The organism is Chryseobacterium pennipullorum (assembly GCF_003384725.1).
Taxonomy (GTDB): Bacteria; Bacteroidota; Bacteroidia; order Flavobacteriales; family Weeksellaceae; genus Chryseobacterium; species Chryseobacterium pennipullorum.
The window spans coordinates 1-115343 of record NZ_QNVV01000010.1; the positions used below are offsets into that span (position 1 = coordinate 1).

Annotated in this window: 110 protein-coding genes, 6 tRNA genes, 1 other RNA gene and 1 pseudogene (1 of these 118 running past the window's edge); 35 read left to right on the plus strand and 83 right to left on the minus strand. The window is 38.6% G+C overall.

The features are described 5' to 3' along the window. From DRF67_RS12020 to rpsU, 34 genes are all read right to left on the minus strand, one after another. The coding region (locus DRF67_RS12020) for a thrombospondin type 3 repeat-containing protein (RefSeq protein WP_185142106.1) at window positions 1-1124 on the minus strand (1124 nt) is incomplete at its 3' end. A 5-nt stretch (window positions 1125-1129) separates the two neighbouring features. Further along, window positions 1130-1549 (minus strand): hypothetical protein, encoded by a 420-nt coding sequence (locus tag DRF67_RS12025; protein ID WP_115928550.1) that lies wholly within the window; start codon window positions 1547-1549, stop codon window positions 1130-1132. Between the two features lie 48 nt (window positions 1550-1597). Next, the gene (locus DRF67_RS12030; protein ID WP_115928551.1) at window positions 1598-2146 is read right to left on the minus strand and encodes a hypothetical protein; all 549 of its coding nucleotides are present in this window, start codon (window positions 2144-2146) and stop codon (window positions 1598-1600) included. Between the two features lie 424 nt (window positions 2147-2570). After that, the gene (locus DRF67_RS12035; protein ID WP_115928552.1) at window positions 2571-3104 is read right to left on the minus strand and encodes a hypothetical protein; all 534 of its coding nucleotides are present in this window, start codon (window positions 3102-3104) and stop codon (window positions 2571-2573) included. Window positions 3105-3131: 27 nt separating this feature from the next. Next, window positions 3132-4064 (minus strand): hypothetical protein, encoded by a 933-nt coding sequence (locus tag DRF67_RS12040; RefSeq protein ID WP_115928553.1) that lies wholly within the window; start codon window positions 4062-4064, stop codon window positions 3132-3134. 137 nt (window positions 4065-4201) lie between these two features. Next, window positions 4202-4393: a hypothetical protein gene (locus DRF67_RS12045; protein ID WP_123912739.1), complete on the minus strand. Its 192-nt coding sequence runs from the start codon at window positions 4391-4393 to the stop codon at window positions 4202-4204. 199 nt (window positions 4394-4592) lie between these two features. After that, window positions 4593-7190, minus strand: coding sequence for a T9SS type A sorting domain-containing protein (locus DRF67_RS12050; protein ID WP_115928555.1), 2598 nt, complete (start codon window positions 7188-7190; stop codon window positions 4593-4595). Between the two features lie 41 nt (window positions 7191-7231). Next, on the minus strand, window positions 7232-8362 hold the full coding sequence (locus tag DRF67_RS12055; protein ID WP_115928556.1) for a hypothetical protein: 1131 nt from the start codon (window positions 8360-8362) through the stop codon (window positions 7232-7234). A gap of 903 nt (window positions 8363-9265) precedes the next feature. Continuing rightward, entirely contained in the window at window positions 9266-9631 is a 366-nt protein-coding gene (gene rplL, locus DRF67_RS12065; RefSeq protein ID WP_072412199.1) for a 50S ribosomal protein L7/L12, read from the minus strand. Window positions 9632-9677: 46 nt separating this feature from the next. Beyond that, complete coding sequence (gene rplJ / locus DRF67_RS12070) at window positions 9678-10271, minus strand: 50S ribosomal protein L10 (protein ID WP_115928558.1); 594 nt, start codon at window positions 10269-10271, stop codon at window positions 9678-9680. Between the two features lie 17 nt (window positions 10272-10288). Further along, window positions 10289-10981 carry a 50S ribosomal protein L1 gene (rplA, locus tag DRF67_RS12075; RefSeq protein WP_115928559.1) on the minus strand — a complete coding sequence of 231 codons (693 nt, stop codon included), beginning with the start codon at window positions 10979-10981 and terminating at the stop codon, window positions 10289-10291. An 11-nt stretch (window positions 10982-10992) separates the two neighbouring features. Then, on the minus strand, window positions 10993-11436 hold the full coding sequence (gene rplK / locus DRF67_RS12080) for a 50S ribosomal protein L11 (RefSeq protein ID WP_089796334.1): 444 nt from the start codon (window positions 11434-11436) through the stop codon (window positions 10993-10995). 290 nt (window positions 11437-11726) lie between these two features. Then, on the minus strand, window positions 11727-12395 hold the full coding sequence (locus tag DRF67_RS12085) for a hypothetical protein (RefSeq protein WP_115928560.1): 669 nt from the start codon (window positions 12393-12395) through the stop codon (window positions 11727-11729). Between the two features lie 7 nt (window positions 12396-12402). After that, the gene (locus tag DRF67_RS12090) at window positions 12403-13050 is read right to left on the minus strand and encodes a hypothetical protein (protein ID WP_115928561.1); all 648 of its coding nucleotides are present in this window, start codon (window positions 13048-13050) and stop codon (window positions 12403-12405) included. Window positions 13051-13065: 15 nt separating this feature from the next. Beyond that, window positions 13066-13683: a hypothetical protein gene (locus tag DRF67_RS12095; protein ID WP_115928562.1), complete on the minus strand. Its 618-nt coding sequence runs from the start codon at window positions 13681-13683 to the stop codon at window positions 13066-13068. Window positions 13684-14309: 626 nt separating this feature from the next. After that, window positions 14310-14498, minus strand: a complete 189-nt coding sequence (locus tag DRF67_RS12100; protein ID WP_115928563.1) for a bacteriocin-like protein — start codon at window positions 14496-14498, stop codon at window positions 14310-14312. 128 nt (window positions 14499-14626) lie between these two features. Continuing rightward, a complete protein-coding gene (gene nusG / locus DRF67_RS12105) occupies window positions 14627-15169 on the minus strand; it encodes a transcription termination/antitermination protein NusG (protein WP_115928564.1) in 543 nt (180 codons plus the stop codon). Window positions 15170-15188: 19 nt separating this feature from the next. Continuing rightward, complete coding sequence (secE, locus tag DRF67_RS12110; RefSeq protein ID WP_115928565.1) at window positions 15189-15395, minus strand: preprotein translocase subunit SecE; 207 nt, start codon at window positions 15393-15395, stop codon at window positions 15189-15191. Between the two features lie 12 nt (window positions 15396-15407). After that, a tRNA-Trp gene (locus DRF67_RS12115) sits at window positions 15408-15478 on the minus strand. Between the two features lie 59 nt (window positions 15479-15537). After that, complete coding sequence (gene tuf / locus DRF67_RS12120) at window positions 15538-16725, minus strand: elongation factor Tu (protein WP_115928566.1); 1188 nt, start codon at window positions 16723-16725, stop codon at window positions 15538-15540. Between the two features lie 279 nt (window positions 16726-17004). Beyond that, a complete protein-coding gene (locus DRF67_RS12125; protein ID WP_123912740.1) occupies window positions 17005-18099 on the minus strand; it encodes a hypothetical protein in 1095 nt (364 codons plus the stop codon). 9 nt (window positions 18100-18108) lie between these two features. Continuing rightward, window positions 18109-18669, minus strand: coding sequence for a hypothetical protein (locus DRF67_RS12130; RefSeq protein WP_115928568.1), 561 nt, complete (start codon window positions 18667-18669; stop codon window positions 18109-18111). A 235-nt stretch (window positions 18670-18904) separates the two neighbouring features. Next, on the minus strand, window positions 18905-22003 hold the full coding sequence (locus tag DRF67_RS12135; RefSeq protein ID WP_115928569.1) for an efflux RND transporter permease subunit: 3099 nt from the start codon (window positions 22001-22003) through the stop codon (window positions 18905-18907). A gap of 96 nt (window positions 22004-22099) precedes the next feature. Beyond that, the gene (locus DRF67_RS12140; RefSeq protein WP_115928570.1) at window positions 22100-23185 is read right to left on the minus strand and encodes an efflux RND transporter periplasmic adaptor subunit; all 1086 of its coding nucleotides are present in this window, start codon (window positions 23183-23185) and stop codon (window positions 22100-22102) included. Between the two features lie 2 nt (window positions 23186-23187). Beyond that, complete coding sequence (locus DRF67_RS12145) at window positions 23188-24429, minus strand: TolC family protein (RefSeq protein WP_115928571.1); 1242 nt, start codon at window positions 24427-24429, stop codon at window positions 23188-23190. A 207-nt stretch (window positions 24430-24636) separates the two neighbouring features. Then, window positions 24637-26001 (minus strand): ATP-binding protein, encoded by a 1365-nt coding sequence (locus DRF67_RS12150; RefSeq protein WP_115928572.1) that lies wholly within the window; start codon window positions 25999-26001, stop codon window positions 24637-24639. A gap of 3 nt (window positions 26002-26004) precedes the next feature. Continuing rightward, window positions 26005-26685, minus strand: coding sequence for a response regulator transcription factor (locus tag DRF67_RS12155; protein ID WP_115928573.1), 681 nt, complete (start codon window positions 26683-26685; stop codon window positions 26005-26007). Window positions 26686-27556: 871 nt separating this feature from the next. Continuing rightward, window positions 27557-27628 (minus strand) — tRNA-Thr (locus DRF67_RS12160). A gap of 41 nt (window positions 27629-27669) precedes the next feature. After that, window positions 27670-27742, minus strand: a tRNA-Gly gene (locus DRF67_RS12165). Window positions 27743-27829: 87 nt separating this feature from the next. Further along, window positions 27830-27910 (minus strand) — tRNA-Tyr (locus DRF67_RS12170). An 18-nt stretch (window positions 27911-27928) separates the two neighbouring features. Further along, window positions 27929-28002 (minus strand) — tRNA-Thr (locus DRF67_RS12175). A gap of 108 nt (window positions 28003-28110) precedes the next feature. Next, the gene (locus DRF67_RS12180) at window positions 28111-28401 is read right to left on the minus strand and encodes an HPF/RaiA family ribosome-associated protein (RefSeq protein ID WP_115928574.1); all 291 of its coding nucleotides are present in this window, start codon (window positions 28399-28401) and stop codon (window positions 28111-28113) included. Further along, window positions 28398-29285, minus strand: a complete 888-nt coding sequence (locus DRF67_RS12185; protein ID WP_115928575.1) for a tyrosine-type recombinase/integrase — start codon at window positions 29283-29285, stop codon at window positions 28398-28400. Before DRF67_RS12185 ends, DRF67_RS12180 begins: the two co-directional genes overlap by 4 nt. A gap of 82 nt (window positions 29286-29367) precedes the next feature. Further along, window positions 29368-29565, minus strand: coding sequence for a 30S ribosomal protein S21 (gene rpsU, locus DRF67_RS12190; protein ID WP_045501128.1), 198 nt, complete (start codon window positions 29563-29565; stop codon window positions 29368-29370). A 303-nt stretch (window positions 29566-29868) separates the two neighbouring features. Here rpsU and ssrA point away from each other — a divergent pair. The 6 genes from ssrA (at window position 29869) to DRF67_RS12220 (ending at window position 34429) form a co-directional block, all read left to right on the plus strand. Then, window positions 29869-30271: a transfer-messenger RNA gene (gene ssrA / locus DRF67_RS12195) on the plus strand. 371 nt (window positions 30272-30642) lie between these two features. Further along, window positions 30643-30834: a hypothetical protein gene (locus DRF67_RS12200; protein WP_115928576.1), complete on the plus strand. Its 192-nt coding sequence runs from the start codon at window positions 30643-30645 to the stop codon at window positions 30832-30834. A gap of 32 nt (window positions 30835-30866) precedes the next feature. Continuing rightward, entirely contained in the window at window positions 30867-31685 is an 819-nt protein-coding gene (locus tag DRF67_RS12205) for a cyanophycinase (protein WP_115928577.1), read from the plus strand. 22 nt (window positions 31686-31707) lie between these two features. Continuing rightward, on the plus strand, window positions 31708-32559 hold the full coding sequence (locus DRF67_RS12210; RefSeq protein ID WP_115928578.1) for a cyanophycinase: 852 nt from the start codon (window positions 31708-31710) through the stop codon (window positions 32557-32559). Between the two features lie 66 nt (window positions 32560-32625). Then, window positions 32626-33393 carry a succinate dehydrogenase/fumarate reductase iron-sulfur subunit gene (locus tag DRF67_RS12215; protein ID WP_115928579.1) on the plus strand — a complete coding sequence of 256 codons (768 nt, stop codon included), beginning with the start codon at window positions 32626-32628 and terminating at the stop codon, window positions 33391-33393. Continuing rightward, window positions 33386-34429, plus strand: coding sequence for an NAD-dependent epimerase/dehydratase family protein (locus DRF67_RS12220; RefSeq protein ID WP_228435798.1), 1044 nt, complete (start codon window positions 33386-33388; stop codon window positions 34427-34429). The genes DRF67_RS12215 and DRF67_RS12220 overlap by 8 nt, the downstream gene beginning before the upstream one ends. 432 nt (window positions 34430-34861) lie before the next feature. Here the strand turns inward: DRF67_RS12220 and DRF67_RS22015 are convergent, their stop codons facing one another. The 9 genes and pseudogenes from DRF67_RS22015 to catB all read right to left on the minus strand — a co-directional run bounded on the left by DRF67_RS22015 (window position 34862) and on the right by catB (window position 40700). Continuing rightward, window positions 34862-35224 (minus strand): Crp/Fnr family transcriptional regulator, encoded by a 363-nt coding sequence (locus tag DRF67_RS22015; RefSeq protein ID WP_115928580.1) that lies wholly within the window; start codon window positions 35222-35224, stop codon window positions 34862-34864. A gap of 141 nt (window positions 35225-35365) precedes the next feature. Then, entirely contained in the window at window positions 35366-35773 is a 408-nt protein-coding gene (locus DRF67_RS12230) for a cytochrome C (RefSeq protein WP_115928581.1), read from the minus strand. Window positions 35774-35784: 11 nt separating this feature from the next. Then, window positions 35785-36045 (minus strand): hypothetical protein, encoded by a 261-nt coding sequence (locus DRF67_RS12235; protein ID WP_115928582.1) that lies wholly within the window; start codon window positions 36043-36045, stop codon window positions 35785-35787. Window positions 36046-36047: 2 nt separating this feature from the next. Beyond that, on the minus strand, window positions 36048-37043 hold the full coding sequence (locus DRF67_RS12240; RefSeq protein WP_115928583.1) for a cbb3-type cytochrome c oxidase subunit II: 996 nt from the start codon (window positions 37041-37043) through the stop codon (window positions 36048-36050). Between the two features lie 22 nt (window positions 37044-37065). Beyond that, entirely contained in the window at window positions 37066-38805 is a 1740-nt protein-coding gene (locus DRF67_RS12245) for a cbb3-type cytochrome c oxidase subunit I (protein WP_115928584.1), read from the minus strand. A gap of 147 nt (window positions 38806-38952) precedes the next feature. Then, complete coding sequence (locus DRF67_RS12250) at window positions 38953-39171, minus strand: hypothetical protein (RefSeq protein WP_115928585.1); 219 nt, start codon at window positions 39169-39171, stop codon at window positions 38953-38955. A gap of 239 nt (window positions 39172-39410) precedes the next feature. Then, entirely contained in the window at window positions 39411-39554 is a 144-nt protein-coding gene (locus DRF67_RS21810; protein WP_228435799.1) for a hypothetical protein, read from the minus strand. Between the two features lie 27 nt (window positions 39555-39581). Beyond that, window positions 39582-39970, minus strand: a pseudogene (locus tag DRF67_RS12255) (NADPH-dependent FMN reductase); the annotation flags it as partial. 100 nt (window positions 39971-40070) lie between these two features. Next, complete coding sequence (gene catB / locus DRF67_RS12260) at window positions 40071-40700, minus strand: type B chloramphenicol O-acetyltransferase (protein WP_115928586.1); 630 nt, start codon at window positions 40698-40700, stop codon at window positions 40071-40073. A gap of 388 nt (window positions 40701-41088) precedes the next feature. Between catB and DRF67_RS12265 the strand changes: the two genes are divergently transcribed. Genes DRF67_RS12265 through pyk form a run of 5 tightly spaced genes read left to right on the plus strand, consistent with a single transcriptional unit; the run spans window position 41089 to window position 45270 of the window. After that, a complete protein-coding gene (locus DRF67_RS12265) occupies window positions 41089-41328 on the plus strand; it encodes an acyl carrier protein (RefSeq protein WP_002976354.1) in 240 nt (79 codons plus the stop codon). Between the two features lie 34 nt (window positions 41329-41362). Further along, window positions 41363-42607: a beta-ketoacyl-ACP synthase II gene (fabF, locus tag DRF67_RS12270; protein ID WP_115928587.1), complete on the plus strand. Its 1245-nt coding sequence runs from the start codon at window positions 41363-41365 to the stop codon at window positions 42605-42607. 9 nt (window positions 42608-42616) lie between these two features. After that, a complete protein-coding gene (gene rnc, locus DRF67_RS12275) occupies window positions 42617-43381 on the plus strand; it encodes a ribonuclease III (protein ID WP_115928588.1) in 765 nt (254 codons plus the stop codon). Beyond that, the gene (locus DRF67_RS12280; RefSeq protein WP_115928589.1) at window positions 43359-43832 is read left to right on the plus strand and encodes an IPExxxVDY family protein; all 474 of its coding nucleotides are present in this window, start codon (window positions 43359-43361) and stop codon (window positions 43830-43832) included. Before rnc ends, DRF67_RS12280 begins: the two co-directional genes overlap by 23 nt. Beyond that, window positions 43825-45270, plus strand: coding sequence for a pyruvate kinase (gene pyk, locus DRF67_RS12285; protein WP_115928590.1), 1446 nt, complete (start codon window positions 43825-43827; stop codon window positions 45268-45270). The genes DRF67_RS12280 and pyk overlap by 8 nt, the downstream gene beginning before the upstream one ends. Window positions 45271-45456: 186 nt before the next feature. Here pyk and DRF67_RS12290 read toward each other — a convergent pair whose 3' ends face one another. The 5 genes from DRF67_RS12290 to hutI all read right to left on the minus strand — a co-directional run bounded on the left by DRF67_RS12290 (window position 45457) and on the right by hutI (window position 52604). Then, on the minus strand, window positions 45457-46749 hold the full coding sequence (locus DRF67_RS12290; RefSeq protein WP_115928697.1) for an aldehyde dehydrogenase family protein: 1293 nt from the start codon (window positions 46747-46749) through the stop codon (window positions 45457-45459). 138 nt (window positions 46750-46887) lie between these two features. Further along, window positions 46888-47811, minus strand: a complete 924-nt coding sequence (hutG, locus tag DRF67_RS12295; protein WP_115928591.1) for a formimidoylglutamase — start codon at window positions 47809-47811, stop codon at window positions 46888-46890. A gap of 127 nt (window positions 47812-47938) precedes the next feature. Further along, a complete protein-coding gene (locus tag DRF67_RS12300; protein ID WP_115928592.1) occupies window positions 47939-49954 on the minus strand; it encodes a BCCT family transporter in 2016 nt (671 codons plus the stop codon). A gap of 333 nt (window positions 49955-50287) precedes the next feature. Then, the gene (locus tag DRF67_RS12305) at window positions 50288-51376 is read right to left on the minus strand and encodes a DUF695 domain-containing protein (protein ID WP_228435801.1); all 1089 of its coding nucleotides are present in this window, start codon (window positions 51374-51376) and stop codon (window positions 50288-50290) included. A gap of 1 nt (window position 51377) precedes the next feature. After that, on the minus strand, window positions 51378-52604 hold the full coding sequence (gene hutI, locus DRF67_RS12310; protein WP_115928593.1) for an imidazolonepropionase: 1227 nt from the start codon (window positions 52602-52604) through the stop codon (window positions 51378-51380). 289 nt (window positions 52605-52893) lie between these two features. Between hutI and ruvB the strand changes: the two genes are divergently transcribed. The 4 genes from ruvB to coaE are packed head-to-tail and all read left to right on the plus strand — an operon-like array spanning window position 52894 to window position 56079. Further along, complete coding sequence (ruvB, locus tag DRF67_RS12315; protein ID WP_115928594.1) at window positions 52894-53916, plus strand: Holliday junction branch migration DNA helicase RuvB; 1023 nt, start codon at window positions 52894-52896, stop codon at window positions 53914-53916. Between the two features lie 32 nt (window positions 53917-53948). Next, entirely contained in the window at window positions 53949-54560 is a 612-nt protein-coding gene (locus DRF67_RS12320) for an FMN-binding negative transcriptional regulator (RefSeq protein WP_115928595.1), read from the plus strand. 13 nt (window positions 54561-54573) lie between these two features. Beyond that, window positions 54574-55440 (plus strand): MBL fold metallo-hydrolase, encoded by an 867-nt coding sequence (locus DRF67_RS12325; protein WP_115928596.1) that lies wholly within the window; start codon window positions 54574-54576, stop codon window positions 55438-55440. 9 nt (window positions 55441-55449) lie between these two features. Next, window positions 55450-56079, plus strand: coding sequence for a dephospho-CoA kinase (gene coaE / locus DRF67_RS12330; RefSeq protein WP_115928597.1), 630 nt, complete (start codon window positions 55450-55452; stop codon window positions 56077-56079). 125 nt (window positions 56080-56204) lie between these two features. Here the strand turns inward: coaE and DRF67_RS12335 are convergent, their stop codons facing one another. The 10 genes from DRF67_RS12335 to lpxB all read right to left on the minus strand — a co-directional run bounded on the left by DRF67_RS12335 (window position 56205) and on the right by lpxB (window position 72881). After that, complete coding sequence (locus tag DRF67_RS12335) at window positions 56205-61046, minus strand: fibronectin type III domain-containing protein (protein ID WP_115928598.1); 4842 nt, start codon at window positions 61044-61046, stop codon at window positions 56205-56207. A gap of 574 nt (window positions 61047-61620) precedes the next feature. Next, window positions 61621-62283, minus strand: a complete 663-nt coding sequence (locus tag DRF67_RS12340; RefSeq protein WP_115928599.1) for a DUF6048 family protein — start codon at window positions 62281-62283, stop codon at window positions 61621-61623. After that, complete coding sequence (locus DRF67_RS12345) at window positions 62249-62695, minus strand: DUF6452 family protein (protein ID WP_228435802.1); 447 nt, start codon at window positions 62693-62695, stop codon at window positions 62249-62251. The genes DRF67_RS12340 and DRF67_RS12345 overlap by 35 nt, the downstream gene beginning before the upstream one ends. Window positions 62696-62749: 54 nt before the next feature. Then, the gene (gene rlmD, locus DRF67_RS12350) at window positions 62750-64159 is read right to left on the minus strand and encodes a 23S rRNA (uracil(1939)-C(5))-methyltransferase RlmD (protein WP_115928601.1); all 1410 of its coding nucleotides are present in this window, start codon (window positions 64157-64159) and stop codon (window positions 62750-62752) included. Between the two features lie 161 nt (window positions 64160-64320). Then, window positions 64321-65862 (minus strand): TlpA family protein disulfide reductase, encoded by a 1542-nt coding sequence (locus DRF67_RS12355; RefSeq protein WP_115928602.1) that lies wholly within the window; start codon window positions 65860-65862, stop codon window positions 64321-64323. 310 nt (window positions 65863-66172) lie between these two features. Continuing rightward, on the minus strand, window positions 66173-66940 hold the full coding sequence (locus DRF67_RS12360) for a succinate dehydrogenase/fumarate reductase iron-sulfur subunit (RefSeq protein ID WP_115928603.1): 768 nt from the start codon (window positions 66938-66940) through the stop codon (window positions 66173-66175). Window positions 66941-66964: 24 nt separating this feature from the next. Then, window positions 66965-68977, minus strand: coding sequence for a fumarate reductase/succinate dehydrogenase flavoprotein subunit (locus DRF67_RS12365; RefSeq protein ID WP_115928604.1), 2013 nt, complete (start codon window positions 68975-68977; stop codon window positions 66965-66967). A gap of 15 nt (window positions 68978-68992) precedes the next feature. Then, window positions 68993-69655: a succinate dehydrogenase cytochrome b subunit gene (locus tag DRF67_RS12370; RefSeq protein WP_115928605.1), complete on the minus strand. Its 663-nt coding sequence runs from the start codon at window positions 69653-69655 to the stop codon at window positions 68993-68995. Between the two features lie 142 nt (window positions 69656-69797). Beyond that, window positions 69798-71570, minus strand: coding sequence for a ComEC/Rec2 family competence protein (locus tag DRF67_RS12375; protein WP_228435803.1), 1773 nt, complete (start codon window positions 71568-71570; stop codon window positions 69798-69800). A 207-nt stretch (window positions 71571-71777) separates the two neighbouring features. Further along, complete coding sequence (lpxB, locus tag DRF67_RS12380; RefSeq protein WP_115928607.1) at window positions 71778-72881, minus strand: lipid-A-disaccharide synthase; 1104 nt, start codon at window positions 72879-72881, stop codon at window positions 71778-71780. Window positions 72882-73049: 168 nt separating this feature from the next. Between lpxB and DRF67_RS12385 the strand changes: the two genes are divergently transcribed. The 3 genes from DRF67_RS12385 to DRF67_RS12395 all read left to right on the plus strand — a co-directional run bounded on the left by DRF67_RS12385 (window position 73050) and on the right by DRF67_RS12395 (window position 75559). Next, window positions 73050-73559 (plus strand): DUF2480 family protein, encoded by a 510-nt coding sequence (locus DRF67_RS12385; RefSeq protein WP_115928608.1) that lies wholly within the window; start codon window positions 73050-73052, stop codon window positions 73557-73559. Window positions 73560-73561: 2 nt separating this feature from the next. After that, window positions 73562-74821 carry a protein O-mannosyl-transferase family gene (locus tag DRF67_RS12390; RefSeq protein WP_115928609.1) on the plus strand — a complete coding sequence of 420 codons (1260 nt, stop codon included), beginning with the start codon at window positions 73562-73564 and terminating at the stop codon, window positions 74819-74821. A gap of 81 nt (window positions 74822-74902) precedes the next feature. Beyond that, the gene (locus tag DRF67_RS12395) at window positions 74903-75559 is read left to right on the plus strand and encodes a DUF937 domain-containing protein (RefSeq protein WP_115928610.1); all 657 of its coding nucleotides are present in this window, start codon (window positions 74903-74905) and stop codon (window positions 75557-75559) included. 59 nt (window positions 75560-75618) lie between these two features. On the opposite strand, the gene DRF67_RS12400 is transcribed toward DRF67_RS12395, so the two are convergent. Next, window positions 75619-75738: a 30S ribosomal protein THX gene (locus DRF67_RS12400; RefSeq protein WP_115928611.1), complete on the minus strand. Its 120-nt coding sequence runs from the start codon at window positions 75736-75738 to the stop codon at window positions 75619-75621. A gap of 242 nt (window positions 75739-75980) precedes the next feature. Further along, window positions 75981-77375, minus strand: a complete 1395-nt coding sequence (locus tag DRF67_RS12405; protein WP_115928612.1) for an MATE family efflux transporter — start codon at window positions 77373-77375, stop codon at window positions 75981-75983. 323 nt (window positions 77376-77698) lie between these two features. Here DRF67_RS12405 and DRF67_RS12410 point away from each other — a divergent pair, with 323 nt between their 5' ends. From DRF67_RS12410 to DRF67_RS12420, 3 genes are all read left to right on the plus strand, one after another. Beyond that, entirely contained in the window at window positions 77699-78058 is a 360-nt protein-coding gene (locus DRF67_RS12410; protein WP_115928613.1) for an ankyrin repeat domain-containing protein, read from the plus strand. Window positions 78059-78196: 138 nt separating this feature from the next. After that, window positions 78197-79951 carry an aspartate--tRNA ligase gene (aspS, locus tag DRF67_RS12415; RefSeq protein ID WP_115928614.1) on the plus strand — a complete coding sequence of 585 codons (1755 nt, stop codon included), beginning with the start codon at window positions 78197-78199 and terminating at the stop codon, window positions 79949-79951. A gap of 61 nt (window positions 79952-80012) precedes the next feature. Continuing rightward, window positions 80013-80555 (plus strand): hypothetical protein, encoded by a 543-nt coding sequence (locus tag DRF67_RS12420; protein WP_115928615.1) that lies wholly within the window; start codon window positions 80013-80015, stop codon window positions 80553-80555. A 75-nt stretch (window positions 80556-80630) separates the two neighbouring features. Here DRF67_RS12420 and DRF67_RS12425 read toward each other — a convergent pair whose 3' ends face one another. Together DRF67_RS12425 and DRF67_RS12430 are read right to left on the minus strand one after the other, a co-directional pair. Beyond that, a complete protein-coding gene (locus DRF67_RS12425) occupies window positions 80631-81899 on the minus strand; it encodes an adenylosuccinate synthase (protein WP_115928699.1) in 1269 nt (422 codons plus the stop codon). 144 nt (window positions 81900-82043) lie between these two features. Beyond that, window positions 82044-82616 (minus strand): Crp/Fnr family transcriptional regulator, encoded by a 573-nt coding sequence (locus DRF67_RS12430; protein ID WP_115928700.1) that lies wholly within the window; start codon window positions 82614-82616, stop codon window positions 82044-82046. 143 nt (window positions 82617-82759) lie between these two features. Here DRF67_RS12430 and ku point away from each other — a divergent pair, with 143 nt between their 5' ends. The 3 genes from ku to ligD are packed head-to-tail and all read left to right on the plus strand — an operon-like array spanning window position 82760 to window position 86105. Then, window positions 82760-83545, plus strand: a complete 786-nt coding sequence (gene ku / locus DRF67_RS12435) for a non-homologous end joining protein Ku (RefSeq protein ID WP_115928616.1) — start codon at window positions 82760-82762, stop codon at window positions 83543-83545. Then, on the plus strand, window positions 83545-84150 hold the full coding sequence (locus DRF67_RS12440; RefSeq protein ID WP_115928617.1) for a DNA polymerase ligase N-terminal domain-containing protein: 606 nt from the start codon (window positions 83545-83547) through the stop codon (window positions 84148-84150). The genes ku and DRF67_RS12440 overlap by 1 nt, the downstream gene beginning before the upstream one ends. A 32-nt stretch (window positions 84151-84182) precedes the next feature. Next, complete coding sequence (gene ligD / locus DRF67_RS12445) at window positions 84183-86105, plus strand: DNA ligase D (RefSeq protein ID WP_228435804.1); 1923 nt, start codon at window positions 84183-84185, stop codon at window positions 86103-86105. 121 nt (window positions 86106-86226) lie between these two features. Here the strand turns inward: ligD and DRF67_RS12450 are convergent, their stop codons facing one another. The 5 genes from DRF67_RS12450 to DRF67_RS12470 form a co-directional block, all read right to left on the minus strand. Further along, window positions 86227-87072: a mechanosensitive ion channel family protein gene (locus tag DRF67_RS12450; RefSeq protein WP_115928618.1), complete on the minus strand. Its 846-nt coding sequence runs from the start codon at window positions 87070-87072 to the stop codon at window positions 86227-86229. A gap of 311 nt (window positions 87073-87383) precedes the next feature. After that, on the minus strand, window positions 87384-88118 hold the full coding sequence (locus DRF67_RS12455; protein WP_115928619.1) for an SDR family NAD(P)-dependent oxidoreductase: 735 nt from the start codon (window positions 88116-88118) through the stop codon (window positions 87384-87386). Window positions 88119-88257: 139 nt separating this feature from the next. Then, window positions 88258-88617, minus strand: a complete 360-nt coding sequence (gene yajC, locus DRF67_RS12460) for a preprotein translocase subunit YajC (protein WP_115928620.1) — start codon at window positions 88615-88617, stop codon at window positions 88258-88260. A 10-nt stretch (window positions 88618-88627) separates the two neighbouring features. After that, on the minus strand, window positions 88628-89182 hold the full coding sequence (locus DRF67_RS12465) for a DUF1573 domain-containing protein (protein WP_394337871.1): 555 nt from the start codon (window positions 89180-89182) through the stop codon (window positions 88628-88630). Between the two features lies 1 nt (window position 89183). Beyond that, window positions 89184-90089 (minus strand): transcription antitermination protein NusB, encoded by a 906-nt coding sequence (locus DRF67_RS12470; protein WP_115928621.1) that lies wholly within the window; start codon window positions 90087-90089, stop codon window positions 89184-89186. Window positions 90090-90179: 90 nt separating this feature from the next. Here DRF67_RS12470 and DRF67_RS12475 point away from each other — a divergent pair, with 90 nt between their 5' ends. Next, window positions 90180-91841, plus strand: a complete 1662-nt coding sequence (locus DRF67_RS12475; RefSeq protein WP_115928622.1) for an ABC transporter ATP-binding protein — start codon at window positions 90180-90182, stop codon at window positions 91839-91841. A 99-nt stretch (window positions 91842-91940) separates the two neighbouring features. Beyond that, window positions 91941-92276, plus strand: coding sequence for a DUF3276 family protein (locus DRF67_RS12480; RefSeq protein WP_027375472.1), 336 nt, complete (start codon window positions 91941-91943; stop codon window positions 92274-92276). 507 nt (window positions 92277-92783) lie between these two features. Here the strand turns inward: DRF67_RS12480 and DRF67_RS12485 are convergent. The 11 genes from DRF67_RS12485 to DRF67_RS12535 form a co-directional block, all read right to left on the minus strand. Next, window positions 92784-92859 (minus strand) — tRNA-His (locus DRF67_RS12485). Window positions 92860-92894: 35 nt separating this feature from the next. After that, window positions 92895-93614 (minus strand): bacillithiol biosynthesis deacetylase BshB1, encoded by a 720-nt coding sequence (gene bshB1, locus DRF67_RS12490; RefSeq protein ID WP_115928623.1) that lies wholly within the window; start codon window positions 93612-93614, stop codon window positions 92895-92897. Window positions 93615-93784: 170 nt separating this feature from the next. Then, window positions 93785-95437: a tetratricopeptide repeat protein gene (locus tag DRF67_RS12495; RefSeq protein ID WP_115928624.1), complete on the minus strand. Its 1653-nt coding sequence runs from the start codon at window positions 95435-95437 to the stop codon at window positions 93785-93787. 92 nt (window positions 95438-95529) lie between these two features. Further along, window positions 95530-96399 carry a PstS family phosphate ABC transporter substrate-binding protein gene (locus DRF67_RS12500; protein ID WP_115928625.1) on the minus strand — a complete coding sequence of 290 codons (870 nt, stop codon included), beginning with the start codon at window positions 96397-96399 and terminating at the stop codon, window positions 95530-95532. Then, window positions 96389-96586, minus strand: coding sequence for a DUF308 domain-containing protein (locus DRF67_RS12505; protein ID WP_185142108.1), 198 nt, complete (start codon window positions 96584-96586; stop codon window positions 96389-96391). Before DRF67_RS12505 ends, DRF67_RS12500 begins: the two co-directional genes overlap by 11 nt. A 78-nt stretch (window positions 96587-96664) precedes the next feature. Further along, window positions 96665-97507: an energy transducer TonB gene (locus DRF67_RS12510; RefSeq protein WP_115928627.1), complete on the minus strand. Its 843-nt coding sequence runs from the start codon at window positions 97505-97507 to the stop codon at window positions 96665-96667. Between the two features lie 23 nt (window positions 97508-97530). After that, window positions 97531-98097: a biopolymer transporter ExbD gene (locus tag DRF67_RS12515; RefSeq protein ID WP_115928628.1), complete on the minus strand. Its 567-nt coding sequence runs from the start codon at window positions 98095-98097 to the stop codon at window positions 97531-97533. A gap of 11 nt (window positions 98098-98108) precedes the next feature. Then, entirely contained in the window at window positions 98109-98717 is a 609-nt protein-coding gene (locus tag DRF67_RS12520; protein WP_115928629.1) for an ExbD/TolR family protein, read from the minus strand. Between the two features lie 61 nt (window positions 98718-98778). After that, complete coding sequence (locus DRF67_RS12525; RefSeq protein ID WP_115928630.1) at window positions 98779-99642, minus strand: MotA/TolQ/ExbB proton channel family protein; 864 nt, start codon at window positions 99640-99642, stop codon at window positions 98779-98781. 240 nt (window positions 99643-99882) lie between these two features. Further along, entirely contained in the window at window positions 99883-102696 is a 2814-nt protein-coding gene (gene leuS, locus DRF67_RS12530; protein ID WP_115928631.1) for a leucine--tRNA ligase, read from the minus strand. Between the two features lie 185 nt (window positions 102697-102881). Further along, entirely contained in the window at window positions 102882-103361 is a 480-nt protein-coding gene (locus tag DRF67_RS12535) for a lipocalin-like domain-containing protein (protein ID WP_115928632.1), read from the minus strand. Window positions 103362-103557: 196 nt separating this feature from the next. On the opposite strand from DRF67_RS12535, the gene DRF67_RS12540 reads away from it, so the two are divergent. Genes DRF67_RS12540 through DRF67_RS12550 form a run of 3 tightly spaced genes read left to right on the plus strand, consistent with a single transcriptional unit; the run spans window position 103558 to window position 105940 of the window. Then, window positions 103558-104535, plus strand: coding sequence for an acyltransferase family protein (locus DRF67_RS12540; RefSeq protein WP_115928633.1), 978 nt, complete (start codon window positions 103558-103560; stop codon window positions 104533-104535). Window positions 104536-104558: 23 nt separating this feature from the next. Next, on the plus strand, window positions 104559-105314 hold the full coding sequence (locus tag DRF67_RS12545) for a glycosyltransferase family 2 protein (RefSeq protein WP_115928634.1): 756 nt from the start codon (window positions 104559-104561) through the stop codon (window positions 105312-105314). Beyond that, window positions 105314-105940, plus strand: a complete 627-nt coding sequence (locus DRF67_RS12550) for a deoxyuridine 5'-triphosphate nucleotidohydrolase (RefSeq protein ID WP_115928635.1) — start codon at window positions 105314-105316, stop codon at window positions 105938-105940. Before DRF67_RS12545 ends, DRF67_RS12550 begins: the two co-directional genes overlap by 1 nt. On the opposite strand, the gene DRF67_RS12555 is transcribed toward DRF67_RS12550, so the two are convergent. The 4 genes from DRF67_RS12555 to DRF67_RS22055 all read right to left on the minus strand — a co-directional run bounded on the left by DRF67_RS12555 (window position 105932) and on the right by DRF67_RS22055 (window position 109190). After that, on the minus strand, window positions 105932-107170 hold the full coding sequence (locus DRF67_RS12555; RefSeq protein ID WP_115928703.1) for a 3-deoxy-D-manno-octulosonic acid transferase: 1239 nt from the start codon (window positions 107168-107170) through the stop codon (window positions 105932-105934). The two genes, DRF67_RS12550 and DRF67_RS12555, sit on opposite strands and share 9 nt — an antisense overlap. Before the next feature lie 105 nt (window positions 107171-107275). Beyond that, on the minus strand, window positions 107276-107992 hold the full coding sequence (locus DRF67_RS12560) for a C40 family peptidase (RefSeq protein WP_115928636.1): 717 nt from the start codon (window positions 107990-107992) through the stop codon (window positions 107276-107278). An 85-nt stretch (window positions 107993-108077) separates the two neighbouring features. Next, entirely contained in the window at window positions 108078-108725 is a 648-nt protein-coding gene (locus DRF67_RS12565; protein WP_115928637.1) for an O-methyltransferase, read from the minus strand. 132 nt (window positions 108726-108857) lie between these two features. Beyond that, a complete protein-coding gene (locus tag DRF67_RS22055; RefSeq protein ID WP_115928638.1) occupies window positions 108858-109190 on the minus strand; it encodes a CCPGW family putative bacteriocin in 333 nt (110 codons plus the stop codon). A 141-nt stretch (window positions 109191-109331) separates the two neighbouring features. On the opposite strand from DRF67_RS22055, the gene DRF67_RS21570 reads away from it, so the two are divergent. Continuing rightward, complete coding sequence (locus tag DRF67_RS21570) at window positions 109332-109487, plus strand: hypothetical protein (RefSeq protein ID WP_165851791.1); 156 nt, start codon at window positions 109332-109334, stop codon at window positions 109485-109487. Between the two features lie 245 nt (window positions 109488-109732). Here DRF67_RS21570 and DRF67_RS12575 read toward each other — a convergent pair whose 3' ends face one another. Then, window positions 109733-110566 (minus strand): OmpA family protein, encoded by an 834-nt coding sequence (locus DRF67_RS12575; protein ID WP_115928639.1) that lies wholly within the window; start codon window positions 110564-110566, stop codon window positions 109733-109735. Window positions 110567-110653: 87 nt separating this feature from the next. Between DRF67_RS12575 and tilS the strand changes: the two genes are divergently transcribed. The 5 genes from tilS to DRF67_RS12600 form a co-directional block, all read left to right on the plus strand. After that, the gene (gene tilS, locus DRF67_RS12580) at window positions 110654-111982 is read left to right on the plus strand and encodes a tRNA lysidine(34) synthetase TilS (RefSeq protein WP_115928640.1); all 1329 of its coding nucleotides are present in this window, start codon (window positions 110654-110656) and stop codon (window positions 111980-111982) included. Between the two features lie 279 nt (window positions 111983-112261). Further along, complete coding sequence (locus DRF67_RS12585) at window positions 112262-112831, plus strand: GNAT family N-acetyltransferase (RefSeq protein ID WP_115928641.1); 570 nt, start codon at window positions 112262-112264, stop codon at window positions 112829-112831. Next, the gene (locus tag DRF67_RS12590; RefSeq protein ID WP_115928642.1) at window positions 112824-113735 is read left to right on the plus strand and encodes a helix-turn-helix transcriptional regulator; all 912 of its coding nucleotides are present in this window, start codon (window positions 112824-112826) and stop codon (window positions 113733-113735) included. The genes DRF67_RS12585 and DRF67_RS12590 overlap by 8 nt, the downstream gene beginning before the upstream one ends. Window positions 113736-114052: 317 nt before the next feature. Further along, a complete protein-coding gene (locus DRF67_RS12595; RefSeq protein WP_115928643.1) occupies window positions 114053-114259 on the plus strand; it encodes a hypothetical protein in 207 nt (68 codons plus the stop codon). 69 nt (window positions 114260-114328) lie between these two features. Continuing rightward, window positions 114329-115343, plus strand: partial view of a radical SAM protein gene (locus DRF67_RS12600; RefSeq protein ID WP_165851792.1) — the 5' portion only. 185 nt of this gene lie beyond the right edge of the window; only the first 1015 of its 1200 coding nucleotides appear in the window; it begins with the start codon at window positions 114329-114331; the stop codon falls past the right edge of the window.

Here is a 115343-nt window from a genome sequence, read left to right on the forward strand (position 1 = left end):
CCTTTGGTTTTTGCTTCAAGCGCAGTCCAGGCTCCTTTTCTTACCATCGGCCAGTTTCCGGTATTGGTGCCTGCCCTTCCTAAAGCAGTGATTCCATATGGAGTATTCAAAGCAGTCCCTGCTGTTACGACAGGTTTGTAACAAAAACATCCTATAACAGCATTGTTTTGAGAATCTCCAACTCCCTGTCCCCGGTCTGAGCCAATATCTGCGGCACCTCCTGCATTGACAACGATTGGAACCCCTTGAGTATCTACACAAGATCCACTGGCACACAAATTTTGGTTGGGAGCAGAAGAACCGGTTCCTACTGACAGTGGTGCCGCAGCAGCAACCAGCATACTGTAGGCTACATTCTCATCTCCTTCCATAGCATCCAAACAACCATCATTATCTGAATCTAAATCCTGATAATTGGGAATCCCGTCATTATCCGTATCTAAAAGATAGGCAGGAATGGATACATCATCCAGAGCCCAGTCATCCTGGACTGTTGTAGCCCTATACACAAGTTCAGCCGTTGCCGGGGAATTATAAGGAATATTGAGAGTGAAGGTCTGGAAAGTATACCCTGATGCAACAGCTGTACTATATGGAGTAAAATTGGTAGTTGCACCGTTCGCTACAGTGAGGGTAATATTGGGAGTAGCCGTATTTCGTATTGTGCTATTATTGATCGTAGCATATAAGGTCCCATTGAGAAGAATCTGTAGTGTGGCTGTAGAGCCAGCGGCATTACTCCCATCCTGGGCACCCACCCTCATCGTTATAGCAACAGTTCCGTCGGTTCTGTTAAGGTTATTAATCGACTGATAAATCTCCCTGTTCGAAACATTGTCCGTTTGAATAAAGACATATTGCGATCCTGAACTATACTGCCAACCCCCTGTTCCTCCCCGTGTGAGCCAGGGTGCTGAAGTACTGGTAAAAGTACCATTTACCACCGCAGTCGATGGTGGACTTTCTAACAGGTCCGGTATTCCATCATTGTCATCATCCAGGTCTACAGAATTGATAATTCCATCACCATCCAGATCCTGGTTGGGGTTATACTGCGCATGAACAGTACCCATCCCAACTAACGCGAGTATCAGGATCAGTGTTTTTAATTGTATTTTTCCCATAAAGTTTATTTATTTAAATGGTTTGAAGCCCCATCAATACCTTGTCCGGCAGGGGAACTTAAATTGGTAAAATAAGGATTTGGGTTCGTCGATGCATTTCCCAAACTACTCATCAGCACATATGGAGGATTACTGGTGTCTCCTAAAAATATAGCTTCTGCCGCACTATTAAGAGGATTCGCTCCGGGAAATTGTTGCTGGATTACTTCCAGTTTGCCATCTATCGGAGAAGGAGTGTTATAAGCTGCAAAAGTTTTGGAGGTTGGATTATTGGTATTTTTTTGCATATTGGTTGTATAGGTACATACCATACCATTAGCCGCAGCAGACCCTGTCATTTCCAGAGAAGAATTCGTCTGGGCAAAAATCGAACTACTAAACAGCAGCGCAAGAGCTGCGATTAGTATATAATAATTTTTTTTCATGTCTTTTAAATTAAAGTTTTTTAAACCTACGAATATTCTGATAGATCTTTAAAAGATAAAGATCAAATAAGGCGGAGGTCTTACACAAGAAACAGCCAGAAAATAGGGATCCGACGATTCATTTTTATCATCACCGAATGTATTGATGTACAAGAAATGTAAGGATCTTTTCAAAGAAAGATCTTTATCGTCAAAATGGGCTTTGGGTACATGATGGCCACTGAAAACGGAGATATTACCCTCTTTATTGACAGCTTGAGCGGCCAAAAAATAGTTTGGAGAGCTATTAAAATATATTTTTACCTTATTTTCCGCTATTTTATCTTCTGGTAAAATTTCTGTCCTTTTCTTTTTTGCAAAAGTTTTATTAAGATCCTTCTTATTCTTATTCGGATCTTTATTTCCTTTTGTACCTGCAAGAACAAGCTGATTATTATTTTTGGATTTGCGGGATATAATTTTGGCTCCTTTTACTATAATTTTTTTTTCCAGAATCTGGTTATTAAAGTCTTCGTCAGTAGAATAGACTTTGGTATCACCTACAAAAAGGACAGCAGCCTCCGATTTAGCAACCTTAATTTCCTGGGCTGAAACCAACCTTGGCTGAAAAATTATAAAAAGAACCGTAAAAACACGTAACGAAACTACTGAGTATTTGTAAAAACTCAGATTTTTTATTGTCTGTAAAAAACCAAAAGACTTCAAATCTTTTTAATGAAAATGTGAAACCATACAATTTTAACCATTAAGTCATTATAAGGTGATTTTTTTAACTTGAAAAATAAAATTCAATATTCTTTTTTAGCACAAAAAAGATATTTAATTAAAAAAATAACTCATCTTCATGATTATCAAACAATTACCATCTATTAACTTGATTCAAAACTACAAAATAATTGGATATGAATTAAAAATTTTTTCCAGGCTTATTGAACATTTAAATTCTTACTTCCTGTTAATTCATATAAAAACAGCCACTCCTTTTTGGAAGTGGCTGATATTGATGTTGCGTTATAAAACCTTACTGTTTCCAGAATGTCCAGACCTTGCCATTATAAACCGCAAGCAGCTTAGAATTGGTATCATAGACCATCATCCCAGGAGCAGGATTAATAATATTCAGATGCGGACTCGATGCTTTGGGTAAGACCATTGCTTTATTGGTATCCTCCAGCACCAATACTCCAGGTACGGAAGTAGGAGTACCTACGGCTACTTTCGCGCTGCCCGTTTCTGTTGCAGAATTTTGAATGGTAACTCCATCTACACTGGTCACCGGGTCTATTGTCGTTCCAGAAGCATCTATACTCAGGTCCTTCCAGCCCGCATTATATTTTACTTTGATTTTTTTGTCAGAAAGATCATAGATCATCGTTCCGTTAGCTACAGAGGTTACTGCTGCTGCTGAAGTAGCCCATGGTAAAATCATTCCCCGGTTAGCGGCACCAAAATCCAGCGATACCGATGGTGAGGCTACAATCTGCTTTCCAATTGCAACTTGCGCAGATGCTAAGCAAAAAAACACGAGACACAGTGTCGTTAGTATATTTTTCATTTTTGATTTTTTTAAGTTATTGACCGTTTAATTGGTTGGACATGTTTGGGTATTGAAGCAAGCCCACCCTGCCGGTGTTCCCGTCGTATTCACCTGAAGGCAATCTAAACTCGTATTGTAAACCATCATTCCTTCTACAAGATTTGCGGCAGGAATTGCTGAGATCTGTGCAGTGGTTAATCTGTTGGGAACAAAACCTTTGGTTTTTGCTTCAAGCGCAGTCCAGGCTCCTTTTCTTACCATCGGCCAGTTTCCGGTATTGGTGCCTGCCCTTCCTAAAGCAGTGATTCCATATGGAGTATTCAAAGCAGTCCCTGCTGTTACGACAGGTTTGTAACAAAAACATCCTATAACAGCATTGTTTTGAGAATCTCCAATTCCCTGTCCCCGGTCAGAACCAATATCTGCGGCACCTCCTGCATTGACAACGATTGGAACCCCTTGAGTATCTACACAAGATCCACTGGCACACAAATTTTGGTTGGGAACAGAAGAACCGGTTCCTACTGACAGTGGTGCCGCAGCAGCAACCAGCATACTGTAGGCTACATTCTCATCTCCTTCCATAGCATCCAAACACCCATCGTTATCTGAATCTAAATCCTGATAATTGGGAATCCCGTCATTATCCGTATCTAAAAGATAGGCAGGAATGGATACATCATCCAGAGACCAGTCATCCAACACGGTTGTAGCCCTGTAGACAAGCTCTGCGGTTGCCGGAGAGTTATAAGGAATATTGAGGGTAAAGGTCTGGAAGTTAAACCCTGATGAAGCTGCTGTGGTATAAGGAACAAAATTGGTAGTCGCCCCATTAGATAATGCAATAGTCACATTATTAGTGCTAGCGGTTCTGCTGGTACCATTCGTTATGGTTGCATATAAGGTTCCATTCAGAAGAATTTGTAGTGTGGCCGTAGAACCGGCTGAATTATTCCCATCCTGGGCGCCAATTCTCATCGTTATGGCAACCGTTCCGTCTGTTCTGTGAAGGTTATTAATCGACTGGTAAATCTCCCTGTTCGAAACATTATCTGTTTGAATAAAGACATATTGCGATCCTGAACTATACTGCCAGCCTCCTGTGCATCCTCTTGTCAGCCAAGGTGCTGATGTACCCCCATAAAAGTCCCGTTTACCACGGTATTGGAGGGTGGGCTTTCCAACAGGTCCGGTATTCCATCATTATCATCATCCAGATCCTGGTTGGGGTTATACTGCGCATGAGCAGTACCAATCCCAACTAACGCAAGCATCAGGACCATTGTTTTTAATTGTGTTTTTCCCATAAAGCTTATTTTTCTAGCATAAAATTCATCTAAATTCTTTCGCAACATTACAAAAAAAAGCAATACTTTATGTGGTATTAAGTGTTAAAATTTTACATCAAAATACTCCGTTTAATTAACAAAGGGTCTGAGCGAACACTCAGACCCTTTGATTATTACATATTTTATTCCTTCTGGAAAAATATTGAATGTCAGAATCTTATTTTACAATAACTTTATAGGATTTTATGGTCGATGGGGTTTCTATTTTGACAATATAAACACCAGTTGGTAAAGAAGTGGTATCAATACCGGTATTAGCTGTCAACCTGCCAGACTTTACTACCTGTCCCTGGGCTGAGAACAAAGTATAGGTACCTTCTTCTTTCGATGTCATCATCAGGCTCTCACCAGCTTTTACAGGGTTTGGATAGATCTTAACATCATGAGCAACAGCAGCAATCTCTGAAGCGGTTACTTTTGCAGCTGCATTCAGACCATTTTTCAGCAATGAAGTGTATGGTGAAAGCGGAGACCCGGGGGCACCTCTCTTCACAAGATCGGTATCTACTACGGCCTGGATACCGTCTTTATCCTGATCATTAATGGTAGAAATAAATCCGCCGCCTGTCGTATCAAGATTTCCTTTTCCTATTTGATACAAATCATAGTCGGTTCCATTGGATGTTATATCCAGGAAGTCAGGTTTGTCATCACCATCTGTATTTTTAATTCCATATTTCATAATTCCTGAATCAGGAACTGTTTCAAGAATATCGGCAATTCCGTTCTTACCTACCGGAATCGTACTGTCGATAATACCGTTGTGATCCTTATCGATCTGGTTGATCACCGCTACCGGAATTCCAGATTCAAACAGATCCAGAATACCATCATTATCAGAATCCAGATCAAGATAATTCGGAACTGAGTCTCCTAAAACAGGAGTTACCAGAATATCCCCTTCAGCATCATCATCCTGGAATTTTCCATTGTTATCGAAATCTTCTATAGCATCAGGGATTCCATCGTTATCCGAATCCAGGTCACAGGCATCTACAATACCGTCACCATCTGTATCTAACGTAGGCGACTTGTCATTAACAGCACTACAGCCTTCTGCACAATCCGGAATTCCGTTTCCGTTGTTATCGATACTGTCATCCCCGTTAGGACATAGATCAAAACAGTTTGGAACTCCGTCATTGTCATCATCTTTGCTGGCAAATGCATTGTAGATATAATAGTTTTGCGGAAGGCGGACTGCCGTCCCGCTGTTGAAGGTGATCTTCATCCGGTTAAAAGGTTTTGTAGCCTTTCCTCCTACATAGAATTTATTTGAATTGGTGGTAAAGAAGTTCCCGCTGATCAGGCTTCCTGAGCTGGTAAAATTATCTGTTACCGTATTTCCGTTATACAAGGTTACCTTAATATTTTCAAGAACACTTACACCCAAAAGATTGGCTGCTTTTTCTACTGTAAATCCAGCCATGGTATTGGCAGGAAGCGTAGTATTGCTTTTTACGGTAACATACGCAGAGAAAATACTAAGGAATGACGCAGCCGGAACCGTAGCGGTTGCATAATTGGAAGGATTGGTATCCACAATCGCTTGTGGATTCGTCATTTTGGCAAGAATAAGACCTAAAAATCCGCCGCCTGACGTCCAGCTGCTCCCTGTTACCAGATTGCCTGGTACAGAAGATCCGCTCGTCTGGATCTTATCATCGCACTCGCATGAAACCGGTTCTTCGAAAGCATAATATACCTTAAGCGCTCCTAAATTGAATCCAACAGTCTGGGTAATCTTCAGCCTTATTTCATTGAATGGCTTGGTGGTTGTCAAAGTAACCTTTTGTTTTCCTGAACCGTATCCTAAAACTTTAATATTGATTAAACCTCCCCCGTCAGATAATTTTTTTGAATCCTGAAGCTGTCCGTATAAGTAGGTTTCTATGGTAATATTTTTTAAAAACTCAGCACTTAAAAGCTTGCCCTGATCATCAGGTGCGATCACAAAACCGGCTGTGTTTCCTGCAGGGTAAACCTGGTTTTTATCCAAAACTCCTACGGAGTAAGATCCTAACAGCCCAATAGGAAGCACTATTGTTCCAAAAGAGTTTTTATCTCCGTCTCCAATTCTTTCTTTATTCTGAACATAGGAAAGCGGCGCCACGAAACTGCTGCTTCCCGATACATTGCCATCCACCCCACTTCCTGCAACAATATCATCACAAATACCATTGTTGTCAGTAGGTACTTTAGCTGGATCAAATGCAAATGCGTAGTATACATTCATCGCACTGAATACAGAAAGCACGTTGGTCTGATAGAGCCTCACTTCGTCAAACTCTTTCGAAGTTTTAAAATGTAAAAATATTCTGTTCTTACTTCCTCCGAACGCAGGCACTGACAAAAGGGTGCTGCTGGTTGTAGATTCCTGGAGAACACCGTTTTTATAGGTAGCAATTCGTAAAGAACTCAACAAATCAATGGTAATAAAACTTGTTCCGAGATCTACGTTAAACCCTGTGATGTACCCTGCCGGATAAATGCTATTCTTATTTTTCACAGAAATTCCATTTCCACTGACCAGAGAAGCAAAGTTCCCCATGCTTACGCTATTGTCCAGGCTCGCATCTACTACCGGATTCATACTGCCGGTATAACATCCTAAGCAAATCCCCGAATTGTTGACAGGTTTTGCTTCTACCCCCATCCCACGGATAGGCTCATAGCCCTGCTGTGCAAATACCACTGCCGACATTATCAATGTTAAAAATACAGCCGCAAGTCTATCAAATAATTTTTTTGTCATTTTTTACGTTTTTATAAGGTTTTGTGTTTATTTTCTATGCATTAGTACATCGCTTTCCAGCTGGTGCCGTTGCACCCCTCGTGTACCCTGCCGGTCGTATTGTAGCGGATTGCGCCTTCTTCCGCCGTGGAACAAGCGGAATTGGCACCGGAGGCGATTCCTTTCAACTGAATAGCGGCCCCGGTAGAGGTGGCAGCAGTAGGGACCATATTGATTCCCATTATAGCATCGGTTCCATTATTTTTATTGAAAAAAACATGCGCTTTATTCGCATAGACCGTTTGTCCTGCGGCAGCCTGTCCCAGGAATCCAATCGCTAAAGCTTCTGTACCACTCGCTGTATTGGCAGAACCAATGGCGATATTATTTAAAGAGGTTGTATTTCCACTTCCAACTGCTATTCCACCACTGTTGGTATTGCTGTTCCCTATAGTAAGCCCTGCCAGCCCTGTTACTGTATTCAGGTTTCCAAACACCAGGTTATTAGCCCCTGTTGCATCATTAGAATTTCCTACTATTTTGGCACCATTACTGGCTTTATTTCCCAATCCGATCGCTACCGCAGGAAAGTTACCCTGTGCAGATACTGTGTTGTCTTTTCCTATCGCTACATTGGAAGATGAGCTGTTGGCAAGCGTATTATTGGACCCCCAGGTAAAAGAAGCATAAGGACCGGTAGCAGTATTGGCATTTCCACCCTGTAAGGTACCGTTGACATCCAGTATTCCTTTAATATTTTTTTGGGTGGCCAATACCAGGTTCTGAGCATCATTCGTCCCGAGATAATTCCCTGTAGTAATAGCCGTTCCTAATCCGGCTGCCGCAGTAGTCCCAGTATTACCGGTAGTACGCCACGCACCACTTAAGCCGGACCACTTTATTCCATCGAAATAATAATATCCTGGCGATACTACTTCTGCAGTCTGCCCTGTTGGTGCTGCTTCTGCTACAGTAACATATACGATTGCTCCGGTTTGTGCAGTCGTATAGTTTTTAGCTTTTAGTTCCGCTCCTTTGAGTCTTGGCGCAATAATACCGTCCAATTTACTTGTACTCGCCGGAAATCCTGCCACATCTAATGTAGCTTGTGGTGTTTCTGTATTGATCCCTACCTGTGCAAAAGCTAAAGAGCTAACAGATAAGAGAGCCAACGTGAATAATTTGTTTTTCATTTGCATTGATTTTATTGTTTTTTGTGTATTTGTTTACAGAACCCTGATATTTTCTCACTTAAATATTTAAATGAAACAATTGTATTTTTAGTTAAAAAAAACTATGGAAAAATATTGGAATATTTTCAGACTGGCTGACTCCGCATTGCATTGATCAGCTTACTTTCGCTAATTTTTTTATAAAGGTTAATACAAGAAACTTCAAATTTCGAAAGACATACCCTATTGTTCCTATTGAAAATCAGATTTGACTGCACAACAGATCTATTATCAGTGGCCATCACTCTTTTCAAATCTTTGATCAACCGTAGACTATAATGATATCCAATCCCTGGACAAGCTTTCCGCAGCATTGTATAACAGGAATCAACAGGCCTGACATTAGCTTTATGTATAGCATTGCCTGATGCGAATGAAGTATGCCTAACCTTAGATAGGCTATAGATGGAGGGATCCATCAAACATTCTGAACCATTGTTTATATCGTTTATATCTTGATCCTGCATTCCCTTTTCAGGCTTGTTTGCAACTGTCGATATAAAGCTGGTGTTACTATTTCCTACAGCCGATATTGCCTGCATCCAAGCAGGGTGTATCATATGACCGCAGGAAAGAAAATAATTTCTATCCAATTAATTGTGTGTTTTCGAATACAAATATAACACTTTTTCAATAAAAACAATATTTTAATATAAAAAATTCGTAAATATATGTTTAAATACTAAATTAAAACCACAATATTATGTTAATTCCTATGAAAAATATAATAATAAACTTATATGTAATCACAAGATATAATAATATTCGAATCCTATTGTTAAATAAATTTGAATTTGCAGAACCGAAACACAAAAAAAGCCCGGGCCAATGCCCGGGCTTCTTATATGTATAATACAATTGAAATTATTTCAATTCTACTTCAGCACCAGCTTCTTCTAATTGCTTCTTAAGAGCTTCAGCTTCGTCTTTAGAGATACCAGTTTTGATTGCAGCAGGAGCACCATCTACGATATCTTTAGCTTCTTTAAGACCAGCACCAGTTAAATCTTTTACCAATTTAACGATAGCTAATTTAGAAGCACCTGCAGACTTAAGAATTACGTCGAATTCAGTCTTTTCTTCAGCAGCTTCACCACCACCTGCAGCAACTACTACAGCAGCAGCAGCTGGCTCAATTCCGTACTCATCCTTAAGGATAGTAGCTAATTCGTTTACGTCTTTTACTGTTAGGTTTACTAGCGTTTCAGCTAAATTTTTTAAATCTGACATTGTTGTAATGTTTTTGTTGATTATTTATTTAATTTTTTGAGTGTAATTATTCAGCAGCTGGCGTTTCGTCAGTGCTTTCTGCAGCAGGAGCTTCCGGAGCTTCAGCAGCAGGAGTTTCTTCTACAGCAGGAGCAGCTTCTTCAGCTTTAGCCTCTACTGTTTCAGGTTTGTTTTGAAGAGCAGAAACAACTCTTTGAATTGGAGATTGAAGTAATCCGATGATTTCTCCGATCATTTCTTCTCTAGACTTGATGTTAGCAAGTGCATTTAAGTTTTCGTCTCCAACGTAGAAAGTTTCCTGAACAAAAGCAGATTTTAAAGCCGGCTTCTCTTCTTTCTTTCTGAACCCCTGGATTAATTTTGCTGGACCGTTAGCAGTCTCAGAAATCATTAATGCAGAGTTTCCTTTAAAAGTCTGGAACATTTCAGAGTAATCTACTCCTTCAATTTGCTCCATTGCTTTTTGTAAAAGTGTATTCTTTACTACTTTTACTTTGATATTTTGCTTGAAAGCCTGTCTTCTGAATTCTGAAGACTTAGCAGCGTTCAAACCGTCTAGATCTGCTACGTATACTACTTTTGCATCCTGAAGCAAGTCTTTGATCTCTTGTATTGCTACAACTTTTTGGTCTTTTGTCATTGTCTTAAGGATTTAAATTAGTTAACAGCTTTAGTATCAATTGCAATACCCGGGCTCATTGTAGAAGACAAATAAATGCTCTTCACATAAGTTCCTTTAGCAGCAGTTGGCTTCATTTTGATCAATGTCTGGATTAATTCCTGAGCATTTTCTTTGATCTTAGCAGCATCGAAAGATACTTTACCAATACCAGCATGGATGATTCCATACTTATCTACTTTGAAATCAATTTTACCTGCTTTTACTTCAGTTACTGCTTTACCAATTTCCATGGTTACAGTTCCTGATTTAGGGTTTGGCATTAAACCTCTTGGACCTAATACTCTACCTAATGGACCTAATTTACCCATAACAGCTGGCATTGTAACGATAACGTCAACATCTGTCCAACCATCTTTTATTTTTTGTAAATATTCGTCAAGACCTACATAATCAGCACCAGCAGCTTTAGCTTCTGCTTCTTTATCTGGTGTTACAAGAGCTAATACTTTAACATCTTTACCAGTACCGTGAGGAAGAGATACAACACCTCTTACCATTTGGTTTGCTTTTCTTGGGTCTACTCCTAATCTTACTGCAATATCTACAGAAGCATCAAACTTTGTAGTGTTCACTTCTTTTACAAGAGCTGAACCTTCCTCAAGGTTATAGATTCTTCCTTTCTCTACTTTGCTTAAAGCTTCCTTTTGCTTTTTTGTTAATTTTGCCATTTCTTTAAGTTTTAAGCGTTAGTTGGTTTAGTTCCTGTTACTCTTAATCCCATAGATCTAGCAGTACCTGCAACCATAGAAAGAGCAGAATCCATTGTAAAGCAGTTAAGGTCTGCCATTTTGTCTTCAGCGATCTTTTTCACTTGATCCCAAGATACAGAACCTACTTTGTTTCTGTTTGGTTCACCGGAACCTCCCTTGATCTTAGCCGCATCCATTAATTGGATGGCTGCAGGTGGAGTTTTAATAACGAATTCAAAAGATTTGTCTTCGTATACTGTAATTACTACAGGTAAAACTTGCCCTGGCTTATCCTGAGTTCTTCCGTTAAATTGCTTACAAAACTCCATGATGTTCACACCTGCAGAACCCAATGCTGGACCTACTGGTGGAGAAGGGTTAGCTGCGCCACCTTTCACCTGAAGCTTTACCATTTTAAAGACTTTCTTAGCCATTGTTTGTTTTTTAAATTTGAATAATTAATGAGTTTGGAAGCATTTATTATTCAGCAGGTTATGCACTCACATAACAATAAACCTACTTTTCGGACTGCAAAAGTATAAAATATTTTTGAAACTACAAATGGATATTGCTGATTTTTAAAAAGTTTTAAAAAAAACATCCTCAAAAGCCGCTTTTATTTTTCCATTAACAAATCAGTTTACTCTTTCCGATGTTACAACTGATTGTTAGCTCCATAAAAAAAGAAGAGCTTTAGCCACTCTCCTTTTATTCTATACTTATTTTAAAAACCATTTGGTTTGCTGATCTCTTGTGTAGAACCATCCGTCCCGCCCAGATCAGCGTTTACATCACTGATATTCTGTTTGGTAATCAATCTTTGATAGGCCATCAGGTAAAGATCTACGGTAAAATTATTATAGGTTCTTGGCGGATTGGTGGATGTAGCAGCAATAATCCTGCTATCTGTAAATCTTGCGCGTATATGCCAGGTCCCGTTACTTCTGAATGCTACTACATCCGGAGATCCCTGTTTATTATCATTGATTCCATTATCTCCATAATCCAGCATTACATTTGTAGTACCATCATTCAGTTTAAATGAATAGTTGTGAAGTGTAACCAAAAACTTGTTGGCGTCTATTTTGGTATCATAATCGGTAATTCCGGCGCCAGACACCCCAGTAAGAGAAAGCTTAAGGTAATTAAATAATCCACTGCTTTCCAAAGTGGGATCATACAGCTGCATTGCGTTTTCGGAAGTTGCTAAAAAGCTCCCCCCTGTCATCGTCGGCTCCCCCGGATTTCTGAGATACAGGGAATTCGTATATGTTTTTCCATTCACATCAAGTGTTTCAGTAGGATTTGTTGTATTGATTCCCACCTTCTTACTCTGGGCACTCGAAAGCACTCCCAGGCCCATGATCATTGCTATATAAATCTTTCTTTTCATATGTTTTTTATTGAAGCCCTAATGGCGTGTTGGTTGATACTCCTGAATATGCTGGCGATGCGGATTTTGATACGGAACCTGTAAAGGTTCCCCAATCTTTAACAAGTGATTTTTCAAATACATTCAGGGTAACGGTCCAGGTCCCATTTTGTGATGAAGTGGTTCCAGCTCCTTTGAAACTCAAATTAATTGCATGGTAATTTTTCCCGGCTTTTGCTACCTTAGTAACTTCAGTAGAATAAGATCCAAAAGATTTTGGTGTCGTTGTTGTATTGACTGCTGATACCGCTACTGTAAAGACAGCCCCTGTAATAGCCACAACATATTTATCCGTTTCCAACCCCGTATTAAGGTTAACGACTTCATCCTGTTTTACATTTTTCAGTACAACATTATAGGCATTCACAGGTGCTACATTACGGAGTGAGATATCCAACAGCTTCACTTTACCTACCGGTGAAGAATCTTTTGATCTGGTGAGAAGAAGATAATTTCCACTTGCTTTAGCATTTTCAGTATCTACCAGATAAGATTCAACAAGCGTTTCCCCTTCTACATCCAACATTCCCTTAGGGGTATTGGTATTGATTCCAACCTGAGCATTAGCATGCAAAGCAGCAAACCCGACCAGAAATAGTGCAGTAATTTTTTTCATAATATATGTGTTGTTTTATTGAATTAACGGAGCCGAAGCAGCACCTGTAGTAGAGGCATTAAGATTCTGGGTCTTATTGAAATCCTTTGCATAGGATTTATCAAATACCAATAGATTCAGAGTCCATACTCCTGTAGGAAAAGACGGATCCGGAGCGAATCCCTGGTAATCTGCTTTTAACTTCCATGTCCCACCTTGAGAATAAGCGAAGATCTGTGGCACCGGTGTTAGCCATGCGGCAGAATACGTTCTTGTAGGCTGGGTAAATCCAAAAGAAGAGATCACGACTACAAACTTATTCGAGTTGATCTTTGTATCAAACTGGTTCACCCAATCTTTATCCTCAGGATCGCAGGTAATCTTGTACTGAATAAGGTTAATAGGTGCAGGGGAGTTGGGAACAAAAGAATCATTATACGCTGTAATTTTGTTTTCGGGTGCTGGTGACTTGATAATGAACGTATAATTCTCATTAGTACCCAGCTTTTCCATTGGTTTTTTAAAGACGATTCCTGAAGTCTTCATTGTTCCATTAACGGATAGCTCTTTTTCCGGCGTCACAGTATTGATACCAACCTGTGCATTCATGCATAATGCTCCCATTAAAAGGATCATCGAAATAACTTTTGTCATTAGGTTATGTGTTTATTATAGAAATTGTGTTTTTAGCAACTAAAAAAACTAAAACTCCTCTATTACTTTATAAAAAAGCATATGATATCCATACTCCTGCGAACAGTGCATTGAATAATGAACAAGTATAGTTTTTTGGATTACTTGCGTGTAACTTTACAATAAGCATGCCATATCAAAGCAAAACACACCATGAAACACCTCATAAAGACAAGGAATACAATAAGTTATCTCTACACAGTGATAATTAAAACAAGGTAAACCGGCTTATACAAGTGGCTGACAAAAGTCATAAATATGAACAGTCGCTGAAAAATTTTCATAAAAAAAGCTCAAGAAAAAAAAATTATTCTCACCTTCACGAACAGAATAAAGGTAAGAATAATTAAAGAATCCATGATCGGCTTCAAAACACAGACTATTTCTTAACACAATCTGTATCGTGTCATTCAATATGCAATGCAACGCTTTTGATAGGTGTCAGGAATTAGACAAAAAAAGATCGATATTAAAAGTTGTGGACTATCCAAAAAGTGTACTGGAGAAATTACTCAACTTTTTGGTTAACCCCAACTTCTGCTCCTAATCAAAAAAAAAGCTGCCTCAAAAAGAAACAGCCTTATTTTTTATTCTGGAAAGCAATCAGCGCTTACCGATACAATAAATTTGCAACATTCCGGTAACGCCTCGAATTCTGCACAAGATCCCGGAAGACCAGGTCCGTAAGGTCCGGCAGGACAAACTTCATTACAATCATCAGATCCTCCTTTAATTTTTTTTAAATACTCTCTGTTTAATTTTTTTACCTTTTTCATACTTATAATTTTTTATTTTTATTGACAGATAAATATACTTAATATTTCATTTGAAAATGAAAATATATATATACAAAAAAAGAACTATCCCAAAATTGAGATAGTTCTTATATACTATAGAGTATTTCTTATACTTTTTCTACTTGCATGTAGCTAAGCTCCATTGGAGTTTTTCTACCGAAGATCAATACAGAAACTTCAATTTTCTTTTTGTCTTCAAGAATTTTTTCCACTGTACCATTGAATCCGTTGAAAGGTCCGTCGATTACTTTAACATTTTCACCTACTACATAAGGAATTTCAACATCGCTTGCGAATTCTGAAAGTTCATCCATTCTTCCAAGCATTCTGTTCACTTCAGATTTTCTCATTGGAACAGGATCCCCTCCTTTTGTTAAACTTAAGAAAGAAATAACTCCAGGAATATTTTTGATTACGTGAGGAATCTCTCCCATCAGGTCAGCTTCAATCATTAAGTAACCAGGGTAGTAAGGTTTCTCCTTAGGAACTTTTTTACCGTTTCTAATCTGAATTACCTTTTCCATAGGAATAACCACTTGAGTAACGTACTGCTCAAACCCTAGACGTTTGATTTCTGTCTCAATATAGTTTTTCACTTTATTTTCCTGTCCGCTGATTGCTTTCAGCACATACCATTTCAATTCGCTCATTATGGGAAAATACTTTTAATTAATTGAACAGGTTGATTAGCATTCCTATGATGTTGCTGATTGCTTTTGAAAACAATTCATCAACTCCAAAGGTAAACAACGACAGAATCACTGTCGCAATAGTCACTACAATGGTAGATGACTGAAGGTCACCCCATTTTGGCCATTCAACTTTATGTCTGAATTCGTTATAAGAACCTTTTAAAAAATCGACAAATGAACTCATAATTTATATTTGCACGGGCACAAGGATTCGAACCCTGATCAACGGTTTTGGAGACCGGTATCCTACCATTGGACGATGCCCGTAGTTTAAAAAGCTCCGTAAGAAATTCCTTACGGAAGCTTTTTATATTGTTTAAGATGGATTAGTCGATGATCTCAGTTACCTGACCTGCACCTACTGTTCTACCACCTTCTCTGATCGCGAATCTAAGACCCTCGTTAAGAGCAATTGGTTGAAGTAATTCAACAGTGATTGTTAAGTTATCACCAGGCATTACCATTTCTACACCTTCTGGTAAGAAGATCTCACCTGTAACGTCAGTAGTTCTTACGTAGAACTGAGGACGGTACTTGTTGTGGAATGGAGTGTGACGTCCACCTTCTTCTTTAGAAAGGATATAAACCTCAGCTTTGAATTTTTTGTGTGGCTTCACTGAATCTTTCTTAGCGATAACCATACCTCTCTTGATGTCAGTTTTTTCAATACCTCTCAACAATAGACCTACGTTATCACCAGCTTCACCTCTGTCTAGGATTTTTCTGAACATCTCAACTCCTGTAATAGTAGAAGTTAATTTTTCGTCACCCATACCTACGATATCAACTGGATCACCAGTGTTGATAACACCAGCCTCGATTCTACCAGTTGCTACAGTACCTCTACCTGTAATAGAGAATACGTCTTCGATTGGCATCAAGAATGGCTTATCCTGATCTCTAACAGGCTGCTCGATCCAAGTATCAACTGCTTCCATTAATTCTTCAACAGTCTTAACCCACTTGTCGTCTCCGTTAAGAGCTCCAAGAGCAGATCCCTGGATTACTGGAGAGTTATCTCCATCATATTCGTAAGTAGATAATAAATCTCTAAGTTCAAGTTCAACAAGCTCTAAAAGCTCAGCATCATCCACCATATCAACTTTGTTCATGAAAACAACGATTCTTGGTACGTTTACCTGACGGCAAAGTAGGATGTGCTCTCTAGTTTGAGGCATTGGTCCATCAGTTGCAGCACATACTAAGATTGCTCCATCCATCTGAGCAGCACCAGTTACCATGTTCTTAACATAGTCGGCGTGACCCGGACAGTCAACGTGTGCATAGTGTCTGTTTTCAGTTTCGTACTCGATGTGAGCTGTATTAATAGTGATACCTCTTTCTTTTTCTTCTGGAGCAGAGTCAATAGCAGAGAAGTCTTTTTTCTCAGCAAGACCTTTGTTAGCCAATACACTACTGATAGCTGCAGTAAGTGTAGTTTTACCATGGTCAACGTGACCAATAGTACCAATGTTCAAGTGTGGTTTGTTACGATTAAACGTTTCCTTTGCCATGATTTAAAATTATTTATTTATTGTTTTTCAAATTTTCGGTGTGCAAATATAATGAATTTTTAGATACCAAAAACTTTTTATAAAAAAAACTTTCAATATTCTCATCCAATGAAGGACAAACCTTATATTTCAACGTATTGAGACTGCAAATTTACACATTTTTCCGAATTGAAAAAATCTTTCGGGAACCTTTTATGAAAAAGACTGAAAGCCAGTAGATAAAGAATAAGCTTATGGTTAGCCTCATTCTTGAATGCAGTAAAATCCTTCTTGTATATACTATTCTAAATTCACCTTCTTCTGTGATCTGATGAACAGATAAAATGCCAGAAGCATATACCCTCCCATAATGATCAACGAAGCGGAATATTTTCCAAAAGAGATCGAATAGAAAAATTTATTAAGGAGAAATTCAACAGTATTGATATTAAAGAAAGCGATGACCAACAGGTACACTGCGACCACCACCACGGCTATAGCTCTGTACTTTTGATTGAATATACCGGTGAATACGTTTTTCACCTTATTTCTGAAACTGGCAGGAAGCAGATAAGCCGGAATAAAAAGGGTATACAGCCCTATCGAGAACATAAAGGAAATATTCAGCATCAACAATACGTTAATATGAAAGAAAATTGCTGCGACAAGCATTACCCTGAAAAATTTTGGTGAAAGAAAGGCGACAAGAAACAGGGTTTCAAAAATCACCGTAGTATAATCAAGAATTTCCCAGAACACCTTAGACCGGATTCCGTCATACACTCCGGACAGAAGGTCGGTCCATCCGATAATATACCGGTATTGGTTAAAGAAGATCTGGGTATATTGAGTATCCATGCTCAGCCATCCTCCCAAAATCTTGGAAAATCCTGCGGTAAACATTCCGAAGCTAAAGACGAGACTCATCAAAAACATAGGCCATGACTTTGCCAATTCGTCTGTTTTTTCCGGCGGCTCGGGAAAGAAACTATACGTTCTGTTCCAGGGTGAAAAAGCCATCACCAAAATCGGCAACGTATAGATAAAATCGTGGTTTATTTTCCCAAAAGAATAAGCATAATTGTTGGTCACCACATACAGTACGATATAAAGTATTGCAAATATTCTCGGCCTGTACCCTATCAGGATCAGCAATAACCCCAGGTACATCAGATACCTGCATACCACAAAAAACATTTCGGAAGGAATAAAGTCTATAAAAGACAGCATACTGATAGGCGGATGCATTGCACTTTTGGGGATAGCATCAATCCAGCTGTTGTCAGCAATTCCCATCCACAATAGGAACAGGGAGAAAAATATTCTGTAAAATGCCAGAAACTCGTAGCTGGGGCGGTAACTGGTGAAAGGAAGTTCTTTTAATTTATTCATCATTTTGTTAGTTTAAAATCGGAAATTCAATACAGTATCCTGAACAGCAGTCTGCCCCATTGTTCTCGTGGTAATATCAAAATCTACCGTTTCATTGATCACCTGCATACCTGATACTTCTTTACCGGAAAAGCGTTCTTTCATTTTTTCCACGATAAATTTTTTGCTTTCGTCTAAATCCACTTTTTTTATATTCCTGTTAAGGATGGATTTCTTCAGCAGGTAAAGCTTTTTCTTGTAAGGTGGCAAAGCATTGATACGGTCACTTAAAATAGGATATTCCTTAGGAAAGAGGAGGTTCTTCATCAGGGTGATCTGAATAGTCCGGGGTATTCTGTCTCCCAAATAGTCATTTTTTACCAGAATACTGTCTGAGCCATCTTTAAAAAAAACATGAGAAGTTGTTCTGGTAAATTTAATGTACTTTCCATCCTTGATGGGATATGAAGCAAATCCTGGAAAATTAAATGAAGGATAAGTTTCTTCAAGATTTACTTTAAAGATCAATTGCAGCGGGAGTATTACGATCAGGAAACCGAATACGAGGAGAACTGTTTTTTTGTAGCGTTCCATATTGTGTTTTTAACATTTGTTTTTAAGATAGGTGATAAGAGCTAAGCTCCAGCCCAAAGAGCTAAACAAAGCTATTCTACAAATGCATCAGAGATTGGGAATTCATCATTTTTTTGCAGATATCATGTGTTTATAATAGGCGCCTAAATTAATTATTTTATTTGAAATTTTATAATAAGAAGTTAAAAAAGGCTTCACCCCAGGAAAAACCCGGGGCGAAGCGATATGAACAAGATTAAATTTGTCGCAGTTTTTTAGGCCTGTTGAAGATCCAGAAAATAATCGGAAAAATAAGCAGTGTGAGTACTGTTGCCGTAATCAATCCCCCAATAATAACAATAGCCAGAGGCTTCTGGGATTCTGAACCGATTCCTGTGGATAAAGCCGCCGGCATCAATCCGATGGATGCCATAAGCGCAGTCATAATAACGGGCCGGGTTCTAGATTTCACTCCATTTAAGATGGCCCTATCAATATCCAGCCCGTTTTTCACATTCTGATGGAATTCTGTAATCAGAATCACCCCATTCTGGATACATATTCCCAGGAGCGCAATCATACCTACTCCTGCAGAAATTCCAAAATTCATTCCGGTAATATGCAGCGCAATGATTCCGCCAATCAGTGCAAATGGTACATTGGCCAATACCAGAAGCGAATCTTTCATATTTCCAAACAGGATAAACAACAGAAAAAAGATCATAAGAATACTCACAGGCACTACCTGCGTCAGGCGATGGGAAGCCCTCTGCTGGTTTTCAAACTGTCCTGTCCATCCTATCGAATAGCCATCCGGAAGATCTACTGCAGAAACTTTTTTCTGTGCATCAGCAATAGTACTTCCCAAATCCCGGTCGCGGATTGAAAATTTAACCCCGATATATCTTTTGATATTGTCCCTGTAAATGAATGCGGCTCCATTGTCTTTCAATATAGTACTGATTTCTTTCAGAGGAATTTTTGCTCCGTCCTGTGTAGGAACCATCAAAGAAGCAATGTCCTTTTCGTCACTTCTATACTCCTGTGAATAGCGGAGACGGATGGGGAACTTTCTCTCACCATCAAACATTTCCGAGGCCGTCTTTCCTCCAAAGGCCATTTCCAGTACGGCTTGCGCGTCAGCCGGCATTACTCCGTACGCTGCCATTTTATCGCGGTCCAGGACGACACTTACTTCCGGCTGCCCGATATTTTTAATAATTCCGGGATCTTTTACACCGTCTACATCTTTAATTTTGGATAAGATTTCGTGGGCAAGCTGATCCAGCGTCTCCAGATTATCACCATAAATTTTGATTCCGTTTTCAGCTTTAAAGCCGGCAACAGCCTCTGCTACGTTGTCCGAAATCGGCTGGGAATAATTGAATGTGATTCCCTGATAGCTTCTCAGCTTCTGATCGATTTCATTGATCAGTTCATCATAAGTGATCTTCCGCTTCCACTCTTCGCGGGGTTTCAGGTTTACGGCAAACTGTACAAAGCCGAAGCCGTTGGGATCTGTACCATCATTACTTCTTCCTGTCTGAGCCAGCACATCCGTCACTTCAGAAAAACTCATAATATCTTTTTTCAAAAGGTCAGCTGTTTTCAGGGATTCTTTCAGGGAGGAGCTCATTGGCATTTCCGCTGTAATCCAAAGTGAACCTTCATTGAGCTGTGGCAGGAATTCTGTTCCCAGAAACTTGCCGGAAAATAAAGTTACCGCAAGAAATGAGATGGCAACGATCATACTCATTCTTTTATGTTTAAAGGTGAAATTAAATCCCCTTAAAACAATTTTGTCCCAAAAATTTACAAAAGGATTATTTTTTTCCCGTACATTTTTATTTAAAAGAATATGGGAAAGAACCGGAACAAGGGTTAATGTAAAGATCAGCGCGCCTATCAATGCAAACCCCAGTGTAAATGCTAAAGGGGAAAACATTTTCCCTTCCACCTTCTGGAAGGAGAAGATCGGAATGAGGGAAGTGATGATAATTAATTTTGAAAAGAAAATAGCTTTTCCCAAGCCGGTACCGGTCTGCTTGATCCAGCCTCCTTTTGCCAGCTTATTAAACTTTTCCATTCCATATTGATGTGCTTTATGATCAAGCATTACAAAAAGCCCCTCCACCATGACGACTGCTCCATCAATGATAATTCCGAAATCTACTGCCCCCAGGGAAAGGAGATTAGCACTCATTCCAGCCATTTTTAAACATAAAAAAGCAAATAAAAGGGACAAAGGAATAACGATGGAAACAATTAAGGTTGTTCTCCAGTCTGCCATGAAGATTAAAACAATGACCGTCACCAGAACAATTCCTTCAATAAGGTTATGCATCACGGTACGGGTTGTAAAATCCATGAGGTGATCACGATCATAGAACGTCACCATTTTTACGTCCTTGGGCAGTATTTTTTCATTAAGCTCTTTAATTTTAGCTTTTACCCCTATCAGCACTTCTCTTGGGTTCTCCCCTTTTCTCATGACAACAATACCCTCTACCGTATCTTCATGATTATTCAGACCGGCTTGTCCTACGCGGGGCATGGAGCTCTCATGCACTTCCGCTACATTCTTTACAAGGACCGGATTTCCGCTATCATTCTGAATCGTAATATTTCCAATATCAGCAACAGATTTTACCAAACCTATTCCCCGTACCACATAGGCCTGTCCATTTTTTTCAATAACATCACCTCCTACGTTCAGATTGCTTTTGGTAACGGCATCATACACCTGCAGCGGGGTCAGATTGTATTTGTCCAAAGCTCTTGGGTCAATACTTAATTCAAAAACTTTGTCCTGACCACCAAAAACATTGATATCCGCTACTCCGGGAACACCTCTTAGGGCCCGGTCGATAACCCAGTTCTGCAGCGTAAGCAGTTGACGGGAGTCTTTTGTTTTGCTATCCAGTGTATATCTGAAAATCTCTCCGGTTGGCCCGTAGGGTGGCTGTACTTCAGGATCTACCTCATCAGGAAGGCTAATGGTTCTTAATTGGTTATTGACCTGATTTCTGGCAAAAGTATCATCCACCCCGTCGTCAAATAGAATTTTCACAATAGAAAGCCCGAACATCGTCGTACTTCTCACACTGGTTTTCTTCTGAACCGGGCTCATGGCCAATTCGATGGGGGTAGTTACAAAACGTTCCACTTCCTCTGCACTACGTCCATTCCATTGAGTAATGATGACGATCTGAGTATTGGTAACATCCGGAAAAGCTTCAATGGGCATGTTCTTGAAACTTATAAATCCGGCAATAGCCAAAATGGCAACCCAGATAAAAGTAAATGCTTTATTTTTTAATGAAAAAGCGATTATATTTTTAATGAATTTATTCATGATACATAATTGATGACCTAAAAAAGCCGTTGAAAGATTTCACTACAACAATTAAAATAAGAAGAAGTCTCTCTAAGTTATTGCCTGATGATACTGCTAGCTGTTCAGAGAACGGTATACCAACAGCTGATTATTGGTGATTACTTCCTCTCCTTCCTTCAGTCCTTCTACAATATAAATGACATCACCAGCCTGCTTCAGTACTTTTACTTCTCTTATCTTCACATCAGTTCTCGACTTAAATACCACAACAAAGCTCTTGTTGTCATCAAAAATGACCGCCTTAGAAGGAACTGTCAGCATCGTATCATCTTCCAGACGTGACACTTTTATGGTGGCTTTACTATCCGGGATCAACAATCCGTTGGCATTATCCAATACCACTCTTGCCTGCATTGCATTGGTCTGTGGATCTATAATTTTAAAGATTTTATCAATTTTCCCATCAAATACCTTATCAGGATAAGATAAGGTAGAAACTTGTGCCCTCATTCCCAGGCTTATTTTATCAATATCCGATTCATTGACATTCATGATGGCCCATACATTGGTGGTATTGGCTACATCAAAAATATTTTCGCTCCGGTCGCTTCGCAGCTGCATGTCTTTATTGATATTCTTCTGAACGATATACCCGCTGATCGGAGCCACTACACTATAGATATTTCCGGTCTTTACATTATAGACAGTGCTTACCGCCGTAGCTCTCTGCAGCTGGTCTTCTGCTTTCTGAAGCTGGCTTTTTGCTTCCAGGACCTCTCTTTCCGTATTCAGCTTTCCTTCATACAATTCCTTTGCTACCCGCAGATTATTCCTGGCAACCACCATATCAGTCTTTGCATCGCTTACATCTTTTTGAATCTCCGCAAGCTCTGTACTCCTAATGGTCGCCAATACCTGCCCTTTTTTTACATAATCTCCCAACTCAACATTCACGCTCATTACATTTCCTCCCACAAGAGGATATACATCAATGTAGCTGTTTTTATCTGCCGAAATCTTTCCGTAGAAACTGTATTCATCTTCTATGTTCTTTTTTTCAACTTTTGCCAACGCAATAGATTTCAACATAGTGTTGCTAAGCTCAAAGCCTTTTTTAGCCTGATTATTATTTTCTTCCTTTTTTGAACAGGACACCGCTAATGATAAGACCATCAGCGCGGGAATAATATATGTTTTCATCGTTAATAGAAGATTTTCGTTTGTACGAGTTGGTTAAGTTGCTCTGCGGACTGCATGATCTCATTTTTCATATCATAGATCTGAAGAGCAGTCTGCCTGTAACTGTCCATGAAATCGGTAAATTCAATAAGATTGACGTTTCCTTTTCTGAAATTAGTCAGCATCCCGTTATACACCAGATCCATATTTTTAAGGTCCGTGGTTTTAATATCCAACAGCTGCTCATATTGTGCCTTCCAAGTTTTAAAGGCAGATTGCACTTTTGTTTCAAGGGTTAATTTTTGAAAATCGGCATTTTTCTGATTCTGCTGAATGGCATAATTCGCTTTTTCCACATTTCCCTGATTGGCCTTCCATAAAGGCAAAGGAATCCCCAGAGTCAGATTGACCTCATTATTAAAGGTTCCCCCGGCCTGGTCCCAAGCTGCCCCCACATTAAGGTCCGGCACATTCATTGACTTTTGCCACTGTGCATATAGTTTACTATTATCAATCAGTTTCAGATGATATCTGTAATCCGAATTGTTTTCCAGTGCTTTTTTTTGCAGTTCCTCTTCATCCCCAAAAGGCTGGACGTTCAATGCATCTTTAGCTTCAGCCTCGGACATTGCAGGTTCTATGGCTTCTGAAACACCTGTCAGGATTTTTAAGCTCTGTTCGTATTCCAGAATATTTTTATTGATTTCAAGTTTGTCATGGTTCAGCTGGATCACGAGACTCTGTAGTCTCACCGCATCTTTAAGCGAAACATTTCCCTTGGAAGACTGGACGCGGTACGCACTTAAAAGGTCATTCATGTACCCCAACTGTTTGTTGGTGTTCTCCAGCTTTAATTTTTCATAGTAAAGATTGAAATAAGCAGCACGCAGCTGGGCTCTCAAATCTGCCAGCAGCTGCGAAAACTGAAGTTGCGCCAGTTCTTTATTGGATTTGGCAAAGGCAATTTCATTTTTCTTTTTGCCCCCCATATAGATCAACTGTGTAATTCCTGCTCCCTTTGAATGTCCTGCATCAAAAATTTTTTTATCCTGAGGATTATAAGCATTGAACTGTCCACTCAACTGTGGCAGTTCCCAAATCTTCGATTGCAGAATATCCGCATCGGCCATATTGATATTGTATTGTTCGGCGAGCAGTTGGAGGTTGTTCTTTTGAAATGCTTCTTCACAATCCAAAAGAGACATTTGCTGTTGTGCCGCCATGAATGAGGAAGCGGCCAGGCACAGCACTGCAATTCTGTTCATTATTTTATTTTTAAATCACAAAATTGCTCTGACATGATTAAAAGAACCTTAAATGAGGCTTAAAATAATATTAAAATTGGCTGAAATAAGTTGTTTGTGGGGAAAAAATATAGTTTCTCTATTCTTTTACTGCTAAATTCAGTTTCGGGATTTTAAACAAAAGTTTAACAATAATCCGAGTCTCTTTTTACAAAAGGAGATCTGCTATTATTTTTTAAATACAACTGTAAATTTGTTCTGGAAATCAGCTGGAGAAGAATATTGAATTTGAGCGTCATGGTATTCTAAAATTCTTTTAACAATTCGAAGTCCCAGACCGGATCCAGAAATATTCTGGGCATTATTTCCCCTGGTAAAGGCTTCAAATAATTTAGACTGCTCTGCTTCAGTAACGGTATCTCCATGGGAAATGACTGCTACACTAAGATGGTCGTTGGTTTCCGTGATTAAAACTTTCACTTCAGTATTATCAGAATATACAGCCGCATTTTTGAATAGATTGATAAAGACAATGATCAGTAATGACTGGATCCCACCTATCGTGAGAAAAGCATTTTCAGAAGTCTCTTCCGTGATAAGAAAGTCGAGCTTCAGCTGGGGATAACTTTTTTCCACTGCTTCAAAAGCTTCAAAGATGACTTCATCTATCCTTACCTCTTCATAAATGCTCTGGATATTTGCTTTATCAAACTTCGTCAGCAGCAACAGTGAGTTGGTCAGATCGGAAAGCTGATAAACGTCCCTCTGGATCTGTCTCAGCGCAGACAGCGTCTCAGGAGAATGATGTTCAAATTTAATGAGGTTTTCCAACTGAAAAGCCATTCTTGTAATAGGCGTTCTGATCTCATGGGAAGCGCTCGCTGTAAAATCCTTTTGAGACTGGAACACATCATTCAACCGTACAATCATGGTATTAAACGAATTAGCCAGAACACTGATCTCATCTTCAGACTGCTGAACAGGAATCTGAGTCGTCAGCTTGTGGGCAGTAACTTCCGAAATCTCCTTATTGAGTTCTTCCAAAGGGCGAAGGAACTTTTCCACAAAATGGTAACTAAAAAATCCTATCAGAAGCGTACTCATTACATAAGCTGTAATCAAGAGATATTTAAGATAACTTAATTTTGATTTTCCATTGGTATCAAAGGCACTGGTAAGAATGTAGTAATTCTCTCCATTAATATTTCTCAGGGCAGCATAAATCTCGGGAACAGTCTTCTCCGTATAGATAATTTTTTTTTCATCCAGCTCTTTAAGCATGGCGTTATCCCAGGTTACATTCCGATCTTTAATCGTGCTGTAAATAAGCTCCTTCTGTTCATTGAAAATTAATATGGTCTCATTAAGAAGGATGTTATCTGAATTCTCGTTAAAAAAAATGGACGCCTCTTCCTCAAAATCTTTTGACTTTGAAATGAAATGGGTCGTGAATTCAAGTCTCTGCCTGAATCTTTCTTTAAATTCATCCCTTCTGAAGTCGTTAAAAGACAGATAAATAACAGCCATCACCATTCCAAAAAGCAATGAAAAGGCAATACTGATCGTTAAAGCTATCTTTCTTTTTAAAGACATGAATTATAATGGGCTTAAATAATATCCGAAACCGGAGCGGGTATGAATTAATTTAATTTTAAAATCTTTATCTATCTTTTTCCTTAAAAAATTGATATAGACCTCTACGGTGTTGGTGTTGGTATTAAAGTTGTGCTCCCAGACATGTTCGGTGATCTGCTGTTTGGAAACCGTCCGTCCCTGCGCTTCGGCCAGGTACACCAACAGCTGAAACTCTTTTAAAGTTAGGGAGATCTCATGACCACCGCGATAAATTTTCTGCTCCGTCTTATTAATGATCAGGTCATCTATTCTGATAATATCCTGATCGGCAGCATCTGATGGTGTCTTCCGTCTCAATAAGGAATTGATTCTTAAAAACAGTTCCTCAAACTGGAAGGGCTTTACCAGGTAATCGTCAGCAAGTCTGGTAAAGGCATCTTTCTTATCAGAGATATCTCCATAAGCTGAAATGATAATGATAGGTGTATTTTTATCAAAAGAACGAATGGTCTGGCAGACATCCAGCCCGTTTATTTTCGGCACATTGATGTCCAGCAGATAGAGGTCATAGGTATTGTTTTTGATCTGACGAAGAAAGGTCTCCCCATCATAGATCTTATCACAGTTAAAATTATTTGATTCTAAAAACCTGCACAATTCTGCAGAAAGAATGAGATCATCTTCTAATAAAAGAATATTCATCAAAATTTATTTTACACGAAATTAACGAAAATTTTTATGATTGTAATTCTTAAAGATAAAGTAAAAGGAATATGATGGAGAATAAAAGAAGAAAGTAGATCCGGGCTCCTGAAATTGGATCAGGTACAAAAGTTGTGGGGGCCAGGTAAAAGCTTGAATTAATGTAAATATAAAAAATAATATAGGATTGTACACAAATCAATCTTTGACTCCGTAGAAATAAAATTCATCGATTGAAGAGAGATAATCTTCGATTTTAGTGTATAAGTAAAAAAATTAACCACAGATAACCGAATTTTCACAGATGTTTGAGCATAAATTAAGGGAACTCTGAGCAGAGCCCTGGGAAATAGTTGTAAGTATTCTTTAATCGACCTAGGAATTAGGAGCGTTAATAAACCTTTTAAGGTTCGCCGATTCAAATAAAAATAAAAAAACCGGAGGCAAAATTGATCTTGAACCCGTTAAAAAATTTCCAGTGTCTGAGCATGGCGACCCTATTGAGAGTCGAAGAACCAATGTAGAATCCATGCGAGTTTGGAAATTTAGGAGGCAAGGTGAATTTTTAGCGGATGATTCCAGTCTTGAATTTTTGTATACTTTTGTTTGACTCCGTCGAAATAACATTCATCGACTGGAAAGGAGATAATCTTCGATTTCAAGGCAAAAGTATAACAGGGAAAAAAAATCGTCTCTCCACAACTTTTGTACCTGATCCAGTATAAATAGAAAATATTCCGTTCTCTACAACTGTTGTACTTGATTTCCGAAATTTCCAAACTCACATGGAATCATTTTTAGTTCTGATACTTTACGTTTACATCAAAATTTCAGGCAAAAAAAAATCCCGAAAAAATTCGGGACCCTCGAGAGCCAACTACGGGACTTGAACCCGTGACCTCTTCCTTACCAAGGAAGCACTCTACCGCTGAGCTAAGTCGGCATCAATTAAAAAAATCACACTGAGTAGCGTGATTTTTATTGAGCGGAAGACGGGGGTCGAACCCGCGACATTCAGCTTGGAAGGCTGACGCTCTACCAACTGAGCTACTTCCGCAATTTTGTTTCCAAAACTATTGGTAAACGCTGTGCAAAACTAATAAAACTTATTCAATTCTGCAACATTTTTTTATAATATAAAATGTGGGGAGAGCAGGATTCGAACCTACGAAGCCGAAGCAACTGAGTTACAGTCAGTCCCATTTAGCCACTCTGGAATCTCCCCAGATATTTTATATTAAAGAGCCTCCAGAGGGATTCGAACCCACGACCCCGAGATTACAAATCACGTGCTCTGGCCAACTGAGCTATGGAGGCAAATTAAAAAAGAATTCAAAAGATCACTGTTCCTTTTTTGCGAGTGCAAATATAGAACGGATTTTTTGAATTCTCAAATTTTTTATAATTTTTTTTTAACTTTTTTTCCTACGCCATTTCTTTTTTCTTGATTAGTAGCTTTTTAGCTGTATCAACACAAAGATCCAGACTTTCCTCAAAACTTGCCGAGGTCTTTTTTACAACAATATCATCACCCGGAACGGCTAAAATAAGCTCGGTTGTTTTATTAACTTTATCCGCGTTGTTTTCTACTTTAAGAAAAACTTTACACTCCTGAATTTTATCATAGAAGGTGTCTAGTTTGCTAACTTTTTTGTCGATGTGTGATTCTAGTGGTTCGTGTGGAGTTAAACCAATTGATTGTACTGTGATCTTCATAATTCTTCTTTTTTTGATGCTCGAGGATGAGCCTGATTAAACACTTTTTTCAATTGTTCAATATTAGCATTCGTATATACTTGAGTACTGGCAAGACTGGAATGCCCTAATATTTTTTTTACTTTGGAGATCTCCGCCCCATTATCCAATACGTGAGTAGCAAAGCTATGCCGAAGGATATGAGGACTTTTTTTTTCTTTTGTTGTTACAAGACTAAGGTACTTATTAACTACCACATAAACAAATTTTTCGTTGAGTTTTTTCCCCTTCCTGTTTACAAAAAAATATGATTTATATTCTGTTTCCGGTTTTCTTATTTCCCGGTAGCTTTTCAGAAGCCCGGACAGATCTTCGGATATGGGAACGACCCGTTCTTTATTTCCCTTTCCAATTATTTTTAATTCATTATTGCTTACATCAACATTCTCAAATATCAGGCCACAAAGCTCAGCTTTTCGCATCCCGGTCTGATATAGAACTTCCATGATACATTTCTCCAACAGATCATGCACCTGCTCAAAAATCCGTGCATTAAGATCGCTCATTTCTTCTTTTGACATAGGAATTTGCTTCTCTGCATAAAATTTCAGGGAAGAAATACCTTCAGTAGGAGAAACTTTAATTTCACCTATTTTTAAAAGGAAAAGATAGAAGCTCCGGAGCGATGACAATTTTCGATTGATGCTTCGTTTTGAAATATCATGCTCACTGAGATCTACAATAAAATTCCGGATTACTTTTTTGTCTGCTTTGGAAATATCTTCTGATGACTCTGTTCTCAGATAGAAACAGGAAAAGTCAGCAAGATCTTTTTTGTAACTTGTAATGGTATGGGGAGAATACCTCTTTTCGAATTGCAAATATTCTAAAAATTTATCCAACATCACTTTAGGTATGAAAATAAAAATTCACTTCTCAAATATAAGAATTTAAGAAGTGAATTAATATGTGTTTAAGAAAAAATTCTTAAGCCTGCTCTTCCTTACTAAGCGCTCTTTGCTTGTAAGCAGCTTTCAACTTAGATTGTCTCAAAGTTACAGAAGGCTTGATAAACGCTTGTCTAGATCTTAATTGACGAACAGTACCTGTTTTATCAAATTTTCTCTTGTATTTCTTTAAAGCTCTGTCGATGGATTCACCATCTTTAACTGGAATTATTAACATATTTTACATCTCATTTTGGATTGCAAAAGTAGACATTTTTTCTTACAACACAAAAAAATATGATCATAAACAATATTTTACCACTTGGCTGCACATCAGAAATATTGTATTGAAAGGCATTGACAAAGACAATATTTTTTATCCACAATCTACAAACACCGCATATATAACCACTGAGCATATCAACTTCTATGTCTTACATCCATTGAGTTTAACATATTTTAAAAGCCTGTTAGTACAAAAACAATCCTTTATAATGATATATATAACAAAAAGCCTTATCTTTGCAGTCACTTTATTCATGGGGTTGACTGGTTTCGACAGCAAGACCAATGGGTAAGTAAGCATGCAGAGAACCGTAGCGCGATCTCTATAATCCCTTGCTACAAAATTTTAACTGGCAACGAAGAGTTCGCTCTTGCAGCTTAATATCGAAGTATAGTAGATCAAGCGTTTTCCCGAAGATTTCAGTAGGGAAGCAAGATATTCCACAAACGCTCTGTTCTGCGGCGTTTGATCCTGGAATATAGGAATGCAGAAATAAGGCTTCAGAAGCTTCGGCTGAAACTCGAAAATCTTAGAAGATAAGCTGGATGTTAGGTGTCTATCCTCTGCCTCCAGTCGAAAAACCAATGGTAGAATAAGCATGTAGAAAGCTTATGTATTGCTTGTTTGGACGAGGGTTCGAATCCCTCCAACTCCACTTACATAACGGATGCAAATCAGTAAAAACACTTTTTATCAATGATAAAAAGTGTTTTTTATTTTGACGCTGGTTCATTGTTTGTGAATATCGCGGGTGAAGAAGATACCATATCAATTAAGATTTGCATGACAATACAATCTTAATGAGCAAAAATGCCAATTGACTCTTTATCTGCCACCAATAAAGATAAGCTTATGACAGGCCACATAAACTCAAGCGATATTTTCTTCCTGCGCTTAAAATAATCTATTCACCTTTGCATTCTCAGTAAATTTTCCTTTTAATGGGGAAGCTTATTTTATACCATTGTGATTCACATCATAAACTTTCTATTTTTTGATCATTAAGTTTGATCTCACCAAATCATTATTATGAAAAATCTAGTATTATGTGTATTCCTGTTATACACTCTGTTGTCATGTAAAAAATCCGAAACACAGTACATCAATCAAGACAATAAAAAAGAAACAGTCAATGACAAGGCTTCGAATACCATCCACACCTTACCCGAAACCGCCGATACGATGCGGATGAGTAACGACAGTGCCACCGTGAAAAACTAATGATAAATAATCGCTCATTTTAAATTGCATCTATGATCCCAAAAGGCAGACTCATTATCATTGGAGGTGATAACGCTGATGAACATGAAAGAGAATCACCACAGTACCAGTCTTTCTCACAAATTTCCCGGTTACTATCGGATAAAAAAGATGACCGTTTTGAAATAATTACGGCTTCAGAATCAATGGAAAGTATCCAAAAATACTTTTGTGAAATCTTATCGAAAGAAGGTTACAACAATTTTGACTTTATCCATGTACACAAAAATCATCATACAGAGGACTATACTTCAAGGATTCTTGAAGCCAAAATCGTCTTTTTTGCTGATTATGAGCAGAAAACTTACAATATTTTAGAAAATTCGGCGATACTGAAACTTTTAAATAAAAAATACCTGACAGAAGAAGATTTTACCATAGTTGGGATCAATTCGGGAGCAATGTGCATTTCAGGGCATATTTTAAACGGATCAGGAACGGATACTGGGCTCGGCTTTATCAACAACTGTATTATTGACACGCAGTTTGACCATAAAACAAGATTCAAAGAATTGGTAAAAGCAATCCTTTCCCACCAAGAATGTTTAGGTCTGGGAATAACCGGCAGAATAGCATTAATTATAGAAAAGGGATACAAAGCTTCCTGCATAGGGAATGGTTCTATAATTGTTGTCAATGCGAAAAATGTTAAAAATAAGAGATTTCGTGAAGGAGATTCCCTGTTTGCAAAATATCTTAAAGGGCATATTCTGACTGAAGGATGTATGCTGAACTTGTTCAGCGGCGAACTGATCAAGGACAATGAGTTTAACTATAACTTAAATTTTATTAATAGAAATACGATTCAATAATTTAACAATAAAATATAGAGATATGATGCCAAAAGGACAATTATTAATGATAGGGGGTAAAGAGGATAAGAATGGTAATAAGCCAGAAATAGAGGAAAAGAATAACAACTTCTCACCTAACGAAATTCTTAAGTTTTTAGCAAAGTCAAAGGATGACCGGATTGAAGTGATTACTACAGCAAGCTCTGAACCCGAAAGTATAAAGGAAACTTACACCAAAACTTTCCACGAAATAGGATATACAAATTTCGACTTTCTGGATATCTGTGATGAGCAGGTTCATACCGATTACCATCTGCAAAGAGTGGAAGCAGCAAAAACAGTTTTCTTTACTGGAGGTGACCAAAACCGCATTTGTGAACAGTTGAAACTATCTGTTCTCACGGATTTACTTCTCGAGAAGTATAACAATGAAGATGGTTTTATGATCGCAGGCACCAGCGCGGGCGCGATGTGTATGCCAGAAATCGTAATTCTTGAAGCTTTGAACGGTGAGGCCATTTTAGAGCACGATATAGAATTGGGCTCTGGGCTTGGATTGCTCAATAATTGTATTGTTGATACTCATTTTGTACATCGGGCAAGATTTGGAAGATTAGCACACGCGGTTATTATGCATCAGGATTGTTGGGGGATCGGTCTGGGGGAAGACACCGCTTTACTGATTGAGGAGGGCACTAGGGCCACCTGCATCGGATCAGGCATGGCATGGATTATCAATGCAAAAAACCTTGGAAAAACCAATATCGAAACTGTAGAAAAAGGATTCCCGATTTATGCAGAAAACCTTAAAATCCACATTCTTACGGATCAATGTAAGATTGACTTTAGTAAAAACGTATTCAAAGGAGTTTCCATAGGAAAAGAATCTTAGAACATCCCAGACTATAGCATTTATATTCTATGGTCTCGCACCTTAAATCCAAATCATTACAATAGTATGAATGCAAGAAAAAATCTGAACCTCACTCTGAAAATCTGGAGACAAAAAAACAGGAATTCAAAAGGAAAATTCGAAATTTATAAAGTTTCAGATATTTCTACAGATGCTTCGTTTCTGGAAATGCTTGATATTTTAAATGAACAACTTATTGCTGCCGACAAAGAGCCCATCACCTTTGACCATGACTGCAGGGAAGGAATCTGTGGAATGTGCTCTCTCTACATCAATGGCAGAGCACATGGTCCAGATACGGGAATTACGACTTGTCAGTTACACATGAGAATGTTTACCAACGAGCAAACTATTGTCATTGAACCATGGAGAAGCGTTGCCTTTCCTGTTATTAAAGACCTGATTACCGACCGGAGTGCGTTTGACCGGATTATGGCTTCGGGAGGATTCATCTCGGCAAACACTTCAGGAAATACAATAGATGCCAATGCAATGCTTGTCCCAAAAGAAAATGCCGATAAAGCAATGGATGCTGCAGCATGCATAAGCTGTGGAGCCTGTGTTGCATGCTGCCCCAACGGGGCTGCAATGCTTTTTGTAGGAGCCAAGGTTTCTCATTTTGCATTATTGCCCCAAGGAAGAATGGAGGCCAAAAGAAGAGTACTGAATATGGTAAAAGCAATGGACGAAGAAGGTTTTGGAAACTGCTCAGTAATCGGTGCATGCGAAGTGGAATGCCCAAAAGGAATATCACTGGACAATATTGCAAGGATGAACAGAGAATATATGTCAGCCTGGATGAGCAATGAATAACAAAGGAAAAACAAATTCAACACTTAATGAAATGGTTTTGGTTACAGGCGCTACGGGGATGCTAGGCAGAGTTGTCATGTTGGAACTTCTGAATAGGGGTAAAAAGGTACGTGCTATAAAAAGACCTTCCAGCAACTTAAAGGAGGTAAGAAAATCATTTGAATACTATTCTTCCGAAAACACCATACTTTTCAATCAGATAGAATGGATCGATGCGGATTTATTTGATAAAAAAGGATTGAGGGAAGCAATACTTGGGGTAGAAGAAGTCTATCATTGTGCTGCCAAAGTAAGCTATGACCAGACAGACTATGAAGAAGTAAACAAGGTCAATATTGAGGGAACTGAAAATATATTAGAGATAAGTAAGCAGTTATATGTGAAAAAATTCCTTTACGTAAGCTCTTCGCTTATTTTTACTACGGAAAAAGAAAAAATGATTGGTGAAAATGCAGCTTTTATTGATGGAAAGAAAAACACCATCTATGCCGCTTCCAAATACAAAGCTGACAAAGCTGTATGTCTGGCTTCTGCGGCTGGATTAAATACCATTATCATTAATCCGGGGATGATTATAGGCAGTGGCAACTGGGAGAAGAGCAGTGGAGAGCTCTTAAAAATATTTATGAATGCTCCTTATACCTTTTCTGGCGGCTGCGGCTGTGTAGATGTAAGAGATGTAGCGAAAATTGCAGTTGAATTAATGGATCAGAACGTCTTCGGCGAACGGTTTCTTATTGTTTCAGAAAACAGAAAATATAAAGAACTATCAGACCTGATAAAAAAGATGCTGGGCAAAAGAAAATCCTGGGTATTACCTCAATTTTTTTTAAGCATAGGCCGCCTTTTAAATATTATTTCCAGAGGATCGCTTCCAGGATTAAGAATGCTAACAAGACCCAATATAGAATTCTTAACATCTTTTCAAAGGATATCCAATGATAAAGTTGTCCGAATGCTGAACTATCATTTCATTACAGTAGAACAAAGTATTTTATTTCACATTAATAATTTTCTGAATGAGAAGAAAGGATAATCTTCTATTTATCTCTTAAATGAATCATAAAATAAGTCCAGTAAGAAAAAAAATAGAAGCTGAAAAAAGCCATCAATAACATATACCCATCTGATAACTTTCGCGAAAAATAGTACACATCTATTCCTAATAATCCTAAACAAACAGAGCATTACCGATATAACTATGATTGTATCCTTTTTGTCACTAAAAGTCAGATACATTAAAAGAAAACAATAAGGTTAAAGTAAAACACCCACAGTTTTTACAAGCCAGAGGTCCGTTTTCTCTCCGGTCACCGCCATGAAACTACCAATGTGTGCCAGTGGCCATACCGTGGTAATAAAATAGTAAATTGTCTGAATAAGTGGAAAAATTTTATACTTTTTCATATGGTAGGGAAACGAAACCATACAGTTATAAGGTTTCGTTAGTACTGTCATTAATATTTCATCATTCCAATAATACGGTCCGAAAGATCTTGTGATAAATTTCTCTGCAACAACATATACTGGTAATACAAACGGTCCGATAATGCTTTGCATAAAGCAGCATAGAGCTGAGGGTATATATCAAGCATGCATAACGCACCCTCAAAACAGAGCAGGATTCTAAGGTAATGGCATTTATCAGATATGTCTTATCTGTAAAAAGTAATGAGTCTACAAAGTTCTGGCCTTCAGAAATAATATTTTGCACAAACTCCTTTCCATTTTCTGTAAAGTTGCTGAGCTTTTCCTTACCTTTCACAACCCGATAATAATAGGGTATACCGCCTTCCTTAAAAATTACTTCTCCGGGATTGTACTCCTTTATTTCAGCTCATGCTGAGTATAAAAAATTTTCGCTGATAACCATAATACTTTGTTTTTGATGTTACTTAAAATTTCAAAATACAATCACCTCAGTAAAAATTATTGCATCACCAGGCGATACTGCTTTATAATGTAATTTCAATTATTGAATATTGGCACTTGTAACTTCATAATAAAGAGCCCATCCGATAAATAAAATAATAATGATCCAGATCCAGAAAGGAATCGTCTGTGGTGTTTCACTTCCGGTGATGATAAAACTTTTCTGATTTCCCTTGTCATAGGCGTTGATCATCAGTGATACTGTTCCGTCTACAACATCTTTATTTTTTAAACCCTCAATTCTGATGGCAGGGCCGTTAGCTACTGTAAAACTGATATTCCTTATTCCCTCTCTCCCGGTAGGAGATTGGCTTACGATCTTCAGTATATGCTCTCCATCTGTTAATTTCTTCGTATCCAGGTCAAAGACAATCGGAGTATCGAGCTCCGCAATAGGAACGGAATCATCATCTACAAAAAGAAAAATTTTGCTACTGTCCTTAGTCATGTGGTTTCATTTTACTGTAAAAAAGTATATTTGATATGGCTTTTATCCTTTTCACCTGGCTTTACCAGATATTTAACTGAATAAAAGAATGCAAGCAATGTTATTAAAATAACAATCCCCACAATAAACCAGTCCCAGTCACTTTCCGGTCCGGTTCCGTGTGTCAATTCCTTTGTGATTTCCGGCTGTTGACTTTTACAGGCGTCACAAGCTGAAATATATGTTGCAGATAACATTAGAACTAATGCTATTACTTTCTCTGAAATTTTCATATCTATTTAATTTTTTCCATTATAACTTTTATTTCGTCCAAGGTCACCTTTTTCGCATTGTTGCCCCAGCTTGTTCTTTCATGATTAATGATGGCCGTCACATCTTCTGCGGTGAAATTGGCATTGGTTCCTACCGGAGGCATCGTAGCAAATTCCGGTCTGGGGTCATAGCCTTTCATAATAATCGTTACATACAACTGAAGATCTCCACCAGTGGCTACAGGACTTCCTTTCAAAGGCGGAAATGCTCCTGGAACACCTTCTCCGTTTGCCTGATGACACGAAGCGCAATTCGCTGTGAAAAGCTCTCCCCCATTCGGAAGATTCTCTCCGCCTGGTGCTCCGCTTTGGTCTTTCTTTGCCTGTTTATACAAAAAGTCCGGGACAATCGATTTGTCAGTATAATCTGTCTGTTTTAAAGATTTTAAGTACGCAACAAGCAGTAAAGCTTTTTGAGTGGCAACAATTTTTTTCCCTTTATTTTTTAAAAATTTCTGGGGTACTTTCACTTCCACATCACCTGGCTGCAGATAATCTCTTTCTATAAACAAAAATTCGTAAGAAGGCATAATAGATGCCTCTATAGCCGCTCTTGGCTGAAAAAGATGTATAAGATGCCATTCTGCACTAGGTTGCCTTTCTCCTACACTTGTAAGATCCGGTCCGGCACGTTGTGTCCCCATGAGATTGGCAGTATTTCTCCAGAAATCTGTCCTCCGGTTAATTGCAAAATCTGCAGCAATACTTGGTCTTTTGCCGAAAACATTATCCATTTCCACACTTCTTACCTGTTGGGTATGGCATGCGACACACCCATTTTCTATATAGACCATTTTCCCTGCTCTTTCAGCATTAGTTAAAACTTTTGCCTGTCGTGGTAAGGGATTGTTAATTTTTTGATTTTCCATAGCCGGAATAATCGCAATATAAAAGGTAAGAAACAGAAAGAGCGCAAGTGCTGATCCGAAAAGTATTCTATGATCATTTAATAGCATCATAACTGATTTTTTTTAGGTTTAACTATGTATTTCCCAACTGTCTTTTTGCCGCTAATATTTCTGCTGGGGTTCGCGGGATAATTATTTCCTGTTTTTTTGTGATCATCCGATAAAAATTGTAAGCAAAAATGAGATGGGAAATCCACATGAAGGTTCCCCCTATCGCGCGCCAGAGCCAAAACGGAAACATATTGATAACACCATCTATAAAAGGCTTTTTCTTCATCCACATCATTCCGGTTTGTGTCCCGCCGATCATGAGCGCAATCACATAAATTAATAATCCGATCAATGCCAGCCAGAAATGAATACCTACAAGTAATTTTGGAGGCTCTTTTCCTGTAAGCCTTGGAATTAATGTATAGCAAAACGCCCATAGCATGAAAGTGATAATTCCGTACATCGTTAAGTGAGAATGAGATACGGTAAAGTCTGTAAAGTGCCAAAGTAAATTGGTATATCTGAAAGCCTCTACCGTACCCTGAAATGATCCGGTAAAGTAAAATATAATGGCCATAAAATAAAAAGGCAGGGTGTAGCTTGTTTTCAGCTGATACCAGGCCCCGTTGAAAGTCAGCAGAAAATTTGTTGTGCCCGCTGCAACGGGAATCAACATTCCAACACTTGCGATAATAGCAGTTGTTTGTAATCTCCATGGGATGGAACTGAAAATAAAATGGTGGGTTCCGATTAAGGTGTAAAACAAGATATGGGTCCAGAAAGCTAAAGCTCCCAAACTATAAGAATAAATGGGCTTATTAAGCTGTTGCGGAAGAAAATAATACATCAGCCCCAAGTTGATCATCATAAACCACATTCCAATGGCCTGATGCATATAATATCCCTGCGTGATCGTTTCACCAACACCATCCTGCCAGACCGGAATATACCCAACTAAAATAACAATGACAACAAACATAAATCCGGAAATGATATACCAGTTTGATATATAAATTTCTTTAACGGTCCTTTTAGCAACAGGCTTAAACAAATTATGTGTTGAGACTGCAACGCCAATTCCAAAAGTGATCATAATAGGCCAGATATATTCACGGTATTCACCACCGCCGTTATTTATTCCGGCTAATAAAGAAATTGTTCCCGCCAAAACGGCCGCATTGATAAGAACCAAAGAGACATAACCTTGCCGGATGCTATGGTTTTCAACATTACTCACTCGGGTCACAACATAATATGACAAGCCAACCATTGCCAGCGAGGCCCAACCCCAAAATACAGCATTTGTATGAGCAGGTCTCAATCTTCCGAAACTGAGCCAGCTGGTATGCTCCACATCCGGGGCTACATATTTTATACCGGCATACAAACCAAAAGTTGTTCCTATTATTAGCCATAGTATAGCAGTTCCTAAAAACCAAAGAATAAGCTTTGTAAGTTCCGGTGACACATAATTGAGAAAAGAGGAGGTTCTCCTCTTAATAGGGAAAAATCTAAACTCTTCAACAGAATTGATATTTCTGATGACCCCTTTTTCATCAGCGGGTGAATGATTTCCAGAGAGTTGGTTTTGTTCCTGTTCAAAATTTAATTCTTTCTCTCTTTTTTCGTATTCATTCAGCTCTTCGGGGTTGAGATCTTTTATTTTCTTCCGGATTTCCGAAGATTCTCTTTGCCTAAGGATATTTGAATATATTGATAAGAATTTAAGAACAACAATAATCAAACCTGCTATAATAATGATTAACATTAAAGCCAACGTAATCTGAATACCGGTCTGACCAAATAATGACGGTTCTGCCATAATAATAAAAATAATATGGAATTAGTAAATAATAAAAGTTCAAAAGTAGCTTTTGAAATAGTCAGTATCAATGCGCTTTCTTACTTAAGAACAGCATCAACCCGCTTCCATAAAATGAAAACGTAAGCAAACGTTATCCGTAAATGATTATTTGCTGTTCTTGATAGAATCTACATCGTACGCTGTGCTATCCATCGGCAGCGTATTATCACCCGAGTCCGGGGTTACCTGAGCAGATCCGGAGACCATGCTGTCTCCAGTATTGAAGGTACCTGTACTGGTAGATTGAGGCTGTTGCTGCTGCTGTTTCGTACAGCTAATGATAAGGCCGGCAGCAAATAATGTTAGTGACAAGAATAGTTTCATAGTATCAAATTTTGTGGTGTGTGTAAGTCAAAGGTATGAAGATGTAATACGTTAGTTTATGATCCTCATCATATTACCGGCTGATGTTCCTTATAAGGATTCTTACTTGCAGTATTTCGGCATCATTGAAGCAGCAATTGATGACCCCGTCTTGAAAAGAGTATCTGGATCCTTGAAAAAATGCCCTTAAAAGGTATACTTTTCAGGGCTTTTTATTATGTCAGTGTTTTATATTGGAATTACAAACTGCTGTTTTTCGTAAACCACTCAATATAAGCATTTACCGCTTTTTGGAGAAAATCCCTGGTATCCTCATCATTCAAATTTCCATTTTCATCCCACACCTTATTGATATGCGGAAGATAAACTTCCGGCTGCTGCATGGCAGGAATATTAAGAAAAACCAAGCTTTGCCTTAGATGGTGATTGGCCCCGAAAGCGGAAAGATTACCTGGTGAATTACTGAAGACAGCTCCCGGTTTTTGTCCCAAACGCTTTTCCCTGCGGGCCTGGATCCAATATCCAAAGCATTTTTTAGTGCTGCCGGTACAGATCTGTTGTGTTCAGGGGTAATAAAAATTACACCATCGATATTTTTAATTTCATTTCTAAATATCACATAGCTTTCGGGAACCTGGTTATAATCATCAAAATCCTGATTATACACTGGCAGATTGTCAATGGAAATCATTTTAAATTCAAATCCTTCAGGAGCCATGGGCACCAAGGCTTTTGCAATTTTTTTAGAGAAAGATTCTTTTCGTAAACTTCCTGCGATAAGTCCGATTACTTTATTCATAATATTGGTATTTAGGTGATCTTGATCTTATCTAGCAAAAACAATGCGAAAGCGTACAAAGGCAAGCTTTTCAAAAAAAGCTCACTGGAAAGCCTTCCAGTTATCTTAATTTCTTAAACCATTCATAGAGCAGATCGATATCCGGAGAACACAGCGTTTGTACTGCGTCCTTCAATAAAGTTTCATCCCATTCCCACCATTTCATCTCCAGCAGCATGTCAATATGGCGCTCACTGAATCTCTTTCTGATGAGTTTTGCAGGGTTCCCCCCTACAATGGTGTAAGGCTCAACATCCCTGGTAACCAGGGCACGGCTTCCTATTACAGCTCCATCCCCGATCCGGATTCCCGGCATGATCATAGCCTCTGTCCCTATCCAGACATCATGACCAATAACCGTATCACCCGCGGGCTGAAAAGCATCCAGGGCCTCTCCAAAACACTCCACTTCTGACATATAAAAAAAAGGAAAACTGGATATCCAGTCGTAGCGGTGCCCCTGATTGCCGCACATGATAAAACTTGCACCTGTTCCTATTGAACAGTAGGAACCAATAATCAGCTTATCTACATCACTTCTATCCGGCATAAGATACCGGGCACAATCATCAAATGAATACCCATGATAATATCCTGAATAATATGAATATTTACCGGCAATAATATTGGGATTCTGAATATGGTCTTTTATGATTTTGCCTTTAAAAGGACTTTCAAAGAAATTTTTCATTTTTTAGCTTTTGATTATAACAATAGAAATAACGGAACAGTTATTTACCGTTCCTTAAGAAATCAGATCTATTTGTTGAAAAAGCTAACGTGTTAATTTCATACTCAACAAATGTAGCTAAAATTATCATTCTTTTTTACTGTCCACCAGTGAAATACAAGAGAGATACTGCTATCATAGATAATCTCTGCTGGAAAATAATTCATCTTTAGAACATTAAAAATTCTCCTTCATAGATCTGCATCAATCTAAACACCTGAAAACTAAAAGACTAAAACTTCATATGCTAAAATGAAAGCTGCTGGTCCACAAAAAAGACTAAAAAAATGTTTTATCGTAAAGAATTTTATATATTTGCACCATCTAACAATTAAAAAAATAATTTACTATGTCAGACATTGCATCAAGAGTAAAAGCTATCATCGCTGATAAGCTTGACGTTGAAGAAACAGAAGTGACTCCTGAAGCTAGCTTCACTAACGATTTGGGAGCTGATTCATTAGATACAGTTGAATTAATCATGGAATTTGAAAAGGAATTCAACATTCAAATCCCTGATGATCAAGCTGAAAAAATTACTACTGTAGGTCACGCTATCGCTTATATCGAGGAAGTAGTAAATAAATAATATTCTTCAACAAAAAAGAAATTAAACAAAGTTTATGGAATTAAAAAGAGTAGTTGTAACAGGATTTGGAGCAATAACACCCATTGGAAATAATGCAACTGAATACTGGGAAAATCTTGTAAAAGGTGAGAGCGGTGCCGCTCCGATTACTCTTTTTGATGCCACAAACTTTAAGACAAAGTTCGCTTGCGAAGTGAAAAATTTCGATCCATTACAGCATTTCGATAAGAAAGAAGCAAAAAAAATGGACCGAAATACCCAATTGGGACTTGTTGCCGCCAGAGAAGCGGTAACACATTCCCGAATTATGGAAGACCAGGTGGATAAAAACAGAGTCGGCGTAATTTGGGGTTCCGGAATCGGAGGTTTAGAGACTTTTGAAACTGAAGTGCTTGGATGGGCCAATACGGAAATTCCGAGGTTCAACCCATTCTTTATCCCTAAAATGATTGCGGATATCACTCCGGGACACATCTCTATCGAGTACGGTTTCCACGGACCAAATTATACTACTGTATCTGCGTGTGCCTCTTCAGCAAACGCTTTAATTGATTCCAAAATGCTTATCCAGCTTGGAAAAGCAGACGTGATTGTATGTGGGGGCTCAGAAGCAGCCGTTACAGCAAGTGGTGTTGGTGGATTCAATGCAATGATGGCACTTTCTACAAGAAATGATGATCCTAAAACGGCTTCGAGACCTTTTGACAAAGACAGAGATGGATTTGTACTGGGGGAAGGTGCTGGATGTATCATTCTTGAGGAGTACGAGCACGCGGTAAAACGTGGTGCAACAATTTATGCAGAATTGAAAGGAGGAGGTCTGAGTGCTGATGCACATCATATGACGGCTCCACATCCTGAAGGCCTTGGCGCTTATCTGGTAATGAAAAGCTGCCTGGAAGATGCAGGCTTAACTGCTGATGAAGTAGACCATATCAACATGCATGGTACCTCTACTCCATTAGGAGATATTGCAGAATCCAACGCAATTTCAAAATTATTAGGTGAGCACGCTTACGATATTCAGATCAATTCTACAAAATCAATGACCGGTCACCTTCTGGGTGCTGCAGGTGTAATTGAAGCTATCGCTGCGTTGGGAACAATTATTCATGGTACTGTTCCTCCTACTATTAACCATTTCACTGATGATGAAAATATTGACAGCAGACTAAACTTTACGTTTAACACTGCTGTAAAGAAAGATGTAAAAGTAGCCATGAGCAATACTTTTGGATTTGGCGGGCATAATGCTTGCGTTCTATTTAAGAAAATCTAAATTCAATGAATGGAGTTACAGAAATACTTTTCTAAATTCCTTCTCAAAAAAAGAAAAAGACAATTAACGGAGAGAGATTATTTTCTTAGTACCGAGCTTACTAAAGTATTGGGTACTGAGGTACAAAACATTGCGCTTTACCGGGAAGCCTTTTCTTTAAAAAATTCTTCTAAAAATCAAGACAGCAATTATGAACGGCTTGAATTTTTAGGAGATTCTGTTTTGGGTACAATTATTTCTTGTCATCTGTTCCAGACCTATCCCCAGGCTAATGAAGGGTATCTGACACAGATGAAATCTAAGATTGTTAATAGGAAAAACCTTAATAAATTAGGAGAAGACCTTAAGCTTACCAGCCTTTTGCAAAAGCAGAACAGCTCCTCAGCTTTAGGTGAAAACATTTCCGGAAATTTATTTGAGGCCTTAATCGGTGCCGTTTATCTGGACTTTCATTATGATACCTGCAAAAGGATCATTCTGGAAAAACTTCTGACGCCTTCTGAAATTAACAAGCTTGAAAATAAAATTGTAAGCTACAAAGGTCTCCTGCTTGAATGGAGCCAGAAAAAGAAGGTGAATATAAAATACGAAACCTGCGAAGAAATACAGGTCAATAAGTCTGTTGTATTCAGGTGCCACGTATGGCTGGGAGAAGAAAAGATTGCCAATGCAACAGAAACTTCCAAGAAAAAAGCAGAGGAAAAGGCAGCACAAAGGGCGTTTTATATTTTAAACAAAAAAGAAAATATACTTGGAAATTCAAAAACTTTATGATCTTGATGATATAGAATTTGAAGATATTGCCATAGGATTGGTAAGATTAGCAAAAGATATACCTGCTCATGAGTTTTTCTATAAAATAAATCAAACCAACAACCTCAGTTTTTCCAGAAAGAAAGATCTTGTTTTTCACGGAGGGTATTACGATTATTTTTTTCCAAGGTTCGAAGCCTACCACAAGTTTTCCAAAACCTGTTTTACCTTCATTTCCAACAAATCTTCTGAAAGTAAGCAAAAAAAAGTTCAGACTGAACTCTTTACAGAAGAAGAAAACATTAAATTTTTATTAAATAATCAGGTAGATGTGGAATATATTCTGCATAGTTCGGAACAGTTTCCTGATTTTTCCGTAATTTTGCTCCCTGAAAATCTTGTTTTTCCAATTCAAGATTATACATTGAGTTCTGAAGAGGAACTTTATCAAATTATCCAGTATTATGAATAAGTATTTAAAGAAGACAAAAATTATCGCAACACTAGGACCTGCTTCATCATCGAAGGAGGTAATGTTAGATCTGATGAAAGCGGGTGTTGATATTTTCAGAATAAATTTTTCACATGCAGATTACGACTTAGTTCGAAAAAATATTGAAATAATTAGAGAGCTAAACAGCGAATATGGTTATTCCGTAGGTATTTTAGGGGACCTTCAGGGGCCTAAGCTAAGAGTAGGTGTTGTAAAGGAAGGATCGTATCTGAACCCTGGTGACATTCTTACATTCACCAACGAAAAGATGGAAGGAGATTCCACGAAGGTGTATATGACGTACCAGCAGTTCCCACAGGACGTAAAAGTAGGGGAAAGAATCCTTATTGATGATGGTAAGCTGGTACTGGAAGTTACAGAAACCAATGAAAAGGATACTGTAAAAGCTAAAACCATCCAAGGTGGGCCTCTAAGCTCTAAAAAAGGAGTAAACCTTCCCAATACACAGGTTTCTCTTCCTGCCCTGACTGAAAAAGATATTCAGGATGCCAACTTCATGCTTGATATGGAGGTAGACTGGATCGCTCTTTCTTTCGTACGTCATGCACAGGACATCATTGACCTTAAAAACCTAATTGCCAGCCATCCTAACGGCAAGTTCAAAACTCCGATCATCGCGAAGATTGAAAAGCCTGAAGGAGTGAAAAATATTGATGAAATCCTATTGGAATGTGACGGATTGATGGTTGCCCGTGGTGACCTTGGAGTGGAAGTTCCTATGGAAGAAGTTCCTGCTATTCAGAAAAACCTGGTAGAAAAAGCAAGGTTCTATTCTAAGCCGGTCATTATTGCTACCCAAATGATGGAGACCATGATCAACAGCTTAACGCCTACAAGGGCCGAAGTAAATGATGTTGCCAACTCTGTACTGGACGGTGCGGATGCGGTAATGCTTTCCGGAGAAACCTCTGTAGGGAGATATCCTGTACAGGTTGTGGAAAACATGGCAAAAATTGTAAAAAATATTGAGACTACACATTTTTATCAACATAAGAACGAACCTATCGAAAAAGATTATAACTGTATCGACGAAAGGTTCATTACGAACAGGGTATGTCTTGCCGCGGTAAGAATCGCTAAAACAACTAACGTTTCGGCTATCGTGACCCTTACCCATTCAGGGTATACAGCTTTTCAGCTGGCAGCTCACAGACCCAACTCTCATATCATCGTATATAGTGGTAACCGAAGAGTTATTGCTATGCTGAACCTTCTTTGGGGTGTTCACGCCTATTATTATGATATGAAAAAATCTACAGACGAAACCATTATTCAGGTAAATATGCTGACGCATAATTATGGATATATAGAAACAGGTGATTTCGTTATCAATATCAATGCAACGCCATCCTATGAAGGTGGGAAAACGAATACGCTGAGATTGACAACAGTATAAGCAGTAAGCAGTAAGCAGTAAGCAGTAAGCAGTAAGCAGTAAGCAGTAAGCAGTAAGCAAAATTACTTTTTGTCAAACATAAAAAACTCCTGGAAATTGATTTCCAGGAGTTTTTGTTTATCATATAAAATTGTCATCATCAATACATTGTACTTTTTACATGGTACAATAAACAATCGTACAATCCTAATTACCTACAATAGTCTTAGCTGTTACGAATTCTTTTAAAGCCAACAGGGAGAGCTCTGTTCCATATCCTGAACCCTTTGATCCTCCAAACGGAAAACGGGGGTCGGAACTTGTCATTCTATTGATGTTAACGGTTCCTGATTCCAGGTTTTCAATGAAGAACATCTGACGGTTTTTATCCTGAGTCCAGACAGAGTTTGACAATCCGAAAGGAATATCGTTGGCAATCTGTAAAGCCTCTTCCTGATTTTTAGCCGTCATTACCATTCCCAAAGGACCGAAAAGTTCTTCTTTTAAAATTGGATTTCCTTCCTGAACTCTGATTAAGCCCGGCTTAAATTCATTCTCGGAAATTCTTTCCAAAGGAATGATGATTTCAGCCCCATTTTCGAGCGCTCTGTTGAATTGGGCTTCCAGTTCGTCGGCAAGGTCCGGTCTTGCCATTCCTGCTAATCTGGTTTCCTTATTCAAAGGATCTCCAACTTCATATTTTTTGTATTCTTCAATAAATTTCGGTAAAAATTCTTCTTCAATTTTTTCATCAATAATAAATCTTTTGGCAGCTGTACAGGTTTGCCCGCAGTTTTGAAGCCTTGATTTGACGCCTGCTTTTGCAGCTTCCGTAAAATCGGCATCATCAAAAATGATAAAAGCATCACTTCCTCCTAATTCCAGTAAAGATTTTTTGATATTTAGACCTGCTATGGAAGCTACCTCGCCACCTGCTTTGCCACTGCCAGTAAGACTCACTCCTTTCACTGTATCATGCTCAAGAATTTCTTTTACCACCTTATGCCCCACTTCAAGATTCTGAAAGATTCCTTCGGGAAAACCGGCTTCCAAGAGAACATCTTCAATAGCATTTCCGCTTCCAAAGCATATGGAAGCATGTTTTAAAACCACCGTATTCCCTGCTAAAATTGCCGGAACAGCAAATCTCAGCACCTGCCAGAAAGGAAAGTTCCACGGCATTACTCCCAGAATAACTCCTTTGGGAGCATAATGAACTTCTGAATAAGAAAATTCAGATTGAATTTTTTCGGGCTTTAAAATATTCTCAGCTTCTGCATAATAATTCATCATCAAAGCGCATTTCTCTACCTCTGAGATAGATTCTGAGATGGGTTTATTCATTTCTGTTGTAATGATCTTCCCGAACTTCTCCGAATTATTTTTTAAAATCCCTGCTGCTTTTGCAATTAACTTCTGCCTTTCCTCAAACGGCACTTTTCTCCACACTGAAAACGCTTTATCTGCTTTAATAAGCTTGCTTTCAATTAATTGTTCCATAATAATAATTTCTGTTTTAAATTCAGCTAACGAATTTATAAGCGCTTTCATTTTAAAAGCACCGTGAAATCAGCAAATTCTATTCCTTAAGGATCAATAAAATAATGATTTTCTCTATCGGAAGAATATAGCTTTATCTTAAATCATCAGCCATTCATTTACCAGACATGCTGCGAGCCTCGCCGTTCGGTCCTGAATATCCAAAGAAGGGTTAACCTCAGCTACGTCCAGTGCAACCAGTTTTTTATTTTTTAAGATATGCCTGTAAAAATGCATAAAGGTTGCATCTGCAAAGATACCATTATATGCGGAAGCAGAAACCCCTGGAGCAACAGATGCATTAAAAACATCCATGCAAATGGTAAGGTAAGCAAAGTCTACAGTATCCAGAAGATCATTGATACGCTGATAAATGGAAGGAAGGTTTTCGAAAAAAAGCTCATCAGCCAGAATATATTTCATGCCGTACTGGTGGGCGGTATCAAAGAGTTTTAAGGTATTGGAGTTCCTCTGTATCCCGATATGAAGAGAATTGATGGGACCTTCCTGGGCAATCTGCCAGAATCCTGTACCGGAACTTGCCCCTACTCCTTTTTCGGGTTGCCTGTTATCAAAATGAGCGTCGATGTTGATGATCCCGATTTTTTGCTCAGGAAAGGCTGTTTTAACGCCCAGATAATGAGCATAGGTCACTTCGTGTCCTCCACTGAGCACAAGAGACTTTCCGCCTTTTAAAAGTACTTTTGAAACTTTTTTGGCAAGGGCATTCTGAGTAGTTTCCAGATGACCGTCCTCACAGGTAATATTTCCAAAGTCCAGCAATGAGAAATCCGGAAGTACCACCGGAAAATTAGCCATATTTTTTCTGATCACATCAGGAGCTTCTTTTGCTCCCTGCCGCCCTTTGTTCCTCCTGACTCCTTCATCCACGGCAAAACCATGTAAAACGAAATCGTTCGTTGAGATACGATCATAATTGTGTTCTTCTTTTACTCTCTGAAATAGTCTGTGGTAGAGAAGCTCATCTCCATCCATTCTACCCTGCCAAATGTTTTGAAACATAATTTTTTAAAAATTCAATTTTAGTCACATCATTATATTCAGTAAAGCTAACCAATATTGTCTATATAAAAAAACTACGGCACCATATTCTACAAAGAATTCATTCTAAACAGTATAGTGTCTTTTTTTAGTCTTTATTCTGGTTGGCATTGCTGCTTACAAACATCTCATTGCGTTCTTCTGAAATTATTTCCAGAAAGCGTTCATAATGTTTCAACACGTCAGAAATCAGCTCATTTTTGGTAAAATACTGTACATCATAGCCTTCTCTTCCGTCTCCGAAATAGGATCTTGGATAATGGGTTTTATTATCTTCAAGGTCAGGAAGATTTTCTTCTTTCATTATGTATTCAGAAACTGTTTTCACCCGATTCTCAATCCCATAGATGAAATTATTAACGACTCCCTGATGAATTTCTATTTCTATTCTGGCTGGGTTTTCATAATGGTTGATCTTCGCTTCTATTCCATTGGCAGCAAATTCCTGCTGCAGATCAGTAAAGGCTTCTCGCCCTTTGATCTGTATAAAATGATTCACGGAGGAATTATCTTTGAATGAGACAATATTCTTCAGACGTTCTTTCCAAAATTCCCCGGACCATGGCACAGTGGAGGCTGAAAAGTTTCTGTCATAATATTTCTGGTCGATGATAAGACCTTTCATCAGGCTAACGATGAATAGCAGAACAATCACTGAGAACGGAAGCGCTGTAATCAGCGTCATACTTTGAAGCGCCTTTAAACCTCCTGCATTCAGTAATAACAGGGAAAGAACGGCTAGCAATACTCCCCAGAATATAATCTGCCATTTGGGGGATTTGACGGCATTTTTAGTAGCAATGCTGTTCATGACAAATATTCCTGAATCGGCGGAGGTCACAAAAAATATAATGATGATAAGAATCACAAAAAATCCTGTAAAAGCCGAAAGAGGCATATATTCAAGAAAACGGAACATTAAGGCATCAGGATCTGCAGCGAATTGGCTCAATTGCCCGTTGGCGACATTCAAATCAAACCATATTGCACTGTTTCCAAATACAGACATCCAGATAAAATTGAACAGCGTTGGCAGTATAAGAACAGCCAGAATAAACTCACGGATTGTTCTGCCTTTGGAAATTCTTGCAATAAATAGCCCTACATACGGCGACCACGAAATCCACCATGCCCAGTACAGGATGGTCCAGTCATAAAACCATGGTAATGCATTTTTTTCGTAGACATGGGTATTGAAAGTAAGATTGAAAAAATTATTGATATAATTACCCAATCCTTCAGTGAAACTTCCGATGAGATAAACGGTAGGCCCCAGGATCAGCACAAACAGCAAAAGACCAATAACGCTTACCACATTGATATTACTGAGAATCTTAACCCCTTTATTCACTCCGGTAATGGCAGAAATTACAGAGAGGGAAATAAGAAAAACCACGATAATCACCTGATACATAAAACTGTTCTCAGGAGTAATGTGAAGTATGTTTAATCCTGAACTGATCTGGACAACCCCAAAACCGAGCGTCGTTGTAATTCCAAAAAAGGTACAGCAAAGGGCAAACACATCAATGGCATTTCCCCATTTTCCATTAATTTTATCTTTCAGCAGCGGATAAAAACAGCTTCGCAACGAAAGCGGCAGTCTGTAACGGTAGGCAAAATAAGACAGAGAAAGCCCTACAACACCGTAAATAGCCCAGGCATGAATTCCCCAATGGAAAAAAGTATACAGCTGTGCCTGTTTGGCCCTGCTTACATAATGATTGTCGGCAAAAACCTCAGAAGAATAATGCTGCATAGGTTCGGCAACACTGAAATAAATCAGACCGATTCCCATTCCGGCCGCAAAGAGCATCGAAATCCAGGAAAAGAAAGAATATTCCGGCTTACTGTCATTAGCACCCAGCTTGATGTTTGCATATTTGCTGAACAGGAGGTATACCAAAAAAATGACAAAAAGCGTCACTGCCCATACATACACCCAATTTAAATTAACAAATATGAATTGTTTAATCTCATTCAGGATACTCTCCGTCTGATTGGGATAGAGAGCGGAAAGAAAACAGGTTCCTATAATAAAAAGTAAACTGGGAATAGTGACCCCTTTGTTAAAAGTAGATCTGACATTTTGAAAATTCATCATTTTTATTTTCGTGTTAACAATACTGAAAAGTCAACCTGGTAAGCGATATAGCTGTAATGAAAGTACCGGAAAGCAGAAAATATCCAGGTTTTCTACCATCTCTCATGCACTTAAAAACTATAATAACTGCAGCTATTTTAGTACAAAATCACCGCAACCGCGGCACAATATAAGGAAACTGATATAAAAGTACGAAAAAGATGAATGACTTTATGATTTCGTCCGGATACTTTTTGGCGGCTCATTATGTCATTGAACATTCTGATCCCGCTATTAAAAAGCAAACGTGGGAAGATCTCCCACGTCTGTTATTTTTTTCAATGACAATTACATTTAATAAGCTGCATAATATTTAAAATACTGCCAGTATTTGTCTTTAAAGATTCTGTACGATATCCTATATTCAGGGTTGTCCTTTTTTAGGGTATTAAAAACTTTTGAAATCTTTCGAAAGTCTTTTCCAACAAAAAAACTGTCCTTCTGATTATCTGCACTTTCTCTTCCGATATAGAGGTACCCTTCTTTTTTAAGATCTTCGACCGCTTTATCTTCAATATTGCTTAACTTTTCAAAATCTTCTTTTTCCGGAAGACCATCATTGGCATCTCCATTATAATGCATTTTAAGAATGCACACCCAGGGATAAGAAGCCGTTGCCTCGTACTTAAGCAAACCGAGATTCATACAGGCAATAAGTGGCCGGTCGTTTTCCAGATGAGCTCTCAGAATAGAAAACTCTTCTTCTTGATCAGCTCTTTGAGTAGTTCTGTACTTTTCTATAAACTCCCTTTCTCTCCAATCCAGAAAATCTTTCAGTTTTTCTATCGGAATAAGCTCTTTCTGAGCCTCGTCTATCCCAATAACGGCAAAGGTATCGATCTGCGTGGCAAAGTTGAGTTCTCCGAGAACATTGTCCAAAAAAATGCATACACCTGTGGTCATGGCATTTTTATTTTGAGCGTTACCATGATAAACAAAAACGAGATCAATTTCGTCCGGATACTCTTCCTGCTCATTGGCATAGAAAGATATATTGTCCTTGTTGAACTGATTATCATCCAGGTTGACATTTACTTTCTGAATATCAATGGCCGGTTTTAAAGCCGTGAATTTCCAGTGCGCAAGTTCAGGAGCCTCTTCAATAAGTTCTTCCGCAAAAGCGATATTTTTTATTTCACCATCCACTGTAATGATGAGTTCAGCCGTGGCTTCATCACGCATGCCCGTCAGAAAATAATACCCGTCTTTTATCTCAGTAAGCCTCGGAGAAATGACATCAAAAAAATCTTTTTCGATCTCCTGCTGGGCACCATTTTTAACGACATTATAGAAATCTTGTTCTCTTGTCAGAAACCAATCCCAAAAGTTTATATACTCATTTCTTTGTGTATCCTTCTGTTCCTCCATATTCTGATAAATCATTTTATTCTACACGACTTCCGTTGATATAAACATTCGTGGCTTTAAGGCTGCCCTGATGATAAAGAACGTTTTGAAAGTTATCAGTGGAAAAAGTCACAAAATCAGCTTTTTTACCGGCCTCCAGCTTTCCTCTGTCTTCCAGATTAAGTGCATAGGCTGCACGGTAGGTGATTCCTGCGAGGACTTCAGCGGTGGTTAGTTTTTGGAAAGTAGCTAAAATGGAAGCCTGTGTGATGAGATTTCCCATAGGGGCTGATCCCGGGTTCCAGTCACTGGCAATGGCTAGGATAGCACCAGCATCCAGTAATTTTCTGGCTGGTGTAAACTTTTCTCCCAGCCCGAGGCTTGCGCCAGGAAGTGCAGTGGCCACGGTATCTGACTCTGCTAAAAAATGAATATCTTCATCTGCAGTTGCTTCCAGATGGTCAGCAGATTTCGCACCTACTTCTACAGCAATTCTGGAACTTCCGGGAGTAAATTGATCTGCATGTACAGTGATTTCAAAACCCAAATCCTTCGTTTTGAGCAGGAATTTCTTGCTTTCTTCAGGCTGAAACGCCGATTTCTCAATAAAGATATCAACCCGCTTTGCCAAATCTTCTTCTTTTACTTTCGGTAAAATCTCAGTGACAATATATTCTAAGTATTCGGAATTACTGCCATCAAAATCCCGTGGTTTTAAATGGGCGGAAAGACAGGTAGGAACTAAAGTAGCCTGCGTAAACTCCTGCGCTTTTTTAATCATTCTCAGCATTTTGAGCTCATTCTCCACATCCAGACCATATCCGCTTTTTATTTCTATGGTGGTAATTCCAAGTTCTACCAGAAAAGCTATTCTTTCCAACAGGGTTTTCAACAATTCCTCTTCTGAGGCATTTCTGGTATGCTGTACAGAACTCCAGATCCCTCCACCACTTTCAGCAATTTCAAGATATGTTTTTCCTGCATTCCGCATCGCAAAATCATTCGCCCGATTCCCTCCAAAGCAGATATGGGTATGCGAATCTACAAAAGCAGGCAGCACCACCTGTTCTCCTTCTATATATTCGATATTGATCGTGGGATTTTCATTTTTCAGCGTTTCAAAATCCCCGGTTTTATAAATGTTCTGATCATCGATCAGGATTCCTCCATCCTCAATGATTTCAAGTTGCTCATCAGTAAGTTTTCCTCTCAGTGGTAAATTGGCAAGCGTTACCACCTGCCTGAATGGTCCTATTAATTTCATGTATTAAGGCTAAAGGTTAGAAGATGAACTGTTCTATAAGGTATGACATCCGACATTATGACAGATTACAGCCACAACTTTATTATTCCGAAGAAAGCCATACGAGATACATCACAAGTTCAAAATTTAATTTTCTACCCAAAAATACTTAAAATATCTCAATTTCCCGGTCCATCTTCTTGTAAACCTTCAGCACCAATCTCAATCATCATCACAAATTCACCTTTTCTGAATCTACCCTTCAACCTTAGTCTAAATTTCCTATCTTTGAGGTAAATGAAATGAATTAATGCCAGATTTTTTACATCCAGACAAGGAAAACTACTCACACGAGGAGCTGATGCAGGAAGAGCAGATCCGGCCCCAAAGCTTTAAAGATTTTGCGGGGCAGAGGAAAACGCTGGAGAACCTTGAAGTTTTTGTTTCCGCAGCCAAGAGAAGAGGCGGAGCACTAGATCATGTCCTATTGCATGGCCCACCAGGTCTGGGAAAAACTACCTTAGCGAATATTATTGCCAACGAACTTGGGGTAAACTGTAAGATCACTTCAGGTCCTGTTCTGGATAAACCCGGAAGCCTGGCAGGATTGCTGACTAATCTGGAAGAAAATGACGTTCTTTTTATTGATGAAATTCACCGTCTTTCTCCTGTAGTAGAAGAATATCTGTATTCTGCGATGGAGGATTACAAGATAGATATTATGCTGGAATCCGGCCCCAATGCGCGAAGTGTGCAGATCGGCCTGAATCCTTTTACCCTTGTGGGAGCAACCACCAGAAGCGGTATGCTTACCAAGCCTATGCTGGCCCGTTTCGGAATCCAAAGCAGGCTGGAATATTATTCCATTGAACTGCTTTCCATGATTATTCAGAGAAGTGCCCGGGTACTGGGAGTCGTTATTTATGAAGATGCGGCCATTGAGATTGCAAGAAGAAGCCGGGGAACACCCAGAATTGCCAATGCACTGCTGAGAAGGGTAAGGGATTTTGCAGAAATCAAAGGAAATGGTGAAATTGAGATTAACATTACGAAGTATGCCCTAAACTCCCTCAATGTAGATGAATTCGGGTTGGATGAAATGGATAATAAGATCATGCGGGTCATGATTGAAAATTTCAGAGGAAAGCCTGTTGGCATCTCAGCTCTGGCGACTTCTATTGGTGAAAATCCAGAAACGCTGGAAGAGGTATATGAGCCATTTCTGATTCAGGAAGGCTTTATTATCAGAACTCCGCGAGGAAGGGAAGTGACTGAAAAAGCATATCGTCATTTAAATATTTCAGTTCCTAAAAATCCGGGAGAATTATTTTAGTCCGGGATATAAGGTTAATCAGAATTTAATGTATGTTCATACCCAAATTATACAGAAGTGAAGATTTGGATCTGATGAAAGAGATCATCAGGGAAAATTCGTTTGCTTTACTCATTTCTTCGGTGGATAAGATCCGGGCGACACATTCCATGATGATGCTCAATGAAGATGATCCGGAAAATGTTTATATTGAAACTCATATTTCCAGAGCGAATCCGCAGGCTAAACACCTAAAAAACGGAGATGAAGTTCTTTGTGATTTTCTGGGTGCCCATACGTATATTTCCAGCAGCTGGTATGACCATATCAATGTTTCTACCTGGAACTATGAGGCGGTACAGATCTATGGCTGCGTTGAGCTGATGAACCACGATGAGCTGTATACCCATTTGGACACCTTAACATCCAAATATGAAAAGTTTCAGCAGTGTCCTATGATGGTGAAAGACATGGGAAAAGAATTTGTAGAGAAGGAAATGAAGGGTGCTTTCGGTATGAAGATAAAACCTACTGAGATATTTATCAAGCAGAAGCTTTCCCAAAACAGGAAGACAAATGATTTTGTCAACATCATTTCGCAACTGGAGCATGATGATGAAAATGCAAAAAAGGTTGCTGAGAAAATGAAATTAATAAAGAAATAATCAAAATATACATATGAAGTTATATCCAATACAATGTGGAAAATTTAAACTGGACGGCGGCGCTATGTTCGGAGTCGTCCCAAAGAGTCTGTGGGAAAAAACTAATCCTGCAGACGAAAAAAACCTGATCGAGCTGGGGACGCGTTCCCTGCTTATTGAAGACGGCAAGAAACTGATTCTGGTAGACTGTGGTCTTGGGAACAAACAGGATGATAAATTCTTCGGCCACTACTCTTTGTGGGGCGATGACAGTCTTGATAAAAATCTAAAAAAATACGGTTTCATAAAGGAAGATATTACCGATGTATTCCTTACCCACCTTCATTTTGACCACTGTGGTGGAGCTATAGAATGGAACGACGACAGAACCGGCTACAGGCCGGCCTTTAAAAATGCACAGTTCTGGACTAATGAGAATCACTGGCAATGGGCAACAGAACCCAATCCAAGAGAAAAGGCAAGCTTCCTGAAAGAGAATATTATGCCGATGCAGGAAAGCGGACAACTCAACTTTCTACCTCTTCCTACTACCGGAAACTATGGCTTTGCTCCAGATCTGAAGATGGATGTCATCTTTGTAGACGGACATACGGAAAAACAGATGCTTCCGGTGATCCAATACCAGGAAAAAACGGTTGTTTTTGCAGCGGACCTTATTCCTACAGCAGGACACATCAACCAGGTGTATGTAATGGGATATGATACAAGACCTCTTTTGACGATGGAAGAAAAAGGGAAATTCCTGAAACAATGTGTAGATAATGAATATTTACTGTTCTTTGAACACGATGCCCATAATGAGCTGGCGAGTCTCAAAATGACAGAGAAAGGAGTAAGACTTGATGAGACGTTCACTTTTAATGATGTTTTTGGATATTAATTTTTAATTATGGAGGAATTGCATTCAGAAACACAGAAGACAGAACCGGAACCAGCGCCCAAGATCATCGGATTAACAGGAGGAATTGGTTCAGGAAAAACTACAGTAGCCCGGTTCATCGAGGAATTTGGTTTCCCGGTTTATTATTCCGATGACAGAGCCAAAACCATCGTCAATGACAATGAAGACCTGAAGATAAAAATCAAAGACCTGCTTGGTGCAGAGTCTTATGATGAAAATGGTCTGTATGACCGGAAATTTGTTGCTGATAAGGTATTTAATAATCAAGATCTGCTCCACCAGCTCAATGAGATTATTCACCCTGCAGTGCGGATTGATTTTGAAGATTGGATAAAGAGGCAGACCAAATATCTTGTTTTCAAAGAAACGGCATTATTGTTCGAGCTTAAGCTCAACAGACAATGTTATAAGTCTCTTCTCGTAACCGCAGAAGACAACATCAGAATAAAAAGGGTAATGGACAGGGACGACAAAACCTACCGCGAGGTACAGGCCGTCATGGAAAAGCAAATGCCTGAGAAAGATAAAATCAAAATAGCAGATTGTATTATCTACAACAATACGAATCTGGAAGAATTAAAAGAACAGACCGAAAAAGTCGTCTTTAGTATTGACTAAAATAAAAACCCGCTGAAAAAATTCTCAGCGGGTTTTTTAGGGTTTGTAATCATTTTAACCCCAATCCATCTATAAAAGATAAGCCTCCATTTCTGGAGGCTTATTCTATTGGAAGTTTATCGTATTTATTCTTTAATAAATTTCTTTTGAGCGGTAGTACCGTTATCGTCAATGTCGATCACATAAACGCCATTTATGAGTCTGCTTACGTTGATCTGGTTGTTCAATAGGATACCATCTGCGATTACCTGTCCGGCTGCATTGTAAATTTTGTATTTCGCTTTTTTGCTAATATTCTTCACATGCAGTATGGTGGTTACCGGATTCGGATAAATCATGATTTCAGTCTGATCAATAGGATTCGTTACTCCTTTTTTAGAGATTCTTACTGTATAATCTTCAACTTCCCCGTTTTTCATGTTGGTACAATTGACTGGAATACCATCTCTGGACATTGCCACTCGCATGACTACATATTTGTAATCAGTCATACTTACAAAGGCATCTGCCGGCACACTGAATGTACCTGACACCGGAGAGTTAGTATTTGGTGGTGAAGTAAATACTTTTTCATTGATATCAAATTCTCCATTTCTGTTGAAGTCGATCCATACTGCAATTCCTTCGTTGTATGTATTTCCGGTCCATTTTTTCTCAATGGTAATCTCGTTATCAGTAGATCCCTGGATCATCTCAATGAACGTCTTAGGAACGCCTGTATAGTCTGTATACGTTGATGCTCCGGACTCGTTGGTCATGGTAGGTTTTCCATTCGGTTTCACTGTAACCTTAGAAATATGTTCTCCTGTTGAGCTTTCAGAAGCCATCTTACAGTAGATCACTGTAGGCGTTGTGAAATAGTATGGAGGAGTATAATTTCCAGGTGTACCGTTACAGATATTTACCACCTGCATTTCATACTTCGTCATTTCGGTAAGACCTGTCAGCACCACATTATTGATTGGTGTCTGTACTTCCGTCCAGCTAGGAATACCTACTTTTCTATATCTTAGAACATACGTTGCTCCAGGGAAAGCATCCCATTTAATTTCTGCCGATGTAGGCAACAACTGAGTAATCGTTAATCCCGGAGGCGGAATTTCACATATTCTTTCTGTTGTAAATACTTTAGGGTTTGAATATGGATTTATAGTCGTTTCACCTACACATTGGTTGGCAATCTGAACTTCATAAGTAGTATAAGGTTCCAAAGGAGTCACACTACCCAGTACATACGTATTTGCAGGAGCGGCTGGCAACGCAATATCAGGATTCGGCCATCCGGTTGTTCCTACTTTTCTCCATCTCATTGTATACGTAGAGCTTGCCGCAAGCGGAGACCAGGTAATCAATGCCGTAGTTGGAGTGATATTACTGATGGTCACATTCGGAGCGGTAGGATCACATCTCGTTACAAATGTTTTAATAGCCGTTGGTGTACCAACATTTTCGCCACAAATGGCAGCAATTTCAACTTCATATGTTGTCGCCGGTGTCAATCCGTTGATCGTTAATGGAATGTTACCCAGCAATGTTGAAGCATATACCTGCGTCCATGCTGTGGTACCCTGCACTCTATATCTTACCACATAACTCACGTTATTCGTTACTCCCGTCCAGCTGATGGTAGCAGAGTTGTGTGTACGTGTAAATGTAGGCGCATTAGGCGTAAGATTGCTACACGGTCTAATCATTACTTTGTAATCCTCTACTTCTCCGTTGACAGCATTCTGGCACATTACCGGAGCACTTGTACGCTTCAATACCACTCTCATTGTAGTTCCTAATGCCCCTGTATAAGCAGTGCCCGGAACAGCAAAGGTTGTTTCAACCGGTGTTGTCGTACTCGCTGGAGAGTTGAAGATACGTTCGTTGGTATCAAACGTTCCGTTTCTGTCAAAGTCGATCCATACAGAAACCGCATCATTACTTGTTGAGGCATTCCAGCCTTTAGCCACAGAAATTTTATTATTCTGAGAATTAAGATCTAAAGTAATAAGTGTTTCCGGTGTTGTATAGCTGAAATAATTAGTCTGAACGGATGTATTACTCATAACCGGAACTCCTGCATTAGAAGAAGTAACCGTTACATTTGAAATGTGATCGTTATTTCCGCTTCCCGTCATCGGGCAATATGATAACGGAGGCGTCGTAAACTGTGTTGAAGTAGAGAACGCTCCCGGAGTACCGCTACATATGGTAGATACCTGTACTTCGTATTTAGTCTGTTCAGTTAACGGTGTTGCAGGATTTGTTGTATAAACGTTTCCTGGAGCCGGTACCGGATTGATGGTCGTCCAAGTACCTGTTCCCACTTGTCTGTATCTTACCTGATAAGTCGCGTTTGTTGCAGCCACCCATGAGAAAGTAGCGCTCGTAGCAGTAAGATTGGATACCGTAATATTGGTGATTGGAGTTGTAGAACATGGAGGTTCATCAATTAGTCTCACCGCATAATCTTCTACTTCACCATAATCAAATGTCCCGAAAGATCCACACGCTGTAGGGGTGTCATACTGCTGCATTGCTACACGCATACGGGTAACAAGTGGACCTGTATAAATGGCAGGATCCGGAGGAAGTGCAACGGTAAAGTTATTATTGGATACCGGTGTCGTGGTATTACTTGTAGAAGTAAGAATCTGCTCAGAAGCTTCAAAGACACCATTTCTGTTATAGTCTATCCAAACGGCAACTCCATAAGAAGATGTAGAACCAGGCCAGTATTTGGTAACACTGATTTTATTTCCTGCTTTACCTCTTACCAGGGTAATTAATCTTGTAGCATCTGCCGAATAATCTTTATATACGTCATATCCTGACTCACTTACCATAAGCGGAGCTCCAGTAGGAGTTACCACTACCTTACTGATGTATCCGTCTGATGTCGTATTGGATGGCGTGTTATCACAATACGTAAGCGCAGGAGTGGTAAAATTCACACTTGGAGAAAATGCTCCTGTACCTCCACATATCGTAGCAATCTGTACTTCATATTGAGTAGAGTCTGTTAAGTTGTAAAGATTATAGCTGCTGGTAAGCGGAGTTGTTATATTGATGGTAGCTCCCCATGGATCTCCAATTTTTCTATATCTTAACTGATAGGTTGCCCCGTTGGTCGGCGTCCATGAAACAATAGCCGAACTTGCTGTAATATTGTTTATGGCAATATTCGAAGGTGGAGCCGTTGAACAAGGCTGCAGTTCTACACCAGTAAGTCTAAGCTGTGGAATCTTTTCAAATCTATAGTTTCCATTCGGTGGAGAAACAGGATCCGGGTTGGTACTGTCACTTTGATACAGAATACCTCTGTTTGTTCCGGCAGTATAGCCTCCCCATTCAGCTTGTGAAGTATAATCCGGTGTATTTTCATCTACAGCGACTACGATATTGCTGGTTCCGTCCCACAACAATGGACTTGTTAAAGGTATCGTTACCCAGGTTCCTGCAGTCATCGTAGGAAGTGTGCCGGACCAAACCTGCTTCAGAGAATTGAACGGCACCCAGCTTGAGGTCGTTCCAAAATTATTCTGAGTGGTATTGGCCATATATACAACCCATTGGTTATATCGTCCCTGATCAGTTCCGGGAGAGGATACATAAAACTTAATTTCAGTAATGAATTTACCTGTTCCCACAGCACCCAGCACTTCTGCTGCCGTATAAATCTGTTGGGAGTAGTTATATCCATAGTTGGAGTTGATAGGAAGCTGGGAAACAGTGTCTGATCCCGACCCTATCTGTCCCGGAGTAAATGGAGGTCCTGCCACCCAGATACTTTTATCGGTCCCGGAACACACAATTCTCACCCACCAGTAATACGTAGTTCCGGATACTAAAGGCGACAATGTAGCCGTAGTTCCCGTTGTAATTACCTGTGAAGGGGTGGTTGCCGCTGTAGGCGGTGTGTTGGTTGTACTATAATAAAGCTCATATCCACCAGCCGGTGCCGGGGTCGGAGCTGTCCAGTTTACAATTGCATTCGCAGGAGTCAATGTCCCCACAGATAATGCCGTGGCCGCTAAAGGTGGGCATGTAGGCGGTGTAAGAAAAGAAATAGGACCAGTCCACTGGCTCTGCTCTGTTGCGCTACATCTCGCTCTTACCCATGCATAATACGTAGTATCAGGAGTCAATGGTGAAAGAGTAGCTGTAGTTCCTGTAACGGTCTGTGAAGGAACCGTAGCCGCTGTGGGAGGAGTATTGGTTGTACTGTAATAGACATCGTATCCTGCAGGAGCGCTGGTATAAGGTGTCCAGTTTAGCACCGCTGTTGCTGGAGTAATTGTACCCATGCTTAAGGTTCCTCCGGGTTGCATTCCTATACACGCAGGAGCTGTACCTAAAGTAAGCTGAATATTCGGTCTGTTGGCGTTAACAGTACCGGTAGTTGTTGTAGGAGGTGAACTATCCGTTTGTATATACATATGCTTCGACGTAGACGAAGTATAGGTGATATTAGGTGCCGAACTTCCCGTTCCTCCTCCATATGAACCAAAGTTGGTTTCTACCATTACCACCAGGTTGTCTGTCCCGTTATAAGTAAAAGGAACCTGCAGCTGGAAGGTATTCCACCCCACTACGATACTTGGCATGTTTCCACTGAACACATAGGTTGCTCCAGTAGTGATATCCCCCCAGGTTTGCGAGGTAAGCGTTGTTGTTGTACTCGGTACGGTTTTAATATAAATTTTTACCGGGATATTGGCGTTCATTGTAGATTTGGCATTCCATCCTACCGACAGAATACTTCCGGCCCCTCCACCTCCTGCAGTAATTTCTGCCGCAGTGTAAAGAGACGCAGACCGTTCAAACCCATAATAAGAGCCCAACGGGTATCTCTGGCCCGTTGTTCCTGTACCAATTGTAACTATTTGTGCCTGTACAAACAGTCCGAAGACAATACAGAGCAAAGTAATGAGCACCCTAAAGGGCCTGCCCATTTTACAGAGTAAAAGTCCACTCATATTTTTTGTAATTTAATAATGATAACAATAGTAAAGTAATTGTAGTATTTTTATTTTTCGTGTTCAAATTAAATTTTTGAAACACTGACGATTACAGATAATCTGCATTGAAAAGAATAATTTTTAATTCATAGGCTAATATTTTAATAATTACACAAATCTAATCATTTTTTCATTATAATATATTCATTGAATCGTTTTTTTATAAAAATTCCATAATAATAACACATATGATTTGAAATAAAAAATAAAGTAAAACAGCAAAAATTTTACCCATTATTGATTTTTTTTATTTTCCAGGTAATTTAAAACAGGATACATTATTAGCATCTTTTTAACACCAGCTGCATGAAATGCTTCAACAAGATGCCTTCCTGATTTTATAATGCCGCATACTCACTCTTTTAACGATTTAGCACCACTTATTATTGTTTTCATTTACAATTACATCTGAAATACCATCAATACAGATGATCAAAGAATACAAATACCTCCACCCGATCATAGGCACAACATAGGAAGGCCGGCATCAGAGATCTGATGCCGGCCTTCTTTAACCGTTATATAGCTTGTCCTAGAATTTATAGGCAATATTCCATGCAAACCCCATGTTGAACTTGGAAGAACTTTTTCCAAATCCCGGAATAATCATAGGGGAAATTTCATCCTGCTTGGTGGTATACATTAAATACCTCGGCTGAAGATTCACATCAATATAAAAATTGGAACTGAATAACTGTACCCTGCCTCCCAAAGTTCCTTCGAGCCAAAAAGAAGACTGTGAAGAGGAAGGAAATGATTCAGAAGAATTACTTCCACCAAACCCTCTCACCGGAATAGCCATATATTCCTGATTATAAAAGGATCCTGCAACTTTACCTCCTGCATAAAAACCATTAAACTCATTCTCTGCATCTTTTGCCAGCATATAAAATGCACCCAGCTTCACGAACGGACCATTTACCTTCGCATCGTACCCATTTTTCTGATATACATTCTTTTCAAAACCAGCTTCTGCAATCGCGTGGATATTTCCTTTGATCTTAGAGGATATAAAACCCTGATACAGCTTTCTGTCTGAAAAAAAACCAGCTCCGGTATTCAGTACATCAAGACCAACCATAAAATTCGGTTCGTATTTCCAATGCTCCTTTTTCTCTGTTTCTTTTTTGTCCTGTGCCCAGCTCAGTAATCCTGCCAGGCTAAAAAAGAAGGTAAAGATTAGTCTTGTCTTCATTCTCTATTTGATTTTGTCCGGCTTCCAGATTCTGAACAGGATTCGGAGTTACTAATTCTGAACTTAAATTCTCATAAGACTTTTTGATTCCACATCCGGGGGAGACATAATAGGATTTGGTAGTATACGTTACCCTCACCTTAGATTCTTCTCCTTTGTTAGTCAATCTAAAATAAATATCTGTATAGGGAGAATTGTCTACACGCAAAGGAATAAGCCAAGAGTCTATTTTCCCGAGCCCTCCTAATTGTACTTTTCCAGAACCGTAATCTACCGCCACATACAAAGAATCCAGCGTTGTTTCTTTACCATTTGACTTGAAACTTACTTTCATTCTGGGTGTTCCTTCACCGCTTTCACAGATATCATCATCGCCGCCACAGGAAAAAAACATTCCGATGAAGCAGGCCATTATGAGAAATTTAAAGTATTTCATATGAGTATTTGAAATTCAAATTTAAATAATTTATTTTTTAATCAGCAAAGCGATGTTTTCCACATGGTGGGTTTGTGGGAACATATCTACAGGTAATATTTTTACCAGGGTATAATGCTCCTTCATTAATGCAAGATCTCTTGCCTGTGTAGCAGAATTACAGCTTACATACACTACTTTTTCCGGTGAAAGCTTCAGGATCTGCTCTACTACCTTCTGGTGCATTCCGTCTCTAGGTGGATCTGTAATCAGTACATCTGCTTTTGGATGATTTGCCATGAATTCATCATTGAAGATATCTTTCATATCTCCACAGTAGAATGTCGTGTTTGTAAGACCGTTTAATGCTGCGTGTTCTATAGCCGCATCTATCGCTTCCTGTACAGATTCGATACCGATTACCTGTTTTGCATTTCTTGCTACATACTGCGCAATGGTCCCTGTTCCGGTGTACAGATCATACACCACTTCGTCTCCTTTTAGATCCGCAAACTCCAATGTTTTTCTGTACAGTTCCAAAGCCTGTTTGTAGTTGGTCTGGAAAAAAGATTTAGGGCCTATTTTAAACTGTAGCCCATCCATTTCTTCCATCAGATAGCCTTCTCCGAAATATACATTGATATTTAAATCATAAATAGAGTCATTCTGCTTAGGATTAATAGCGTATACCAATGTTTTAATCTGTGGGAATTTTTCTAATAAGAATTCAAAAAGCTTTTCTCTATTCTCTTTTTCTTCTCTATACAACTGGAAAAGAACCATCCATTCTCCTTTTGAGTTTTGTCTCATCATTAAGGTTCTTAAAAAACCTTCCTGGTTTCTCACATCAAAGAAGTCAAGGCCATTATTCACTCCATATTCTTTTACAGCCAGTCTGATGGCATTGGAAGGATCCTCCTGAAGAAAACATTCTTTCAGGTCAAGGATCTTACTCCACATTCCCGGAATATGGAAACCCAGGGCATCTTTGCTCCCGAAGTTTTCTTCAGAGCTGATTTCATACTGAGTAAGCCATCTCGCATTGGAGAAAGAAAACTCCATTTTATTTCTGTAAAAATACTGTTCTTCAGCTCCCAGAATAGGTACGGTTTCAAACTCATCGATCCCACCAATTCTTTTGATATTATTGTAGACTTCTTCCTGCTTAAAATCAAGCTGTTTTTCATAGCTCATATTCTGCCATTTGCAGCCTCCGCAGGTTCCGAAGTGAATACATCTCGGCTCTACCCTAAAAGGAGATGGCTGCAGTACTTCCAGTGTTTCCGCCTCAAAATATTTAGATTTAGCTTTCTTTACCCTGGCATTGATCACATCTCCGGGAACCGCTCCGGAAACCAGCACCGTTTTACCATCCTCTGTTCTTCCAATAGCCACTCCTTTTGCTCCTGCAGCAACCAGCTTAATATTTTCAAGAATGATATTTTTCTTCTTCTTTTTCATTCGTAAACTTCTATTTTTTCTAATATGGGTGGGAAAAACTTCCCAATCTTCCCTCAATTCTATTTTCTTTCTAATGCATGAAACCCTTGAATTTCACTGTGCAAAAATACAATAAAAAAAACCTTATCCGCGGATAAGGTTTTCAACTATGTAAAAGTTTATTATTTTGTTTGTGCAGGCTGCGGATTAGCCGGCTGTGGAGCCGTTTGCTGTGCAGAAGGATCAATCTGCAACTGTGGCTGCAGTTGTGCGTTTGGATTCACTTTTGGTGCAGATAACCCTGTCAGCTGATCCAGGATCGTCACTACTTCAAGCTCACCAAGGTTAACAAATGATCTGCTGGCAATTTTACCGTCTTTATCCACCATCACGAAACACGGTAATTTGAATCCGTAAACTCCGTATTTCTTGGCGATTTCAGATTCCATCCCTTTTTCTCCATATACATTTACGCCAGGTACTCCTTTCAGCAAAGAGTTGCTTGTTTTAATAAACTGATCTTTGGTATCGTCTACGTTAACAAATACAAAGTTCATTTTAGATTTATAGAAATTAACAACTTCTTTTAAAACCGGAATTGTAGCTTCCCCGATGTATGGATTCCATGAAGCGTAGAAAAATAACATATAAGGCTTTCCTTTATTTTCAGAAAGTTTATAGGCTTTCCCATCCTGCTTTACTAAAGCTGCCTCAGGCGCTGCCTCTCCAATTTTAAGGCCCGTAATTGCTACCTGCATTTTTAACAGGTCACTTTTAATGGTCGCATCTTTAATATCCGTATCGATAAGTTTTTTGATTTTTTCAATATTTTTACCTGGTGATGTCGGGTGGATATCAGCCTGAGCCATTACAAAAGCTAAAAGATAATCTTTCGCAGTCTGAGAAAGATCCTTTTTCGTTTTCAGGTACTGAGCAAACATTTCAGAAGTCGTAATATCTGTTTTTCCCTTACTGTTGGCTTCTGCATACTTTTGGAAGTCAGGCGTCATCTTTACAAGAAGATATTGTCTGTACAACGGAATCGTCTTTACCATGGCCTCTTTATCGCTTTCCAGTTGGGCTTCATAATCCTTAAAAGCTTTAGTTGCTTTGTACGAAGGATTTCCGGACATTGGCCCGTGTGACATTTCGTAATTGGCTAGCAAATTCAAAATGGTTACTTTAACGTCGTTTTTCTTCCATTCAAGAAGACCTTTGCTTGGATTATTTTTCTTGGCAAGATCATCAACACTTTTATTGATGTCTGCTTCCACTTTGTGCATTCCTTTCAGAAACGTGCTTTCATCCCCGCTCATTAAGGCATTTAAATTAACCTTGCTCCCGTAGTCAGCTAAAAACTTCTGGGTTGCAGTAAGGAAATCATTATTCTTTTTGGCATCACCGGTAATCACATACTCACCCGGGAATGTTGCTCCATTTCCTGAAATATTAATATTTTGCCCTCTTTCAAGATAGATAAGGTTCTGTCTGCCTGCGTAATTGATCACATACATTCCGTCTTTGGGAGCTTCAAAGCTTCCGGCAAAGTTTCCATTTTTATCTAAACCTATATTAATCAAAGGCAGGGTTCCTACTCCTGAAGCTTCTACAAATTCAATTCTTTCTAATGGTGAACTTCCAGTAATTTTTCCTTTTACCTCTACTTTTTTTGAACAAGACATCACAAAAACCGTGATGATAAACAATAAAAGATATTTTTTCATTTCAATTTTTAATATTACACAAAAATAAGCTTTTTAGGGCTTCTTAATTCATACTGATTATTTTTTTTAAAAATTTTATTATGCCCACTCAAAATGGATATTTTAATTGCTTTATCTATCCGTTTTTTATCAGCAAAACCGGGTTGAAATACTGGTTTACAACCTCCTCAACTCCCCTCCAAATATATACTTATTAAATAAAGAATACCTAAAGTCTGTTGATAAGTTAACAAACTTTAACAGCAAAACAGGAGCGATACAAAAAATCGCCTCCGAAACGAAGGCGATTTTTTATGTATTTGAATCAATTCTACCCCTGATCTACAAGAGCAGCCATGTATTCTCTGTTCATTCTTGCGATATTTTCAAGAGAAATCCCTTTAGGACACTCAATTTCACATGCTCCGGTGTTGGAACAGTTACCGAATCCTTCTTCATCCATAGCCTTCACCATGTTCAGCACTCTTCTTTTCGCTTCTACTCTACCCTGAGGAAGCAATGCATACTGAGAAACTTTAGCTCCCACGAACAACATTGCAGATCCGTTCTTACAAGTTGCTACACAAGCTCCACATCCGATACATGCAGCAGCGTCCATCGCTTTGTCTGCATCTTCCTTAGGAACAAGCATTGCGTTGGCATCCAGGGTATTTCCTGAAGTATTTACAGAAATAAAACCTCCTGCAGCCATTACCCTGTCGAATGCACTTCTGTCTACCATTAAGTCTTTAATAACAGGGAAAGCAGCACTTCTCCAAGGTTCAATAACGATGGTTTCACCGTCCTTGAACATTCTCATGTGAAGCTGACAGGTCGTAATTCCTGTATCAGGTCCGTGAGCTCTACCGTTAATGTAAAGCGAACACATCCCGCAGATTCCTTCACGACAGTCGTGGTCGAAAGCAATAGGTTCTTTTCCTTCGTTAATTAAGTTTTCGTTCAGAATATCCAACATCTCCAGAAACGAAGAGTCAGTAGATACATCTGATATTTTATAGGTCTCAAACTGACCTTTAGTTTTACTATTTTTTTGTCTCCAAATTTTCAGCGTAAGATGTAAGCCTTTTTTTGCACTCATAATGTTATATTTATAGGTTGGAGATTATTTATAACTTCTTGTTTTAACCTCGATGTTGTCATATATCAGTTCTTCTTTATGCAATACTTCCGCATTGATATTTTCTCCCTGATATTCCCAAGCTCCGACGTATTTGAAATTCACGTCGTCTCTTTCCGCTTCTCCATCCGGAGTAGCGTGATCCCAACGGAAATGACCACCACAAGATTCTTCTCTGTTTAACGCATCGATAGCCATTAGCTGTCCTAGTTCAAGGAAGTCTGCCACTCTGAAGGCTTTTTCAAGCTCAGTGTTCATTCCATTACCTTCCCCAGGTACTTTTACGTTCTTCCAGAAGTCGTTTCTTACTTCTTCAATTTCTTTGATCGCTTCTTTCAATCCTTCAGGAGTTCTACCCATCCCTACTTTATTCCACATAATGTGTCCAAGTTTCTTATGGAAGTGGTCTACTGAGTGAGTTCCTTTATTATTAATAAAGAAGTCAATTTTATCTTTAATTCCTTTTTCAGCTTCGTCAAACGCTCCTGAATTGGTAGGAATAGTGCCCGTTCTGATGTCTGCAGAAAGATAATCTGCAATAGTATAAGGAAGTACGAAATATCCGTCTGCAAGTCCCTGCATCAATGCTGATGCTCCAAGTCTGTTGGCTCCGTGATCAGAGAAATTAGCTTCACCGATAACGAAACATCCCGGGATCGTAGACTGAAGGTTATAATCAACCCATACACCACCCATTGTATAGTGAACAGCAGGATAGATCTTCATTGGGGTTTTGTAAGGATCATCAGCAGTAATTTTTTCGTACATCACGAATAAGTTACCGTATTTCTCCTCAACCCAGCTCTTACCAAGATCATAGATCTGCTGATCGGTTGGATTATGAATATGTTTTTCGATAGCGGCTTCTTTACCTTTTTTCATGATTTCTGTGGAGAAATCAAGATAAACCCCTTCCTGAGTATCGTTATTTTCAATTCCGAATCCGGCATCGCATCTTTCTTTAGCAGCTCTGGATGCAACGTCCCTTGGCACAAGGTTACCGAATGCAGGATATCTTCTTTCAAGATAGTAATCTCTATCTTCTTCTTTAATATTTTCAGGTCTTAATTTACCTTCTCTGATCGCAACTGAGTCCTCAATCTTTTTAGGAACCCAGATTCTTCCTGAGTTTCTCAATGATTCGGACATCAGAGTCAGTTTAGACTGCTGAGTTCCGTGAACCGGAATACAAGTAGGGTGAATCTGAACATAGCAAGGGTTTGCGAAGTACGCTCCTTTCTTGTGAATCTTCCATGCTGCTGAAACGTTTGAACCCATTGCATTGGTAGAAAGGAAATATACATTCCCATATCCTCCTGAAGCAATAACTACTGCGTGAGCAGAATGTCTTTCGATCTCACCGGTTACGAGATTTCTTGCAATAATCCCTCTTGCTTTTCCGTCAACAATGACAAGATCCAGCATTTCATGACGGTTGTACATTTTGATTCTACCTTTACCAATCTGACGGCTCATTGCAGAATAGGCACCTAATAATAGCTGTTGCCCTGTCTGTCCTTTTGCATAGAAAGTTCTTTTTACCTGAACCCCACCAAATGAACGGTTATCCAGCTGGCCGCCGTAATCTCTACCGAAAGGCACTCCCTGAGAAACGCACTGGTCGATAATATTAGCGGAAACTTCTGCCAATCTGTATACGTTAGCCTCTCTTGCTCTATAGTCACCACCTTTGATGGTATCGTAGAACAATCTGTAGGTGGAGTCTCCATCCCCCTGATAGTTTTTAGCAGCATTGATTCCTCCCTGAGCAGCAATAGAGTGTGCTCTTCTTGGAGAATCCTGATAGCAGAATGCTTTTACATTATATCCTTGCTCAGCTAAGGTAGCTGCCGCAGAACCTCCTGCCAAACCTGTACCTACAACAATAATATCAATCTTATCTCTGTTGTTTGGTGCAACGAGGTTCATATGGTCTTTATGATTTTTCCATTTGTCCTTTAGAGGACCTGCCGGAATTCTTGAATCTAACTTACTCATATTAGTATATTGATATTATTGAGTTATAAAATGAAAAATTGCGATGAAGATAAACCCTGCAGGAATAAGGATTGAATACCATTTCCCGAAAGCTTTGATCACCGGCGTGTATTTTGGATGTCTCGCTCCGATAGACTGGAACGAAGACTGAAATCCGTGAGCCAGGTGCAATCCCAACAATACAAAAGAGATCACATATAAAGCCACTCTCCAAAGGTCCGCAAACTTCTCATGAAGCTCAGGCCAGTAACGTTCAGCATCCGGTGTCAAACCATCTACATACTTGTAATTAATTTCATGTAGCCAGAAATCATATAAATGCAGCGCCAAGAAAGCTAAAACAACAGCCCCGGAAATAATCATATTTCTGGACATCCATGAAGAATTCATAGAAGCGTTGTTTGATGCATACTTTACTGGACGTGCTTTATTATTCTTGATCTCCAATACAAATCCCATCACAAAATGGAAAATTACTGCAAAACCAAGAATAGGCTGCATTAAGAACTGCACAAAAGGATTATAGCCCATGAAGTCAGATGCTGTATTGAAAGCATCCCTGTTCAGGACTGATAACAAATTGGTTGTCAAATGCAGTATAAGAAAAATCAGCAAAAACAGAGCTGATAATGCCATAGCGTATTTTCTACCTATCGTAGAACTCGTTAAACCTGCCATATAAGTTTAAATTTGAATTTCCACAAAATTAAGAAATGTTAACAATATCGAAAAGTGAGAAATCTCACAAATAGACAGTTTGTAATGTTTCTAAATAAGAATCCACCGGTTATAAATACGGGAAAAGCAAAATTTACCACCCTCACTTTACAGGATAGATACGGTCATTTAAAACAACCTTCTGAACATGTTCTGGAAAAACCTTTATTTCAAAGTGACCGATCCGCCTTGATGAACAGTAAGGCCTGACAATGAACTGCAAAATCTTCTCTCTTTCTCCTTTATCTGAAATCCAAAAACACACTTTATTTCCTTTTTTTATTGAAAAAACGTCATGTTTATTGAAACTATGCCAGAGTATTTCTTCTCTCAGATTTTCAAAAATCTGGAAACTGCTTTTTATCATTAGAAATATCATTGCGGCCATCAGAAGATTCCTCACATTTTTAAAGTTAAATTTTAAAAGCATGGGTCTTATGTAATAAACAACGACTGAAACAGACAACACTTCAGGCAGGTTCATCGGTATATTTTCATAAAACAGCATGTCTATTTCAGCAAATGCATGAATGGTTTTCAGCAGCATCTGTATAATAAAATCATATCCTCTGCAAATCAGATCCGCACCAAGACCAAAAGCAATAAGAACAGCCATCAGAAATGAAGATACTATAATGATTTCCGAAAAGGGAACAATGATAAAATTGGCTACCAGGGAAACAAAAGAAAACTGATGAAAATAATACAGCACCAAAGGAAGGGTTGCCAACTGCGCAGACAAAGATATGGTTACAGTATTGAAAATCAGCTTTTTCACATAATGATCAGGTTTAGGAAAATACTTCAGAAGAGGCTGATTGAGCCAGAAGATTCCCAGGACCGCAGAAAAACTCAGCTGAAATCCTACATCAAAAAGCTGTTGACTATCCATGATCAGAATAATCAATGCGGATACTGCCAACGCGTGAAGGAGATCCGGCTTTCGCTGAAGCAGCACAAATCCAAAATACACGCTCAGCATAATACAGGAACGTAAAACAGAGTTTCCAAAACCAATAAAAATGGCAAAAAGCCAGATAAAGCAAACACTTGCAAGGATGGCATATCTTCTAAATCCTAAGGGCATGAAACGCGTCATCAAAAAGTAAAAAACACCGAAAATAACCACAATATGAGTTCCGGAAATAGCCAGCAAATGAACGAGTCCGGATCTATTGAAATCCCTCACCGTTTCAGCATCAATTTCCGTTCTGTCTGCAAGGATAATTCCTTTCAAAAACGCTCTGCTTTTCCCGGACATTCCGGAACTGTCAATCTTCTGTAAGACTTCAAGCCTCAATTGCCTGATCTTATCTCTAACACTCAGATCCGTTCGCTGTACAGAAGAGATATCATCAGAAATATACACCTGATAATCAATTTTTTTACGCTGTAAATATCTTGCATAATTAAACTGAAAATCGTACTTGGGAGAATAAGGCTTTGTGACAAAGGCTTCTGCCTTATAAACATGTTTAAAATCCAGTTCTCTGCTGTTCCTGGGAATGTAAATAACTGAATTGAAGTTCAGACTTCCCACTTGAGCTGCTCCTTCATACTTTCTATACTTTTCGTTTGAATTTAATTTTTGAGTGATGATGAAGACGACAGCTTCCTTACCTTTTACCGGTGGCCCGGACGGTTCTCCGGAAGTATTATAAAAGTGAATGATCATTCCTATTCCAAAGAATAACAGACCCAGCAATACAGACCGGACTTTATGTAAGAAATAATTCTGAAAGAACATGGAGGTAAGCAGTACCAGACAAAACATCATTACAGAATAGATCGCTGCATCATTCAACAGAAACCTATCCTGAAAAAAAATTCCAAGGACAAAACAAATGGCTAAAATAAAAAGAGGCTGCCTGTTCACATCCAATCAATTACCTCATCAAAGTAAGAAATTTATAGATTGTTTATCTTCTCTTAAATGATGAAATACACCGCTTCAAGATCTCAAACAGGTTAATTGTGCGCTTAATTTTTTGTTGTAAAACTGAAGTTACAGAAAAAAAAATTAATACTTTACTTTTGACACTCTGCCAAGCTATTCTTCCCCAACAGACTGATGGAATAAATATCACATTTTTAAAATGACATCAGCTGCATGTCCGCTTGCCCCTTTTCCACCAAGTTTCTCTCTCAGAAGACCATAATCCTGAAGAACCTCCTCACGCTTTTTGCTTTCTAAAATTTTGGTAAGCTCATTCACCAGGTTTTTGGTAGTAAGCTCATCCTGGATAAGCTCTTTTACCACTTCCCTATCCATAATGAGATTAACCAGGGAAATATAGTTGATATTCTTAACCAGTCTTTTTGCAATGGCATAAGAAATTGTACTCCCCCTGTAGCAAACTACTTCGGGAATATTCAGTAAAGCGGTTTCCAAGGTAGCTGTTCCGGAGGTTACCAAAGCTGCTTTTGAGCACCTCAGCAGATCATAAGTCCTGTTGGAAACAAAATGGACATTGTCATCCACATATTTTTCATAAAATTCTTTGGGAAGGCTGGGCGCACCAGCAATCACAAACTGATACTGTTTGAAATGCGGTCTTACGGAAAGCATTATTTCAAGCATCTTTTCTACCTCCTGCTTTCTGGACCCCGGCAAGAGTGCTATAATTTCTTTTTCGTTGAGTCCGTTTTCTTCGCTGAACTTCTCAATACTGATCTCGTCCAGATCTGAAATGGCATCAAGCAACGGGTGTCCTACAAAATGCGAATGAACCCCGTGTTTTCTGTAAAAATCTTCTTCAAACGGCAGAATAACCATCATTTCATCCACATACTTTTTGATGGTTTCAACTCTTCCTTCCTTCCATGCCCAAAGCTGTGGAGAAATATAATAAACCACTTTAATTCCCAGCTCTTTGGCAAATCTGGCAATTCTGAGGTTAAAACCCGGATAATCTACCAGCACCAACACATCCGGTCTGTTTTTGCGTATATCTTCTTTACAGAATTTGATATTATTCAGAATCGTTCTCAAATTCATAACCACTTCAAGAAATCCCATAAAAGCAAGATCACGGTAGTGCTTTACCAGCGTTCCTCCCTGCGCTTTCATCAGATCACCACCCCAAAAACGAAATTCAGCATGGGGATCCTTTTGTTTCAGAGCTTTCATCAAATTGCTTCCATGAAGGTCACCGGAAGCTTCTCCTGCAATAATGTAATATTTCATTTCTTTCGAAATCTTTATTGTTTGTGGTTATACTATTTAAAAATCTTCTATGATGATCATTCGCGGAATGTCTTTGCATCATACGGGATTTCTATGGTAAGGATAGAGAACAAATTAAAAAATATATAAATCTTAATTTGTAAATTTGCTCAAAGATAATGATAAAAAATGTCAGAAGAATTTGAAATCCGGAATAAAGTTGCAGAAAGCGGTCTGATCAATTTTGACCTGAGTACGCTGCTTCCCAAAGGGGTAAGAAAAGGTATCGACCTAAAAGATTTTCTTTTTCAGGAGATGATCCTGAAGGAAAAGGATTTCCGTGAAAAGGTAGAGGCCATCAATGTGGATGACTACAGAGATGCCTACATATATATTTATAATTCTGTAGACACCATTATTCCGCTATGGGCTTATTTTGTTCTGACGGCAAAACTCACCGATGTGGCTAAAAAAATAGTTTTTGGGAATCGGGAGGATCTTGAAGTGATTCTTATGCACAATGCCATTCAAACATATGATTTTGAAGAGATGAGAGGCAAGAGAGTATTGGTAAAAGGCTGCTCAGATAAGGAAATTCCGGAAAATGCTTACATAGAGCTTGTGGAGCAGCTTAAACCCCTTGTTAAATCTCTGATGTTCGGAGAAGCATGCTCCAATGTTCCTATTGTAAAGAACTGATAATGAACAAATATCTATCGGCTGGTTTTTTATTTTTTATTTTTTTAGCAGTTTATTATGCGGGGAGCTTTACCAGAATTCCTTTTGCAGATGCTATAGGCTTTATACTGCCGGCCGAAAAAGGTAAGTTTGTTACTACCGCTACCGCTACCTCCCATTTCTTATACACCAATACGGTTATTTTCGTTAAAAATTTAGCTGGAATCAATGCTATTGAAGCAAGCCGCTTTGTCATTATTACCTCAGCTGCCCTTACTGTTTCGGTGATATACGCCACTGTCCGAGTGATTACAAAACTGGAGTGGGCTTCCCTGGCTGCTGCATTCATTTTCGGATTCAGTTTTTCTTTCTGGAAAAATGCAGAAATCGTGGAAGTCTATACCTACAATTCTCTGTGGCTGAGCCTTTTTTTCTTTTCGATGGTGAAAAGCTTTAAGGAGAAAAATAAGGTCTATATTCCTTTGAGTGCTTTATTTCTGGGGGTCAGTCTTTGGGTTCACATCCAGAACATCCTTTTGCTGCCAGCATTTTTCCTGTTCCTGTATTATTTCAGACAGGAAAAAAAATACGCTTATCTCTCCTTTATCATTTTTGCACTGATTTTCTCCGCTATTACCATTTTAAATATATCCCAGGGACTTTCCTTAGGTTCTCCCTACACCTCTGAACGTGGAGAATGGCTTTCGAACTCATTCAAAAAAACCTGGCTCCAATATCTTCAGGATGTAGTAAAATCTGTGGTCTATGTGATCTACAATTTCAATGTATTTTTTATTGCTGGAATTGCTGGAATCTTTTATTTATATACATCTGATCGCAAGATGTTTTTCGTTTTCTTTACCGCATCATTATTTGTATATGGATTTGCTACATTCTATGCGGTGACAGATAATTATGTTTTTTTCATCCCGTTCAATATTATTTTTGCACTGTCCGCAGGCTATGGGCTTTCTCAGCTGAAATATCCATGGATCAAAAAGTTTTCCTGGCTTTGTCTGGGCATTCCTCTTTTCTATCTTCTATCCCTGAAGCTGGTTTCTGTAACCCGGCAGGGACAGAATTTTGACCAGCACAAAAAGTATAAGGGCGGACTGGAATATTATATGTACCCGTGGATGAACAATAATATTGGAATCCTGGAATTTACCATAGACGGGAAAACCGCTCCCGATCCTATGATCTGGATGACTGTTGAGGCAGAAAAGTATATTGAGTTCCTTAAAAGTAAAGGGTTCACCGAAGAGCAGATCAGAAAACTTTAACAATAATTATGAACAGCCTGCATTTTGTAAGGCATATTTTTTGATAACTTTGGTCTACTTAACACTTAACAAACACAAACAATGAGTTTAATCGACCTACTTACAGGCAATACCAGCAATCAGGTTGCTGAACAAGCTGAAAACAAATTTGGCATCAGCAGAAATCAGGTTATTGCCCTTCTGGCAGTAGCGACCCCCCTAATCATTTCTTATCTTAGAAATAAGTCTCAGGACGCTAAGGAAGCCGAAGCGTTAAATAACGCGCTGGACAAAGACCACAATGGAAGTATCCTTGATGATGCATCTCAGGTTGAAACAAGACAGGCCGAAGGCGGATCTATTCTTGATCATATCTTTGGTGGTCAGAAAAATACTGTAGAAAATCAACTCTCACAAAATACGGGAATTTCAATAGATAAAATTGGGCCTATTCTTGCCATGCTTGCTCCTGTAGTAATGGGATACATCGGGAAAGAAAAACAGCAGAACAATGTGGGAGCAGGTGGTCTGGGAGATCTTTTGGGTGGAATCCTTGGAAATGCATCCAGCCAGGCTCAGACTCAGCAGTCTAATCCTTTGAATGATATCCTGGGCAGCGTTTTAGGCGGCGGCGGACAATCACAGTCTTCAGGAAATCCTCTCAATGACATTCTTGGAAGTGTTCTGGGTGGTGGTGGAAACCAAAAGCAACAGGGAGGACTGGGAAGTATTCTTGGGAATATCCTTGGCGGAAAATAATTAATTTAATTTGTCATAAAAAAAGACCGAAGATTTTTCTCCGGTCTTTTTTATTGTGGTTACTTCTTGGATTTTTCTTCAGAAGTAACATAGGATTTTGAGGCTTTTTTGGGTCTCCTTTTTCCATAACTTCCGTTATTGATCTTACCTCTTCTTGATTTTTTGTCTCCCTTTCCCATAATAATACTGTTTGTTGTTATCACGAATTTAGAAAATATGTCTGTCAAATCCAATACATTGAGCTGTTAAAATTTTATAAAATAAGTGAGAAAGCTGGAAGAGGTGGCTTGAGGTGGCTATTAAATCATATTCAGTTCTCTATCATCAAATCAATAGGTCTTCTTCATATTGTTGACAAAAATACCTTTACTTATTTCAGACTTCCGGTACTTCCTTCTCCAGCATCCAGCAACTAACCTTTCTACACCTTAATGGTTTTCCACTTTCCTTTTTTAAACAGGACAAAAGCAACAACCGTTATCAACGTTTCTGCTGCCGGAATAGAAATAAAAACACCCTTAGGACCGAGCCCGAGATATTTTGACAGAAAATAAGCTAAGGGAATCTGAAAAAGCCAAAAGCCAAAAAGGTTCACCCAAGTAGGAGTCCACGTGTCTCCGGCACCATTGAATGCGTTGATCATTACCATTCCTATCCCATAAAAAATAAATCCAGTGCTCATAATGTGAAGGGCATTCTTCGCAAAACTTTTGATCTCTTCTTCCTGAGTGAAAAAGCCAACCAGAAAGTTTCCAAAAAAAATAAAGATCAGGCTTACCATCAGCATGAAGATCACATTATATTTTACTGTTTTCATTACAGACTGTTCTGCTCTCAGCATTTCGTTAGCTCCCATATTCTGTCCTACCAATGTGGAAGCGGCATTGCTTAGTCCCCAAGCCGGAAGCATAAAGAACATCATCAGTCTTAATGCGGTCTGGTATCCCGCTGAAGCATTTTCCCCACCGGTGGTGGCTACCAGCTCAGCAAGGAAAATCCAGCTGCATGAAGCGATTACAAACTGAAAGATTCCCGGAGTAGCAATGGTAACGACAGATCTGATCAGGCTGAAGTCAGGCTTAAAATAACTCAGCTTAATGCGAATCAGAGTATCCGCCACTAATAGATGATACAGCTGATAAATCACCCCAATGCTTCGTCCGATAGTTGTGGCCAATGCTGCTCCGGTAAGCCCCATTGCAGGAACCGGCCCAAAGCCTTTGATCAGAACTGGACAAAGTATGATGTTGGCAATATTTGCAATCCATAAACTTTTCATCGCAATCATAGCATTCCCTGCCCCCCTGAAGATCCCATTGATCAGAAACAGAAGCATGATAATCGTACTGCTTCCCATCATAATTCTTGTAAAATCTTTTCCATAGGACGCCGCTTCCGGCTTTGAACCCATCAGAACAAGAATTTCCTCTGCGTACACGACTCCTAGTATGCTCAGAAAAAGGGTAATTCCAAATGAAACCATAAGTACCTGAGCAGCACTTCTGGAAGCCTGTTCCGGGTTTTTCTCACCAATTCTCCTTGCCACCAATGCTGTTGCAGCCATACTCATCCCAATCGCAATGGAGTACATAACGGACAGGACCGATTCGGTAAGCCCTACGGTTTGAATAGCATAGCCGCTTTCTTTAAGATGTCCCACAAAATAGAGATCAACCAAAGCAAATACCGACTCCATAGCCATTTCAAGCATCATTGGAATCGCTAAAAGAAGCACAGCACTTCTGATATTTACCTTTGTAAAATCAGTTTCTTCTCCACTAAATGCTTTTTTCAAAAAATTGATATATTTTGTCATAATCCTGATCTGTTGTTTGGTGCAAAAATATAGAATCATAAGATATTAAGGCTTGGCATATGAAAAGTTTTACACTATAATCTGCAGATTATCCGCTTTTTCATTTACTGGAAGCAGCAGAAAATATATTCGTAAGCTTACGGGAGAAAAAAAAATATCCATATAAAAATGTAGAGAGTCTCGGCTTTTCAAAAAAATACAAATTCTATTATTCTGATGGTAATAATTTAAATAATTTCAAAAATACAAACGTATTTATGCGTAAAACTAGCAATTGGTAATAAAATTTAATTTAGATTTGTACATTCTTAAAAATAATTCTTATGAAAAAAATAACCTCTACGATTTTTCTATTTGGAATTTTAGCTTCTGCGAATATGCTTTCAGCTCAAAAGCTGACACAGGAAAAGATGAAGGCTATTTACAGTAATGATGTTGCCACATTCAAAAAACAATTTGCTCCGGGAGATTACAACAAATGTTTTACCTTGGGGAATGAACTCTATACCCCACTTGGGTTCAGCGCTTTGTCTGGGAAAAACACGATTATTACGTATCTGCTGGACAATAAAGTGGACATTAATAAAAAATGTCAGAACATAACACCACTGGAATTGGCGGAAGAAGGAAAGACGCCTAAAACCATACAGCTGCTCATTGAAAGAGGAGCAAAAAGAGATTAAAAAGATCTTAAAACGATATATAAAACTTCCTTTTCGGAAGTTTTTTTATTTATAAAATCTGCAAAAGCCTTATCTTTGCCATCGAAAAAATCAAGGTTCCAGGATGGGCCTTAAACATTGAACTTTAAACAAATAATTATGTTTCGATCACACACCAACGGAGAACTATCTCTGAAAAATCTGAATGAAGAAGTTACACTGTCAGGATGGGTACAGACCATCCGTGATAAAGGATTTATGATTTGGGTAGATCTTCGGGATCGTTACGGAATTACCCAGCTGGTTTTTGACCAGGAGCGTTCTTCCGCTCAGCTGATGGAAGAGGCTAAAAAGCTGGGACGTGAATTTGTCATTCAGGCTACCGGGAAAGTTATTGAAAGAGTCAGTAAAAATCCTAATATCCCAACCGGAGAGGTTGAGATTCTGGTAGAAAAGCTGACCATTTTAAATGACTCACAGCTTCCACCATTCACTATTGAAGATGAGACAGATGGCGGTGAGGAGTTGAGAATGAAGTACCGCTACCTAGACATCAGAAGAAATCCGGTAAAGGATAAACTGATCTTCCGTCACAAAATGGCTCAGAAAGTAAGAAATTACTTATCTGAAGAAGGATTTATTGAAGTGGAAACTCCTGTTTTGATCAAATCTACTCCGGAAGGAGCAAGAGACTTCGTTGTGCCAAGCAGAATGAATCCGGGACAATTTTATGCATTGCCACAGTCTCCACAGACCTTCAAACAGCTTCTGATGGTCGGTGGAATGGATAAATATTTCCAGATCGTAAAATGCTTCCGTGATGAGGATTTAAGAGCAGACAGACAGCCGGAATTTACACAAATCGACTGTGAGATGGCTTTTGTAGAGCAGGAAGATATCATGAACGTATTCGAAGGAATGACGAAAACCCTGATCAAAGATATTACCGGTCAGGAGTTCGGTGCTTTCCCAAGAATGACTTTCGCAGAGGCCATGAGAAAGTACGGAAACGATAAACCGGATATCCGTTTCGGAATGGAATTCGTAGAACTGAACGAGCTTGCAAAAGGAAAAGACTTTAAAATATTTGATGAAGCAGAATTGGTCGTAGGAATTAATGTAGAAGGATGTGCAGACTATACCAGAAAGCAGATTGATGAACTTGTAGATTGGGTTAAACGTCCACAGATCGGAGCCTCGGGTATGGTTTGGGTAAAATTCCAGAACGACGGTGTAAAAACCTCATCGGTTAACAAATTCTACAACGAAGAGGACCTGGCAAAAATCATTGAAAAATTCGGAGCTAAAGAAGGAGATTTAATGTTGATTCTTTCCGGAAATGAAAATAAGGTCAGAGCCCAGCTTTCAGCATTGAGGATGGAACTTGGAAACCGTTTAGGATTAAGAAAAGGAAATGTATTTGCTCCTCTTTGGGTTGTTGACTTCCCGTTACTGGAATGGGATGAAGATTCTGAAAGATTCCATGCGATGCACCACCCTTTCACTTCTCCAAAACCGGAAGATATCCATTTGTTGGAAACAGACCCGGGAAAAGCAAGAGCTAACGCATATGATATGGTTCTGAATGGAAACGAAATCGGAGGGGGATCTATCAGAATTTTTGACAGAGATTTACAGTCAAAAATGTTTGATCTTCTAGGATTTACCAAAGAAGAAGCGGAAGCCCAGTTCGGATTCCTGATGAATGCGTTCAAATATGGGGCACCGCCTCATGGAGGGCTAGCCTTCGGGTTTGACCGTTTGGTTGCTATTCTTGACGGAAACGAGGTGATCAGAGATTATATTGCATTCCCTAAAAATAACTCCGGCCGTGATGTCATGATCGACGCACCGGCTTCCATTGCTGATGCACAGCTCGATGAATTAGAGTTAAAATTAGATTTAAAAGCATAAATTTAAAGCGGGGCATTGGCCCCGCTTTTTTTATATAGAACTAAAAAACTTTAACCTAACCATGAATGAAGAAATACTTACTTATACCACTCCTAATTCTGAAAAACTTCTTAGACAAATTCACCAATATGAATTTGCGAGAATGTGGAAAAAAAATCTTAACAAAAACAACAAAAACCTCATTTGGGGAATAATTTTCATTCTATTGGCTGTAGGAATGCTTTTTTACAGGCAATATCTAGGACTTCTTTTTCTGGGCTTCGGTTTATTTTATGTGTTCAGCTATATCAATTATATTTCTGTTTATCAAAAACATAAAAAGACATTCAACGAATCACTAAACAAGGAAGTTGAAAAGCTTCATATCAACACAAAGGATGTGATATGGGAATTTACACCCGAGTATTTTAAATTTAAGGATTATAAGAGTGAGCTTACTTTTCCCTGGAACACCATCACCTATTCAATTCTTGACAACCGGTATGTTTATATCACAGCAATGCCTTCCTTTCATATTATTTTAGATAAGATCAATATTGATGACAGCACCTATAATAAAACAGTTACTTACCTCAATACCAGGTCAAGAGTACAGGAGCTTTAAACACGAAAGCATAATTACACATAAAAAGCGAGACTATTGCCTCGCTTTTACTTTTAGTTCACTGTGACCAGAAGCTTATTTCATCTTCAGGATTTCTTCTCTTCCCGGCCCTATTGAAAGGTAACCTACAGGAATCCCCAATTCGGATTCCAGGAAGGTTAGAAAGTCAATCAATTCTTTGGGTAATGCTGAAGGATCTTTAATGGCAGAAAAATCAGCATTCCAGCCATCCAGCCATTTGAGTACAGGCACTGCGTTTTCCGGAAGGGTTGCAGCAGTACTTTCAACAGCTCCGTTGTCCATTTGATAATGGGTACAAACAGCGACTGATCCAAGACCGCTTAGCACATCCGCTTTTGTTAAAACCAATTGAGTGACGCCATTAATCATTACAGCATATCTTAAAGCTGGCAAATCCAGCCAACCAATTCTTCTCGGACGCCCTGTATTGGATCCAAATTCATTTCCTTTGATTCTTAGCTCATCACCCAATTCATCAAAAAGTTCCGTCGGGAATGCTCCGTTTCCTACCCTTGTACAATAGGCTTTTGCAATTCCAAAGATCTCACCTACTTTTTTCGGCGAAATTCCGAGACCGCTGCAGGCTCCGGATGCTGTCGTAGAAGAAGAAGTTACATAAGGATATGTACCATGATCTATATCCAGCATCGCTGCCTGGGAACCTTCAGCCAATATTGTTTTCCCTTCAGATACAGCCTTATTCAGGAATATTTCAGTTTCCGTACAGTTAAACTGTTTTAAAAACTCCACGGCATCATAAAACTCATCACTGATAGATTCAAGGGAAGGTAATTCCATCCCGCCGTCGGTAAGAAATGCATATTCACGGGCTAAAATACTGTCTACCCTAGCTTTAAAATCCGGAAAATTCATATCCCCAATTCTCACATTCTGCCTTAAATTCTTATTGGAATACGCCTGTGCAATGCCGTTTTTTGTAGTCCCTATAGTTGTATAAGCCTCATTTTCCTCCATGTAGATATCAAGAAGTTTGTGGGTAGGCAATACAAAATGAGCCTTTTTAGAAATAATCAGATTTTTTTCAGGTTGAATAGTTTCATCAAACAGCTTAAGATTCGATACTTCTTTTTTGAAGCTTACCGGGTCAAGAACGGTGCCTGTACCTATTACGTTCTGAACGCTCTTCATAAATATTCCGGAAGGAATCATTTTAAGCGTGATCCTTTTGTCGTTTCTCTTGATGCTGTGTCCAGCATTGGCACCGCCATTGAAACGGGCTGCAATGTCATAATTTTCACTGATAAGATCAATAAACTTTCCTTTTCCTTCATCCCCCCACTGAAGTCCTAATACAATGTCCATATAATAATTTTTATGGGACAAAGCTATGGCAGTTTGAAAAAGAGGCCATTGCCATTTGGCAAAAACGTATTTGAGTGGATATGATCCCATCATCAATTGGGCTAAAGCCGCCCTTATTAAACCATACAATTGATCTGCGTGGTATTAATCATTGATATTCCTTCTGATGCGGCTCAGCGAAGATGGTGTCACCCCAAGGTAAGAAGCCAGCATAGACTGCGGTACCCTGTTGGCAAGTCCCGGATAATGGTTTAGAAAATGAATATACCTGGATCTGGCATCCTGGTTAAGCATAATGCTTGCGACCTTCAGTTTGTTTTCTGCTACAAAACCATGGATCCTGGCAAATAAAACCGGCCAGATGGCAATTTTTTCTTCCAGAACTTTAAAATGATCAAGATCAATAACGAGCAGCACGGCATCCGTAATCGCTTCTATATATTCATGGGCAGGCAGCTGATCTGTAAATCCCTGAAAATCTCCGATGAACCTTCCTTCATAGATAAAGTAACGGGTAAAATCATCACCTTCCTTGTTGTAATAGAGAGAACGGAATACTCCAGTTTTTACAAAAGCGATCTTTTGACTTACTTTTCCTGCTTCTACAAAGATCTCCCCTTTACGTATAGAAATCTCCTGAATTCCTCCTTTAATAAGAAGCTCATCCTGCTGGTTCAGTAATCCGAATTTTTTGATGTAATTAAAAAGCTCTTCCATAATTTTTTTACCCGGAAATCGGAAATATAAAGGTATAAAAGCAGTCTGTAAAAACAATTGTCATTTGACAAAAAAGCCTGTTAAAGGTACCACAAAACCTGTGCACGGCATATTAATTGCTTGATTTTTAAAAACGTAAGACAATGAAAGCAATATGGAACGGCGCCATTGGCTTCGGTTTAGTAAACATTCCCGTTAAAATTTATTCCGCTACGGAAACCACAAAACTGGACCTCGATATGCTCGATAAGTCAGATTTTTCAAACATCCGTTTCAAAAGAGTAAATGAAAACACCGGAAAAGAAGTAAAATGGGAAAATATCGTCAAAGGATATCTCATGGAGGACAAGTATATCGTCCTTGATGAAGAAGATTACGAAGCTGCAAGCCCCGAAAAGACAAAAATACTTTCTATCGACCAGTTTGTAAAAGAGGAAGAAGTGGACAGCGTCTATTTTGAAACGCCCTATTACCTGGAGCCTCAGAAAAACGGGGAAAATGCATACCGGCTTCTTCTCAAAGCACTTGAAAAGACTAAAATGGTGGGAGTGGGCACTTTTGTGCTCCGTGAAAGCCAGGCTATCGGGATGATACGACCTTATAATGATGAAGTTCTGGTGCTGAACCGCCTGAGGTTTGATCAGGAAATCAGGAAATATGCAGATTTAAAAATCCCGGCGCAGAAAGCACCGAAACCGGCAGAGCTGAAAATGGCGGTAAGCCTGATAGAGCAGCTGTCGCAGGATTTTGACCCTGCCATGTATAAAGATACGTACTCTGATGAACTGATGAAGATCATCAAGCAGAAAGCAAAAGGCAAAAATATAAAAGCTGCTAAAGCACAGCCTGCAAAAGAAGGTAAAGTTATTGATCTCATGGCACAGCTAAAAGCCAGTCTGAGTACTTCCAAATCTAAATCTGCATCATAATGGCGCTCAAAGATTATCATAAAAAAAGAAAGTTCGACGAAACCAGCGAACCTAAAGGAAAGACAAAGAAGAGCAAGGACAAACTTATTTTTGTCATCCAGAGGCATGCCGCTTCAAGGCTCCACTATGATTTCCGATTGGAAATGGAGGGAGTACTAAAAAGCTGGGCTGTTCCCAAAGGTCCATCCCTGGACCCCAAAGACAAACGTCTTGCCATGATGGTAGAAGACCACCCCTATGATTACAAAGATTTCGAAGGAAATATTCCCGAAGGGAATTACGGTGCCGGACAAGTTGAAGTCTGGGATAGCGGGACATATGAGCCTCTGGAAGAAAGCACTTCTGTTTCTGATGAAAAAGAACTGTTGAAAGAACTGCATGCGGGGTCTTTAAAATTTATCTTACATGGGAAAAAACTAAAAGGTGAATTTGCTCTCGTCAAAATGAAAAACAGTGAAGACAATGCATGGCTGCTGATAAAACATAAAGATGATTATGCAGAGAGCCCTTACGATGCTGAAGACAACACGTCACCAAAATCCTTGGTTACCCAATTTCTAGAGGAAAAAAAAAGCCTAAAAATAAAAGAAAAAAAGAAGTCATAACTTCAGAAAAGCCATTCAGAAGTTTTAACTCTTTGACCCATGAAAAAAAGCTGAAATCGTTTATCAAACCGATGCTTGCCAAATCCTCGGATAAAGCTTTTGATGATAAAGACTGGCTTTTTGAAATAAAATGGGACGGCTACAGAGCGGTTGCGGACCTTAGCCATAAGGAACCGCTATTCTATTCCCGCAACGGAATTTCTTTCCTGTCCAAATTCGATATCATCACTCAGGATTTTGCGCGGCAAAAATACAATATGATTCTTGATGGCGAAGTCGTAGCCTACGATGATCAGGGAAAACCTAGTTTCCAGCTTTTACAGCAAATCGGGGACTATCCCAATCTCCCTCTGGTGTATCAGGTTTTTGATCTCTTATGGCTCAATGGCCATTCTACAGAAGAGCTGCCTCTCATTCAAAGAAAAGAGCTGTTAAAGGACGCCTTAATGGAGACTGATGTCATCAAGTATTGCGATCACATTCCGGAAAAGGGAATAGCCTTCTTTGAGCAAATGAAAAAAATGCAGCTCGAAGGAATGATCGCCAAAAGGGCAGACAGCGAGTACTTAGAAAATCACCGGACCACCGACTGGCTCAAAATAAAATTTTCAAATACGGATGAAGCCATTATCTGTGGATTTACAGAGCCCAGAGGTTCCCGCGAAAGTTTCGGCGCCCTTATTTTAGGGAAATACATTGATGGAACATTAACCTATTGCGGACATACAGGAACAGGCTTTAACAGCAGTACTTTAAAACAGGTTTATGAAAGACTCCAGAAGCTGATCGTAAAAACTGCACCCTTTGACACCATTCCCAAAACCAATATGCCCGTCACATGGGTGCGTCCAGAAATGGTATGTGAAATCAAATATTCTGAAATCACCAAGGATGGTATTTTCCGGCATCCCGTTTTTATGGGAATCCGCGAAGATAAGGAGCCTGAAGAAGTCAAAGATTCAACATCCAATATACACCCCACTCAAAAGCCCAACACTATGAAAGCTAAAGCATCTTCAAAAAAAACCGCATCTTCTGATAAGGAAAAAGAAATCACATTGAATAAACATGTTGTGAAACTCACCAACCGGGACAAGGTCTATTTCCCCAAAGATGGCATTACCAAAGGAGATGTAATAGATTATTATCAGTCGGTATCCTCTTATATCCTTCCCTATCTGAAAAACCGGCCTCTTTCTCTTAATCGTTTCCCCAATGGCATAGAGGAGCAGGGATTTTACCAGAAGGATGCCGGCGACCATATTCCGGACTGGATAAAGACCACGCAGGTATATTCTGAATCTAATGACAAATACATTGATTATATCTACTGTAATGACAAGGCTACCCTGGCCTATCTCAATAATCTCGGATGCATAGACCTTAATCCGTGGAACAGTTCTCTTCCAGATCTCGAACACCCGGATTATCTTGTGCTGGATCTGGACCCCTCAAAGAAAAATACGTTTGATAACGTCATAGAAACAGCACTTCAGGTACATGAGGTTTTAAATACTATTAAGATCAGAGGATACTGTAAAACTTCCGGAAGTACAGGAATACACGTGTATATTCCAATGGGTGGAAAGTATGATTTTGACCAGGTAAAAGATTTTGCCCATATTCTGATGAAGCAGGTGCATGAAAAACTTCCTGAAATAACAACCCTGGAGAGAAGCCTGCAGAAACGGGATGATAAGAAAATCTATCTTGATTATCTCCAGAACAGAACGGGGCAGACCTTAGCAAGTACCTACAGCATACGGCCTAAAGAAGGAGCTTCCGTATCCATGCCTCTGGAATGGAGTGAACTGAAACCTGGACTAAAACCCACGGATTTCACCATAGACAATGCTCTTGAAAGAATTAAAGATAAAGGTGATTTGTTTAAGCCAGTCCTTGGAAAAGGCATTGATATGATGAAGGCATTGGAGGCATTGCAAAACCTTGAATAATCGATTATCCTCAAAGGTTATTAGCTAATCACTGGTAAGATTACCGGAATTAGAGGTAACGTTAAAATAAAAAGCCTGCAATAGTAAATAATGCAGGCTTTTTTATCGTTAGTATCTTCTGTTATTTGTTATACACATGCAGATCTCTCTGTGGAAAAGGGATTTCAATTCCTGCCTTATCAAGAGCTTCTTTACAGTTAATGATAAGTTCCTCATTCATCTTCCAGAAATTTTCGTTGGAAGTTGTTACTCTAATGGATAAATTTACCGCACTGTCTCCCAATTCTGTCACAACGACCTGGGGAGCAGGATCTGTAAAGGCATATTCATTACTTTTGATGACATTCATGAGAATATCTTTTGCCTGCTTCAGGTCAGCATCATAAGAAACCCCTATATCTATCCAGGTTCTTCTTGTTCCCAGATGCGTAAAGTTGGTAATACTATTGTTTGAAACTACCCCGTTTGGAATAACGATTAACTGGTTCTGAGGTGTAATAAGTTTGGTATGAAAGATATCAATAGCCTGTACCGTTCCGGATACTCCATTATTGGTAGAGATAAAGTCTCCAATCTTAAAAGGTTTTAACAATAGAATAAGGATTCCCCCTGCAAAATTTGTCAGTGAACCCTGTAGTGCCAAACCAACAGCCAAACCGGCAGCACCAATCATCGCCACAAAAGCAGATGTCTGTACCCCGAGCTGTGTAACCACTACAATAAAAAGAAGAATATTAAGTCCCCAATTAATAATATTTAGAAGAAACAGCTGTAAAGAGGGTTCCATATTTCGTTTCCTGAATGCTTTTTCAACCAGCTTCTTGATCATTCTTATGATCCATGATCCTATCAGATAGATCAATATCGCAGAAACTACTGCTGTAAAAATTCTTGGAGCCCATGATATCGCTGAAGCAATTAAGGTATCCCAGTGTTGTTGAATGTTGTTCAATTCCAGATTGTCCATTTTATAGTACTATTTAAGTGTTTTTTATATCGAAATTGATCAAAAATAAATCTATAGTCAAAAAAATAATGCCTTACCTCTTCCGGGGTAAAGTAAATGTTTTTATATGAAAATAGATGACGTACAGAACGGAAAGTTCAGCCTACCCAATGATCATTTCAGAATTAGATCTTACGTAAAGAAATAATTTTTGCTCCAATAATAACAAAAAAGGTACCGAACTGTGATTTTTATTCGGTCTCTTACGTATCACCCTATGGGAATAATACAAGGATTTGCCTGAACGCTGTGGTTTAGATACGAATATAACATTATGGTAGTTTGGCTGCTAAACTTTCTGGCAACAGCCTCAAAATATGATAAATAATCTTCCATTTGAAATTGGGAACAATGGTAAAAGAGTTTCCGGCATTCACAATGAATCCGGCAACGTACTCCGGTTCCATCATCAGGGATTCATTAAGCTCCAGCCCTTCATTGATCTTCGTTCTGATATATCCGATCACCAGTGCATTAACAACAACAGACCGGGAAGCCAGCTCCTGTCTCAGTCCGGCAAGATACTGCGTAAATGCAGCTTTAGTACTTCCATACACAAAATTACTCTTTCTTCCCCTAACACCGGATAGTGAGGAAAGACCGACAATTCTTTCCAGATTACTATTGCTTTGATCCGTTGCCACGAGGTTGAGAATAGACACCCCACCCATATAGTTGACTTCCATCATTTGTCTGGCACCCTTAAAATCCATCATGGCTTTCCGGTTATCAACCAGATATCCGGCAGCATAAATTACGATATGAGGCTTTACAGGAAGTGCAGCATAAAATTGAGGATGAGAATCAAAATCCGCAGCATCAAAGTACATGATCGTTACCTGTGGTGCAGCCAGATTATTCAAAATGGTAAAGTCTTCCAGAGACTTTGTATTTCTGGAGGCAGCTATGACAGAAAATCCATTTTGTACATATTGCCTGATGCATTGTTTGGCAACATCCGAGTTGGCACCTAAAATAAGAACGGTTTTACCTGTATTTTGATTCATAAGGACAAAGATAATTTGTTTTTTTAAAACTGAGATTGCCTCTGTAAATGCCTTGCAAAATTGTATATAACCCTACATAAAAAGCTTCGGCGGGTGAACTTTGTTCACCCGCCGAAGCTTTAGTATTTTTCAGACTGAATTATTTCTTTTCTTCAGTAGCTGTTTCTTTTTTGTCAGCGGCCTTATCAGCTGCTTTTGCTCCAAAACGCGATTCAGTCATTTCTCTTGAAATCGCCGCTTTTTCGAATTTTAATTTCCCGGAAAGGGTTTCGATCACGAAACCATCATCCTGAACCTGGGCAATTCTTCCATGAAGGCCAGAAGTAAGCACTACCCTTGTTCCAACTTTCAGTTCTTCCTGAAAATTTTTCTCCTGCTTCTGCTTTCTCATCTGGGGTCTGATCATCAGAAAATAAAACCCAACAAACATCACCCCCATCATAATCAGCATCATCGATGAAGATCCTTGTGGCTGTCCCTGTAAAAATAATGTCAACATATCGTAATTATTAAGGTTGAATGTTCGCCGTGAACGTTAATTTGATCGGAGCTTTTTCTACGTTTGCATAAACGTCTGCAAATTTCTGAACGTTCCCGTCAAAGTTTGTAGAATCGAAATGCAATGTGATTTTACCTTTTTTACCTGGTAGAATTGGTTCTTTTGTAAAATCAGGAGCAGTACATCCGCATCCTGGCTTTACTTCAGAAATAACCAATGGGTTTTTCCCTGTATTAGTCACTTCATATACGTGCTCTACTTTATCTCCTTTTTTGATTTTTCCAAAATCGAAGTTGCTTTCAGATAAAGCGATAGAAGTAGATGGCTGGTTTGAAACCGGTGCAGCCGCTTCACCTGCAACCGGTGCAGCAGTAGAATCAGCCATTACCGGAGCTTCAACAGCAGTAGAATCTGTAATTACAGTTTCAGTACCCTGCATTTCTTTGTTTTCTTTTTTACATGAAACTAAACCAAAGCTTATGATCGATAAGGCGATAATTGATAACGTCTTTTTGTTTACTTTTTTCATATTTTCTAAAATGTGTTCACGAATCTCTGATTTCATTTTATATTCTATTTTGATCTTTACAATATTTATCTAAAATACCATTAATAAAGATATTGGAACGGTCTGTAGCAAATACTTTTGCAATTTCAATATATTCATTAATAATAACTCTTGAAGGGGTCAGGGCAAAATTATCCAGTTCAGTGATCGCGGTTGATAAGATTACTTTATCCATTAGAGAAACTCTCTCCAGATCCCAGTTCTCCAATCTTTCTTCAAGCTTTTTTTCGTTGATCTCCCAGTTATTCAGGGTATCTCTCAGCAATTTGCCTGCGAAAATTTTATCATCTTCATCTTTAATCACTTTGATTAAAGTTCTGCTTTCTTCATCTTCTCTCAGGAAGCCTATGGTCTTCTGTACCATCGAATTGGCAATATGAATATCATCATACCATGACAATTCCTTATCTCCAAGATAATCGTGGAAGTCTTCGTTCTCAGCAATATATCTTAAGAATAATTTTCCGATAAATTTCTGATCATCCTCGAAAGAATAGCCTTCTTCTTTCATAAAGTCCTGATAACGTTTTCCCGCAGTGATTCTTTGGAAAGTCTTTACCAGCAAATCATCATGCATATCCCATTTCAATTGCTTATGCTGGCCGGTAAAAAATAATCTCTCCGGGTTTTCTTCCAGCTTTATCAATACCTGATTGTTGATGAATTTTTGGTTAGGATTAATATCTGCATCAGTTTTAAGAAACTTATTCTTCCCGATTTCAATCTGATGTTCAGCAAGGTCCTTAAGTCCTACTAAGAAATTAAGCTGATAGATATAGAGATAATAGATTTTCTCTATTCCGGTAAACATGTTTTTCTCTAAAACATCAAACTTTACAGGATTCTGATAGTATGAATACACTGTCTGTACTACTTTTTCACGGATTTGTCGTCTTCCTAACATTCAAAGAGCTTTTTATGGGTGCAAAGATACAAAATTTAAAATTGATGAAATTCGTAGTGTGATCACATTTTCGTAATTTTGTCAAACTTTATGAAAGCGCTAAAAACCTTAAACCCTCATTTTTGGAAACACAAAATACTTTTGTTTTGGGGAGTACTCTTTATCATTGCCAGTAATTTTTTCAATATATATAAAGTTCAGTTTGTAGGAAAATCTGTGGATGAACTTACCAAAAGTGGAAATCTGGGTTTCAATCAGCAGGTTTTGATCTATGTTGGGATCATTGTCGGCTGCTCGCTTCTGACAGGAGTTTTCACGTTCATGATGCGGCAAACCATTATTGTAGCGTCCAGAAGAATAGAATACGAACTTAAAAATAAAATTTACAGACATTATCAGGATCTTTCTTTGACAGACTATAAGCAGACGACCATTGGAGATCTGATGAACAGGCTCAGTGAAGATGTCGTTGCTGTAAGGATGTATCTTGGCCCGGGAGTTATGTATGTTGCCAACCTCATTGTCCTGGTTATCATCACAGCTATTTATATGGTAAAGACAGATGCTTCCATGACCTTATGGACATTGCTGCCACTTCCTATTTTATCATACGCTATATATAAAGTAAGTTCCATCATCAACAAAAAGTCGAAGATTATGCAGAAAAGCCAGTCTGCCATTTCAACTTTTGTTCAGGACAGCTTTTCCGGAATTCGGGTGGTGAAATTTTTTGCGAGAGAAAAGTACATTGAAAAAAATTATGGTATTAAAGTAACAGATTATCAGAACAAGGCATTGGATCTTGCCAAAACGGAAGCTTATTTTTTCACCATTATTTTATTTGTGATCGGATTGCTGAACGTTGCCATTATCTGGATCGGTGGAGGGAAATACATTGCAGGAGAATTAAGCATCGGTAAAATTGCAGATTTCTTTATGTATATCAACACACTGATTTTCCCGTTTTCTATGGTAGGCTGGGTTACTTCTATCAACCAGAGAGCTGAAGCTTCCATGCAGAGGATCAATGATTTTATGGACAAAAAATCGGAAATCGTCAATACCAATTTTGATACTTATCCGATCCGGGGTGATATTGAATTCAGAAATGTGTCTTATACCTATCCTAATACAGGAATTAAGGCACTTGATAACTTAAGTTTCACCATCAAGGCAGGAGAATCTTTAGCCATTATGGGCAAAACGGGGAGTGGAAAATCAACGGTTGCCTTACTGTTGTGCAGGCTTATAGATCCCACTGAAGGTGAGATTCTAATCGATGGCCGCAACCTTAAGGAACATAACCTGGACAACTACCGCAACTTCATCGGGTATATTCCTCAGGAAAGCTATTTATTCTCTGATTCTATTGAAAATAATATAGGTTTTGCAATTGATCACCCGTCTCATGAGACGGTGGTAGAATATGCAAAAATTGCAGATGTCGATAAGAATATTGTGGAGTTTAAAGAGCAATATAAAACACTTGTTGGTGAACGTGGGGTAATGCTTTCGGGGGGACAAAAACAGAGAATTTGCATCGCCAGAGCCCTCATAAAGGACCCTAAAATCATAATTTTTGATGATTCGCTATCTGCTCTGGATACGGAAACCGAGCAGAATATTCTGGAAAATATCGACAAAAAAATCAGCAACGCGACCTCCATAATTATCACACACAGAGAGTCTAGCGCTCAAAAAGCAGACAAAATAATCAACCTCACGGAAATTGCCAATTCTGTAACTGCTTAGCCGTTTCGTTCTCAATTGTTAAATAAATCATAAAAAAAATTTTGTGATTAAAAGAATTCTTTTATATTTGTTCTTAACAAGATTAAAAAATATCTAACAATGAGTGAATACAAGGAACGCCATGAAAATGAGATTTTCACGAAGGTGTTAAAAGCAGGGAGAAGAACTTATTTCTTTGATGTGCGCGAGACGAAAGCAGGAGATTATTATCTTACGATCACAGAGAGTAAGAAGAATTTCGGAGAGAATGGGGAAGCTACATTCGAGAAGCATAAAATTTACCTTTACAAGGAAGATTTTAAGAGTTTTCAGGAGATGTTTAATGAGTCCACAGATTTCATCATTAATGAAAAGGGTGAGGATGTAATTTCAGAAAAACATGACAAAGACTTTAAGAGCAGATCGTTTACAATTGATTCTGACGACGAAGTTTAAAAAAAGAATATCTAAAAACACAAGCATCTGAAAAAGATGCTTTTTTTATGCAATATAGCCAGCTTATGACATTGCACAGAATCCTGTATTTCTTGGCCTTTCGCAAGTGATAAACCCTGGATAATACTCCGGCAGATTCCGGATCATCATCTGCAAAGGAAGGAGCAACCTTTCCCTATGTTTGGGATGCACACCGAGTTTGGAAATATTAGGAATTAAGATCAATTTTTCAGCAGATGGCTGCAGTCTTGAACTTTTGTATCGTTTTCTTTGACTCCGTTGAAATAACATTCATGGATGAATGGAGATTACTTCGATTTCAATACGAAAAGTATAGATAGAAAAAATTCATCCTCCCCCAAATTTTGCACCTGATTCCTGCTATATCCATCCCGTTTTATTGCCGCAGGGAAAAAAATCAGTGAAAAAAATATAGAAAATGGTAATTATTCCAGATTAAATAGCTGTAAAAGAAAAAAGTACACTTGTAAAAAGTGTACTTTCTTTGGGTGAATGAGGGGTCTCGAACCCCCGACCTTCGGAACCACAATCCGACGCTCTAACCAACTGAGCTACAATCACCGTTTTGTGAGTGCAAATATAGGAGATTTTTCTCAACTACCAAACAATTCCGTCAAAATTTTTCAAAGAAATTAACTTTTCAGACGTAAAGCCCTCAGCATAAGCAACTCCCGATAATCGCCCTAAATCCTGAGCACGGTACGTCAGACTTTCATAAAAGTCTTTTGTGGTGATTGGTGTCTCAGGTTCCTTGGACGCAGGATCATAAAACTGGGTCTTATATGCCATACAGGCAGCAAGTTTTTTATCCAGATATTCCGAAATGTCGATGACAAACTCTGGTTTGATATCTTTCCACTGAATATAATGGAAAACATGCTTGGGTCTCCATACTTCCTGTGTTTCTCCTTCCAATACAGTATCAATTTTCCTCAATCCGGACAAAAAGCACGCATCAGACACTAATTTCGCTCCTTTTGCATGATCCGGATGTCTATCATCAATCGCATTCGCCAAGACGATTTCCGGCCTGTATTTGCGAATCATTTTTACGATTCTTAATTGGTATTCTTCAGAGTTGACTAGAAAGCCATCTTTCATCCCAAGATTTTCTCTTGCAGAAAGTCCTAAGATTTCAGCAGCATCTGCCGCTTCAGCTTTTCTTGTTTCATCGGTACCTCTTGTTCCAAGTTCTCCTCTTGTAAGATCTACCACAACACATTTTTTTCCTTCTGAGACCATTTTAGCAATGGTTCCGCCACATCCCAGCTCTACGTCATCCGGGTGGGCTCCAAAAGCAAGTATATCAGTTTTCATATGCAGAATATCATATTTTTTATAAGGTCATGTGCAATCGCTATCATCATTGGTATTTTTGATAAGAAATTTCGGTAATGCGATTTCATAAAATCAAAGATAAGTTTAAAATAAAAACTTCCCAAACATTACGAATGGGAAGTTTTAATATCGCTAATTTAAATTTTAAATTATTTGTTGATCTCTGCATTTAATTTTACAGCATCCTGGTAAGTAGGATCAAGCTGCAAAGATTTAGCAACGTAATCTTTAGCTTTGGCAAGATCAGCATCTTTGCTCATATATGCTACTGCAAAATAAGCATAAGCCAGAGTCTGTTTGTTAGCTTCCATATCCGCAGGCTTTACAGTGCTGATGAATTTCTCATAAGCAATTTTTGCAGCATCATTATTTCCTGCCTGCTGGTAAGAGTATCCTTGGCTATAATATGCCGGAGCCCAATCTGGTAAAAGAACGGACATTTTCTGCCATGTAAGGATCGCTCCATTCCAGTTTTTAGCTTCCTGATACGCAGTTGCCAGTTTGAATAGAGCATCAGAATCCTGACTGTTGGCAGCAACCTGCTTTTTCAGTGCTTCAATAGCCGGGTTTGTAGGTCCTTTATCTACTTCTGCCTGAGAAGTGCCTCCGCCTCCTGCAATGTTAGCAAGCTCTAGATCCCACTTCATGGTTTCATCCTTAGCAGCTTTGGCAATAGCAATTTTTTGTTGAGATTCTGTCATTAAAGCGGTTTTCTTAGCAGCATCAGTCTCCGTTTTTGCCAGACCTGCAGCAATTAGTCCCTGAAGTCCCTGGTCAGCAGGCTGAATTCTCGTTTTCTCTGCCTGAGAAACGAAAGTATCCATATTCTGCTTTGCATCGGCATAGTTTCCATCAGCATAAGACTGATACGCTCTCAGTTTAAACTTGATAGGATCTTCAATTTTATCGAAAATTTTATCTAAAACTGCCTTGGAGTTTGTGTAATCTTCATTGGTGAAATATAACTTGGAAATTTCCAGTTGAGTATATGGATCTTCGTCAGCATACTTGGTATAGTTGATAAGGTCCTGAGTCGCTTTTGCATTTTGCTGATATCTGATATCATATCCTGCCAGTGCTTTGTAAGCAGGTGCATAGGTAGCATCTACAGCAATCGCTTTATCAATGCTTTCTTTTGCATTTTTCCACAACTGAGCAGCCATCCATAAAGTTCCCATTCTTGTATAGACAGAAGCTTTATTTTTAGCTAATGGTAAAGCTTTATCATAAGCAGACATAGCATCACCCGGAATTCTCTTTAATCTGTATGCATCACCTAAGGTGTAATAATAGTAAGCAGGAACTCCTTTTTTCTGAGCTTTTTCAATAGCTTTATTCAGAAACTGGATGGCAAGGTCCGGAGAACTGTTTTTTTCAAATATTGTTAATGCTTCTGCTGCTCTGAAAAGTACTTCAGCATCCTTTTCTCTGGAATCTGTTACTACTTTCTGGATCTCAGCGATCGCACTCTTATCTCCTTTTCCTAATTTAACGGCAGCCAAGCCGATTTTGTTAAGATAGCTTTTGCTGTCTGCAGCCAGACCTTTGTTGAAGCTTTCAATCGCTTTGGCATAATCCGGTTCTCCTTGTTTTAAGAAAGTATTTCCTAAATAGAAGTAGTTTTCAGCGGTAGGCTCTTTGGCGATCATCGCAGTGAAGTTTGTTTTTGCCTGAGCAAATTTATCACTGTCTATACTGTTAATACCATCCTGCAATGTCTGTGCAGAGGCAAAACCCGTAAAAAATACTACGGCTGCTCCAAAAGCAATCTTCTTTACATTCATATTCATTATATCTTTCATTTTATAATTTCTAATAATTGAGTTATATTATACACAATTTTCAGACCAAAACACTATTTTTTGTAAGGGTCCAATGTGAAATTTAATACTTTTTAACGCATCTGTACCTCTCTCTTATAGATGTTATAAGGCTGCAATCCTTCTTTTTGAACAATTTTCTGTCCTAAGTGAGTACAGGAAAACCTGATAAACCCGTTGGCAATATTAAAATTACCCTCATTGGCGAGGAAATACAGGACTCTTGTAAAAGGATATTCCATTGACCGAAGACCTTCAAAATCCGCAGTGTAGGATTTCCCTTTATCTACTACAGGAAGAACTTTAACCATTTCTCTAAGCTTTTCCGAAGTTTTGTCATAAGGACGGCTAAAAGTATTAAGCCCTATCACTCCAATCTTGTCAGGGTACTTACCCAGCTCTTCAATGATTTTCTGATTCCCGGGGATGATGGAAAATTTAAGCTCTTTGGGTTGTTTTTTTAGTTTTTCAGCAACAAAGTTGAGATTACTGGAATTGGTTCCGTCAAAGATAAATTCTTTTTTATCAGACAGAAGCCCGGCATTGATCTCATCCATTGAAATACTTTCTTTAGGAGAGTCCTTGGGCACTACAAAAACGACTGCATCAGCAGCAAATCTGGCAGGAAGGAACTTCAGATCTGTTCTCTCCTCAAATGTTTTTATTTCCTCAGGATTAAGATTCCTGGACATCACTACGACTTTTGCATTGCCGTGAAGCAGATCCAGAAAACCTAAATCTTCTTTCTTTGTCTCCACTTTAATATTTGTTTCCGGATAATTGATCATATACCCATCTGCTAAAGCTTCTGTAACACTTTGAAAAGATTCGTCGGTTAAAATGGTAAGATCACCTTTGTGATAAGAGGGAGATTTCTCTTCTTTTTTGCAGCCGGCAAGTATGCCCAGAATAAAAACTGCTGCAATTTTAAAACTACTCTTCATTTCCCGATTTTTTGATTCTTGAGATTGCTCTGTAAATTCTGAAGATCCCATAAATAATGAGCAGACCTCCCAATGCATATGCAACGGCAGGCTCCAGAATGGTAAAGAAGAATTTGTAGATAATCACTACAATTCCTAAAACAATATAAAACAATCCCGTAACGAGGGATAACCAATTGAACATCATGTAACAAAAATACCAAAAAAAATAAAAAGAGAAGCATAAGCCTCTCTTTTTATTTATATTCTGAATAAATAAGTCTAATTATTCAAAGTTCATTGTAAATGGTACGCTATAGTAAGATCTTACGCTTTCTCCATTTCTCTTGGCAGGAGTCCACTTTTTAAGTTTCTTAACTACACGAATCGCTTCACTGTTGAAGTCGCCATTTGGAGATTTCTCTTCAATGGTTACCCCGGAAACAGTTCCGTCTTTTTCCACAACGAATTTCAGCTTGGCTTTAAGAGTACCTTCACCTCCTTCCATAAGAGAAGTATCGAAATTATCTCCCAAGAATCTTCTCAATGCTCCCATACCTCCAGGATATTCTGCAGATTGGTCTACATCTTTATAGATCTCGTTGGGATTATTCGCTTTTACCTCTACAGTGGTAGCTTTCGTACCCGTAGATGGTGGTGGCGGTGGTGGTGTATATGCCGGAGCTTTTACCCCCTCCTGATTATTCAAACCAGTTGTTGTTTCCAACTGCTTGGAAATCGGCGGTGGTGGAGTTTCAATTTTCGGAGCTTTTACAGGCTCAGGAACTACGTTCTGAATCACCTCAATTTTTTCCTCTTCTTTTGGTGGTGGAGGTGGTGGAGGTGGTTCTTCTTCTTTAGGCTGGTCAATGATTGGCTCATCTTCAATAATCTCTACAAGGTCTGCCTTTACTTCCTGCTTTGGAGGAGCGGTAAGGTTTTTAATTGTAAGATAGATGAACGGAGACAATGCTGCCAAAAGGAATAAAGCGGTTCCGATAATAAAAGATTTCGTCAGAAGTCTCGGATACTGATGTCTAAGATCATAGGCACCATATTCCTTGTTTCTATTTTCAAATACGATCTCATCTAAAGTAAGATTCGGACCGTATACATTTTCATCTGCCATAGATTTACAGTTTTATGGTTAAATTACTTTGTAGCAGCTGGTGCACCAGCACCACCGATTTTCTTATCATAAATAGCTTTCTCCCAAGGCTTCAAATCGGTAACCCCGTATTGCTCACTTTTGGTAATTGCCATTTCGTCAAGAATATCAACAAAGTTCTTATATACAGCATCGTCGGTTGGCTTAATGATCACAGTAAATTTACTTTGATCTGCAGCTCTTGATTTTGCCTGCTGAATTACTTTTCTAATTCCTTCTCTATCCAGAGTAGTTTCCATAAGAGTCTGGTCATTCAAGGATGTTGCATCCTGCTGGTGCCAAAACACTCTGTTACCTTTTCCTAATAATATAGAGATTGAGTTCGAAAGTTTAATTTCTGTTGGAGGTGGTTTTTTTGTTTCATCTTTCGGTTTTGCCGGAAGACCCAAATCCATTACATTCGGTTTAGAGAATGTGGTTGTGAACATAAAGAAGGTAATCAATAGAAAACCCAAGTCCACCATCGGAGTCATATCGACTCTGGTACTCTGCTTCTTGGAACGGACTTTGCCGCCCTTGCCGCCTTTTTCCTGTACTTGTACTTCTGCCATTTCTATCGATATTATTCGTTAGGTTTACCTTCTTGTGATGTAATCAACCAAAATTTAAGAAAATCAATATCTCTTAAACCTTCAAACAGGCTTTTAACTTTAGGATATTCAGTAGTAACGTCCCCTTTAATCGCTAATTTGTATTCAGGATTTACGCTCAAACTTTCTTTTACCCAGTCAATTAATTGCTTATTTGTACTGTCCATAGGAATCCCTGTAGGACTCTTATAATTTTTCTGCTCATCTTCAGACATATCCAGGAAACCTTTCAATTTGTTCATCGGAACACCAATTGCCTGAATTTTCCGGAATGCAGCCTTTTGATTGTTGTCAAAAGTAATACCATACCTTTGTCCCATTTTATCTAAAAGGGCTACTCTCTCTGATGCATTGTCTACAGGTTGGAAATAGAATTTTCCGTCCGGAGTAGCGTTGATAGTCATTAAACTAGCATCTGGAAGTAATTTTTCCGAAATTGAAGATGGCGGTTTGATCTGCTCCACGTCAGGCTTTTTAAACTGAGTGGTCAAGATAAAGAACGTAAGGAGTAGGAACGCAACGTCACACATTGCAGTCATGTCCGTAATTACTCCATGTCTTTTTGGTTTGACTCTCGCCATTATTATAAAATATTTTTAATTAAACTTCTTTTAATTGCTAATGCAAATTTCTTGCTAATTCTTAGTTGAATTCAGCGAAAGACTGTTGGATGCTCATAGAGATCTCGTCGATCTTATATGTTAATCCGTCAATTTTAGAAGTAAAGAAGTTATAAAGGATAATAGCGATTGCTGAAGTACCAATACCTAATGCCGTGTTGATCAAGGCTTCAGAGATACCAGTAGATAGAGCAGCAGCATCTGGAGTACCACCTCCTGAACCTAATGCAAAGAATGCCTTGATCATCCCGATTACCGTTCCAAGTAGTGCTACTAATGTTGCAACAGTACCTAAAGTAGAAAGGATCATCATGTTTTTCTCAAGCATTGGCATCTCAAGAGTTGTCGCTTCTTCGATAGCTTTGTTAAGTGCTACCATTTTCTGCTCTTTATTTAAAGTTGTATCGTGAGCAAGAGCTTTGTAAGTAGTCAAACCTTCTTTCACTACGTTACCTACAGAACCTTGTTGTCTGTCACACTCTTCGATAGCTTCGTCAATTTTGTTCTGGTTAAGTAAGCTTCTAACTTGTACTACGAAGTTGTCTAAGTTTCCTTTTCCAGCAGCTTTACCAAGAACGAAATATCTTTCAAAAGAGAAAACGATTACCGTAATCATGAAAGTAATCAAGATCGGTACAATAACCCCTCCTTTGTAGATAATCCCTAAGAACGATTCTGGGTGAATGTCTTTTCCTTCAACACTTGAAAAAGCTACAGAACCACTTCCTAGTTTATCTGCATCTTTAAAGTTTCCTGGGCTCCCAAGAACGAATAAATAAATACATACTCCTATAATAAATAGAATAGGAATAATAACAGCTGGATTTAAACCTCCTGCTTTTCTAGCAACTACTTGCTCATCATTTTTTGAAACATTCATTTCCATATTTAACTAAATTATATTGTTTTAAAATTTTACAGGGTGTAAATTAAAGGCAAAATTAATTAAAATGCAAGAGTCTTAATTAAACATTTTGCTTTTTTTTGATAAAGAAATTTTAATACGATTTCGATATAATAATTATTTTAAAATATTTTATTTATTTTTCCCAAATTTAACATTTCAGTTAAAAAATCAAAAAAATAAGACCCCCATTTTTTTTAATTTCCCAATGTTAATTTTTTTTTAAATTACGATATTCACAATACGGTGAGGGACAACAATGATTTTTTTAGGGGTTTTCCCTTCCAAAATCTGTTGCATTTTCTCATTCGAAATCACCAAATCTTCCACTTCCTTGGCAGATAATTGCGCTGAAAGCGAAATTTTGAACTTCATTTTACCATTTACACTTACCGGATATTCAATTTCGTCCTCGATCAGATAATCTTCGTTTAAGACCGGAAACTTTTCAAATTCGATAGAAGTGGTATGCCCCAGCAGGCTCCACAGTTCTTCACAGATATGAGGAGCATATGGAGAGATGATAACGGCTAACGGCTCCAAAATATTGCGTTTGTTGCATTTTATTTTCTGAAGCTCATTCACAGCGATCATAAACGAGGATACGGAGGTATTGAATGAGAAGTTTTCAATATCGTACACCACCTTTTTTATTAAAGTGTGCAAAACTTTATACTCCGCTTTGGTAGGTTCTTCATCTGAAACTTCAAAGACGTCACCGTTGAAATATAAGTTCCAGAATTTTTTAAGGAAACCGTATACTCCGCTTAGTCCCTGCGTATTCCATGGCTTGGATTGTTCCAATGGTCCCAAGAACATTTCATACAGTCTCAGCCCGTCAGCACCATATTCGTCACAGATATCATCAGGGTTCACTACATTATATTTTGACTTGGACATTTTTTCCACTTCACGGTCTGTAATGTATTTTCCGTCCTCCAGAATAAATTCAGCATCAGCATAATCGGGTCTCCATGCTTTGAAGGCATCGGTGTCCAATTCGTCTGATGCCCCTTTTAATAAGGATACATCTACGTGGATCTGCTGAGTCTGGTATTCGCTTGCTAAATTTTTAGATACATATTTATGAGTTCCATCAATTCGGTATACAAATGCGCTCATCCCCAAGATCATCCCCTGGTTGATCAGTTTTTGGAAAGGCTCGTCATGATTGATCCACCCTCTATCCTTAAGGAACATATTCCAGAAACGGGAATACAATAAGTGTCCGGTGGCATGCTCGCTGCCTCCGATGTAAAGATCTACCTGACCCCAGTAATCTGAAAGATCTTTGGCAGAGAATTCTTCATCGTTTTGCGGATCCATATATCTAAGGAAGTACCAGGAGCTTCCTGCCCACCCTGGCATCGTAGATAATTCTAAAGGAAAAATTGTTTTATCATCAATCAGATCTGTGGCCACTACTTTCTGGTTCACCTCATCCCACGCAAATGTTTTTGCATTTCCTAATGGTGGATCACCGTCTTCAGTTGGTAAATATTTTTCAACTTCTGGAAGTTCTAATGGCAACGCAGAAGTGGGTAACGTGTATGGCATTCCATCCTTATAATAGATAGGAACAGGTTCTCCCCAATATCTTTGTCTTGAGAAAATCGCATCACGCTGTCTGTAGTTGGTAGTCCCATGTCCGATTCCTTTTTTTTCGATCGCAGAAATGATCAGTGATTTTGCATCATTATAGGGAAGTCCGTTTAAGAAATCAGAATTCACACACACCGAATCTTTAGAGTCAAAAGATTTTTCTTGAACGTCTTCTTCGGTTTCTACTACTTTTTTAATTTCAAGATTAAATTTCTTTGCAAACCGGTGATCGCGCTCATCGTGAGCAGGAACAGCCATTACGGCTCCGGTTCCGTATCCCATCAGCACGTAGTCTGAAATATAGACCGGCATTTTTTCTCCACTGAAAGGGTTGATAGCATAGCTTCCTGTGAAAGCGCCACTCACGTTTTTCACATCAGACATCCGGTCTCTTTCGGTTTTTTTGGAAGTTTCTTCAATATAGGTATCTACTTCTACTTTCTGAGCTTGTGTAGTGATCGTTTCTACTAATGGATTTTCCGGAGCCAGCACAATAAAGGTTGCCCCAAAGATGGTGTCAGGTCTTGTGGTGAAAACTTCCACAGTCTCATCATGCTGTTCAATCTGGAACTGAACCTGCGCTCCCTGAGATTTCCCGATCCAGTATTCCTGGGCATCTTTCAAGGGCTGCGGCCAGTCTAATGCAGTAAGTCCCTGTAGCAATCTTTCAGAGTAGGCAGAGATTCTCATACTCCACTGCATCATCTTTTTCTGGAATACGGGAAAACCTCCTCTTTCAGATTTACCATCTTTCACTTCATCATTAGCCAATACTGTTCCTAATGCAGGACACCAGTTTACGGTCGTCTCTGCTCTGTATGCAAGACGGTAATTCAGTAAGATATCTTCTTTATCAAGACCAGAAGCATTCGCCCACTCTTCTGCTGTAAAGGTCAGCTCGTCACTTTGGTTAGCATGGAGCCCTTCAGTTCCCTTTTCTTCAAAATGTCTGATAAGCGTTTCGATAGGTTCTGCCTTATCAGTATTCTTATTATACCATGAATGGTACAGCTGGATAAAAATCCACTGTGTCCACTTATAATATGAAGCATCAGAAGTTCTTACTTCTCTGCTCCAATCGAATGAAAATCCGATTTTTTTTAATTGTTCTTCGTATCTGTTGATATTTTGTTCTGTAGTGATAGCCGGGTGCTGTCCTGTTTGGATGGCATACTGTTCAGCAGGCAGTCCGAAACTGTCGTATCCTACCGGGTGGAGAACGTTAAACCCCTGATGTCTTTTGTATCTCGCATAAATATCTGACGCAATGTATCCAAGCGGGTGACCTACGTGAAGTCCGGCTCCGGATGGGTACGGAAACATATCGAGTACATAAAATTTTGGTTTATCGGTATTATTGGAAGTTTTGTATGTTTGATTTTCCTCCCAGTATTTCTGCCACTTTTTTTCTATCTGCTGATGATCGTAAAACACTTTATATATAGATTATATGTTAGACTTTAAATATTGAATTGTTTTTTTCCTTTTTTACAAGACTCACAAAAATAATGATTTTAAAAGACATAGGAATTTAATTTATCATGAATTGTCATGAGCTGCTCAATAAAAAAATCCCACCCGAAGATGAGATCTGTTTTATATTTTGAAGTATCGCTTTATTATTTCTGAAGATTAACTCTCTTAAAGGTATACGTTCTTGTTTTAAATACAGTGGGATCCTGGGTTTCTTCTCTTATCGCCAGATTGAGGGTGGTATCATCCAAAGTAACCACTTTACCCCTTGATGGCTCTACCGTTCCCTGATATTTAATCTGAATATCCTTGCTGCTCTTATCATACGTATAGGTGTATATTTTTTCAGGAAGAACATTACATTCTCCAGGCGTAGCAGAATCTCCTACATCCATTCTTTTTCCGGTAGTTTCTGTGCTGAACCACCATCTGGAGGTTTTCTGGCAATCTGTGTAGGTAATGACATCCGAAACCGGAACTTCATCTACCTCTACCGTAGTAACGACTTCTTTTATCGGCTGCCATACCCCAACAAGAGGAGCTTCTCTGATGTTATCATTGTCATCACTACATCCGGTAGCAACACATAATGATAAACCTGTAAATAGTAATGCTAATTTCTTCATAGATCAATTTTTCAAGCGCTAAAATTATAATTTTTTTGATTTATATTACTATTTTTTGTGAAAAATAATTTCATCAACCTTTATTTATATAAATTTTTAAAGACACAGGGGTAAAAACACCTTTATTTAACAAATATTGAAGCATGTAAAGATTCTCTGTTTTATTAAAAAAGCTATTTTTGTAAGAAAATTGCAAATGCAGGATATAACGAAAAATAATTTTGACTTCATCCGTGTTCTCCTTGCTTTCATTGTCTTTGTAGGACACCTGGGAGCATTAAGTGCTTCTGAGCAGCTTACCTTTTTAACGTACAGTCCTGTAGAAATCGCCGTTTTTGCTTTTTTTATTGTAAGTGGTTTTTTGATCGCAAGAAGCTACGAAAGATCTTCAAGCCTGAAAAGCTACGCTAAAAAAAGAATCAACAGAATCGTTCCTGCTTACCTGCTGGTGGTCTTTCTCTGTGCCATTCTGCTAAGCCTTGTTAGCACGTTATCTTTTTCTGAGTATTTTGGCAATACGCAGGTGTACAAATATCTGTTCTGGAATTCTCTGTTTATGAATTTTAAAGCTCCCTGGCTTCCCGGCGTATTCGGTAACCAGGCTGTCAACGGTGCATTATGGACTCTAAAAATAGAAATGTGCTTTTACATTTCCGTGCCGCTGATCTTTTTATTCTTCGGAAAGAATAACAGGTACAGAAACATCAGTCTCATTATTTTGTATTTCCTTTCGCTCATCTATCTCAATTATTTTGAAATGACAGAGCAGGCATCCCTTTCAAGGCAGATCCCCGGCTCTCTCTGCTATTTCATTGGCGGAATGTTTATTTATTTCAATTTTGATCAGTTTATCAAACATAAGAATACTCTTTTTATCATCGCAATGCTTACGGTATGGATCGACCTTATTCTCAATATAAAGCTCTTCTCCCCCATGATGATCAGCATCATTGTTTTGTATATCGCATACTCGTTTAAGTTTCTGAATAACTTTGGGAAATATGGAGACTTCACCTACGGGATTTATATATTTCACTTCCCTATTATCAGGGTATTTGCCACGCTGGGACTTTTTGCCAACTATAATCCTTATTTTATGAGTATCATCTGTATGCTGGTAGTCATCGGTGTAGGAATTGCTTCCTGGCATCTGTATGAAAAAAGATTTTTATAATTTTGAATATATTTTAAACACGAATGAAAGACCTGGTATCCATTATCACCCCTTGTTACAATTCTGCAGAATTCATGGAAGAAACCATACAGTCTGTCCTTAACCAAACCTATGAAAATTGGGAATGGCTGATTACTGATGACCTTTCTACAGACCATACCGTGGAGATTATCAGAACATACAATGATCCCAGGATAAAATTACACGTACTGGAAAAAAACGGCGGAGCAGGAAATGCAAGAAACAACAGCCTTGAAAGGGCAACAGGAAGGTATATCTCTTTTCTGGATTCTGACGACTTCTGGTATCCGGAATACCTCGAAACCATGGTTGATTATATGGAGGAGCATCAGGCTGAACTGGTATACTGCAATTATTCCAGATGTAATGAGCAACTGCAGCCTGTACTGAAAGATTTCATCGCAGATAAAGTAGTAACCTTCTCTAATCTACTGAAAACATGTCGTCTGGCCCCTGTTTCCACCATGTATGATACGAAACGGGTCGGGAAGTTTCTGTTCCCTGTAAAGAGCAAACGTGAAGATCATGTCATGTGGCTGAATCTCCTTAAAGTGATCCCCCAGGGAATGCCCTTAAAAAAGACACTCGCCAAATACAGAATGCGCGAAAACAGCGTATCACGAAAGAAAAAAAACATCATCAAAGATCAATATCTTGTATATAAGGACTTCATGGGATTCTCTACCATGAAATCACTTTATTATACTGCAAACTGGGCCTTAAACGGATTTATGAAATATTCTAAAATTTTTAACTGATGGAGTATTCAAAAGAATTTAAAGCTGCACTAAGCGCCTTCTCCGGTCCTGAAAAGGATAAACTCATATTCAGGCTTCTGAGAAAGGACAAACTCCTGTCTAAGAAGCTTTACTTTGAACTCATTGATCCGGAAACAACGGATCAAAAAAGAGATGCAATGAAAGATATTGTAGAAGAAAAAGTACTTCTCGCTTCAAAGTATATAGGCAACGCCAAATACTTCCTGAGTATTGTCCGTAAAATAAGTGCTGAGATTACAGAGCATGTTAAGATTACTACTGACAAATTCGGGGACGTTTCACTGAATCTTCTTCTCCTGAATAAAATCCTGGAACACAATGCTGATCTGAGCAGACAGCGCTTTGATAATGTATATAAGCTCTATATTTATATCATCAACAAAGTATTCAAATCCCTTATTCTGGCTAAAAAACTGGATGAAGATTACTGGATGGAAATTGATGAATATCTGCAGAGTATTGAAGAAAAAATAGCAGAGAATCATTATCTGCAAAAATTATGCATCAACAGTGGTCTTGATATGAACTGGTTTGAATGTGATAAGGTTCCTGAAAACATTGATCAGATTATGAAGGATATCAAAAGCCAGGGATTTTTAAGATAGTATTTTCTGAATAATCATTTCCGTAGAATCGGGTTTATCATCCACAAATTTCCGGGCATTATCAGACATGCCTTCCAGCTCCTCACTGTTGTCCTCATTGGCCAGGAATAACACAAATTCTGCCGCTGCATATTCATCTTCAAAAGACTTTCCGCCGTTCGTTGAAATGAGATCGTCAGCTTCCGGATTCTTTCTGTAATGGTTTCCGAAAATAACAGGAACGCCAAATGCAGCTGCTTCCAAAATGTTATGAAGACCTGCCTCATGAAATCCTCCACCTACCACTGCTATATCGGCATAGGAATACAGCTTTGATAAGAGACCGATACTATCGATTATCAGGACCTGAGAACTGAAATAAGTGATATCATTATCTTTGATTTGGCTGTACAATACAGCGTTCGGGAAAATATTTTTAAGATGCTCCACTCTTTTCAGATCATGAGGGGCCATGATCATTTTTACCGTAGTATTTTTGCGGGCAACCATTTCTGCAATCTTTTCTTCAGCCTGCCATGAGCTTCCAAAAATAACAGCTTTATGTTCTCCGATAAATCCTGAAATAAAATCAACATGATTGTTGCGCTGGCGCAGCTGCTTTACCCTGTCAAATCTGGTATCCCCGGTTACAGAAGATTGTACGAGCCCTATACTTTTAGCCAGAGCAAAAGAAAACGGCGTCTGATGAAAAAACCAGTCTACATCGTTCTGAAGCTGCTTTACAAACCATTTCCCATAAGAGGTAAAAAAGGATTGCCTATCATAGAACAGGGCAGAAATAACGTAGATTTTGACATTCCGGTTCTTAAGTGCAGCCAGCAGGTTATACCAGTAGTCGTACTTCACCGTAAAAAATAGTTCAGTAGTAAATTCTGATATAAATTTGTTTATCCTGCTTTTTTTATCGAAAGGCAAGTAACAGAGGACATCGGCTGGGTGTTGTTTTTTGATAACGTTCTCATAACCGGATGGAGAAAAGAAAGTGACCAGGATTTTATGTTGTGGAAAATGCGCCTTAAGCTTTTCTAAAACAGGCAGCCCCTGCTCGTATTCGCCCAGACTGGCGGCATGCATCCAGATCACTTTATCAGTTTTGGAAAATGCGGATCTTACTTTATCCAGGGATTGACTTCTTCCCTCAACTCCCTTTTTAGTTTTATCGTTGATGAGTGAAAAAACTTTCATCCCAAAAATAAGAAGACTGATAAAAAGGTCATATAGAAATGCCATCATAATTATGTTTAAAGAGATCGATGATCAAAGGCAAAGAAGGTGATGAATTCAAAATTAAAATAACTACAGAAGAACATTTCTTTCTGATACATTATAAGCAGATTAGAGAACACTTCTAAGAACTCTCAGCTTATGGGTGTGCTTATTCATTTCTTTATTGAAAATACCTGTGGAATCCAAAGTATCAATTCTCACCTTTCCTGATGCATGGATAATTTTTTGATTCTCCAACATGATTCCAACGTGGATAATTTTTCCTTCAGCATTTTCGAAGAAGGCAAGATCTCCCGGCCGGGTCTCTTCTACAAAGGTAAGCGCTTCTCCCACCTCAGCCTGCTGTGAGGCATCTCTGGGTAGTTTAACCTCATGAATCTTGTACACCAATTGGGTAAATCCGGAACAGTCTACTGCAAAAAAGCTTTTTCCACCCCACAGATAGGGTACGTTTAGGAATTCTCTTGCCGCCATGGCGATGCTTTCCCGGATATCATGACTTCTTCGTGATGCAACAGCGGGAAATTCCACTTCGGATCCCATCGACAACAACGTTTTCCCGTCATTCATCAGTACTGAAGAAAAATCTTCCGTAACAACAGTCACTTTTCTGCTGGCCAGCTCCTGATCCGTCACCGGTTTTATCTGTTTGGTATCCATCCAGCCTTCATAGCCATCATAATGCATTTTTATTCTGGTCCAGTTTTTATCAACTTCCAAAATATCAGCGCTTTCCCCAAACAATATTTCCGTAACGATTTCTGCCCTGTCAGAATTCTCTGCCCGGACCGGTGCTACTGTAACAATACAAATTCCTTTATTCATTAATTTTCAATTTAAAGATTGAATAATTTAAAGAGTAAAAATACGATGTGTATCTCTTTAAATGTTTAATCCTTGAATATTTCAGTTACTTTCTGCGAAGAAAGTTGACTCCATCACGCAAAGGTAAAATAAGATTTTCAAAATCTTCATCTTTTGCAGCTAAATCATTTAATTCCTGAATAGACTGGGTAGACTTCTGCTTTGGATTTTCTTCCAGTACTTTCCCATACCACAAAACATTATCAAATAAAATCACAGAGCCCGATTGGGTATGAGGTTTAATGAGTCTAAAATACTCTGCATAATTCTCCTTATCAGCATCTACAAAGATCAGATCATACAGTTCATCCGTTTCTTTCAGAAATTCTTTTGCATCCTGAAGTTTAAAATCAATCTGATTGGCATATTCACTGGTCTCAAAATACTTTTTCGGCAGATAAGCAAGATCTTCGTTTACATCCAGCGTTGTAATTTTCCCGTCTTTTGCCAATCCTGATGCAAGGCATAGGGTAGCATATCCTGTGAATGTTCCTATCTCCAAAATACTTTTCGGCTGCAGCATCTGGGAAATAATAGTCAATAATCTTCCCTGCTGGTATCCGGAAATCATATGAGGCTGTGTCGTCTTCTGGTAAGTCTCTCTTCTCAGTTTTTTCAGAATTTCGGATTCCGAAGAAGCGTGTGCTTCCAAATATCTGTCCATTTCAGGATTCTTTTCTTCAAAAAAACTCATACCATTTTAATTTAAAACAAATTTAAGGATTTTAAAGCGAGTTTTTCAATTCAACAAGAAGATACAAAAAAAGAGAGACATTAATCCCTCTCTTTTGCTTAGCCATATCTAAATTTTATCTAAAAAAAATCATTATATCGCTATACAATATTGTCTTATACCAGCACAAACCCATCCCGGGCAACACTTTGTCTGTGGGCTGGTACAAAATATCTGTGGATTACACCCTCTAACAGCACCTTGTACAGTTTTCATTTCTACTCTTGAAAGTTTTTTTAAATTTTTCATAATTATTTTGTTTAGTATTAATTTCCTACTCTTTAAGATTTTCGGATACCTCTGTATTATTTCCTTGTATAGAGACTTAAATATACATATTCTTTTTGATAGAATTGTAGATTTTTTTGAACTTATTTTATGAATTATCAATAAATTTTTCAAAAGCCATTCAAGAACAAACCTCATCGAATAAAGTTTCTATCATCAATTATTGTTTCAAAACCGGGAAAATCCCATATCAATTACCGGGAAAATACGGATAGTTTTTTTGTGGTATTTGTTCTAGATTTGCAAGGACAATAAGGGGTAAAAACACTAAGAGAGATTATGATTGCAGGAGAAACACAAACTAACCATGAGGATCAAAAAAATGTTCTGCTGAAAAGCAAAGCAAAATCTTCTGCCAAAAAAACTAAGACTGAAATATCCAATTCATTTTTACAACGAATTATTTCACTCTTGAAAAAAGAAGAATTAATTTGATTAAAAATAAATCCCGTTCTCCTTCGGGATTTATTTTATTTGGTCAATAAGGTTATTGTACATCAGGTAACCCGACTGAAGCCAGATCACACAGAACTCCGATCTGGATTTAAGCTTTCCAAAAAATATGTCCGACAATTACATCTATTTCCCTTACATCAATTATAGCATAAGCTCCTGCAAAAAAAAGACTGCCTCAAAGTAGAGACAGCCTGTTTTATATTTTACTGTAAGCTTGTAAGCTATTATTTCTTTGGAGCAATATCCATAAGCTTCATGAATTCATCAAGTTTAGGCATGATGATGATTTCCGTTCTTCTGTTTTCAGATCTTCCGGAAACACTCATATTGGTAGCTTTCGGATTGTATTCTGAACGCCCGCCTGCTGTCATTCTTGCAGGATCTACTCCAAACTGAGTCTGAAGTACTTTAGCAACTGAAGTCCCTCTTAATGCAGAAAGATCCCAGTTATCTCTTGGCAGATTTGGAGAATTCAATGGTGCATTGTCGGTATTTCCTTCAATCAATACAGAATATTTATCGTAATCGTTGATTACTTTTGCTACTTTACCCAATACTTCCTGAGCAGCAGGCAAGATGTTGTAATCTCCAGTTTTGTAAAGCATTTTATCTGAAAGGGAAATCATCACCACCCCTTTCAGTACTTTTACCTGTACATCGTCATCTGATACATTATCCAAAGATCTCTTCAGCTTGTTAGACAGGGCAAGATTCAAGCTGTCATTTTTAGCATTGTTTGAGATCAGCTGTTTGATATACGAATTGGAAGCATTGATCTCTCCTACCAGTTTGTCAATATTAGCAGAACTCTTTCCGGTGTTGGAAAGACAGGCATCAAGTGATGATTTTAAAGCATCATGTTGACTTTTAAGTAGGCTGTTCTCCCCTGCCAATGCAGAATTCTGAGATTTCAAATCCTGAATTTCTCTTTGTCTTTCTCCGATATTTTCAATACACTGCTTATAGTTTATGCTCAAAGCATCATACTGCTTCTTGCTGACACAAGATGTCATCCCCAGCGCCATTGCAGAAACTGCTAAAATTTTTAAAATCTTCATAAGTAATCATTTTTAGACTACTCAAAGTTAGGGAAATTCAATTGAATTATATCGGTTATCTTTGCATAAAAGAAATTCTCAACATATATGTTGAAAAAATTAAGCTTTATAAATCAATTAGAAAATCTCGTTCAGCATCCTCATAACCACACCTATCTTCTGGCCGTGAGCGGAGGTGCCGACTCGATGGTTCTGGCCTCTTTATTCCGGGACTTACAGAGTGATTCCCAACATTTCCCATTCCGTATTCAGGTGGCTCACATCAACTATAAACTGCGTGGAGAAGATTCAGATCTTGATCAGAAAACAGTACAGGAGTTTTGTGAGAAAAATCATATTAAATTTCATCTGTACGAAGTTTCGGAAAAAGATAAAAAGCCGGAAAATTCCATTCAGCTATGGGCCCGGGAGCTCCGTTACAACTTTTTTAAAGAAATTCAGGAAAAGGAAAACCTTGAATTTCTGGTGACCGCCCATCATCTGAACGATCAGCTGGAAACCTTTATCATTAACCTGTCCAAAGCTTCTGGTATCAATGGGTTAAGTGGAATTCCTTCTCATGACAATCAAATTCTCCGGCCTCTATTATCATTTTCAAAACAGGAAATTTACAAGTTTGCAGAGGAGAACAGCATTGCGTTCAGGGAAGATCTTTCTAATAAAAAAAGTGATTACCTGCGAAATAAAATCAGGAATGAGATTGTTCCGCAATTATTGGAAACCAACACCCATTTTCTTGAAAATTTCAGAAGAAGTATCGTTTACCTGAACCAGACCAAAGACTTTGTTCAACAGCAAATCTTAGCCATTGAAAAATCAATTACAGTATCTGAAGCACACCACACCATTGTATCCAAAGAAAAACTGAATCATGAAAGTGATTTTGTAAAGTTTGAGATTTTGAAAAAATATGGATTCAACCGCGAAGAAGAGATTCCCAAAATTTTCACAGCTGAAAACAACAGTACTTTCTTCTCCAAAGCTTATCAGTTAATCGTCAATAGGGACGAATTGATTTTCCTTGACAGAAACCAGGATGAGCAAACCATCAGCGAAATCCTACTGATTAATGATTTTGATCCTTCAGAAGCAAATGTAAACATCGACCTTAAGGCATTTACAGGAGGTCAGTCTAAAGATTTTGAATGGTATATTGATCCCTCAAAAATCAAATTCCCTTTAATTTTAAGAAAACACCAGGAAGGTGATGAATTTTATCCCACGGGCTTTTCAGGGAAAAAGAAAGTCTCAAAGTTTTTTAGGGATGAAAAATTATCTGTTGTTGCCAGACAGCAAATCTGGCTCCTTTCTGATGGAAGTCATTCCGTCCTTGGCATCATTCCATTCAGACAGGACAGACGCTTTTCTGCTGACACCGCTGAAGCATCCGTGAGGCTTTTCTCATTTAATCAATAGTCAGATATCATTCTATTATTAAATGATCCTGCCTCTGTTATCGTCAATGGACGCCTGTTATACTATGCGATCATTCCTTTATTAACATTTCGTATTCTATTTGTATAGAATTTGTTGCTGCCACATTTTTTCTTTACATTTATATCATTCAATCTATTTAAATGATACAAATAATTCATTTAAATTGTTAAAATAAAGGAATATCTGTACTAGTACGATCACTAATCAGTGATATACAAAGAGATAGCAACCATAAAAACTAAAATTTATACCATAAAAATGTACAAGGCAACTTACAAGGATCGCGAAACAGCCGTTGATATATTATACAGGGCATTTATCAACATACTTATTCCCAATTCCATCAATTTTGTGGTTAACAAAAGCGGAAGCCGTGAAAAAAGATTAAAGGCACTTATGTATTATCAATTCGACATGGCGTTACATGATGGCAGTGTTTTCATCAGTGATGACAGCAAAGGTTGTATTCTGTATCTTGAAGATAGAAGATTTAGTTTTAAAAAGCTCTGGCTGGAAATTCAGCTGGTCATTCATTGTATCGGAATAAAAAGAATTCCGGATGTTATGGCCCGCGAAAAACTGATAAAAGCCCATCATCCCAAAGAAAATTTTGTGCATTTATGGCTCATGGGAGTACTCCCTGAAGCACAAGGCATGGGCATCGGGACTGCCTTACTAAGAGAAACCATGAAAAAATATGCTGAAGAGCTGATTTATGTGGAAACCACCACCCCGGAGAACCTCGAATTCTACAAAAAAAATGGGTTCAACATTTTTCACGAAACTCACGAACTTGATTATCCACTATATTTTTTGAGTTATGTTTAATACCGAAATCTACCCCACTACTGCCGTTTATATTCTTGTTTTTCTGATCTTCATCAGCATCGCTGCCATACAGCTGCTGGCTGACAGAAAAAAGAAAAGAAGCAAGAACTATTATCTACGTTATATTGCAGTCATGAGCTCAGGCGTCACGTATAACTTGGTGGAAGGATTACTTCCCGACCAAAAATTCGGAGTCAACATTATCGCGCAGAATATTTTAGCATGGACCATCGGAGTGCTCACCGCCTACCATTATCTGATGTATATTAAAAATGAATATGACCTCACCCTGTTCAAGAAAAAGATATCGCTTGAAACCATAGGTATTTTCCTGTTACTTATGCTCATCATCCTTTTCATTCTCCCCTATACGATCACCCAATCGCTGGAACATTCCAGAATTCTCTTTCTGGGCTTTTTTCTGGCCATATTGTGTCTGATTTTATTGGGCATATTCAAACAGCAGTACGAAAAATTCCGGAAACATGAGAGTACAGTCTTCAAGCTTCATGATGTGAATGGATTCCTGGCTTTTATTGGACTGGTCTCTCTACCAACTACCATTTTACTTTTTGGTGATAACCAACTGGTAGAGCAAACCGGTTTCAGTTTCGGCTTTTTTGTGATTACAGTAGATTTTTTCTTACACAATCTAAGAAAAACCACAAAACAGAAAAAACTATTTCAGGAACTTTCCACCCGGGAATCGGAAATATTAACAATATTATTAAAGAATCCTTCTCTAAAATACTCCGAAATAAGTCAGAAATTAAATATTTCTGAAAAAGCACTTTCTTCACATCTCTCCAATATTTATAAAAAAACCGGTCTTCGGAACAAAAAAGAGATCGAAAAATTAAGTACTTCTTCCCGCGAGCTTCTCATTACTCAATACGAAAATTAAATAGCGCTTTATTTTTACGCAAATACAACACTTTTTTATGTCCTCATTTATCTTTTACACCTCTGGTATTTATTTTACAAAACACTCATAATCAGCAAAATAAAGCCCTTAAGGGGTACCCTTAGAAAATTTAAGGGTAAATTTAAGGGTTCTGATGTTGATCATTTTATTGTCAGATTAAAGTAATATTCTAGTTTTGAAATAGTGATTAATTTCTACTGTTAAAGTTCAAAACCGGTTCAATAACTATATAGTGAGTCCCAAAAGTGAAACGACTATAAACTGTCACAGGATATTAATATTTAATTTACAACAACATGAAAAACATTAAAGTAACACATGACGCTAAAGAGGTACAACATGCTCTTGAAAACTCAAAAAATGAAATTCTAAAATCTCTTGCTGAGGATTTTAAAGATGGAGATTCATTATCCGGAGGAGAATGGGTGAAAATCAAAACAAAATTCTCTAAAGGCGGTACATTAGAACCGGGCACAAGCACAGGGCTGGAAGAAAGCAATTAATATTTCATTTTCAAATAACAGGGAATGATAATAAAGCAATTTATTATTGTTCCCTTTCTAAAAACAACCATGAAAAGTATAGATAGTGTTATAAAGATCGCCAGCAGATGCAATATCAATTGTAAATATTGCTATATGTATAATATGGGGGATTCTTCTTACAGAATGCAGCCCAAATACATGACCTTGGAAACCGTTAAAAATCTAGCGATCAAAGCCAAGGAATACTGTACTTTAAAAAATGTAAAAGCTTTCCACTTTATATTCCATGGTGGCGAACCTTTACTGACAAAAATTGAATACTTCCAAAAGATACTCGATACCATCAAAGAGCATCTGTATCCGGAAATATATCCCGTTTTTTCTATTCAGACCAATGCTACTTTAATCACTGACGAATGGGCCTTTTTTATTAAAAAAAATAAAATAAATATTGGCATTAGCCTGGACGGTGACAAAAGCGTAAATGATGAAAACAGAATTGATCATCGCGGACATGGCACCTACGACAGAGTTATTAAAGGCATCAATGTTCTGAAAAAACATGATATTAATGTAAGCATTTTGTCAGTCATCAATGTTAATTCTGATCCGGTAGCAACTTATAATCATTTGAAATATCTGGGAATAGACTCAGTAGATTTTTTGATACCGGATCATAATTATGATAATGCACCTGCCACTATAAAGCACGACCTCACTTACAAAAGGGAAGAAACGCCCTATGCCGACTGGCTGCTTAAGATATTTGATCTTTGGTTTATGGAAGAAAAGCCAATAGACATCAGATTTTTCAGGTACTCACTGATTGTATTTTTAGGAGGAAACATTTCGTTTGATTATATCGGAACAGATACCAACGACGTATTTGTCATCGAAACCAATGGCGACATTGAACCCGTAGATTCATTGAAAATATGTGGTGAAAATTTCACTAAAACCAACAGAAATGTAAATCAGACTTCTTTTAGTGAGGCAACCAAAACGCCTATTATAGACCTGTATATACACAGTAAAAACAAAGACAAGCAATGTGTTCAGTGCCAGAAATGTCCGATATTCGAGATTTGCGGGGGCGGTTTTA

What these genes read in the sequence shown, in the direction of transcription:
- DRF67_RS12040 (WP_115928553.1), bottom strand. Translation starts at nt 4,064, where the DNA reads ATGAGAATTGGCGCCCAGGATGGGAATAATTCAGCCGGTTCTACGGCC.
- DRF67_RS12450 (WP_115928618.1), bottom strand. Translation starts at nt 87,072, where the DNA reads ATGGACAATCTGGAATTGAACAACATTCAACAACACTGGGATACCTTA.
- DRF67_RS12495 (WP_115928624.1), bottom strand. Translation starts at nt 95,437, where the DNA reads ATGAAAGATATAATGAATATGAATGTAAAGAAGATTGCTTTTGGAGCA.
- DRF67_RS12240 (WP_115928583.1), bottom strand. Translation starts at nt 37,043, where the DNA reads ATGATGCTATTAAATGATCATAGAATACTTTTCGGATCAGCACTTGCG.
- DRF67_RS12595 (WP_115928643.1), top strand. Translation starts at nt 114,053, where the DNA reads ATGAAAAACATTAAAGTAACACATGACGCTAAAGAGGTACAACATGCT.
- tilS (WP_115928640.1), top strand. Translation starts at nt 110,654, where the DNA reads ATGTTGAAAAAATTAAGCTTTATAAATCAATTAGAAAATCTCGTTCAG.
- rplA (WP_115928559.1), bottom strand. Translation starts at nt 10,981, where the DNA reads ATGGCAAAATTAACAAAAAAGCAAAAGGAAGCTTTAAGCAAAGTAGAG.
- DRF67_RS21570 (WP_165851791.1), top strand. Translation starts at nt 109,332, where the DNA reads ATGATTGCAGGAGAAACACAAACTAACCATGAGGATCAAAAAAATGTT.
- DRF67_RS12575 (WP_115928639.1), bottom strand. Translation starts at nt 110,566, where the DNA reads ATGAAGATTTTAAAAATTTTAGCAGTTTCTGCAATGGCGCTGGGGATG.
- DRF67_RS12155 (WP_115928573.1), bottom strand. Translation starts at nt 26,685, where the DNA reads ATGAATATTCTTTTATTAGAAGATGATCTCATTCTTTCTGCAGAATTG.
- rpsU (WP_045501128.1), bottom strand. Translation starts at nt 29,565, where the DNA reads ATGTTAATAATTCCAGTTAAAGATGGTGAATCCATCGACAGAGCTTTA.
- DRF67_RS12510 (WP_115928627.1), bottom strand. Translation starts at nt 97,507, where the DNA reads ATGGCAGATGAAAATGTATACGGTCCGAATCTTACTTTAGATGAGATC.
- DRF67_RS22055 (WP_115928638.1), bottom strand. Translation starts at nt 109,190, where the DNA reads ATGAGGTTTGTTCTTGAATGGCTTTTGAAAAATTTATTGATAATTCAT.
- DRF67_RS12090 (WP_115928561.1), bottom strand. Translation starts at nt 13,050, where the DNA reads ATGAAAAAAATTACTGCACTATTTCTGGTCGGGTTTGCTGCTTTGCAT.
- DRF67_RS12480 (WP_027375472.1), top strand. Translation starts at nt 91,941, where the DNA reads ATGAGTGAATACAAGGAACGCCATGAAAATGAGATTTTCACGAAGGTG.
- DRF67_RS12085 (WP_115928560.1), bottom strand. Translation starts at nt 12,395, where the DNA reads ATGAAAAGAAAGATTTATATAGCAATGATCATGGGCCTGGGAGTGCTT.
- aspS (WP_115928614.1), top strand. Translation starts at nt 78,197, where the DNA reads ATGTTTCGATCACACACCAACGGAGAACTATCTCTGAAAAATCTGAAT.
- ku (WP_115928616.1), top strand. Translation starts at nt 82,760, where the DNA reads ATGAAAGCAATATGGAACGGCGCCATTGGCTTCGGTTTAGTAAACATT.
- DRF67_RS12535 (WP_115928632.1), bottom strand. Translation starts at nt 103,361, where the DNA reads ATGAAGAAATTAGCATTACTATTTACAGGTTTATCATTATGTGTTGCT.
- DRF67_RS12340 (WP_115928599.1), bottom strand. Translation starts at nt 62,283, where the DNA reads ATGAAGACAAGACTAATCTTTACCTTCTTTTTTAGCCTGGCAGGATTA.
- DRF67_RS12370 (WP_115928605.1), bottom strand. Translation starts at nt 69,655, where the DNA reads ATGGCAGGTTTAACGAGTTCTACGATAGGTAGAAAATACGCTATGGCA.
- DRF67_RS12545 (WP_115928634.1), top strand. Translation starts at nt 104,559, where the DNA reads ATGAAAGACCTGGTATCCATTATCACCCCTTGTTACAATTCTGCAGAA.
- DRF67_RS12050 (WP_115928555.1), bottom strand. Translation starts at nt 7,190, where the DNA reads ATGACAAAAAAATTATTTGATAGACTTGCGGCTGTATTTTTAACATTG.
- DRF67_RS12095 (WP_115928562.1), bottom strand. Translation starts at nt 13,683, where the DNA reads ATGACAAAAGTTATTTCGATGATCCTTTTAATGGGAGCATTATGCATG.
- DRF67_RS12025 (WP_115928550.1), bottom strand. Translation starts at nt 1,549, where the DNA reads ATGAAAAAAAATTATTATATACTAATCGCAGCTCTTGCGCTGCTGTTT.
- pyk (WP_115928590.1), top strand. Translation starts at nt 43,825, where the DNA reads ATGAATAAGTATTTAAAGAAGACAAAAATTATCGCAACACTAGGACCT.
- rnc (WP_115928588.1), top strand. Translation starts at nt 42,617, where the DNA reads ATGGAGTTACAGAAATACTTTTCTAAATTCCTTCTCAAAAAAAGAAAA.
- DRF67_RS12425 (WP_115928699.1), bottom strand. Translation starts at nt 81,899, where the DNA reads ATGGACATTGTATTAGGACTTCAGTGGGGGGATGAAGGAAAAGGAAAG.
- DRF67_RS12345 (WP_228435802.1), bottom strand. Translation starts at nt 62,695, where the DNA reads ATGGCCTGCTTCATCGGAATGTTTTTTTCCTGTGGCGGCGATGATGAT.
- DRF67_RS12210 (WP_115928578.1), top strand. Translation starts at nt 31,708, where the DNA reads ATGATGCCAAAAGGACAATTATTAATGATAGGGGGTAAAGAGGATAAG.
- DRF67_RS12100 (WP_115928563.1), bottom strand. Translation starts at nt 14,498, where the DNA reads ATGAAAAAGGTAAAAAAATTAAACAGAGAGTATTTAAAAAAAATTAAA.
- DRF67_RS12455 (WP_115928619.1), bottom strand. Translation starts at nt 88,118, where the DNA reads ATGAATCAAAATACAGGTAAAACCGTTCTTATTTTAGGTGCCAACTCG.
- fabF (WP_115928587.1), top strand. Translation starts at nt 41,363, where the DNA reads ATGGAATTAAAAAGAGTAGTTGTAACAGGATTTGGAGCAATAACACCC.
- DRF67_RS12305 (WP_228435801.1), bottom strand. Translation starts at nt 51,376, where the DNA reads ATGATTTATCAGAATATGGAGGAACAGAAGGATACACAAAGAAATGAG.
- hutI (WP_115928593.1), bottom strand. Translation starts at nt 52,604, where the DNA reads ATGAAATTAATAGGACCATTCAGGCAGGTGGTAACGCTTGCCAATTTA.
- rlmD (WP_115928601.1), bottom strand. Translation starts at nt 64,159, where the DNA reads ATGAAAAAGAAGAAGAAAAATATCATTCTTGAAAATATTAAGCTGGTT.
- DRF67_RS12185 (WP_115928575.1), bottom strand. Translation starts at nt 29,285, where the DNA reads ATGTTGGATAAATTTTTAGAATATTTGCAATTCGAAAAGAGGTATTCT.
- DRF67_RS12245 (WP_115928584.1), bottom strand. Translation starts at nt 38,805, where the DNA reads ATGGCAGAACCGTCATTATTTGGTCAGACCGGTATTCAGATTACGTTG.
- DRF67_RS12220 (WP_228435798.1), top strand. Translation starts at nt 33,386, where the DNA reads ATGAATAACAAAGGAAAAACAAATTCAACACTTAATGAAATGGTTTTG.
- DRF67_RS12500 (WP_115928625.1), bottom strand. Translation starts at nt 96,399, where the DNA reads ATGAAGAGTAGTTTTAAAATTGCAGCAGTTTTTATTCTGGGCATACTT.
- DRF67_RS12145 (WP_115928571.1), bottom strand. Translation starts at nt 24,429, where the DNA reads ATGAACAGAATTGCAGTGCTGTGCCTGGCCGCTTCCTCATTCATGGCG.
- DRF67_RS12355 (WP_115928602.1), bottom strand. Translation starts at nt 65,862, where the DNA reads ATGAAAAAATATCTTTTATTGTTTATCATCACGGTTTTTGTGATGTCT.
- DRF67_RS12390 (WP_115928609.1), top strand. Translation starts at nt 73,562, where the DNA reads ATGAACAAATATCTATCGGCTGGTTTTTTATTTTTTATTTTTTTAGCA.
- DRF67_RS12395 (WP_115928610.1), top strand. Translation starts at nt 74,903, where the DNA reads ATGAGTTTAATCGACCTACTTACAGGCAATACCAGCAATCAGGTTGCT.
- DRF67_RS12325 (WP_115928596.1), top strand. Translation starts at nt 54,574, where the DNA reads ATGAAGTTATATCCAATACAATGTGGAAAATTTAAACTGGACGGCGGC.
- DRF67_RS12410 (WP_115928613.1), top strand. Translation starts at nt 77,699, where the DNA reads ATGAAAAAAATAACCTCTACGATTTTTCTATTTGGAATTTTAGCTTCT.
- DRF67_RS12335 (WP_115928598.1), bottom strand. Translation starts at nt 61,046, where the DNA reads ATGAGTGGACTTTTACTCTGTAAAATGGGCAGGCCCTTTAGGGTGCTC.
- yajC (WP_115928620.1), bottom strand. Translation starts at nt 88,617, where the DNA reads ATGTTGACATTATTTTTACAGGGACAGCCACAAGGATCTTCATCGATG.
- DRF67_RS12540 (WP_115928633.1), top strand. Translation starts at nt 103,558, where the DNA reads ATGCAGGATATAACGAAAAATAATTTTGACTTCATCCGTGTTCTCCTT.
- DRF67_RS12265 (WP_002976354.1), top strand. Translation starts at nt 41,089, where the DNA reads ATGTCAGACATTGCATCAAGAGTAAAAGCTATCATCGCTGATAAGCTT.
- DRF67_RS12550 (WP_115928635.1), top strand. Translation starts at nt 105,314, where the DNA reads ATGGAGTATTCAAAAGAATTTAAAGCTGCACTAAGCGCCTTCTCCGGT.
- DRF67_RS12420 (WP_115928615.1), top strand. Translation starts at nt 80,013, where the DNA reads ATGAATGAAGAAATACTTACTTATACCACTCCTAATTCTGAAAAACTT.
- DRF67_RS12130 (WP_115928568.1), bottom strand. Translation starts at nt 18,669, where the DNA reads ATGGAACGCTACAAAAAAACAGTTCTCCTCGTATTCGGTTTCCTGATC.
- DRF67_RS12300 (WP_115928592.1), bottom strand. Translation starts at nt 49,954, where the DNA reads ATGATGAATTTTCAAAATGTCAGATCTACTTTTAACAAAGGGGTCACT.
- lpxB (WP_115928607.1), bottom strand. Translation starts at nt 72,881, where the DNA reads ATGAAATATTACATTATTGCAGGAGAAGCTTCCGGTGACCTTCATGGA.
- DRF67_RS12290 (WP_115928697.1), bottom strand. Translation starts at nt 46,749, where the DNA reads ATGGAACAATTAATTGAAAGCAAGCTTATTAAAGCAGATAAAGCGTTT.
- DRF67_RS12565 (WP_115928637.1), bottom strand. Translation starts at nt 108,725, where the DNA reads ATGAGTTTTTTTGAAGAAAAGAATCCTGAAATGGACAGATATTTGGAA.
- DRF67_RS12465 (WP_394337871.1), bottom strand. Translation starts at nt 89,182, where the DNA reads ATGAAATCAGAGATTCGTGAACACATTTTAGAAAATATGAAAAAAGTA.
- DRF67_RS12585 (WP_115928641.1), top strand. Translation starts at nt 112,262, where the DNA reads ATGTACAAGGCAACTTACAAGGATCGCGAAACAGCCGTTGATATATTA.
- DRF67_RS12235 (WP_115928582.1), bottom strand. Translation starts at nt 36,045, where the DNA reads ATGAAAATTTCAGAGAAAGTAATAGCATTAGTTCTAATGTTATCTGCA.
- DRF67_RS12525 (WP_115928630.1), bottom strand. Translation starts at nt 99,642, where the DNA reads ATGGAAATGAATGTTTCAAAAAATGATGAGCAAGTAGTTGCTAGAAAA.
- coaE (WP_115928597.1), top strand. Translation starts at nt 55,450, where the DNA reads ATGGAGGAATTGCATTCAGAAACACAGAAGACAGAACCGGAACCAGCG.
- rplK (WP_089796334.1), bottom strand. Translation starts at nt 11,436, where the DNA reads ATGGCTAAGAAAGTCTTTAAAATGGTAAAGCTTCAGGTGAAAGGTGGC.
- DRF67_RS12320 (WP_115928595.1), top strand. Translation starts at nt 53,949, where the DNA reads ATGTTCATACCCAAATTATACAGAAGTGAAGATTTGGATCTGATGAAA.
- DRF67_RS12205 (WP_115928577.1), top strand. Translation starts at nt 30,867, where the DNA reads ATGATCCCAAAAGGCAGACTCATTATCATTGGAGGTGATAACGCTGAT.
- DRF67_RS12200 (WP_115928576.1), top strand. Translation starts at nt 30,643, where the DNA reads ATGAAAAATCTAGTATTATGTGTATTCCTGTTATACACTCTGTTGTCA.
- DRF67_RS12475 (WP_115928622.1), top strand. Translation starts at nt 90,180, where the DNA reads ATGAAAGCGCTAAAAACCTTAAACCCTCATTTTTGGAAACACAAAATA.
- DRF67_RS12440 (WP_115928617.1), top strand. Translation starts at nt 83,545, where the DNA reads ATGGCGCTCAAAGATTATCATAAAAAAAGAAAGTTCGACGAAACCAGC.
- ruvB (WP_115928594.1), top strand. Translation starts at nt 52,894, where the DNA reads ATGCCAGATTTTTTACATCCAGACAAGGAAAACTACTCACACGAGGAG.
- DRF67_RS12135 (WP_115928569.1), bottom strand. Translation starts at nt 22,003, where the DNA reads ATGAATAAATTCATTAAAAATATAATCGCTTTTTCATTAAAAAATAAA.
- rplJ (WP_115928558.1), bottom strand. Translation starts at nt 10,271, where the DNA reads ATGACAAAAGACCAAAAAGTTGTAGCAATACAAGAGATCAAAGACTTG.
- DRF67_RS12125 (WP_123912740.1), bottom strand. Translation starts at nt 18,099, where the DNA reads ATGATGAATAAATTAAAAGAACTTCCTTTCACCAGTTACCGCCCCAGC.
- DRF67_RS12180 (WP_115928574.1), bottom strand. Translation starts at nt 28,401, where the DNA reads ATGAAGATCACAGTACAATCAATTGGTTTAACTCCACACGAACCACTA.
- DRF67_RS12045 (WP_123912739.1), bottom strand. Translation starts at nt 4,393, where the DNA reads ATGGGAAAAACACAATTAAAAACAATGGTCCTGATGCTTGCGTTAGTT.
- tuf (WP_115928566.1), bottom strand. Translation starts at nt 16,725, where the DNA reads ATGGCAAAGGAAACGTTTAATCGTAACAAACCACACTTGAACATTGGT.
- DRF67_RS12385 (WP_115928608.1), top strand. Translation starts at nt 73,050, where the DNA reads ATGTCAGAAGAATTTGAAATCCGGAATAAAGTTGCAGAAAGCGGTCTG.
- DRF67_RS12520 (WP_115928629.1), bottom strand. Translation starts at nt 98,717, where the DNA reads ATGGCGAGAGTCAAACCAAAAAGACATGGAGTAATTACGGACATGACT.
- DRF67_RS12430 (WP_115928700.1), bottom strand. Translation starts at nt 82,616, where the DNA reads ATGGAAGAGCTTTTTAATTACATCAAAAAATTCGGATTACTGAACCAG.
- rplL (WP_072412199.1), bottom strand. Translation starts at nt 9,631, where the DNA reads ATGTCAGATTTAAAAAATTTAGCTGAAACGCTAGTAAACCTAACAGTA.
- DRF67_RS21810 (WP_228435799.1), bottom strand. Translation starts at nt 39,554, where the DNA reads ATGCAGCAGCCGGAAGTTTATCTTCCGCATATCAATAAGGTGTGGGAT.
- DRF67_RS12470 (WP_115928621.1), bottom strand. Translation starts at nt 90,089, where the DNA reads ATGTTAGGAAGACGACAAATCCGTGAAAAAGTAGTACAGACAGTGTAT.
- DRF67_RS12590 (WP_115928642.1), top strand. Translation starts at nt 112,824, where the DNA reads ATGTTTAATACCGAAATCTACCCCACTACTGCCGTTTATATTCTTGTT.
- DRF67_RS12365 (WP_115928604.1), bottom strand. Translation starts at nt 68,977, where the DNA reads ATGAGTAAGTTAGATTCAAGAATTCCGGCAGGTCCTCTAAAGGACAAA.
- DRF67_RS12405 (WP_115928612.1), bottom strand. Translation starts at nt 77,375, where the DNA reads ATGACAAAATATATCAATTTTTTGAAAAAAGCATTTAGTGGAGAAGAA.
- hutG (WP_115928591.1), bottom strand. Translation starts at nt 47,811, where the DNA reads ATGTTTCAAAACATTTGGCAGGGTAGAATGGATGGAGATGAGCTTCTC.
- DRF67_RS12035 (WP_115928552.1), bottom strand. Translation starts at nt 3,104, where the DNA reads ATGAAAAATATACTAACGACACTGTGTCTCGTGTTTTTTTGCTTAGCA.
- DRF67_RS12250 (WP_115928585.1), bottom strand. Translation starts at nt 39,171, where the DNA reads ATGAAACTATTCTTGTCACTAACATTATTTGCTGCCGGCCTTATCATT.
- DRF67_RS12560 (WP_115928636.1), bottom strand. Translation starts at nt 107,992, where the DNA reads ATGAATAAAGGAATTTGTATTGTTACAGTAGCACCGGTCCGGGCAGAG.
- bshB1 (WP_115928623.1), bottom strand. Translation starts at nt 93,614, where the DNA reads ATGAAAACTGATATACTTGCTTTTGGAGCCCACCCGGATGACGTAGAG.
- DRF67_RS12140 (WP_115928570.1), bottom strand. Translation starts at nt 23,185, where the DNA reads ATGAAAACATATATTATTCCCGCGCTGATGGTCTTATCATTAGCGGTG.
- DRF67_RS12360 (WP_115928603.1), bottom strand. Translation starts at nt 66,940, where the DNA reads ATGAGTGCAAAAAAAGGCTTACATCTTACGCTGAAAATTTGGAGACAA.
- DRF67_RS12400 (WP_115928611.1), bottom strand. Translation starts at nt 75,738, where the DNA reads ATGGGAAAGGGAGACAAAAAATCAAGAAGAGGTAAGATCAATAACGGA.
- DRF67_RS12505 (WP_185142108.1), bottom strand. Translation starts at nt 96,586, where the DNA reads ATGATGTTCAATTGGTTATCCCTCGTTACGGGATTGTTTTATATTGTT.
- catB (WP_115928586.1), bottom strand. Translation starts at nt 40,700, where the DNA reads ATGAAAAATTTCTTTGAAAGTCCTTTTAAAGGCAAAATCATAAAAGAC.
- DRF67_RS12515 (WP_115928628.1), bottom strand. Translation starts at nt 98,097, where the DNA reads ATGGCAGAAGTACAAGTACAGGAAAAAGGCGGCAAGGGCGGCAAAGTC.
- DRF67_RS12055 (WP_115928556.1), bottom strand. Translation starts at nt 8,362, where the DNA reads ATGAAAAACAAATTATTCACGTTGGCTCTCTTATCTGTTAGCTCTTTA.
- DRF67_RS12150 (WP_115928572.1), bottom strand. Translation starts at nt 26,001, where the DNA reads ATGTCTTTAAAAAGAAAGATAGCTTTAACGATCAGTATTGCCTTTTCA.
- nusG (WP_115928564.1), bottom strand. Translation starts at nt 15,169, where the DNA reads ATGAGCGAATTGAAATGGTATGTGCTGAAAGCAATCAGCGGACAGGAA.
- DRF67_RS12215 (WP_115928579.1), top strand. Translation starts at nt 32,626, where the DNA reads ATGAATGCAAGAAAAAATCTGAACCTCACTCTGAAAATCTGGAGACAA.
- secE (WP_115928565.1), bottom strand. Translation starts at nt 15,395, where the DNA reads ATGAGTTCATTTGTCGATTTTTTAAAAGGTTCTTATAACGAATTCAGA.
- DRF67_RS12230 (WP_115928581.1), bottom strand. Translation starts at nt 35,773, where the DNA reads ATGACTAAGGACAGTAGCAAAATTTTTCTTTTTGTAGATGATGATTCC.
- DRF67_RS12555 (WP_115928703.1), bottom strand. Translation starts at nt 107,170, where the DNA reads ATGGCATTTCTATATGACCTTTTTATCAGTCTTCTTATTTTTGGGATG.